This is a genomic window from Dongia sp. (genome assembly GCF_041918875.1).
Lineage (GTDB): Bacteria > Pseudomonadota > Alphaproteobacteria > Dongiales > Dongiaceae > Dongia.
The window spans coordinates 1-115,343 of sequence record NZ_JAYRUV010000002.1; the positions used below are offsets into that span (position 1 = coordinate 1).

Genomic DNA, 115,343 nt, shown 5'->3' on the forward strand with positions numbered 1-115,343 from the left:
AACTCTCCTAGGCTCAGTTCCATCACCTTCTCCCATAGCCGAAGCACCGCTATAGAGAGTCAGCTTCCGAGCCAATCCGCAAGTCCCACGAGATGTGTGAACATCGTAGCCCGCGAGGGGAGAGGGGATGAGGTGCCGAGGGCAATGGTCTTCAAGACTGAAGATTTTGCATGTGACGCAGTAGCCCCTCTCCCCCGTCGACGAAGTCGGCATTCGCCTCCAGGGCGGGCTACGAGTTGGGGTGAGGGGGAATGCGACCTAAATCCCCACGCCCAGCTTCCGCAACTGCGCCAACGCCGTGCCGTCGTTCTTGAAGTGCACGGTCTTGATGCCGAGTCTGTCGGCGGCTTCGATGTTGTGGGGGTTGTCGTCGATGAAGACGCATCGCTCGGGCGGCAGGGCGATTTTTGCCAGGAGGTGGTGATAGATTTCCGGCTCCGGCTTCACCATCTTGAGATGGCCGGAGACGGCGACGTAGCGCATGTGCTTGACGAAGGGCAGATGGTGTTGGCGCGTGTCGTAGGTCTCGCCCGACCAGTTGGTGAGGCCATAGGCCGGAATGCCGGCGGCCACCACGCGCTCCAATATGTCATGGCCCTCGGCCACCGGCCCGGTCACCATCTCGTCCCACTGATGATAGAAGGCGCGGATGAGGTCTTCATGCCGCGGGTGCCGGGCCACCAGCAGGTCGATGGCCTCCGCCCAGGGGCGGCCGCGATCCTGTTCCAGGTTCCAGGCCGGGCTGCAGACGTGGCTAAGGAAGGTCTTGCGCTCAGCCGCATCGGGAATCAGGCGGCGATAGAGATTCTCCGGGTCCCAACCGACGAGAACATTGCCGAAATCGAAGATGACGGCGCCTATGGTCATGAAAATCCTCTGCTTTTGGGGAATCACGCGGTTCGTGTAGAGTGGTGCCGAATGTGGGGAATGAATATGGCATTTTTGGGCGCGCCGGATAGGACATGAAGAAGCTTGTCGTTCTGCTGGTCGTCCTGCTTCTGCTCGGTGGCGGTGCCGCCGCGGCATGGTGGTATTTCCTGCGCCCGCCCGAAGACGGCGCGCCCGTGGTCGAGGAGGTGCCGCCGCCGGTCCTCACCCAGATCGACCTGCCGCTCACCTCCATCTCGATCGTCAGGAACAACAAATCGACCCAGCGCATCGATTTCCTGATTACGATCGTGTTCGACGATCCGGAAAAGCAGAAACTGGTCGAGGAGCGCATGCCGCGCCTGTTCGATGCCGTGAACACCGAACTGCACGGTATCCTGCCGCGCAAGATGGTGGAGCAGGGCGGTTTCGAGCGGACCTATCTCGAGGAGCGCCTGACCAGGGCCGTCGCCGCGCGGTTCGGCGCGGGCACCGTCTACAAAATCTATATCAAGGACATGCAAGTCTACAAATGAGCGTTTTACCACAAGCCACTCCCGCGCCCGCCGACGCGCATCGTGCTGTCTTCGTCCTGGCCCTGGCACAGGCGACGGCGATGATCTGCAACTCGATCATGATCGTGACATCGGGCCTGACCGGCCAGATGCTGGCAGAGAACAAGGGCTGGGCCACGCTCCCGTTGGCCTTCCAGTTCATCGCCACCATGCTGACGACATTCCCGGCTTCGTTCCTGATGAAGCGCGTCGGCCGCAAGCAGGGCTTCATGGTGGGGGCCTTCATCGGCATCGCCGGCGGCCTCATCATGGCGGCGGGCACCTATGTTGCCAGCTTCTGGCTGTTCGCCATCGGCAACACGATCTTCGGAATCTCGGCGGCCTTCACCTTGTTCTATCGTTTCGCCGCGGCGGAAGCGGCGGACGATGCCTTCCGGCCCAAGGCGATTTCGCTGGTGATGGCCGGCGGTGTCATTTCAGCCATCCTGGGGCCGGAGCTTGCCAAGCGCGGCCAGGAGATATTCCTGCCGCATCTCTTCACCGGCGGCTTCGTCTTCATCGTCGGCCTCTCGATTCTGGTCGTCCTGCTCTTGCTGCCGCTGCGCCTGCCGATCATCGCCAACGAAGCAGCGGTGCATGCCAGGGAACCGGCGCGGCCCTTGCGCGAGATCGTGCTGCAGCCGCGCGCTTTCTCGGCCATCGTGGCCGCCATGCTGGGTTATGGCGTCATGTCCTTCGTGATGACGGCGACGCCGCTCGCCATGACCTTCTGCGGCTACAATCTGGATACCGGCATCGCCTTCGTCATCCAGGGCCATGTGCTGGCGATGTTCGCGCCGAGCTTCGTGACCGGCCACATCATCCGCAAGCTCGGCGAATATCGCGTCATGGCAATCGGCGTGCTGTGCTATGCCGGCTCGCTGGCGATGGGGCTTGCCGGCATCGACATCCATCATTTCTGGGTGTCGCTCGTGCTCCTTGGGCTGGGCTGGAACTTTCTCTACGTTGCAGGGACGAGCCAGCTCACCAAATCCTACCGGCCGTCGGAGCGTGCGAAGATCCAGGCCTTCAACGATTGCATGGTCTTCTCCGGCGTCGCGCTCTGTTCCTTCATCGCCGGCACGGTCGAGCAGGCCTATGGCTGGGATTGGGTCCTCTACGGTGCGATGGTGCCGGTGGTCCTGATTGCCTTGGCGCTGGCGGTCGGTTGGCGGCGGGAGCGGGTGGTGGTTGGGTGAACCCCGTTGTCATCCCCCGCGCAGGCGGGGGATCCACGAGTTACTTTCTTCGCGTAGCCGACAAACTCGTGGATGGTCCGCCCTCGCGGACCATGACAATAATCAGAAGGCAGGCGAGAGGCCCGGCATGACCGACTCCCACGCGGAAGAATATGACGGCCGCATGCTAACACTCCTGCAGATGATCTGGGGCGAGGGGTATCTGTCGCCGGGCGGGCCGCAGGCGGTGCGCGAGATCGCGGGCGGGATCGATCTTGGCGGGAAGCATGCGCTGGATATAGGCTGCGGGCTTGGCGGGCTGGATCAAGTGCTATTGACCCTGGGCGCGGCGCATGTGACGGGCGTCGATGTTTCGGCCGGTATCGTCGAGCGCGCGCGGGAGCGTATCCGCCGCTCGGGGCTTGCCAACAGGGTCGACATTCAACTGGTGGCGCCCGGACCCCTGCCTTTTGCCGATGCCAGTTTCGATATCGTCTTCGGCAAGGATGCCTGGCTGCACATACCGGACAAGGCGGCGCATTTCGCGGAAGTATACCGGGTGCTGAAGCCGGGTGGCCGCATTGCCGCCGGCGACTGGATGAAGGCGCCCGGCCCCTATAGCCGCGACATGGAATATTTCTTCGAGATGGAGGGGCTGACCTACCATCTGGTGACGCTCGCCGCCTATGGCCGCCACCTGCATGACGCCGGATTCGTGGATATCCGCCTCGCCGACATCACCCGGCGCTACCGCGCCGAGGCACATGAGGAACTGGCGCGGATGCAGGGAGAACTGGCCGGCATGATGCTGGCGGAGCTGGGCGAGGCGGGGAACGCCCATTTCGTCGAGGACTGGCGGTCGCTGACGGTCGTGCTCGACAAAGGGGAGTTGCGGCCGGCGCAGATCTGGGCCACCAGGCCCGCGGCCTGATCGCGCTGCGGCGCAGCAACGCAGGCGACTCGAAATTATTCAGGCAATCCGGGCCCTTGGCGGGTATCGAGAACGCCTGTTTTGATCCCATGCCCGGTCCCTTGGTTGCAACGGCATGCCTATTCCTTTATGTTCCGGCCACTTCAAATGATCGCCGCAGGTGACTTCGATCGCCGACCCAAGGCCTTCGAGCGACCCCAAGTGGCGACCCGTCAACTCATGTTCGAATAGGGGATGCAAGAATGGATTCGTGGCTTTGGGGAGTAATGGCTTGCGGCGTGCTGGCGCTGCTTTACGGCGTCTGGGCGACCAGATCGGTCCTGGCGGAAAGCGCCGGCACCGCGCGCATGCAGGAAATCGCTGCCGCCGTCCAGGAAGGTGCCAACGCCTATCTTAACAAGCAGTACACCGCCATCGGCATCGTCGGAATCGTGGTGGCCATCATTCTTGGCTTCTTCCTCTCCGGCCTCTCGGCGCTGGGCTTCGTCGTCGGCGCGGTCCTCTCGGGCGCCGCAGGTTATGTCGGCATGAACGTGTCGGTCCGCTCCAACGTCCGTACCGCGGAAGCGGCGCGCAAGGGCTTGGCTCCGGCGCTCGCGGTCGCGGCGAAGGCCGGCGGTATCACCGGCATGCTGGTAGTGGGCCTGGGCCTCCTCGGCGTTGCCGGCTATTACATCTTCCTGCGCTCCACCGGCGTTGAAATGCGCGCCATGCTGGAAGCGCTGGTGGGCCTCTCCTTCGGCGCCTCGCTGATTTCCATCTTCGCGCGTCTTGGCGGCGGCATCTTCACCAAGGGCGCCGATGTGGGCGCCGACCTGGTCGGCAAGATCGAAGCGGGCATTCCGGAAGACGATCCCCGCAACCCGGCCGTGATCGCCGACAATGTCGGCGACAATGTGGGCGACTGCGCCGGCATGGCCGCCGACCTGTTCGAGACCTTCGCGGTCACCGTCGTTGCCACCATGCTGCTGGGCTCGATCTTCTTCACCGGCCCGGCCCAGGAAAAGCTGATGCTGCTGCCGCTGCTGATCTGCGGCGCCAGCGTCATCGGTTCGGTCATCGGCATGTTCTTCATCAAGCTTGGCTCCAGCAACAACATCATGGGCGCCCTCTATAAGGGCCTCATCGCCGCCAGCGTGATTTCGATCGTCATCATCGCCGGCCTGATCAACCAGGTCGTCGGCTTCGACGTCATCGAAGGCACCATGACCGGCGCGAACATCCTGTGGTGCGCCGTGATCGGCCTTGCCGTCACCGGCCTCCTCGTCTGGATCACCGAATACTATACCTCGACGGCCTATCGTCCGGTGAAGTCGGTTGCCCAGGCCTCGACCACCGGCCATGCCACCAACATCATCCAGGGCCTCGCGGTCTCGATGGAAGCCTGCGCGCTTCCGGTGCTGGTGATCTCGGCCGCCATCGTCGCCGCCTTCGCCCTGGGCGGCCTCTATGGCATCGCCATCGCCGCCACCACCATGCTGTCGCTGGCCGGCATCGTTGTCGCCCTCGATGCCTACGGTCCGGTCACCGACAATGCCGGCGGCATCGCCGAAATGGCGGAACTGCCCCCGGAAGTGCGCAAGGTGACGGACGCGCTCGACGCGGTCGGCAACACCACCAAGGCCGTGACCAAGGGCTATGCCATCGGTTCGGCGGCCCTGGCGGCGCTGGTGCTGTTCGCGGCCTATACCGAGGATCTGAAGCACTACTTCCCGCAGCTCATCGACACCATCAAGTTCGAGCTCAACAACCCCTATGTTGTCATCGGCCTGTTCATCGGCGGCGCGCTGCCGTTCCTGTTCGGCGCCATGGGCATGATGGCTGTGGGCCGCGCGGCCGGTGCGGTGGTGGTGGAAGTGCGCCGTCAGTTCAAGGAAATCCCGGGCATCATGGAAGGCACCGCCAAGCCGGAATATGGCAGGGCCGTCGCCATGCTGACCACGGCGGCGATCAAGGAAATGATCATTCCCTCGCTGCTTCCCGTGGCGGCGCCGATCGTCCTCTATTTCGTGATCTCGACCGTGGCGGGCCAGGCCGAAGGCTTCATCGCGCTGGGTGCGATGCTGCTCGGCACCATCGTCACGGGTCTCTTTGTCGCCATCCAGATGACCTCTGGCGGCGGCGCCTGGGACAACGCGAAGAAGTATATCGAGGACGGCCATCACGGCGGCAAGGGCTCCGACGCCCACAAGGCCGCGGTGACGGGCGACACGGTTGGCGATCCCTACAAGGACACCGCCGGCCCAGCCGTCAACCCGATGATCAAGATCACCAACATTGTGGCCCTCCTGCTGCTGGCGGCACTCGCCCACTAAGCAGCCAAGGCACGATCATCAAGAAACCCCGGCCGATCGATCGGCCGGGGTTTTCTATTGGGCAGAACGGGCGGCGTCACGCCGTGCTTACGCCGTGCTTACGCCGGTGAAGAAGCCTTCGAGTTCCGCAAAGCCCATGGCGCTTTCGGAAAAGCGGAAGGTGCCTTGCTGGCGCATTTCCCGGGCGGCGCTGACGAAGGCGCCGTAAGCGAGGCGCGCCAATGCCGAGCCGACGCTGATGCGTTTGACGCCGGCTTGCGCGAGGTCCGCGACACTGAAGGCCGTGCCGGGCAAGCCCATCACGACATTGACCGGCTTCGTCAAGGCGCTGCAAACGGTTTGAATAGTCGCCAGATCGCGCAGGCCCGGCGCATAGAGCACATCGGCGCCGGCCTTCTCATAAGCCTGCAGGCGCCGCACCGTGTCATCCAGATCCGGCCGGCCCCAGAGGAAATTCTCGCAGCGTGCCGTCAGGACGAAATCCCGCCGCAAGGCCCCGCTGGCGCGCGCCGCCGCATCGATCCGCTCGACCGCCAGCGTGAAATCGTAGATGGGGTCGTCGGGGCGGCCGGTGTGATCTTCCAGCGAGCATCCGGCAAGGCCGATGCCGGCGGCGGCGCGGATGGTCTCGGCGGCACTTTCCGGGCTGTCGTCAAATCCCTTTTCAAGGTCGGCCGAGACGGGCAGCGCCGTTGCCTCGGCAATATCCCGGCAATGGCGCAAGGCATCCTCCCTTGGCACGCGCCCCTCCGCGACGCCGAGCGCAAAGGCCATGCCGGCGCTGGTTGTGGCGAGGGCCGGAAAGCCCATGGCGGCCAGTATCCGCGCCGTTCCGATATCCCAGGGATTGGGAATGATGAATGTTCCCGGCTGCTCATGCAGCCGGCGAAATGCAGTGCCCCGGTCGTCCATCTGCGTCGCCCTTTCCTGATTCAGGGTGACGATAGCAGGACTGGAACGAATATAGAACAGTATCTTTTGTGCAGAGCCGCGAAAAGGATGTGTCCGCCGATCAGACGCCACCCGGCGCGCCGGTGGTGCCGGTCGGCCCGGTCTTGGGTCCGTCTTCGCCCGGGCTGAAGCGGCCGAGATTGCCCAGCATCTGCTGGATGATGGTCAGCTCGTTGCCATGGGTCGGCGTCACGCGGTCGACCATGGCGACCAGGCGCCCGTCGGCCTGGTCGTAGACCTTCATGTCCTGGACGATGCCCTGGGGATCGAAGGAAATGGCAAGCACGCCCTGGTCGATGACATCCGGCTCGAAGAAGGCGGTCTGGCTGGTGCGCTTGGAGACATAGTACCAGACATCGTCGCCGAACGTGCCGGTGGTCGAGGGCGAGCCCAGCAGCTGCTCGACACGGTTCTTGTCGTCCTGGCCGGGCTGGATCTGCACCACCTGCTCCTCGTCGGGCACGTTGCCGTGCTGGACGATCTTGGACTGGCAGCCGGCGCCGAGGATGCCCAGGCTGAGGATTGCGGCCAGGAGAGCGAGGCGGGTGGGTGCGGGTGGGTGAGCCATGGCCATTGATCCGGGAACTGCCAAACTTGTTGCGCGCGCATCGGGCCGAAAGTACGGTCCCGCCCATCGGGAACAAGGCGGCAGGCGCGCCGTGGCAAATTCGCACCGTGCCCCCCAATCGTCAAGCTAAGCGGCGGCGGACGGGCGGGCGGCTCCGGAATGGCTGGAAAGGTGGCAAACGTGGCGCAAACGGCATTGGGCAGTCTCCTTGCCCGGGTCCTGCGGGGACCGAGAGCGACCCGGGACGTTGCCGGCAAGCTGTTCCAGCAGCTGGTGACCCAGGCGCGTGCCCGGGTTTTCTATGAAAAACTGGGGGTGCCGGACTCGGTCGACGGGCGCTTCGACATGGTGGCGCTCCATATTTTCCTCATTTTCCAGCGCCTGCGGGGGAAGGGTGACCGGGCGGCGATCCTGTCCCAGGCGCTCTACGACACGCTGATCCATGATTTCGAGGCCTCCCTGCGCCAGCTGGGTGCCGGGGATGTCGGGGTCGGCAAGCGGATCCGGGTCATGACCGAGGCGCTGCAGGGCCGCATCAAGGCCTATGAGACGGCGCTGGCCGGGAACGATCCGATCGAGCTTCAGGGCGCTCTGCGGCGGAACCTTTACGGCACGACGGAACCTGATATTGAAGCCGTGCGGATCGTCGCCAATTACCTGCGGCGGGCCAAGGAACTGGCCGACCGCCAGCCGATGGATCGGATCCTGCGCGGCGTTTTCGAGTTTCCACCGCCACCGGCCGGTGCTCAGCAAGATTATGGGCTGGATTGAGGAAGATGGAACAATATTCTGATATTACGGTATTTTCTAGGGAGATTGAAGCTGCCTCGGTCAGTGCCCGGGCGACGGAACGGCGGATCGAGGCAAAGCCTGACGAGCGCGCGGCCCTGGCCGAGGTGCTCGACCTCAGGGCCATCGACCGGCTGACGGCGACACTCTGGCTGCGCCGGCTGGCCTCCGGCCTCATCGAGGTGAAGGGCGAGCTGGAGGGCGAGGTCGTGCAAACCTGCGTGGTGACGCTGGAACCAGTCCCGGCCACGGTGCGGGAGAGCTTCCGCCTGACCTTTGGCGACGCCGAGCCGGAGCCGGCCCTCGACGAGATCGACATCCATTTCGACGATTCGGACCCGCCCGAGCCGATCGAGGACGGCAAGATCGACCTTGGCGCCCTGGTGGCCGAGCAGCTATCGCTGGCGCTCGATCCCTATCCGCGCAAGGAGGGGGCCGAGATTCCGCAGGAATATGCACCCAAGCCGGGCGAGGTGACGGATATCGGCACGGCCGGCAGACGCAAGCCATTCGAAGGGCTGGATAAATTGAAGAAATAGGCCAGGATGCCGGGCCGCGAGGGCAATTCGCGGGCCAAAATCGGCCATATGCCGGCCGTTCACCATCCCCTACTTGCGCTTCCTGGGGATTTTCGATATCTACCCGGCCATAGGCGGCCTCCGAACAGCTCGGGCGTGCCGCCGCTATTTTTTTGTGAAGAGAGTGGATCATGGCAGTCCCCAAGAAGAAAACCAGCAAGTCGCGCCGTGACATGCGCCGCAGCCATCATGCGCTGACGGTGAGTGCGTCGGCTGAATGCCCCAATTGCGGCGAGCTGAAGCGCCCGCACCATGTCTGCGGCTCCTGCGGCCACTATGACGGCCGCGAGGTCGTGGCGCAGGGCACCGAGGCGGACGCAGCGTAACTCCGAACCCGCTGCTATGATGGCCGGGAAGGAGTGACGGGTGGGCAGCACCAGCCTGGCTATATCTTTAGATGCGATGGGCGGCGACAACGCGCCTGACATGGTTGTCAGGGGCGCCGATATCGCGCGCCAGCGTTTTCCCAACGTCCATTTCCTGATGTTCGGCGACGAGGCCAGGCTCAAGCCCATGCTCGATGCTTTGCCGGAACTCGCCAAAGTCAGCACCATTCGCCATACCGATTCCGTCGTCTCGATGGACGACAAGCCGAGCCAGGCGCTGCGCGGCGGGCGTCAATCCTCCATGCGCCTCGCCATCGATGCGGTCCATGCCGGCGAAGCGGGGGCCTGCGTTTCCGCCGGCAATACCGGCGCGCTGATGGCCATGGCGAAGTTCGTGCTGAAGACGATGCCTGGCATCGACCGGCCGGCGATCGCCTCCTTCTTTCCGACCATGCGTTCGGAAAGCGTGATGCTGGATCTCGGCGCCAACGTGCAATGCGACGCCAACAATCTGGTCCAGTTCGCTGTCATGGGCAATGTGTTCGCGCGCCTGGTGCTGGGCGTGCAGCAACCCAGCATGGGCATCCTCAATGTCGGCGCCGAGGAACTCAAAGGGCATGACGCGGTGAAGGTCGCGGCGGCCATCCTGCGCGACGTGCCGCTGCCCGGCAAATTCGTCGGCTTCGTCGAAGGCGACGATATCGCCAAGGGCACGGTCGATGTGGTGGTGACCGACGGCTTCACCGGCAACATCGCCTTGAAGACGATCGAAGGCACGGTGAAGCTCTACGGCCATTGGCTGAAGCAGACCTTCTCCGCCTCGCTGATGTCCAAGCTCGCTTATCTCTTCGCGCGGCCGGCCTTGAATGGTCTCCGGGCCCAGGTCGATCCCCGCCGCTATAACGGGGCGATTCTCATGGGCCTCAACGGTATTTGTGTCAAAAGCCATGGCGGCACCGATTCCTATGGTTTTGCCAATGCCATCGGGGTTGCGGTAAACATGGTGCAGAATGATGCCATGGAGCGCATGAAGCAGGATTTCGCCCAGCTCATGGCCGTTCCCGGCGTCGAGGCCGTCGCCGCGGCGCTCTGACGGCGAGTCCGATCACTTTATTCAAAGATTCCAATGGCCCGCAGATCCCTGATCCTCTCCGCCGGCAGCTATCTCCCCAAGGAGATCCTGACCAATGCCGACCTCGCCAAGCGCGTCGACACCACGGATGAGTGGATCTCGCAGCGCACCGGCATCCGCCAACGCCATATCGCGGCCCCCGGGGAACTGACCTCCGACCTCGCCGTGCACGCGGCTGAACAGGCCCTCCATCATGCGGGCCTGCGCGGGGCCGATATCGACATGCTGGTCCTCGCCACGACGACACCGGATCATACCTTCCCGGCCACCGCCACCCGGGTCCAACAGCGCATCGGCATGCGCGGCGGCTTTGCCATGGACATGCAGGCGGTTTGCTCGGGCTTCGTCTTCGGCCTCGCCACGGCCGACAATTTCATCCGCTGCGGCCAGGCGCACCGCGCGCTCGTCATCGGTGCCGAGACCTTCTCGCGCATTCTCGACTGGAACGACCGCAACACCTGCGTGCTGTTCGGCGACGGAGCGGGCGCGGTCGTGCTCGAGTCCGGAGAGGGCGACGGCACGTCGAAGGATCGCGGCGTGCTCTGCACCCATCTCTTCTCGGACGGTGCCCATTACGACAAGCTCTATGTCGATGGCGGACCGTCGACGACGCAGACTTCCGGCTTCGTCCATATGGAAGGCAAGGAGGTCTTCCGTCATGCCGTCGTCAACCTCGCGGCGGCGGTCGATGCGGCCATCGCCTCGGCCGGGATCACGCCCGAGGATGTCGACTGGCTGGTGCCGCATCAGGCGAATCGGCGCATCATCGACAGCATGGGCCACAAGCTCAAACTGCCGCCCGAGAAGGTGGTCGTGACCATCGACCGCCATGCCAATACGTCGGCGGCCTCGATCCCGCTGGCCCTGGCCGAAGCGGTCAACGATGGACGAATCCAGCGCGGCCAATTGGTTCTGATGGAAGCTATGGGTGGTGGCTTCACCTGGGGTTCGGCCTTGATTCGCTACTGAATCTTCCGTGACATTGCTGAACCAATCCCTACACGTATGAGCGAAGATCAATGTCGCTCTCTAATTGACTGATTTCAGAGTAAACGATACGCTCATTCATCAAGAGCCGCTGGAGAAGGGCAGGGGGAGATGAAGGGCAACACCATCACGCGTGCGCATCTGGCCGAAGCCGTCTATCAAGAGGTGGGCCTGTCGCGCAATGAATCCGCCGAGCTGGTCGACACCGTGCTCGATGAAGTCTCGCATGCGCTGGTGCGCGGCGAGAGCGTCAAGATCTCCTCCTTCGGCAGCTTTCTCGTGCGCCTCAAGGGCGAACGGGTGGGGCGCAATCCGAAGACCGGGGAAGAGGTGCCGATCAAGCCGCGCCGCGTTCTCGTCTTCCGCGCCTCGCATGTCTTGAAGGACCGCGTCAACAAGGGCGCTGAAAAACAATCATGAGCTCCACGGCAGAACGGCTTCCCGCCGCCGAGCGTGCCGCGGGTAACGCGAAGCAGGATTCGGCTGCCCAGCGCCGCGCCAATGCGCGCCGGGTCGAAAAGGCCGCCGGCGCCTTCCGCACCATCTCGGAAGTGGCGGACGATCTCGAGGTGCCGCAGCATGTGCTGCGCTTCTGGGAAACCAAATTCCCCCAGATCAAGCCGATGAAGCGCGGCGGCGGCCGCCGCTATTACCGGCCCGAGGATGTCGACCTGCTGCGCGCCATCCGCGGCCTGCTCTATGACCAGGGCTATACGATCAAGGGCGTCCAGAAGCTGATCCGCGAAGGCGCCCTGCGCCTGGGCGCCGACCTCTCCGAGGTCGAGGCCTTAGGGCTCTCCCCCGATGCCGCCGGCAACGGCCACGCGGCGGCGGAAGCGGCGGGCCCAGCCGATTCCCAGACCGACCCCACGCTTGCCGCCAAGCTCGGCCAGGCCACGGCCATGCTGGATCTACCCCTCTTCAAGGCAGCCGCCCTCGACGAACGCCAGGTCCGCGAAGTAAAGGCCATCACCGCCGAACTCGAGGAACTACGCGACCGCCTGCGGAAGGTCCTGGGCTGATCCGCAGCCGTCCGACCCAGACCGCCAATAGCACCGTCATGCCCGGGCTTGACCCGGGCATCTGTCGGAACCTGAAAGGCTGCCCCCCAACCTCACCCCGACCCACTTCGTTGGGTGTGCGATTCCAGGAACGCAGGAAGAGCCCCATTAACTATTCGCCCCCATCTCGGTTCTTTACGTTGCGCGCGCGGGGGAGGGCCGCTATATAAGCCTCGCCGCAGGCACCCCCAAAGGCCCGTTCCAAAACGCGCCTTCCGCCCAGGCCCGGGATCCCCATCAGCGGGACCCTTGAGAAAGAAGCGTCGGAGCGTGGCGCAGCCTGGTAGCGCACTAGACTGGGGGTCTAGGGGTCGCAGGTTCAAATCCTGTCGCTCCGACCATTTTTCAGTGAATTCAGTGGTGTGTCGGGTCGGCTCTGCCGGCTCTTTTCGTGCTGGGGTAACGGAGAAAATACTTGGAGCCGCATTTTGTCCGCCTTAAGTTTGTCCGCAGCCGTTTGGGCACAGCTTGCGAATCTGGTATTCTGTAATCATTGTTAGATTGCCAATTCGGCAGTTGGAGCAAGCGGTGAGCGAAGAGGGCAAAATTCTCGCGGCGTTCAGCGAGGATCATGTTGAAAGGCTGACCGGCCTATCCAGAGCGCAGCTGCGACACTGGGACCGGACAGGCTTCTTCACGCCGGCATTCGCGTCACAGGACCGTAGTCAGCCCTTTAGTCGGATCTACTCCTTCCTAGATGTGGCGGCGCTTCGAGTTCTGCACGCCTTGAGGCATGATCATGGAGTCACCCTGCAACATCTCCGGAAGGTAGCGAAGAAGCTAGACAATCTAGATAGCTCTGGCTGGGTGCAAACGAAGTTGTATGTTTCGAACCGGAAAGTCTACTTCGAGGACCCGCGCAGCGGGAAGCCGATGGAGGCATTGACTGGTCAGTATCCGCTTCAAGTCATTATCCCTCTAAAGCGGGTAATCGCCGAAACGAAAAAAGCTGTTGGCCTGCTTAGTCGCCGGTCAAAGGAGACGCACGGTCATTTCGAGCGACATAAATTTGTTGCACAAAATGCTGAAGTAATTGCCGGTACCCGCATCCCAGTGGCCTCGGTTGCACGGATGATCGAAGATGGTGCTACCGTGCGACATATTCGGCAGGAGTATCCCTCTCTGACAGATGCGGATATTGCCGCCGTAAAGGCGACACTGAAGGCCAAGAAAGCCGCGTGACGACCGCAGCTAGCAAGCCGCGAGTCTTGACAGATGAAAGCGTGCCCGCTTCGGTTGGAAAGATGCTGCAGCATCACGGTTATGACGTGAAAAAGGTCGGAGAAATTGTACCGGCTGGCTCAGCCGATCCGGTTGTCTGTCAAGCGGCTGTTCAGGCAGGCCGCATTCTCATCGCAGTCGACAAAGATATGCGGCAGCATGCAAAAGACCGCGGGCCTAGGCCCGGACGGTTTCCCAATCTCCATCTGATTTTTCTTTCCTGCCGCGAAACGGAGTCCGCCGACCGCGTAGAAGCCGCGCTGTCATTCATCGAGCATGAGCATGAACTCGCGATAGCGGCGGGTACTCGGATGTGGGTTGATATTGGAACGTCATCCATGCGAACGCACAGGTGACGGATGGGCGAGCGATGTTGGGGGAGCAGCGCGGCAACAACCGGGAAGCTGTGTTCTTCGATGCCGAGGACTACCGGCTCTATCTGGCGCTGGGCGCCGATGGCCCGGCACGGCGGCGCGCCTACCGCGCCTTGTTTCGCGCGAGCCTTCCGGGCGAAACGGTCGAGGCTCTGCGCCGCGCCACCCAAGGCGGCTGGGTACTGGGCAGCGATAAATTCGCGGCCAGGATCGCGCGCATGGCCGGCCGCCGGACAGCGCCCCTCCCAACCGGCCGCCCACGCCGCGCGGCAGAAGAAAACAGGCAAGGGAAACTGATATGACAAACCAGAATCGCACTCTGACCCCGATTCTTCTTCGTGAGAGTCATCGCTTCCGCCCCCCTCCCGGCCTCCCCCCTGAAGGTGGGAGGAGATGAGAGCGAGGCTGATCGGTAGACCTCGATTCAAAGCCCTCCCACCTTCAGGGGGGAGGGTTGGGAGGGGGGCCGGTTCGGTGGTATAGACCGGAGAGATAGGTAACAGTTTGGACCGGAGACATGGGTAACAGGTCAACATGGTCGGCAAGGGGGACTTGCCGATGCCTTGGAAAGAGACCTGCGTTCACTTCGCGCTCACCCTCGGCGAAGGGCAAAAGGCCCTTGATGAAGGAGAGGTAGCCTGCCGCCTTCAAGCCGATCCTGGAACAATGATATGGTTCCTATTTTGTTCTTGACAAGTGTCTGGGAATCCGGTACTAATTAGCTTGTGCACACATCACCTCCGGCGCTCAGCCGGAATTGCTCGGTTGTCCTCGGCGCAAGCTCCATTTCGGGGGCGCAGGCCGCTTTCATAGCTCCCTTGATCCAGCGTTTGCCTGGGGTGGAGCGGCCTTGGCCGGCGGCTGAAGCCCGGCCTCCCGGATCGGATGGATGAGCGATCCCCCGCGAGTCCCGGGTCACAGGACGCTCCCCTTGGGCCGCAGCGGTTGGCGGCCCCCGCTGGACCCGATGCGGTGACCGGGTTCCCCTTCCGGATTGCGAGGCACGTAATCCGCGTCGCGGCCGAAACGACACGGCCGACATACTGTCCGAGCAATTCCTGATGGGCGTCGATTTGTATCTGTAGAGAGGGGAGAACAACTCACTGCGGCGCCGGCACATAGATCTTCGCATCGCCATAGAGGCGCTGGCGGTTCCAGGTATCGCGCGAGCCGAGATACTGCTCGGTGGCGGCGGCGTCGATGCCGTTGCGGCCATAGCAGACATGGCGGCTGCGCTCGCAGATGAGCCCCTGCGCTGGCGAGAAGTGGTTGGCGCCGAGATAGCCGGTGGTCTCGCCGTCGGGCAGGCCCCAGGGTGTCGCATAGCCGTAAGGAGAGGGGTTGCCATAGGCGTGGAGTGCCAGATCGACACCTTGTCCCGAACTCACATAGCGCGTCTGCACCGGCTTCGGCGGCGGATCGGATGTGCAGCCGGCGAGCATCGTCCCCACCATCGCGAGGACGGCAAATGAGACAAGGCGGAGTTCCTGACCAGTTCGGGTAAGCGACCATTTGAGCATGGCATACCCCCGGGGCGATCGTTTCGCGGCGCGATGTGCCAGTATCACTCCTGGTGCCCAAGAGTTCCAGGTCGGTCGCGGCATCCGGGTGGATGAAATGGTTAAATTCACCCGCCATGCCGGGTCCGCTGGACTCAAGACCTAGTCGGTCAGGCCTCTGCAAAAGTATATTTGCAGCGTATCCGCTGGGGATTTCGATCAAATATGCGGGAAAAACCCACTTCGCACATTTGCGTGTATCCAGCGCCAAGATTCGCCGGTTCATTTCCGGCCCGAGAAGTGCCATAAATAATCTCGGAAATAAGCAGTTTAGGCGAATGCGGCCTTTAGGGGCTGGGCAGCTTGGCCTTCGCTGAAGCGAGAATTGAGATGATTGACGCTCCTGAGCACTTGCAACCGATTGTACCTAATGCTGATGGCGAAGCCGGCAACGGCGACGCCATCAGCCTTTCTCTTGCTGATCTGCTGCCCGACAGTGGCGGCGCCATTGTCATTGAAGGCGATGGTGGCGATCTCAGCATCCGAATCATGACCGATGAGCCGGTGGTCGATACCGGCGTGGTCGAAACATTGGTGACGGCGACGGGGGAAGATGTCTCCGGCCACACCTTCTTTTCCTTCGGCAACGGCACGACCGTCTACGCTCCGCGCGAACTGGACCTGCTGATCGTCAATATGGACGTTTGACTGGCCGCTTACTACGCCGGCCGGCGACGGATATATCACTGAGCTTTGGAGATGCCGGCACAAGCCGGCATTTTCTTTTGCGGCGGTAGCGGTGGCTGCGTCAGCTAGAAGCTGCCGCCGCCGTCATTGTCGCTCTCATGTTCATGCTCGTTGCCGTTTTCATGCTCCGGCTTGTCGCCGCGGTCGCGCCGCAAGCAGAAATCGTCATGCGGATCGTAGCAACGCTTCTTGCGCGGAATGACTTTCTTCTCCTGCGGCGCCGGTGCGATTGGCGCGAGCTGTAACTGCGGCGCTTTGAGGAGATCGAAGCCGAACTCGGGCCCAGGCACGTCCGTGGCGGCAAGAAGAGCTGCGACCTGTGCTTCGTTCCAACGCGCGATTGCGCCCAATCCCTGCTCGGTCACGGTGACGCCCAGCGTGCGGGTAAGCGTCGTGGCGCTGACGCCGGAAATCTCGTTCTTGCGCACGCCCACCCGGCCGGCGATGACCAGCACGTCGCTTTTCACCTGGTCGGCGAGGATCCCCCATTCAGTCCCGCGCACGGCGGTGATCGCCCGGGGCGTCCGAATCTCGAAACGCGACGCGGGTGTCGCCGGCGCCGCGTGGGCGCGCAGGGCGCCTTGCGCGAGGTCCAGCTTGACCTGCCGATCGCCGCCGGGGCCGCTGCTGATCACATCGTCGATCGAGAAAGTCGATTGCGATCCGAGGTTGATGACTGATCCGTCGATCAGTTGCAGGCGCACGCGGCCATTGGCATCGGTGGTGAGTTGGTCGCCTGGTTCGAGCGCTGCGCCGAGCAGGAGCGGCGCAGTCGCATCGTCGCGGGTGAGGATGGCCTGGCCGCGGAGCTTCACGACCTGGGCGACTGGATCGGCCCAGGCGAGAGCGGTCGAGGCGAGAAGGGCGAGCACCCCCCAAGAGAGTTCGCGCAAGCACATCATCTTCATTTTCCGTCGAGAGCTTTCTCAAGGGTAGTGGACACGATCCGGTCCGTCCAGACGCGCTGGACGAGAAGCATTCCTCAAGTCCAGCACGTGTATCGGCCGTCAGCCTGTTGGTCGGGACAAGCCGGGCTCCGGTTCGCTCCACCGCTCACACAGGAATGGAATATCCTGCGATGTCCTTACGGAATGGGCGGTCTTCAGATATCGAGATTCTGGGCGAAGCGCGCGTTTTCCTGGATGAACTGGAAGCGCATCTCGGGCTTGCGGCCCATCAGCCGTTCGACCAGATCGGCGGTCTCGCGTGCCTCCTCCCGTTCTTCCTCATTGTATTTGTGCGGGATGCGCACCTTGAGGAGCGAGCGATGGCGCGGGTCCATCGTCGTTTCCTTGAGCTGGGCCGCCGGCATTTCGCCAAGGCCCTTGAAGCGGCTGATCTCGACCTTGCCGCGGCCCGAGAACGCGCCCTTCAAGAGCGCATCCTTATGCGCATCGTCGCGGGCGTAGGCGACCTTGCCGCCTTGCGCCAGCCGATAGAGCGGCGGCTGCGCCAGGAAGAGATGGCCGTTCTCGATGAGCTGCGGCATCTCGCGATAGAAGAAGGTCATCAAGAGCGAGGCGATATGCGCGCCGTCGACATCGGCATCGGTCATGATGACGACCTTCTCGTAACGCAGCCGTTCCTCGCTGTACTTGTCGCGGCTGCCGCAACCCAGAGCCTGGATGAGATCCACCAGCTCCTGGTTGGCGGCGAGCTTGTCATTGGTGGCCGAAGCGACGTTGAGGATCTTGCCGCGCAAGGGCAGCACGGCCTGGGTCTCGCGGTTGCGCGCCTGCTTGGCGGAGCCGCCGGCGCTGTCGCCCTCGACCAGGAAAATCTCGGTCCCGGCCATCGCGTCCTTGGTGCAATCGGCGAGCTTGCCGGGCAGGCGCAGCTTCCTGGTTGCGGTCTTGCGCGACAGTTCCTTGTCCTGCTTCTTGCGGAGGCGTTCCTCGGCCTTCTCGACGACGCGCTCGAGAAGGTCCTTGGCGCGGCCGGGATCGTTCGACAGCCAGTGATCGAAATGATCCTTGATCATGTTGTCGACCAGGCGCGTCGCTTCCGGCGAGGCCAGCTTTTCCTTGGTCTGGCCCTGGAACTGCGGATCGCGGATGAAGACAGAGAGCAGCATCGCCGCATTGCCGCAGATGTCGTCCGACGTGACGAGGCCGATCTTGCGGTTGCCGACCAGATCGCCATAGGCCTTGAGCGAGCGGGTGAGGCCCGTGCGCAGGCCGCTCTCATGCGTGCCGCCTTCGGGGGTTGGCACGGTGTTGCAATAGGAACTCATGAAGCCGTCTTCATCGACCGGCCAGGCGATCGCCCATTCGAGGCGCCCCTGCTCGTCGGGGAATTCGGCCTGGCCCGCGAAGGGCGCCGAGGTGATGGTCTTGCGGGTTCCCAGCGTCATGCCGAGATAGTCCATCAGGCCGCCGGGGAAGTGCAGCACGGCCTGGGCCGGCGTCTCTTCGCCTTCATGGATGAGTGCGGGATCGCAGCTCCAGCGGATTTCGACGCCGCGATAGAGGTAGGCCTTCGAGCGGCACATGCGATAAAGGCGGCTCGGTTTGAAGTGAAGCTGCTTGCCGAAGATATCGGGATCCGGATGGAAGCGGACCGATGTGCCGCGACGGTTGACGTTGCCCTGATTGGTCAGCTTGGTGACCGGCTTGCCGCGCTTGTAGCTCTGCACCCAGAGTTGCTTTTCCTTCGCCACTTCGACGATGAGATCGTCGGAGAGGGCGTTCACCACCGAACTGCCGACACCGTGCAGACCGCCGGAAGTCTGGTAGACCTTGCCGGAGAATTTACCGCCCGAGTGGAGCGTGGTGAGAATGACTTCGAGCGCCGACTTGTCCTTGAACTTCGGGTGCGGGTCGATCGGAATGCCGCGGCCGTTGTCGCGCACGGTCACATAGCCGTCCTTATCGAGTTCGACTTCGATGCGGCTGGCGTGACCCGCCACGGCTTCGTCCATCGAATTGTCGAGCACTTCGGCGACCAGGTGATGGAGCGCCCGCTCGTCCGTGCCGCCGATATACATGCCGGGGCGGCGGCGGACGGGCTCCAGACCCTCCAGAACCTCGATATCCTTGGCGGAATAGTCGCCGCCCTTCTTGGGCGTGCCTTCGAAAAGATCGCTCATGGGACTCCAAACCGTACTCGACTCGTTCGCGCCGCCAGGCGCGCTCGCGCGCAGTGATACAGAGCCAAGGGCCGCCACCGCAAGGATTTGGTCAAGCCATTAATTTATAACGATATTTATCAGTCGGTTGGCTGATTGCTGCCGGGATGCCGGCAGGAAAGGGCGCGGTGCAGCACATCGGGAGCCACTTCGACGCCCATCAGATTGGCACGCCACAGGTCGGCCCCGTCCAGGTTGGCACCGGAGAGATTCGATCCCTTGAGATTGGCATCGGAGAGATCGGCGCCACTCAGATCGGCATCCTTGAGATGCGCGCCGGCAAGATTGCAGCCGGCCAGGTTGGCCCCCTGCAGCTTGCTTTCGGAGAGGTCGGCGCCGGAAAAGTCGCAGCCCGAGAGATTGGCCATGGATAGATCAAGACGCGGCAGCTTGAGGCCGGACAGATTGCGGCCGGTGAAGTCGGCCCGCTCGCCGCCATCGCCGCGCAGCCAGTCGTGATGGGCGCGCAGGATGTCCAGCAGCATGCGCAGGTTGCGCGACTTGGCCGCGCGCTCCGCCGCTTCGATCTCGGCCTTCTCCACCAGATTGACATGCGGCGGCAGGGCGGGAGCCAGCAGCTTCAGGCGAAGCTGACGCTCGGCATCGGCTTCGTCCTCGGCGAGGATTTCGCCGCGCAGGGTCGGCAGGCCTTTGCGTTGCTGGATGCGATAGACGAAAACCTTGGGCTGGGAATCGCCCTCTTGGGGCTGGTTCTCGTCCGACAAAGCCATGATGCGGGGATTCTCCCTGCCTGATCTGAACTGGGCGACTCACGCCCTTGCCGAAAACTATACCAAGCGATTGCTGCCCAGACCCTAAAGAAGAATGGTTAACGGGATATGTATGGAGACGTTCTGGCGCTGGCGTGGGATGCCGGCGCCCGCTATAGATTTTCGTGCTTTTCCAATATTCCACCTAAGTCCCCGAGCGAGATCATGAGCACGAATTCCTTTCTTCCCTACGGTCGCCAGAGCATCGATGCGGACGATCTGGCCGCGGTCGCCAGGGCGCTGCAGGCGGATTATCTGACGACCGGGCCGGGCGTCGGCCGTTTCGAGCAGGCTTTCGCCGAGATCGTTGGTGCGCGCTACGCCGTGGCCAGCAACAGCGGCACGGCGGCCCTGCATCTTGCCTGCATCGCGCTGGGGCTCGGGAAGGGCGACGCGGTCATCGTGCCGACGCTCACCTTCCTCGCCACGGCAAATGCCGCGCGCTTCTGCGGCGCTGATGTCATCTTTGCCGATGTTGATGCCGATAGCGGGCGCCTGACGCCAGCGACCTTGGAGGCAGCACTTGCGCGCGCGGGTTCGGCAAAGGTCAAGGCGGTGCTGCCGGTGCATCTCAACGGGCATTGCACGGACATGGCGACGATCCGCGCCATCACGGAAGCACGTGGAATCAAAATCGTCGAAGATGCCTGCCATGCCCTGGGGACCGTGCATCAATCCGGCAATAACAGCACGGCCAGAGTGGGAGCCTGCGCGCTGTCGGAACTGGCCTGCTTCTCGCTGCATCCAGTCAAGACGATGACGACGGGCGAGGGTGGCGTCACCACAACCAACGACCCCAAGCATTACAAGATCATGCAGCTCTATCGCAGCCACGGCATGGTGCGCGACCCGGCCGATTTCCGGCATCGCGATCTCGGCTTCGCGCCGGACGGACAGGCCAACCCCTGGTATTATGAGATGCAGGCGCTGGGCTGGAACTACCGCATCACCGATTTCGCCTGCGCATTGGGCGAGAGCCAGCTTGCCAAGCTGTCCCGCTTCATCGACCGGCGCCGGGAACTGACGGCGCTCTACGATGAACAACTGGCGCCGCTGACGCCACGCCTCAAGATCGTGCCGAAACAGCCAGGCGACAATGCAGCGCTGCATCTCTATGCGGTGCTCATCGATTTCGTCGGCATCGGCAAATCGCGCGCTCGGGTTGTGGCCGAGCTCAAGGCCATGGGCGTTGGCACGCAGGTGCATTACCTGCCGGTGCACCAGCAACCTTATTATCGCGATCTTTATGGCAAGCAGGATCTGCCGGGCGCCGATTCCTATTATGCGCGGCAGCTCTCCATCCCGCTCTATCCGGACATGCACGACAAGGATGTCGGCCGTGTGGTCGATGCCTTGCGGGCCGTGCTCGGCTGACCTAACGTGCGGGCAGCACCATGCAATTGAAGGGGAAGATCATGCTGAAGGAATTCCGGGACTTTGCCGTTCGCGGCAATGTGGTGGACCTTGCCGTCGGCATCATCATCGGCGCGGCCTTCACCGGCATCGTCAACTCGCTGGTCAAGGATATCATCATGCCGCCCATCGGCTTCGTCATGGGCGGCATCGATTTCAGCGACTTCTTCATAGCACTCAGCACCGAGCATTACGATACGCTGAAGGCGGCGCAGGATGCCGGAATCGTCACCATCAATTACGGCCTGTTTCTCAACGCCTGCATCAATTTCCTGATCGTGGCCTTTGCCATTTTCCTGCTGGTCAAGCAGATCAACCGCTTCAAGAAGGCGGAAGAGGCCGCTCCCCCGCCGGCACCCAGCGAGAGTGAAAAGCTGCTGGGCGAGATCCGCGACCTGCTGAAGAGCGGCCGCTGATTACTTGACGCAACCCAGGCTGTTGAAATCGGCTTCGGGCGCCTGGTCCGGATCGTCACTCTGCAAGCGGGCATGGCCGGCATTCTCGGCAATGAGGCGCTGAATGAGTGCGCGGTCCACGGCATTGTCGAGATGCGTGCTGGGGTCGGCGGCGATTGCATCGAGCACGCGCAAGTAAGTGACTTCGCCGCCATGCATGCCGTCGACGAATTCGCAAGGGTCGCTGGCGATGCTCGCCGGGTCGTGAAGGTCGAAGGTCAGCACGGGCAATGTCGTCAGGCGTCTTTGCAGTTCCTTGACGAGATTGGGTTCCGGCTGCGCCGACAGCCAATCGTGGATCGGCTTGGCCACGGGTGGCAGCAGCACGATCACTTCGGTGCCGGCTTCCTGCAGGCGCTGTACCAGCGCTTCGAGGCGCTGCCAGCTTTCCTCCGAGAATGGATTCCAGGGGGCGCGGTCGTTGTGCCTTGACTTGCGGGCGATATCTTTCAGAGTCTCGTCGAAGCCGATATCGTTGCCGCCGCCCTGCTCGGTAAGGACGCTGCCGTAATCATAATGCCCGAACGCGTCCCAGCCGGCATGTTTGAAACGGGCGGATATGCCGATGCCGGGGTTGAGCGCCGCCGGATCGAACAGCAAATTCGACAGATCGTCGAAGGACAGCGTGCCGTCCCACAGCCAGACGGGGAGCTGCGTCAACTCATGAAGCGTCAGCTGCGTTTCGGGCGAGGCATCGCTGGGGGCGTCGGGCCGGCGCATCTTGCTGAACCACCACCAATCGAGGACGATGATCATCTGCCTTGGCTGATAAACCTTGAGCATGGCATCGACGAAGATTTCTCCGGACTCGAGATCACGCATGGCGCCGCCGGCATTGAATGCCGAACCTCGCCAGGGTGCCGCCACGAACTGCATGGCGCGCGACGAACCGAGGAGGACGATGTCGGCTCGGCGGAGCGCCGCGCGTTCGATCTTGTAGGGGCGGGGCCGATAGAAGAGCGAGGAGCTGTAGTTGATTTCCTGCTCCTGCTGCAATGTTGCAGCGGCAATCGGATCGATCGTCTCGCCAGCGCGCCATAGAACGAGATAGGAAAGGCCCAGGCCTGCGAAAGCGACCGCGAGCGGCAGCGCGAAGAGCAGAGCGTAGCGAAGATAGCGAGCCATGGTCATCGCGCCTAGAATTGAAAATAGAGGAATTCGGATTGCCAACCCAGGATGGCGACGGCGCCGGCCGTCGCCACCAGGCCGGCGACCAGCGCCCAAGCGGTGACGGGGCGCCATTCCAGGCGGCGCTCGAACCGTCCCAGATGGCGCCGCGTCAGTGTCACCAGCTTCAGCGTGGGTGCATAGCGGCGGAAGATTTCGGTGCTGTTCGGCGCCAGCGTCGCGACAAGACCGGCGAGCAGAATGACCGGCCAGCCGTCGAGCGGCAGACCCGAGAGATTGGGTGCCTTGAGACCGAACCCATTGGCGCCAATCAGCGATGCGAGAACGCTATGCGCCGTGCCTATGTCGGGTGCGCGGAAATAGACCCAAGCCGCCATGACGCAGAGCGCTGTAATGAACCAGCCGACGGGTCGCGGCAGCGTGAAGCCCCGGTTCTTGGCAAAGCCCGACCACAGGCGCTGGATGGCAAGGAAAATACCATGCAGCGCTCCCCAGATGATGAAAGTCCAGCCGGCGCCGTGCCACAGGCCGCCGAGCAGCATGGTGAGGAAGAGATTGAGCATCTGTCGGGACGGACCACGGCGGTTGCCGCCCATCGGTATGTAGAGATAGTCGCGCAGGAACCGCGACAGGGTCATGTGCCAGCGGCGCCAGAAATCGGCGATGTTGACGGCCTTGTAGGGCGAATGGAAATTGGCGGGGAAACGGATGTTGAACATGCGGGCAAGACCGATCGCCATATCGGAATAGCCCGAGAAATCGAAATAGAGCTGCAGGCTATATGCCAATGCGCCCATCCAGGCTTCGACCAGGGTGAGGTCGGCGCCGCTTTGCGCAGCGGCGAAGGCCGGGTTGGCGACCTGGGCCAGCGTATCGGCGATGACAGTCTTCTTGAAAAGGCCGAGGCCGAAGAGCGAGACGCCCACCAGCAGGTTGATGGAGCGCGGGCGCAGGAATCCATCGGCGCGGATCTGCGGTATCGCTTCGTTGTGATGCACGATCGGTCCGGCAACTAATTGCGGGAAGAACGTCACGAACAGGCAGAAATCGGCGAAGCGGTAATGCCTGGCCGAGCGACTATAGGCATCGACCAGATAGGCGATCTGCTGGAATGTGTGAAAGGAGATGCCGAGCGGCAGGATGATGAGGCCGAGGGTGAGCTCGGTGCCGCTCAGATCATTGACGATGCCGAGGAAGAAATTGGCGTATTTGAAGTAGCCAAGCACAACCAGAATCGCGGCGATCGCCCCGGTGAGAATAAGCCGCCGCCGCCGATCGCCAAGGTCGGTCCGCTCAAGTTGTCGGCCGACGAGGAAGCTGAACACGATTTCGGCGAGGATGAGCAGGATATAGATCCAGTTCCACCAGGCGTAGAAGAATATCGACGCGAGCGTCAGAAAGCCGATGGCGACGTCGCGGGTGGCAATGCGGCCGAGCAGGAAGAACAAGGCCAGCGTCACCGGGAGGAACGCAAACATGAACGGATAAGAATTGAAGAGCATGCGTCATCGATCCTTGTCGCAACTGTCATGCCGGAAGAGAGCGTCGTGGGCTGCATCCGCCGGCAACAATTCGGCCACGCGCACATGTCCCGAATTGGAGCCGATCAGGCTTGTCACCATATCGCGATCGATGGCTTGGCTGAGATATGTCCCACCGAAATTGCCGATGGCGTCGAGCGTCCGCAGATAGGCCACTTCGCCGCCAGCGATATCGCTGGTGAACTCGCAATCGGTCGCGCCGAGCGCTGTTGCGTCCTGGAAGTCGAACACGCGCTGACCCAATGAGCGAATGGCATCGTTCGAGAGGGGGACCAGGCGATTTTCCGGATCCTGAGCCAGCGCACCGCGCATTGGCGATGCCATCGGCGGCAGCATGAGGATGACCTCGATCGATCCGCCGTTGAGTTCGGCGACAAGCGCGCCGAGTTGCGCGACGGATTCGCTTGACGGACCGACGTGGACATCTTCGATGCCGGCGGGCATGTCGCCGCCGCCGCCCGGGTGCATGGCGTTATCATAGCGGCCATAGGCATCCCAGCCTTCGCCGTTGAGGACCGCGAAGGCACCGATGCCGCGCGCCTCGCTGTTCGACGGCAGCAGCACCGCAAGCATCGCCCGCGGCGAGACCCGGCCCGTTACGAGCCATTGAAAGGGGTCGAACAATTGTTTCATGTAGCCAGGCGATGACGTGGCCGGTGCCGGTGCGGGGGGCAGATCCGGGTTGAACCACCAATAGTCCAGCCCGATAAGGATCGATTTTGGCGAATGCGCGGCGACGGCGCTTCGGGTGAAAGTGATCAGCTGCGCAAGCGAATTGGCGGCGCCGGCCGCATTGTAGACAGAGCCCGAAAAAGCTTCACCGGGAAGAGCCGCCAAGCGCCGCGAACCGACTACCAGAATGTCCGGCTGGTGCAGCGTGTAGCGCGCGAGCTTGTATACGAAGACACCGTCATCGGTCGCCGGTCCGTAGAGGCCACCATGGCGCTCCTGCAACTGCGCGGCGGTTTCGGGCGGCGTCGTTTCGCGCGCCAGCATCAGGATGATGGCACTGACGAGGGTGCCGAGCGCGACGGTCGCGACGACCGCGACCGAAAGGATGGCCATATTGCGCAAGCGCCGGCTGGGCCTGTGTCGCCAGACCCCGCGTCGAGGCGATCCGATGGCACGATTGGAAGGCATATTGCGGCGGGTCACCAGTGGCTGGGTTAAGTGGGGAGAATCAGTCGGTTGCACATTGCCAAGGACGGGGCCGGGTTATATCAATTGGCGGGCCCGCTGTCATGCGCCGCGGCGTCCGGAACTTCCTTGCCCATCAAAAGGTTAACCATGGCCCGATTCACCTTTTCCTGCATCGACGCACATACTTGCGGCAACCCTGTCAGGGTCGTCTCCGGCGGTGGGCCGCAGCTCGCGGGCGACAGCATGAGCGCGCGTCGTCAGCATTTTCTCAAGGAGTTCGACTGGATCCGCACCGGCTTGATGTTTGAGCCGCGCGGCCACGACATGATGTCGGGCAGCATCCTCTATCCGCCGACACGGCCGGACTGCGATGTTGCCATCCTGTTCATCGAGACCTCCGGCTGCCTGCCTATGTGCGGCCATGGCACGATCGGGACCGTGACGGTGGCGATTGAGAACGGATTGGTCCGCCCGAAGAAGCCGGGCGAGCTGCGCCTTGACACACCGGCGGGCCTGGTCGTCGCCACCTATGACCAGGTCGGCGAATATGTGGAATCAGTGCGCCTCACCAACGTGCCGGGTTTTCTGCATTCGGAAGGACTCGACATCGATTGTCCCGAGATCGGGCCGATCAAGGTCGATGTCGCCTATGGCGGTAATTTCTATTGCATCGTCGAACCGCAGGCCGGCTATCGCGACATGGCGGATTTCTCGGCCGGCGAGCTCATCGCCATGAGCCGCGAACTGCGCCGGCGCATGAACGAACGCTATACTTTCCAGCATCCCGACAACCCGACCATCCAGGGCCTGTCGCACATTCTGTGGACCGGCAAGCCGACGGTGGACGGGGCCGATGCGCGCAATGCCGTCTTCTATGGCGACAAGGCGATCGACCGCTCGCCCTGCGGCACCGGCACGTCGGCGCGCATGGCGCAGCTGGCGGCCAAGGGCAAGCTCAGGGTCGGCGACAATTTCGTCCATGAAAGCATCATCGGCTCGCTGTTCAAGGGCCGGGTCGAGCAGGCGGCGAGCGTCGGCAACAAGCCGGCCATCGTGCCATCGATCGAAGGCTGGGCGCGGGTCACGGGCTACAACACCATCTTCATCGACGATCGCGATCCGTATAAGCACGGTTTCCAGGTCATCTAATCAAGAAGCATCAACCCGGCTTGCGGGAACAGGGAGCATCTCATGGTCAAGACGTTCAAGGAATTTCCGACGCTCAACGTGCTCGATCACCCGCTCATTCAGCACAAGCTGTCGATGATGCGCGACAAGGGCACGCCGACGACCCTGTTCCGGCAGCTGCTGAAGGAGATCGCCCTGCTGATGGGCTACGAGCTCACGCGCGACCTGCCGATGACGACGCAGGAGATCGAAACGCCGCTGACCAGGATGGACGCGCCCGTGATCAAGGGCAAGAAGATCGCCGTGGTCCCGATCCTGCGCGCCGGCCTCGGCATGGCTGACGGCCTGATGGAACTCGTCCCGGCTGCGCGCATGGGGCATATCGGGCTCTACCGCGATCACGAAACGAAGCGGCCGGTCGAATATTTCGTGAAGCTGCCGGAGCCCGAAGGACGCATCTTCATCCTGGTCGATCCGATGCTGGCGACGGGCCACTCGGCCGCGGCGGCGATCGACACCCTCAACAAGCGCGGCATTCCCGACAGCAACATCCGCATGATGTCGCTGGTGGCCGCACCCGAAGGTGTCCGCGTGGTCCAGACGGCCCATCCGACCGTGCCGATCTTCGTGGCGGCCCTCGACTCCCACCTCAATGAAAACGCCTACATCGTGCCCGGTCTCGGCGATGCCGGCGACCGTCTCTTCGGCACGAAATAGAAATAGGGGGCGCCGCCATGGCCAAGGCCGACCTCATCCTCGCCATCGACCAGGGCACCACCAGCACGCGGGCGATCGCCTTTTCGTTGCGCGGCGAACCGCAGGCGACGGTGCAGAAGGAGCTGCCGCAGATCTATCCGGCCGACGGCTGGGTCGAGCATGATCCGGAAGAGATCTGGCGGGCGACCGTCGATGTCAGCAAGGGCGTCCTCGCCAAGGCCGGCGCCGAACGCATCGCCGCCATCGGCATCACCAACCAGCGCGAAACGACGGTGGTGTGGAACCGCAAGACCGGCAAGCCGGTGCACAATGCCATTGTCTGGCAGGACCGCCGCGGCGCGCCACTGTGCAAGAAGCTCATCGCCGACGGCATGGAACCGATGATCCAGGCGAAGACGGGCCTGCTCATCGACAGCTATTTCTCCGCCACCAAGGTCGCCTGGATCCTGGAGAATGTCGCCGGTGCCCGCGACGCGGCGGAGAAGGGTGAACTGGCGTTCGGCACGATCGATACTTTCCTGCTCTGGCGCCTCACCGGGGGCAAGGCGCATGCAACCGACGTTACCAACGCCTCGCGCACCATGCTGTGCGACATCCATAAACTGGCCTGGCATGACGAGCTGCTATCCTTGTTCAGGATTCCGCGCTCGATGCTGCCGGAGATCCGTGAGAATGCGGCGGCCTTCGGCATGACAGATCCGCGTGAATTGGGTGTCAGCCTGCCCGTGGCCGGCATGGCGGGCGACCAGCAGGCAGCACTCATCGGCCAGGCGTGCTTCAAGCCGGGCATGATCAAGAGCACTTACGGCACCGGCTGCTTCGCGCTGATGAACACGGGCGGCAAGGCTGTACTTTCCAGGAACCGGCTGCTGACCACCGTGGGCTACAAGCTCAAGGGCGAGACGGCCTATGCCAGCGAAGGCAGCATCTTCATCGCCGGCGCCGCCGTGCAATGGCTGCGCGACGGCCTGAAGCTCATCCATCAAGCGGGTGAAACCGAGGCGCTGGCGCGCTCCGTGCGCGGAACCGGCGGTGTCTATCTGGTGCCGGCTTTCACGGGCCTGGGTGCACCCTATTGGGATCCGATGGCGCGCGGTGCGCTGCTGGGCCTCACGCGCGATACCGGCATCGCCGAAATCGTGCGCGCAGCCCTCGAGGCCGTCTGCTACCAGACGCGCGACCTGATGAGTGCCATGACCAGCGATACCGGCACCGAGGTGCAGTCGTTGCGCGTCGATGGCGGCATGGTGCGCAACGATTGGGTCATGCAGTTCCTGGCCGATCTTCTCAACGTGCCGATCGGGCGCCCCGTCGTCGTGGAAACGACGGCCCTGGGTGCGGCGATCGCGGCGGGACTCGGTGTCGGCCTCATCCCGGACCTCAAGGCCGCCGCCGCGAACTGGCAGCAGGAACGCGAATTCCGCCCGGAAATGGCGGAGGTGGACCGCGAGAAACTCTATGCCGGCTGGAAAACGGCCATCGGGCGGATCCGCTCCTGATGCAGCTGTTCGAGGCCACAATGACGGGAGAACGGATGTTGGGCCATGTCGGGCGTAACGTCCTCAGTGTCGCTCTCCTGATCATGACCGCTGCCTGCGCCTCGTCCGAACCCGCGTCGAAGGGGCCGGCGGAGACCAGCGAGGGCCTATGGCGACTGAGCGGGACAAGGGATGCGCTTGTCGAATTGCATCACGCGCTCTCCGATGCGTGCCAGGCAAAGCTCGAAACACCGGATGACCTGCTAACATTGCCGGCCGGTCAGGCGGTCTGCGTGCGCTCGCGCCTGGTCGAAGCCTTCGATGCAGGAAAGGGCGCCAGCTCCTGCAGCCAGGGGCGCGACCTCCGGCAGTTCGTCAGCTGCATCCTGGAAGGGCAGTTTGTCGGCGCGGTGATCAAGAACAGCGGTTCCGCGGCCTTGCCGGTCGACGTGCAATGGGGCAGCCGTGACGCGCGCGGACAGCAGGCCAGCAAACTCATCAGCGACCGGATTCACGCATCATGTTTGACGCCAAGCAAGTCGGCCATGAAGGAATGCGTCGAAAGCTCGATGTTCCGCTATTTCGAAGTCAAGCCTGAGGCAATCGATTTCTGCCCGAGCAAGGAGCAGCGTGACATGTGCATCTATTGGGCTGGCTTTGCCCATTCGATCCGCCTGAAGCTTGATCGCGTGCATTCCTGATGAATGTCGCACGGTCAAGCAACCTTGGCGCGACAAAAATGCCATTTGCCGTCCAAAAAGAGCATCGTTAGTATTCTCCCCGGTACTGAAAATCGGGGGGCGGAATATGCGTGCGGTTACATCGGTGGGCGCGTCTGGACTACTCTTGCTGGCCTTGGCTGTCGCGGCCTGCCAGCCAAGTTCTCCCAAATCTACGTCTTCTGCCGCGACAATCGCGGCGCCGGCCGACAATTCCGCAAACGCTTCATCTTCCGCGCTCCGCAACGGCAAGTGGCAATCTACGGGCGTCTTTGATGAACGGTTGGAAGCCGCGACACAGAAGATGACGTTGAATGCGGTCACTGCCTGCATGAGCGGCGGCAGCGCCGGGTTGATGGATTGTGTCACTGATAACTTGGTGATGGCGATAGATCCCAGCGGCAATGCCAAGAACCATTGTTCCGACCAGCCGGACGCCGACGCTCGGTTTCAATGTGCCTTCGACGGCACCGTTGTCATGAATCTTCGAAAGAAGAGCGGCATTGAGATGTCAGACAGTGCCTGGACAAATTTTCAAAAATCCATGCAGGATGAGTTACTGACGATGGCCATTCACGAGTCTTTTGATTGCGCGAAATTGCACGACCCCAAGAGCAGGGCTTTCCGTGAATGCATGTTGGAGAGGATACTCACCAAGATGGACGCGCAACCCGAGATGGGAGAACCGTGCTTGACGCTCGAAACGGACGAGAAGTTCGGCCAATGCGTCGGCGAGGCCGGCTTGGTCAATCTGCTGGAAGTCGCCGCGGCGCGGGCAATCTGATGCAGCCGAGGGCAGCTGCGCCGCCTCGAATCCAGCCGTCGGCGTGGAGAACATTCTACCTTCTTTTGACGATGATTCTCGCCTTGATCGGGTGCACGCCTACGACGAAGACGGCCACAACCAGTCCCGTTGCCGCTTCATCAACTGATGCGAGGATGGACGCGTCTCTCGCGGTGCAGGAAATGCGGGCGCGATTGATGACGGCTTGTACTGAAACGGACCCCAGCAGGATGGGAGCTACCGCTCTCTATTTCGTCGGCTACGTGAGCGATATCAAGGCATGCTTTCGAGAAAAGCTGACTGCGGCCTTCGCCAATTCTGAAGGGATCGAGCATTGTGCTGCAGAGCAGGACCTTGGCGACTACGCCGTATGCATTGCGAAGGGCGATTGGCTCAACATGCTGCGTCGTGGTGCCGGCATCCCAGGTTCACTCTCGGCGGATGAATGGCAAGACCTCGACAGGGCAGTAATGCTTACCGCAGAGGAATTGTCGGTACGGTCATTTGCGACCTGTACTGGAAAAACCGGCGCTCAGCGTGGGGACTGCCTCTCGGAGATATTCGTAAAGTCTTTCAATATTCCTCCCGACGATGTCGCCCTGTGCCGGGGTGATATTCTCGTGCAAATGAGGTGCATCGGGTACAAAGCTGTGACCCGCTACCTGCGCGACAAGGCGATGTTGATCTGGTGAACTAGCGGGGTTTAATCCAATCTCTGAGATCCCCCAGCGCGCGCCGACTGAGGCGCGGTTTGCGGGCGGATTTCCATTCGCGCAGTTGCGCCTTGGTGAGACCCTCCGGCGCGTCGATTTCGGGGAAGAGGCCGAAATTGACGTTCATGGGCTGGAAGGTCTTGGCATCGGCCTGGCCGGTGATGTGGCCGATGAGGGCGCCCAGTGCCGTCGTGAGCGGTGGCGGTGGCAGGTCGCTGCCCAGCCGCTCGGCGGCGGCGAAGCGGCCGGCCAGCAGGCCGATGGCCGCACTTTCGACATAGCCTTCGACGCCGGTGACTTGGCCGGCAAAGCGCAGGCGCTTCTGTGCCTTGAGGCGCAGCGACCCATCCAGCAGCTTGGGGCTGTTGATGAAGGTGTTGCGGTGGAGGCCACCGAGGCGCGCGAATTCGGCGTTCTCGAGGCCCGGGATCATGCGGAAGACACGGACCTGTTCGGCGTATTTCAACTTCGTCTGAAAGCCGACCATGTTGTAGAGCGTGCCCAGCGCATTGTCCTGCCGCAGCTGCACGACGGCATAGGGGCGCCGCTGTTCCCTGGGATCAAAGAGGCCAATGGGCTTCATCGGGCCGAAGCGCAAGGTGTTGGGCCCTCGTGCTGCCATGATCTCAATGGGCAGGCAGCCTTCGAAATAGGGCGTGCCTTCCCACTCCTTGAACTCGGTCTTCTCGCCGGCGAGGATCGCCTCGATGAAGGCCAGATATTGCGGCTTGTCGAGCGGGCAGTTGATGTAATCGGCGCCGTCGCCCTCGGGGCCGACCTTGTCATAGCGCGACTGAAACCAGGCCTTCTCCAGATCGATGCTGTCCTTGTGCACGATCGGCGCAATCGCATCGAAGAAACTCAAGCTGGCTTCGCCGGTCAATTGCAGGATGGCCTCGGCGAGGGCGGGCGAGGTGAGGGGACCGGTGGCGATGATGACGCTGTCCCAATCCTCGGGTGGCAATCCGCCGATCTCGCCCCGTTCGAAGGTGACGAGGGGGTGCGACGTCAGAGCGGCGGTGACACGTTCGGCAAATCCGTCGCGGTCGACGGCGAGCGCGCCGCCCGCCGGCAATTTGCTGGCATCGGCCGATTTGAGGATCAAAGAGCCGGCGCGGCGCATTTCCTCGTGCAGCAGGCCCACCGCATTGTTCTCCGCATCGTCCGAGCGGAAGGAGTTGGAGCAGACCAGTTCGGCGCAGCGGTCGGTCTGGTGCGCGTCGGTGCCGCGTTGGGGCCGCATCTCGTGGAGAATGACCGGCACGCCGGCCGAGACCAGCTGCCAGGTGGCCTCGGACCCGGCGAGGCCGGCGCCGATGACGTGGATGGGTTTGGTTTTGTTCGCGTTCATGCGGCGGGTCATAGCGCCCATTGCGTCCATGGGCAAGGCCAGGCGCCAGGATTGACAATCGGCGCGCCCGACGGAACGATAAAGCGCGTGCCATCAAGGAGATACAGATGCTGAACTTCCTCAATCCCCCTTCGGCGCCGCCACCCTTCAGCCGCTATTCGCAGATGGTCTCGGCACCCGAGAACTATCGCTGGCTCTATATCAGCGGGCAGGTCGGCTGCGACCGGGATCATAAGACGGCCAAGGGTTTCGAGGCGCAGGCGGAACTGGCGTGGAGCAATCTGGCTGCCTGCCTGGAAGCCGACGGCATGAATGTCCAGGATCTGGTCAAGGTCAATATCATTCTCACCCGTGCCGGCGATGTGCCGGCTTCGCGCATCGCGCGGGATAAGATCCTCGCCGGCGCCCAGCCGGCCTCGACACTCATCGTGGTGACATCGCTGGCCAATCCGGAATGGTTGATCGAGGTCGAGGGTATTGCAGCCAGGGCAGCGTAGCCCCGGCCAGCCAACTGCCGCACCATCGCCATGCATCCCCTTGGGGAGGGAGAGCATGGCGGAGACCGGACCTGACAAACGCCGCCACCCGCGCCGAAAAATACTGAGGGGCGCCAAGGCGGTCTTCAATAACGGCGCCAGTCTTTACGATTGCCAGGTGCGCGACTGGTCGGAATCCGGCGCGCGGCTGGTCTTTCCAGGCCTGACCCCGCTGCCGCACCTTTTCACCCTGCGCCTCAGCGACGGCAGCGAGTATCCATGCGAAGTGGTCCGCGCCGACGGTGTCGTGGTCGGCGTACGGTTTGCGGGCAGTTAGAACGCCTCATGGTTTGACGGAAACGTTGTCTCTCTTTCCGTCATCCCCGGGTCAAGCCCGGGGATGACGGAGGAAGGCGCGCGATTCTGAGTGACGTTGAAACGCTCTAGTCCGACATCACACCGGCTGATCGATGCCCTCGTCCTGCAGCATCTGCGCGTAAGCGGGGCGGGCCATCGCCGAGCGCACCAGCTTGTTGAGATGCGGATAGATGTGGCCGGGCTTGGGCATCTTGCGCGTCCAGCGGATCAGCATCGCGAGGAAATAGTCGCAGGCATAGAAATTGGCACCGCACAGATACGGGCCTTTCCTGGCCAGTTCACCATCGAGGAACGACCAGATCCTCGCCAGACGCTCTTCGGCCTTCGCTTTCATCCTGGCCTGCGCGTCTGCGCCATCGACATAGTTCTCAGAATGCCACCAGTGCATCGACGCTTCCTGGGGCGTGTTGGTGAGATAGGCCATCCATTGCAGGTAGAGACCCCGATCGGCATGGGTGATGGTGGGGGCGAGCTTCGCCTCCGGATGCCGCTCGGTCAGAAACTCGCAGATGGCGGCACTCTCATACATGACCTTGCCGTCATCATAGATCAGCGTCGGCACCCGGCCATGCGGGTTGAGCTTCATATATTCCGGGCTCTTCTGCTCGTTCTTTTCGTCATCGATCAGGATGAACTCGGCCTCGACGCCCATCTCGACCATCATCGCATGCGCCGCCATCGCGGCACTGCCCGGGCTGTAGAAGAGCTTGTACATCGCTACCCCCTCGCGGCCTTCTTCTTCACGCGCTTGCTCAAATAGGGCGCCAGATACTGGCCGGTATAGCTGCCGGGCGTATCGGCCACATCTTCCGGCGTGCCTTCGGCGACGATGCGGCCGCCTTTGTCGCCGCCCTCCGGCCCCAGGTCGATGATCCAGTCGGCCACCTTGATGACTTCGAGATTGTGCTCGATGACGACAATGGTGTTACCCTGGTCGACGAGGTGCTGCAGCACTTCGAGGAGCTTGCGCACATCCTCGAAATGGAGGCCTGTGGTGGGCTCGTCGAGGATATAGAGCGTGCGGCCGGTGGCGCGGCGGGAAAGCTCCTTGGCGAGCTTCACGCGCTGCGCCTCGCCGCCGGAGAGGGTCGTCGCCGCCTGGCCGATATGGACATAGCCGAGGCCCACCTGGTTGAGCATGGCGAGCTTGTCGCGGATGGCGGGGACCGCCTTGAAGAACTCGACGCCTTCCTCGACCGTCATGTCGAGCACGTCGGCGACCGACTTGCCCTTGAAATGCACCTCGAGCGTTTCACGGTTGTAGCGCTTGCCCTTGCACTGGTCGCATTGCACATAGACGTCGGGCAGGAAGTGCATCTCGATCTTGATGACGCCGTCGCCCTCGCAGGCCTCGCAGCGGCCGCCCTTGACGTTGAAGGAGAAGCGCCCGGCCTTGTAGCCACGCGCCTGGGCGTCGGGGAGCCCCGCGAACCATTCGCGGATCGGCGTGAAGGCGCCGGTATAGGTGGCGGGGTTCGAGCGTGGCGTGCGGCCGATCGGCGACTGGTCGATGTCGATGACCTTGTCGAGGAATTCGATGCCCTCGATGCGGTCATGTTCTCCTGGATGCGTGCGCGCGTCATGCAGGCGCTTGGCCAGCGCATTGTAGAGCGTCTCGATGATGAGGGTCGACTTGCCGCCGCCCGAGACGCCGGTGACGCAGGTCATGGTGCCCAGTGGAATATCGACGCTGATATTCTTGAGGTTGTTGTGCTTGGCGCCGACGATGCGGATCCTGGCCTGTTTGCCGGCGCCCTTGCGGCGCTCGCTCGGGATCTCGATCTTGCGGCTGCCGTTGAGATATTGCGCGGTGAGGCTGTTGCTCTTCATCACCTCGGCGGGCGTGCCTTCGGCGACGACCTTGCCGCCATGGATGCCGGCGGCCGGTCCCATGTCGATGAGGTAATCGGCATTGCGGATGGCATCCTCGTCATGCTCGACGACCAGCACCGTGTTGCCGAGATCGCGCAAGCGCTTCAGGGTCGCCAGCAGCCGGTCATTGTCGCGCTGATGGAGGCCGATGGACGGTTCGTCCAGCACATAGAGCACGCCGGTTAACCCTGAGCCAATCTGCGAGGCCAGCCGGATGCGCTGGCTCTCGCCGCCGGACAGCGTTGCCGAGGCCCGGGAGAGCGTCAGGTATTCGAGGCCCACTGAGTTCAAGAAGCCCAACCGCTCGTTGATCTCCTTCAGGATGCGATAGGCGATATCGTTCTGCTTCTTGGTGAGCTTCTTCGCCAGGCTGCCGAACCAATCGGCCGCCTGCAGGATGGAGAAGTCGGAAATGTCGGCGATGTTCTTCTTGTCGATCTTCACGGCCAGCGCTTCCGGCTTCAGGCGCCGGCCTTCGCAGGCTTCGCAGGGGCTGGTCGATTGGAAGCGCCCCAACTCGTCGCGCACCCAATTGCTGTCGGTCTCGCGGAAGCGGCGTTCCATATTGGTGATGACGCCCTCGAACGGCCGCGTCGTCTTGTAGGAGCGCGTGCCGTCGTCGAAGGACATGGTGACGGTTTCCTCGCCCGAACCGAACAGGATGATGTCGCGGATCTTCTTCGGCAGATCCTTCCAGGCGGTCGCCAGCGAGAATTTGTAATGCTTGGCGAGGCTTTCCAGTGCCTGATTGTAATATTGCGAGGTTGAATTGGCCCAGGGCGCGATGGCGCCCTCGCGGAGCGACTTGGCTGTGTCCGGCACGACCATCTCGGGGTCGAAATAGAGCTTCTCGCCCAATCCGTCGCAGACCGGGCAGGCGCCGAACGGGTTGTTGAAGGAGAAGAGGCGCGGCTCGATCTCATCGATGGTGAAGCCGGAGACCGGGCAGGCGAAGCGCGAGGAGAAGAGGATGCGCTCATCAGGCTTGTCGGCATAATCGGCGAACAGCAATCCGTCAGCCAATCCGAGCGCCGTCTCGACGCTGCCGGCGAGGCGTGTTTCCAGTCCAGGTTTCACGGCGATGCGGTCGACCACCACTTCGATATCGTGCTTCAGCTTCTTATTGAGGTTCGGCACATCGCCGATCTCATGGATCTTGCCGTCGACCCGCACGCGCTGGAAGCCGCGCTTCTGCAGATCCTGGAATTCCTTCTTGTATTCGCCCTTGCGGCCCCGCGCGATCGGTGCCAGCAGGAGGAGGCGCGTGCCCTCGGGCAGGCCCATGATGCGGTCGACCATCTGGGTGATGGTCTGGCTCTCGATGGGCAGGCCGGTGGCCGGCGAATATGGGATGCCGACGCGCGCGAACAGCAGGCGCATGTAATCGTAGATCTCGGTGACCGTGCCGACGGTCGAGCGCGGGTTCTTCGAGGTCGTCTTCTGCTCGATGGAAATGGCCGGCGACAGGCCTTCGATCGAATCCACGTCCGGCTTCTGCATCAGTTCCAGGAACTGCCGGGCATAAGCGGAGAGGCTCTCGACATAGCGCCGCTGGCCTTCGGCGTAGATTGTGTCGAAGGCCAGGGACGATTTCCCCGAGCCGGAGAGCCCGGTGATGACGACCAGGGAATCCCTGGGCAGGTCGACATCGACGTTCTTCAGATTGTGCTCGCGCGCGCCGCGGACGGAAATCTTGTGCCCAGTCAATTGGTTAGCCATGCGATCGGTCTTTTCGGGAGCTGGAATCGGGAGCGGCCGGCGGCCACCTTTGGGCGGCATCATAGCGGCCTTCTCGGCGCCGCAATACCCCTTTTGTTCTTCTTTCCAGGATGCTAGGAAAATGCCCGGCGAAGCGCTATACGGGCGCGACATTTCAATCGGATTCCAGCAGGGGGCAGCGTCATGGCGGGCAGCGTCAACAAGGTCATTCTCATCGGCAATCTGGGGCGCGACCCCGAGATTCGCTCGACCCAGGACGGGACGAAGGTCGCCAACCTGTCCATCGCCACCTCGGAGTCCTGGCGCGACAAGAGCTCGGGCGAGCGTCGCGAAAAGACCGAATGGCACCGCGTCGTGATCTTCAACGAGCGCCTGGTCGATGTGGCCGAGCGTTTCCTGAAGAAGGGCTCCAAGGTCTATCTCGAAGGCCAGTTGCAGACCCGCAAATGGACCGACCAGTCGGGCGCCGAAAAATACACGACCGAAGTCGTCCTGCAGCGCTTCCGCGGTGAACTCACCATGCTCGACGGCAAGGGTGAGGGCGGCGGCGGTATGTCCGACAATGGCGATGCCGGCTATGGCGGCGGCGGTTATGGCGGCGGCTCGTCCGGCGGCGGTGGCTTCGGCGGCGGTTCGTCGGGTGGTGGTGGCCGCGGCGGCGATCTCGACGACGATATCCCGTTCTAAGAAGGTGGCGTTCGTGCCGCGCCGCATTTTCCCTGGCGCGGCCGAACCATCTGGCTCATGCATCCGGCAGGGTGAAGACGGCGCAGGGGGCCGCGATGCCGCGCAGGAGGTGGTCGCCCAGCGGCACCAGCGGCGTCGCGGTCTGGGCTGCGACCGCGCCTGAGACCAGAACAGAGCGGCCGAGCGGCCGGCACAATCCCTCCAGGCGGCTGACAAGATTGACCGCGGGGCCGATAGCGGTGAAATCCAGCCGGTCGATGGCGCCGATATTGCCCCACAGCATCTCGCCGACATGCAGTGCCGCGCCGAAGGGCAGCGGTGGCAACCCCTGCGCCTGCCGTACTGCATCGAGATGGGCCATGCCGGCACGGGCGGCGGCGACAGCACGTAAAGCAGCATCGCACGCCTCGGTCGGCGTCCCGGTGACCGGAAATATCGCCAGCACGCCATCGCCGATGAACTTCAGCACCTCGCCGCCGAAGGCGTGTACTGCCCCGGCGACGCGGTCGAACCAGGCATCGAGGGCGGCAATCATCGCCGTTGGCTCCGTCGCCTCGGATAAAGCGGTGAAGTCGCGCAGATCGGCATAGAGCAACGCCGCGCGGATGGTTTCCCCGGTGCCACGGCGCAGCGCGCCGGCCCGCACCCGGGCGGCACTGCGCCGGCCGAGATAGGCTTCGAGCAAAGTCTCCTGGGCGGCTCGTGCGGCCAGGGCGGCAAGTGGCGCCGCGACGAAGCGCGCGATCTGGTGCAGCCGGCTCACTTCGGCGGGGCCGAATGGCCGCGTGCCGGCCCAGCCCAGCACGGGGCTGTCCGGTGCCAGGCCAATCGCGTCCTCCTGCACCGGGCCAATTCCGGCCAGCCAGTCGCGCCCGGCCTGGTGCGGACTGCCGGCGAACCCCAGCGCTTCGATCACGGCTCCGGTTTCAGCGCGCCAAAGCCAGGTGCGGCGGGCGACGATCGGATGCGGCACGGCGAGCATCAGGGCGCCACCCGCCAGCGGCAGGCCACCGGCGAGCAGCCGGCCGCCGAGTTCGGCAAGGAACCGGTCGGGACCGGGTGAGGCGCCGGCCTCGTCGACCAGCCAAGCGAGAGGTGCAGGCATATCCATGCCGTGATCATGCGGCTGCCGGCCCGGCCTGTCACCCCCGGCCTGTCACTCCCTGGCCCCGGCTGGGCTAGGAAGAATCAGCCCTCGCGATTGCGGTCCGGGCCTGGATCGCGTCCGGCCGCGACCTCGGCCAGCCGGCCAAGATAGTGGGTCCAGCCCTTCGCGTGACCCTCGCATTGCTCGGCATTGGGCAGGCCGGTATGGGTGAAGCGCAGCAGCGTTCCGTCCGGCTGCTCGATCAGGTCGATCTCGACCAGGCTCGATCCCGGCGGGACCGTCTCGCTGCCGTCCCAGCCGAAGCTGTAGGCCAGGCGGTGTACCGGCACCACCTCGCGAAAATAGCCGCGGGCGACCTTCCGCCCCGTAACATTGACAAGATAGAGCCCGCCGGTCCGCGGCTCGACCTGCGCCTCCGTTCCCATCCAGCGGAGGATTTTCTCCGGATCGGTGAGGAGAGCGAACACCGCGGCAGGCGGCGCCGGAATATGTGTCTCGCGACGGACGACGAGGGCTTCTGGCATCGATCTTCTCCATGGTTGCGGCAATGGGAGCGATCACGAACGAGGGCGCCTCGCGGCTCTTCGCACTGTACTCGATACGACGCGCTGGCGATATCCGAAGGACAAGTTAGGGCCGCATGTCGAACGGCGGAAGTGACAAATGTGGCGGGATTGGGCAGCCCCGCAGATCGCGATCGTCGCTCAGGAAGACGCTCGTGGGGATCGGCTTAGGTCCTCCGCGCCGACAGGATGAAGCGGCGATAGACGAAGGTGCGCAGCTTGTTGCGCAAATCGGCGTTTCGGCGCTGCGCCGTGGCGATCGGTCCCTGCGAGGTCACGGCGATTTCGGCAAAGCCGGCTGCTTCCAGCAACGGGATCAGGCGGGTGGGTGTAAGGCCGTCTCCGAACGGCAGGCTGGCCATGATCTCGCCATGGCGGTCGCTCATGGCGCCGTCATAATGGGGATCGGCGCCCCGCAGCCGGTCGAGCAGGGCGATCATTCCGGCGGCGATCCTTCCGCCGGGTTTCGGGCGCGCCCAATTGCCGTCGAAAGCCAGCAATCGTCCACCGGGCTTCAGAAGCCTGCGCCACTCGCCAAGCGCCGCCATCGGCTCGGTAAGGGTCCAGACCAGATGACGGCAAACGACCGCGTCGAAACTCCTCGATGGCAAGAAGGTATTTTCCGCATCGGCCAGCAGGAAGTGCACGCGCCCGCCTGCATCGGCATGCTTCTTTCGTGCGACAGCCAGCATCGCTTCGGAGAAATCCAGAGCCGTGACCTGGTGGCCGAGGGAGAGCAAGAGGTTGGTCACCTCACCCGTGCCGCAGGCCAGTTCCAGGACGTTCAAGGGCCGCGTGCCCAGATGCCGCTCGATCGCACCGCGCCAGGCGTCGAATTCAGGCCCCGCCGGAATACGATGGCCGAAAGCCAGATCGAATGTCTCGGCCCGGTCCGACCAATAGCGCCTGATATCCTCCTTCAAGGAGTAGTTGCGGTTTGAATTCATTGGGCGGCTTCCAGTTTCGCCGGTTGGCCGCCGTGATCGGGCAGGAAATGGATATGCTGGCGGCCGTGATGGGGCGAACGCTCGACATAGGCGCGGACACCGAAGACGTTCCGGATCAGGCTTGGCGTCATGATGTCGTCCGGCGTGCCCGCGGCCACCACGCGTCCCTTCTGCAGAACCGCGATCTTGTCGCAGAACATGGCCGCGAGGTTGAGATCGTGGAGCGCAACGATGCAGGTGGCAGGCAGCCGGCTCGCCAGGGTCAGTATTTCCAGCTGATGCTGGACATCGAGATGGTTCGTCGGCTCGTCGAGCAGCAGTTCGCTGGGGGATTGCGCCAGGGCGCGGGCGATATGGACACGCTGCCGCTCGCCGCCCGACAGGGTCTGCCAGATCTGATGGCGCCTTTCCGCCATGCCTACCTGCCGCAGGGCGTCGTCGACGGCGTCGTCGTCGATCTGGCTCCAGGGCGAAAGCGCCCCGCGGTGCGGCGTGCGGCCAAGACGCACCACGTCGAGCACGGTGACATGGGCCTCGGTCGTCGCATGTTGCTCCACCAGGGCGACGCGGCGCGCGATGTCCCGTTGCGTCATGGTGGAAATGTCGACGTCATCCAGTGTGATGACGCCGCTCGCCACCTTGCGCAGCCGGCAGATGAGGCGGAGGAGGGAGGACTTTCCCGATCCGTTGGGCCCCAGCAGGCCCAATGTCTCGCCGGGTGCCAGGCGGATGCTGACGCCGTCGACGATCATCCTGCCGGATGCCGACCAGCTTATATCGGACAGTGCGATGCTCATGCGGTGTGCCTCGCGCGATAAAGAATGAGGGCGAAGGCGGGTGCGCCGAACAAGGCGGTGACCACGCCGATGGGAAGAATCTGCTGCGGCACGATGGTACGGGAGAGGATATCGGCGCCGACCATGAAGATGGCTCCCGCCATCAGCGATCCGGGCAGCAATCGCGCATGGGTGGGGCCGACGAGAAAACGCACCGCATGCGGTACGACCAGGCCGACAAAACCGATCGACCCGACCATGCCGACCATCGTCGCCGTCATCAGAGCCGTAACGCCGAACAGCACCAGCCGCACGCGGCGCACTGGAATGCCGAGCGCCGCAGCCGCGTCGATGCCGAAGACGAAGGCATCCAGCGCGCGCGCGTGCAGAAGGCATACGATAAATCCGCCGACCGCTATCGGCGCAGCCAGGTAGACATCCGGCCAGCGCACGCCGCTGAGGCTGCCCAGCAGCCAGAACATGACGCCGCGCGCCTGCTCCGCATTGGCCGACATGGTGACGATATAGGAGGTGAAGGCATTGAAGAGCTGCGACCCGGCGACCCCGGCCAGAACGATCCGGTCCGACCCGCCCCCCGCGCCCGTGGCAAGCAGGGTAACAAGAAAGAAAGCGACGACCGCGCCGGCAAAGGCGCCGGCAGAAAGGGAAACAAGACCGGCGCCGATGCCCAGGATCATCACGGCGACGGCGCCCGTCGAGGCGCCGGCCGAAATGCCCAGAACGTAAGGCTCGGCCAGCGGATTGCGCAGCAGCGCCTGCAGGATCGCGCCGCTCAACGCCAGGGCGGCGCCGCAGCAGGCCGCGACCAGCGCCCGGCTCAGCCGGTAATCCCAGATGATGCCTTCCTGGATGGGGCTGAGTTCGAACGCCGTCGCGAAGAGCCGGTTGCCGATCGCCTTGTAGACCGCATCCAGCGGAACAGGCACTTCGCCGATGGACACAGCCATGCCGATGGCGAGCATTAGAATGCCGAGCGCCAGCAGGGCGAGCGAGGCGCGCTGGCCCCACCCGCCCCGCGACGCGGCGTTGACCGGTTCGGCAGTCAATGCGTCAGACCGAACTTCTTGATGCCCGCCGACACCGCCTCGATCCCATCGATGGTGCGCAGGGATGGGTTCATCGATTGCGAATCGATGATCACGATATGGTTCTTGCGCACGGCGTCGAGCTTGCTGGCCACCGGGTCGGTCGCCAGGAAGTCCAGCTTGGCCTGGATGTCGTCGGCCGGGAAACGGCGCCGGTCCATGCGCGCCAGCACGATGACCTGCGGATCGGCGCCGGCAATGGTTTCCCAGCTTACCAGCGGCCATTCCTCCTGCGTGGCGATGACGTTGCCGGCGCCGAGAGCCTGCATGATATAGGCGGGCGTGCCGTTCTTGCCGGCGATGTAGGCGTCGCCCTTGATCTCCGGGCTGGAGAACCAGAACATCATCGAGAGGCCATTGGCCTTGCTGTCGGCGACGGCGGCGATGGCCACCGCCTCGCGCTTCCTGAGTTCGGCGATGAGGGCATCGCCGCGCTCGACGACATCGAAGATTCGAGCCATGTCGCCGATCTCCTGGTAGATCAGCGACATGTTGAAGATTTCCTTGCGCACGCCATCGCCGCCGCCGGAATTGTCCTTTGCCACGCAATCCGCCGGCGATACATAGCTGGGGATATCGAGGTCGTGGAACTGCTGGCGCGTGGCGACCGACCCCTTGGGGCCGACATGCCATTCATACTCCGCCGTCACCAGATCCGGCTCCTGCGCCAGTACGCTCTCGAAGCTGGGATCGTTATCGGCCAGCCGCTTGATCTTGGCGTTGGCCGCCTCATAGCCCGGCAGGACCGGGCCGAACCAGACCGCCGTGCCCACGACCTTGTCGGAGAGGCCAAGCGAGTAGAGGATTTCCGTGCTGCTCTGGCCGATCGACACGACGCGCTCCGGCGCCTTGTCGAAAGTCAGCGTCTCGCCGCAATTCTGGATCGTCAGCGGGTACTGGGTTCCGGCGGCAAGGGCATGCCCGGTCGCGAGGGTCAGGCTGGCGAGGCCTGTCAGGATGGCGAGGATAGCCGGTCGGCTCGTGCCTGGGTGGTTCATCTTATCTCTCCATGTCGATATATGTAATGTTATAACATTACATATATAATATTTCGATATCAATTGGCTGGTGCTCCGCACGAGCCGGAAGGGGAGCCGGGTAATGGAATTCACCGCCGGGAACCCAGCGCTCGCTTCGCTACCAAGGATATGAGAAAGACGCCGGTCTCCCGGCGCGCCTGGATTGGCGCCATGTCAACGTCTCCATCTCGGGCACCCCGCCCGGTTTGAAACAGAACGTGTCGATGGCAGGTCTCCTGACTCGCGGGTTGTCGCCCTGCGCCGACCTTCCCGATCGAACGATCAGTGGTCGCTCTGGCACTGGGCTATCCGCTTACAGTTGCGGGGGCAGCCACGGTTTTGGCCCCTTTTGGGTCGTCCGCACCGTGTTCCCTATTAATCCCCTGGATTCCATCCGTCGGGGAACCATCGGCGACTGTCTTACGGCCTGGCGCCATAGGCCGTCAAGATGCCGGCTGCGGCGTGCCTAAGGGTTGCTGTCGCCGGTCAGCGGCGTGCATTCCGTGCGCAGGATGTCCGGATACATGTCCATGCCGCGCATCATCAGCTTCATGCGCAAGCCATAGGATGTGATCTTGCATTCGCTGATCGTCAGCGGGACGGCGGCGGCGACGTAGTCGGGAAAGAACAGCCCATAACCGTGGGCGATGGACCAGATCTCGTTGAACAAAGTGGCGCGGATGCGGAAGTAGAAGCTGTTATCGTCGGTGCAGGGCAGGGCGTGGCACCCTTGTACCGAATGCACATTTTCTTCCGGCACGATCTCCTGCGAGTTGGTGAGATAGACGATTTCGTCATGCTTCACGGTCGCGAAATAAAGCCCGGTATCGAGGGCCAGGACCAGCAGCGGAACCAGCAGGAACCAGACGAAGACAAGTGTCGTGGTCAGGAACAGGCCGGCCCGTGTCTTCGAGAATTGCCGCTGCCTGAAGCGGTCCTCGACATAAACGATCCGGGACCAGAGCCGCCTGTACCAGCCGAACAGAAAGCCCGCGGGAATGGCCGAGAAACGACCGGCCGGCGCCAGAATATGTTCATACATCCACAACCCGGCGAGGACGATCTGGCTGAAGAAGCGGCTCAGCGCGCCGATGTCGTTGGCGGCCTTATACTGCCAGGTTCCGGCTTCCTTCCTGTCGGCTTCGTAAGCACGATCCTCGATGCGTTGTTTGAGGCCATCGATCTGTTTTTGCAGGTCGTTCATCGACTGGCCACTTTTTCCAGCACTTGCCGCGCGGTCTGCTTGACGTCGAAATTCCGGGTTTCCGGCTTGTAGAATAATTGCAGCTCTCCGCTGGCTTTCCCGTCCAGGATCATGTTGACGATGATCGGTTCGACATTCGTCTGAATGAAGCCGGGCAGGCCGCGGGCGCCGATGGCCGGGTCGTAATGCGCTTCGCAGAAGGCCTTGAGGTCGGGCTCGGCGATTGTCACGCGGACGCCGTCCTGGCCGTAAGTGCGGTCCATGCCGTCGAATTCGCGCCGCACGATCTTCTCGATCGAATCAAGGTCGAGCCGGTTGAAGCAGACGATGTTCTGCCGCCCGGCGAAACGATTGAGGAATTCCGAGCGATAGGTCTTGCCGACTTCCTCCTGCGCCGCGGCGCTGGCTTCGGCGAAGGTGAGGGAACGGTCCAGGAAATGGGGTTGGCCGATATTCGTCGTCATGACGATGATCGATTCCGAAAACGACACGGTGCGTCCGACATTATCGGTCAGCCGCCCGTCGGATAGAATCTGCAGGAAGACATTGAAGACATCCGGATGCGCTTTTTCGATTTCGTCGAACAGCAGGATGCGGATCGGGTTCTTGCGCATCGCATTGGTCAGGATGCCGCCCGCCTCGAACCCCTCATAGCCCGGCGGCGCGCCGATGAGGCGCGAGACGGCGTGCTTTTCCATGTATTCCGACATGTCGAAACGCGTCAGCGCCTTCTCGTCGTCCAGCAACGCTTCGGCGAGCGCCTTGGCGATTTCCGTCTTGCCGACGCCGGAAGGCCCCATGAACATGAAAGCCGCCTGCGGCTTTTCGCTGTTGCGGCGGCCGACGCGGGCGGTCTTCACCGCATTGGCCAACTGCGCCACGACATGGTCCTGGCCGAAGATGCGTTTCTTCAACGCCGCTTCGAGGTTGCGCAGCTTCTCGCGCTCGTTCTCATTGAGCTTGCTTGCCGAAATGCCGGAGATTTCGGCGAATTCCTGCAGCACGATGTCCCGCGTCAGTTCCAGATGCAAGTTGATCTCGGCGGTCAGTGCATCGAAGGCGGCCTTGTTCTTGGCGAGCTCCTGCTGGTAGCGGCCGATCTGGTCCTTTATGGCGCGGACCTGTTCGGATTCCAGCCCGGCGCCGGAACTGAGGCGCGCGAAGGCGGCGATCTTGCCGGAAGCCGGATTGGCCGTGTCGGCGGCGCTGTTCTGCGCGCGGTTCCTTTCTTCCTCCAGCAGACGCGCGGCAAGCTGTTCTTCCAGTTCCATGATGGCGGTCTCGCCATCGCGCTGCCGCTTGTAGAGGGTGCGGATCGTTTCCTGCTTTTCATGCCAGGTGGCATTGGCCGCGGCGATCTCTGCATCGATCGCCGCGATCGCGTCCTGGTCGCGGGCCTGGGCGCGCCGCGCCTGCAAGGCGGGCAGACCGGGCGGTATGCTGTGCGCCGTCAGGCGATAGGAGGAAAGGGCACGATCGATCAGCGTCGCACTCCGTTCCGGCTGGGCCCGGTTGATGCCACCGTCCCTGGAGCGGTATTTGGTGGTCAGCTCGATCGACGCCTTGACCGCCTCCGGCGCAATGCGGATCTTATGAAACGCGCTGAGATTGACCGCGCTGTCCTTGACGATCTCCATCAGATCGTCGCCGACCGGTTCTTCCAGGTCTATGAAAGTGAACAATTCGCGGATATCGGAATGGCTCTTCAGGATGAAGTCGAGGTCTTCGTCCCGCGCTTCGATAATGGCCTGCGTCTTCCTGGACTTGATCGCCAGGGTGAGCGCGTTGATCAGGTGGGTTGAACCGTTGTTGCGTGCCGCCTCGATGAGGTCGCGCATATCCTCGATGATGAGGATGGATTCGGGCGTGCGGTAAAGCGTCTTGATCATCCGGTCGATGGAATCGTTGACCTTGCCCGCGTCGCCTTGGGAAAAAAGCGCATCGGTGTCGAGCCAGAACAGCCGCTTGGAGACGATATCGAAAGGACTGTCGGGATTCTTCTTGCTGGCCTGCAAGCCAAGGCACAAAGCCGAGCAGCCGACGCCGCCGGGGCCGACGAGCAGGACCGAATTGGCCTTGCTGCGGACCAGGATCGACGACAGGCGTTTCAGTTCCTTGTCGCGCCCGACCAGCTTGAAACCGGGCGTGCGGGAAAGATATTCGTCGCCTCTGATGAGGTAGTTCATATTCGGCTGCTCCGCGGCAAGATGATCGGCGGGACGGCGGTCGGGCCGTCCCGCCTGGTTGGTTCCGCTGCGTCAGTTCGTCCCGAACTTGAAGGGCGATGTGCTGCTCGGGGCCGCCGGGGAAGATGCCTTTTCGGCCGCCGGCTTGGCGCTCGCGATGTCGGCATTGACCGCGATGGCACCCTTGAAATCGTCCTGCACGACTTCGGTCAGCTTCTTCAGTTCTGCCAGCTTGCCCTGCATCTCGGTCAGGCCTTCCTTGGTGATGTTGGTCGCGGCGCGCACGACCTCGCCATAGGAGCCCAGATCGTCGATCGCCTTGGATAGATCCGCATTCTGCTCCTCGATGCCCATCGCGATGCGGATGCTTTCCTTCTGCGCCACCTTGTTGGTGTTGTCGGCCATCATCTGCAGCGTATCCTTGGCCATGGCCGAAGCCTCGCCGAGTGCTGCCGACGAGACCGCCTGCAGCACGACCGAGAGGCGATCGGCGACACCGGAGATGCCCTGGCTGTGCATCGTCCGGGCGCGGATCGACTGCTGGTCCACGGCATCCTTCATCGTCTTGATGCGGATGGCGCCCGAGGTGAGGTCGGCATATGTCGCCATCGTGTCGCTGGCCGAGGCGTCGAGCAGGCTCATATGCTGTTCGACCGCCATGCGCTTCTGATCGCGCGTCATCTGCGCGATCGTGTCCTCGTCCGGGGCGGCGGCCTGCAGGGATTCGCGCAGCTTGACGTTGTCGGTGCTTGCCGCCTTGATGCCTTCGTTCATGACGGCATAGACCGTGCCCATGACATTGTTGGCATCGGCCAGATTTTCGACCTGATCGCCCATCTTGCCCAGATGCTGGCGCACGGCACCGACACGCGCCTTGGCGGTGTTGACGAAGTTGAGCGCCGAACTCACCAGATCCTGCTGCCTTTGCTTATGCTCTTCCGTGGTGATGTCCAGCAGCTCGCGCAGTTTCTTCTTCTGCTCGGCAAATTCGCCAAGCTGGCTTTCGCTCGGCACCTGCCTGTCGAGTTCGGCGATCTCGCCGCTGAGCGCCGAGAGGCGCGAATGGATATCCGACAGCTCGACATCGTTCTTGGCGATCTGCTGGCGCGCCTCCTCGGTGACACCGCCGAAACCGAAGAAGGACTTCTTTTCGCCCTGAATGGCATTGTCGGTCGTCAGCCGTTCGATCCGGCTCTTCAGCCCGGTCAGTTCCTGCTGCTTGAGCTCCCGGTCGGCGCGCAGCTTCTCCTCGGCCTTGCGGTCGCGGATGATCTCCTGGAAAGCCTCCACCGTCAGGCCGTTGGTGCGCAAGGTATAGACCGCGTCGATGATGTCGGTCAGCGGCCGCATCTTCTGGTCGAACTCGATGAGGGCCGTGTTGAGGTCGTCATAGACCATCTTCAATTCCGAGAAGGTCTCGGTGTCCGTCAGGCGGATGATCTCCTGCGCCATCGCTTCGCGCTGCGCCTGGAGGTATTCCTTGAAGAGTTCGAACTCGCGGATCTTCTCGCGATTCTCCTCCTTCGTGCCCTCGAAAGTCAGCATCTTCGCGACGGCCGATTTCTTTTCCTCCGGCCGCGATTCCTCGGCGAACATCACTTTGAAGAAGGCGTTGGACTGGATGTTGGCAAAGCGGGCCTCTTCGGCCGCCGGCGCCGATTGCTTGGCCGAAACGGCCTGGGCACGCTGCCGGACGCTCTCGGTCAGGACTTCGGCTTCCGCCTTCTTGCCGGACATTTTGGCACTACCGCTCATGCTCATCCTCTGCTCCGTTGCCTTAATCTGTTGTTTTATTTGTGGTTTCGATCTTATCGCCCCGCCGGCGACGCCTCCATGCGCGCGCTTACCCCAAGGGTTGGCAAAGTCTAGCCAAACCCACTTTAGTGTTCCAACCGATTATGGAAATATCAAGGCAATATGACACCTGAGGTAGCCGCACTGGATGGCACCTCCGTCAGTCGGCGCCTTGTCCCCGCAGCCAGCGCGCCGCACCATGGCCGGCCACGAACCCGCTGGCAAAGCAGGCGGTAAGGAGGTAGCCGCCCGTCGGGGCCTCCCAATCCAGCATCTCGCCCGCACAGAAAATGCCCGGCAACCTCCGGAGCATGAGGCCGGGGTCGAGCGCTTCCAGTTTCACCCCGCCGGCCGAACTGATGGCCTCGGCGAGGGGGCGCGCGGCGACGAGACGCAAGGGCAGGGACTTCAGTCTTTCCGCCAGAACCTTGGGATCGGCCAGTTCCTGGGGCGCCAGGCGCTCGCGCAGCAAGCCGGCTTTGGCCCCGGAAATGCCGAGGCTCGATTTGAGGTGCGAGGACAGGGAGCGCGCACCGCGCCTCGCTAGGGCCTCCGCCACATGGGCGAGATCGGTATTGGGCAGCAGGTCGAGCGTCAGGCGTGCCGATCCGTCCTTGGCGATGGAATCGCGCAAAGCGCCGGACAGGGCGTAGATCGGGCCACCTTCGATGCCCGTTTCGGTGACGATGGCCTCGCCGGGCCGCCGTATCCCACTGAATTCCGCGGCGATGTTTTTCAGCGCTGCGCCGGCATGGCGCTGGCGGAAGTGATCGCTCCAGCCGATGTCGAAGCCGCAATTGGCGGGCCGCAGCGGCGCCAGATCGACCCCGCGCCCGGCAAGGATGCGCTGCCATGAGCCGTCGGCGCCCAGTTGCGGCCACGACCCTCCGCCCAGCGCCAGCACGGTCGCATCCGCCCCGGTTGCGATATTCCCTGCGGGTGTTGCGAACAGAAGCTTGCCTTTCTCCGACCAGCCCAGCCAGCGATGACGCACATGGATATGCAAGCCCGCCTGCCGCAGCCGATGCAGCCATGCTCGCAGCAATGGGGCCGCTTTCATCTCCGCCGGAAAGACACGGCCCGATGTGCCGACAAAAGTCTCGATGCCAAGGCGATGAATCCAGTCGCGCAACGCGGCGGGTCCGAATTCGTCCAGCCATCCGGCAACATCGCCCCGTCGCGACCCGTACCGTGCCGTGAACCGCTCGAGGCTCTCCGAATGCGTGATGTTGAGCCCGCCTCTGCCCGCCATCAGGAATTTGCGGCCGACCGACGGCATCGCGTCATAAAGGTCGACATGCATGCCCGCCTGCAGCAGCGTTTCCGCAGCCATCAGGCCAGCGGGCCCGCCACCGATGACAACGGCGCGCTCAGTCATTTTTCTGGGTCATTTTCCTGGCGGAAAGGCGAAAGGGTCTGCAGGCCGGCGATCTCGTTCAGCATGACGCGACGCTCGCGTGCCAGATAGTCGGCAACCGCATCGCGGAAACCGGCATCGGCGATCCAATGCGCCGAGTGCGTTTCCACCGGCAGATAGCCGCGCTGGATCTTGTGCTCGCCCTGGGCCCCGGCCTCGACGCGCGCCAGCTTGTGCGCGATGGCATAGTCGATGGCACGGTAGTAGCAGCATTCGAAATGCAGGTTGGGTATCTCCTCGACGGCACCCCAATTGCGGCCATAAAGAGCATCGTTGCCGCGCAGATTGAGTGCGCCGGCGATGGGTGTGCCGCCGCGAAATGCCATCACCAGCACGATACGATCGCGCAAGGTCTGCTGCAGTGCCTCGAAGAAAGCGCGGTTGAGATAGGGCCGGCCCCATTTCCGGCTGCCTGTGTCCATATAGAATTCGAAGAACGCGTCCCAATGGCTGGACGTGAGATCGTCGCCGGAGAGGGCGCGAATGTCGAGCCCGGTTGCCGCCACGCTGGCCCGTTCCTTGCGGATCGCCTTGCGCTTGCGCGAGGCGAGCTCGCCCAGGAAGTCGTCGAAACTGGCATAGCCTCGGTTGGTCCAATGATATTGCGTGCCCAGGCGATGCAGATAGCCATGCTCGACCAGATCCAGCGCCTCGTTCTTCTGGCAGAAGGTGATGTGCAGCGAGGAGAGACGGGATTTCTCAGCCGTGCCGGTCAACGCCTCGATAAGCGCGCTGCGCATCGCGGGCGCCTCGGCGCAAGGCTTCACCAGCAAGCGCGGTCCGGGCACGGGAGAGAAGGGGACTGCGACCTGCAGCTTGGGGTAATACCGTCCGCCGACACGTTCGTATGCTTCGGCCCAGCCATGGTCGAAGACATACTCGCCCTGGCTGTGACCTTTGACATAGAGCGGCACCGCCGCGTGAATCTCGCCCGCCGCATCCTCCAGCACGATATGCTGCGGCAGCCAGCCGGTGCCATGCCCGACCGAACCGGAAATTTCCAGGGTGTTGAGGAAGGCGTGCGAGACAAAGGGATTGTCGCTCCCGGCGCAGGCATCCCAGGCATCCGCCGGAACCTCCTCAATCCGGTCTACCACGCGGGCGGTGAGGGTGAGGTCGCTCATCGAAGCAGCCCCTCACCCCGACCTTCTCCCCGCAAGCGGGGCGAGGGAGATTCGTTCAGGGCCCCTCGCCCCTCCGGGGAGAGGGGTTGGGGTGAGGGGACTTTCAGTCCCGATCCCTCAAGCAATCTCGATGATCGCATCGACCTCGACCGCCACGTTGAGCGGCAGGGTGTTGACGCCGACGGCCGAGCGGGCATGCTTGCCGGCTTCGCCGAAAATCTCGACCATCAGGTCGGAAACACCATTGGCAACCTTGGGCTGCTCGGTGAAACTGTCGAGGCAGTTGACGAAGACGCCGAGCTTGGCGACGCGCTTCACTCGGTCGAGATCGCCCAGCGCGTTCTTCAACTGTGCGATGATGTTGAGGCCGCAGATGCGCGCCGCCTGGGCTGCCTGCTCGGTCGAGAATTCCTGGCCGACTTTGCCGATGAACTTGAACTCGCCGTTCCACACCGTCACCTGACCCGAGACATAGGCTGTATTGCCGGCGATCACAACCGGCACGTAATTGGCGACGGGCACCGCTGCCTGGGGCAGCTCGATCTTCAGTTCAGCCAAGCGGGCATCGATTTTGCCGGCCATGAGACGTTCTCCTTCGCAATGATCCAAACGGTTCGGGGGCGATCCTAGCGGGTCGCCTGGCGGCAATCCAGAGAGGAACGGCCAATCGCAAGGCGATGGTTGGCGAAGCGGCCGTTTCCCGGCTATAAGGGCACTCCCAACGATCGGATTTTCCGGCTTTCACCGTGAGCGACGATATTCTTCTTGGCAAGATTCCTCTTGGCCGGCCAATGGCACCGGCGGATGGAAGTTCCGCCGACGGGCAGCTTTCGGCGCCACCGCCGGCCTTCACCGTCGCGCAGGCAAAGGTGCTGGCGCACGACTATTTCGGCCTCGACGGGGATGTGAGCGCGCTTACCAGCGAGCGCGACGCCAATTTCCGCGTCCGCGCCAAGGCCGGCACCTTCGTACTGAAGATCGCCAACCCGGCCGAGGCGCCGGAGGTTACCAATCTGCAGACCATGGCGCTCCTCCATGTCGCCAAGGTCGATCCGGGCTTGAAGGTGCAGCGCGTACTGCCCGCTCTGAGCGGCCGCCATGAGGAAATCCTGCGCGACGCTGAGGGCCGGCCCATGATACTGCGCCTCTTCACCTATCTCGAGGGCCAGCCCTTGCACCTGGCGCCGCGCTCCGCGGCGCAGCGGCGCGGTATCGGCGCCGATCTCGCGCGCCTGGGCCTCGCCTTGCGCGAATTCCGGCACGAGGCGGCCGGACACGAACTGGTCTGGGACATCAAGCATGCGGCGCGCCTGTGGCAATATCTCCCGCATATCGAGGGAGCGGATCGGCGCGCACTGGTCGAGCGCATCCTGAAGGCGTTCAAGGATTTCGTTGCGCCCGTACTGCCGGATTTGCGTGCGCAATTCGTCCATAACGACCTTAACCCGCACAATGTACTGGTCGAAGAAGGCGATCCGGACAGGGTCGCCGGCATTCTCGATTTCGGCGACATGGTGATGACGCCGCTCGTCAACGATCTCGCCATCGCCTCGGCCTATCAATTGTCGCTGGAAGGCAATCCGCTGACCGAGGCCGGCGATCTCATAGGCGCCTATCATACGGTCAATCCCTTGCTGCCGGTCGAGATAGAATTGCTCTATGACCTCATCGGCGCGCGCATGGCGACGACGGCGGCAATCACCAGCTGGCGCGCCGCACGCTATCCGGAAAACCGCGACTATATCCTGCGGAACGCGCCGCGCGCCTGGGCGGGCCTAGAGGCCTTTGCCGCTTTGCCGCGGAAACAAGCCCAGGAATATCTGCGCCGCATCTGCGGCGCCTGAAGGAGAGATTGTCATGGCGATGGTGAACCAATATGTGCCCGGCCGCGAAGGCGACATCAGCGCTGCCGATGCCGCTCTCATCAAGCGCCGGGCGGAGCTGTTGGGGCCGGCCTATCGCCTGTTCTACGAAAAGCCGCTGCATATCGTGCGCGGGGAGGGGGTCTGGCTCTACGATCCCGAAGGCAATGCCTATCTCGATGTCTATAACAATGTGGCCTCGGTCGGCCATTGCCACCCGCATGTGGTGGCGGCGCTGAGCAAGCAGGCCGCTATCCTCAACACGCATACGCGCTATCTGCACGAAACCATCGTCGAATATGCAGCGCGGCTGCTGGCGAAATTCCCGCCGGCGCTGAAGCATGTCATGTTCACCTGCACCGGCTCCGAGGCGAACGACCTTGCCCTCCGGATCGCGCGGTCCCACACCAAGGGCACGGGGGTTATCGTCACCAAGCTTGCCTATCACGGCCTGACGGTCGCGATCGCCGAACTGTCGCCGTCGCTTGGCGACTATATCGAACGCGGACCCAACGTGAAGCTGGTCGCGGCGCCCGATACCTACCGCATCGACGGCGATGTCGGTGCCGCCTTCACCGCCGGCGTCCGCCAAGCCATCGCCGAGATGCAGGCGGAAGGGATCAAACCCTGCGCCTTGCTGGTCGACGGTATCTTCTCCAGCGACGGTGTCTTTCCGGGCCAGCCCGGCTTCCTCCGGCAGGCGGTCGAGGCCATGCGTGCCGCCGGCGGTATCTACATCGCCGACGAAGTGCAGCCAGGATTCGGCCGGGTCGGCCCCGAATTCTGGGGCTTTGCGCGCCACGGCCTGGTGCCGGACATTGTCACCGTCGGCAAACCCATGGGCAACGGCCACCCGATGGCCGGTGCCATCATGCAGCCGCGGCTGGTCGAGGAATTCGGCCGCCGCTCGCGCTATTTCAACACGTTCGGCGGCAATCCGGTTTCCTGCGCCGTGGGCCTGGCCGTGCTCGATGTCATCGAAAATGAAGGCCTCGCCGCCAATGCCGGCAAGGTCGGCACTTATATGCGCGAAGGGCTGGAGAGGCTGGCCGCGCGCCACGACATCATCGGCGACGTGCGCGGGGCAGGGCTTTTCCTTGGCGTCGAGTTCGTGAAGGACCGCAGAACCAAGGAGCCGGCCCCGGAAGAAACCGCGCGCGTCGTCAACGACCTGCGCCGCCGCAAAGTCCTCATCAGCGCCACCGGCCCCGGCGCCAATATCCTCAAGATCCGCCCGCCGCTTGTCTTCACCCGGGAACATGCGGATATATTCCTCGATGCGGTGGGTCAGTCGCTGGCGGGGTTGTAAAGCCCTTGGCTTGCCCCTCCCGGTTTCCATTGGGAACATATGTCCGCATAATCGGTTAGTCGGGTTGGGGCGAAGGTCGCCGCGACAATTTCCCTCTTTGGAGGCCACCGATGACTAGCACCAGGAAGCTGTGGATCACCTTGGCGGCTCTGCTGATCGCCTCATTCGGTGTCCTTTTATGGGCCGGATACGAAATCTATCAGGAGGCGCCGCCGATGCCGGAGCAGGTGGTCTCCGCCGACGGCGATATCATCTACACCCGTGCCGACATCGAAGAAGGCCGCCGAGTTTGGCAATCGGTCGGCGGCATGCAGCTTGGCTCGATCTGGGGGCATGGCGGCTATGTCGCTCCAGACTGGTCGGCCGATTGGCTGCACCGCGAACTCGTGGCACGGCTCGACGCTTGGGCCAAGAATGACTTCGGTGCGACCGACTATGCGTCGCTATCCGGAGAGCAAAAGGCGCTGATCGAGGGGCGCCTACGCGAGCGCACCCGACTGAATAGCTTTGACCCGAACACCAAGACGATCACGCTCGATCCCGAACGCGCCGCCGCCATCGCTTCCGTGTCGGCGCATTACGACAGCCTCTTCGGCGACGACCCGGCGTTGGCGGAATTGCGCGAGAACTATGCGATGAGGAATGGCACGGTGCCGGACCCGGAGCATCGTCGAGTTCTTGCGGCGTTCTTCTGGTGGACGGCCTGGGCCGCGGCGACGGAACGGCCGGGTGCCGGTGTCACCTACACCAACAACTGGCCCAATGAACCGCTGATCGGGAATCGGCCTCCGGCCAGCACTTTCCTGTGGTCCGCGTTCAGCGTCACATTCCTCCTGGCCGGAATCGGCTTGCTGGGATGGCACCATGCGGTCACGCACGGCCGGGGTGAAGAACCGCATCGTATCCCCGAAATCGATCCGATGCGACATATTCAGGCCACCCCTTCCATGTTGGCGACGGCGAAATACTTCTGGGTGCTGCTCGCCTTATTCATCGTGCAGATCCTGTTCGGCGCGATGACCGCGCACTACCAGGTGGAAGGCCAGAACGTATACGGCTATGAGCTGGCGCAGATTCTGCCATATTCCATCACTCGAACCTGGCATACCCAGCTCGCGGTCCTATGGATCGCCGTGGCGTGGCTCGGTACCGGCCTTTACATCGCTCCGGCCATCTCGGGCTACGAACCGCCCTATCAGCGTCTCGGTGTGAACTTTCTCTGGATTTGCCTCATCGTCATCGTTGTGGGGTCTTTCGCCGGACAATGGCTTGCTGTGATGCAGCTGCTCGGCCTGGACTATAATTTCTGGTTTGGCCATCAGGGCTGGGAATACGCCGATATGGGGCGCTTCTGGCAAGTGTTCCTGTTCGTCGGCCTGATGCTGTGGCTTTTCCTCGTTGGACGCGCCCTATGGCCCACATTGCGCGGCAGTTCGGAATCCCGGTCGATCGTCGGCCTGCTGTTCCTCTCGACCGTGGCCATTGGCGTTTTCTTCGCCGCCGCCCTGCTTTGGGGCGAAAGAACCTCCCTGTCCATGGTCGAGTACTGGCGCTGGTGGCTGGTTCATCTCTGGGTCGAGGGCTTCTTTGAAGTGTTTGCCACGGCGGTGATCGCGTTCCTTTTCACACGCCTCGGTCTTCTTCAAGTTCGGACCGCCACGACGGCAGTGCTGTTCGCAACCATCATATTCATGGCGGGCGGCGTCCTCGGCACGCTTCATCATCTTTACTTCGCGGGCACGCCGATTGCGGTTCTGGCGCTTGGCGCAAGCTTCTCCGCCTTGGAGGTGGTTCCGCTCGCCTATATCGGGTTTGAGGCTTATCACACATGGAAACTGGGTACGGCCGCGCGTTGGGTACGTCGTTATCGTTGGCCTGTCATGTTCTTCATTTCGGTCGCGTTCTGGAATCTCGTAGGGGCTGGCCTCTTTGGTTTTCTCGTCAATCCGCCGCTATCGCTCTATTACATGCAGGGCCTCAACCTGACGCCGTTGCACGGCCACACCGCGCTGTTCGGCGTCTACGGTATGCTCGGCATCGGTCTCGTCCTGTTCTGTCTGCGCGGGATGAAGCCGCACCTGGCCTGGCATGAAAACATCCTGAAGGTGAGCTTCTGGTGTCTCAACATCGGCCTCGCGATGATGGCGCTCTTCACGCTCCTGCCGCTCGGGACCTTGCAGCTCTTCGCGGCGCTGGAGCATGGCTATTGGTATGCGCGCTCCGAGGAGTTCATGCAGCAGCCGATTGTGGAGTTGCTGGTTTGGATGCGCGTCCCGGGAGACACCATTTTCTCGATCGGCGCGCTTGCGCTCGCTGTCTTCGTCATTGGCCTGTGGATATTCCCGCGCCGTGAGGATGAAGTGCGGGCGCTGGAGGCGGAGTATCGCGAGGAGACGCGAGCCGCTTCGCGTGGTGCGCAGAGATAGACATTCCGCCGACGCCGCCTGTGATAGAGTTCTATGAGCAGATCAAGCTGGTGCACATCGCGGCAGTGTCGGCGAGCGGCAGCCTGTTCGCGTTGCGTGGCCTGCTGCTTAACCTGGGCTATGGCTGGGTGATGGCGCCGCCCATCCGCTGGGTGAGCTACACCATCGATACGGTACTGCTGACGGCCGCGCTCATGCTGACCACGATAACTCAGCAATATCCGTTCGTCGATACATGGCTCACCGTAAAGGTCGTGCTGCTCGCCGTCTACATCGTCCTCGGCTTCATCTCATTCTGGCGGGCGCGCACCAAGGCAACTCGATTGGCATGCTGGCTTGCGGCCCTGGCCGTCTTTGGATTCATTGTTTCGGTGGCACGGGCACATGATCCGCTGGGTTTTCTGGCCATGTAGACCCAGTCCGATTATTGGCCGAAGCCGGTCATCGGGCAGTTGCCGCAGCCAGCGGATCAGATTCCATCGATCATAGAGAAAATGGTATGGCAGAAATCGGCGGGGGACTCCACCAGCTGGTCTGCGCCGGCGGTTTCAAGTTCGTCTCGGGTGCCGTAACCCCAGAGTACGCCAAGACCGCGCATGCCGACCGCATGTGCACCGGAAATATCATGCCGGCGGTCCCCGACCATCAGACCGTGAGACGGCGAGATACCATGTCTGGAAAGAATATGGGCGAGCAATTCAGGCTTGTGATCCAGCTCGCCGCTCGGCACCGAGCCATAGATGCCATCGAAGTATGGGGTGAACTTCAGATGGTCCAGAATGCGGCTTGCGAAAGCCACCCTTTTCGATGTCGCGAGATAGAGTTGCAGTCCCGTCCGCTTCATCTCTTCAAGGGCTTTGCCAATTCCCGGATAAGGCGCGCTGCCGAGATACCCGCTTTCACCGTAATGCTGGCGGTAGGCAGCAACGGCTTCGCCAACTCTGTCGTCTCCATATGGCTGCAGCAGGAGTTGCATGATGTCTTCGATCGGCGGGCCGATGGTTCCTCTGATATCGAGGGCGTCATCCGGTTCATGTCCAAGCACGCGCAGCGCCGCGACGCAGCTTGCTAAAATGCCGGGGCACGAATCGATCAAGGTGCCGTCGAGGTCCAGGAGGACGGAGTAAGACATGACCTCAGTATACTTTGTTGCGTGACTCATAGATTGCAGTTGAGGATTCGCTAGCTCCTTGAGGCATAAGACCCCGCCAACCGCTTCTGACGCATAATCTGCAGCAAAATGACTCAATAACCTGCAGTAGACCTGCCGAACTGATCAAGCTCACCAACTTGAGCTGCGCTGCTGCTGTAGCCTTTTCCGTCGCCAATGCAGGATGGCAATCGCAGCTACACAGACGCTGGACAGAGCAAATGATATGAGACTGAGTTCCAATGCCGCCGCAGAGCCGTCACCTTTCCAAGCCAGTCCTCTTCCCCACGAAACGCTCAATACTGCTGATAAGAGGATGTAACCGAGCAGGTTCCAAGGCCACCATCTTCTTGGCAGTCCAATGATAGTGCCGACTATTAGCCAAAATACAGCGGCAATGATAATGAAAGAAGCCATCGAGATTGTCTCCGCTACACCGTGCCTGTCGTAAGGTCGACTGGCATACAAACAAAAGCCTCAAACGAAATCACCCCAACTGCCTAATCGGCAATTGGGGCAATTTTCAGGCTACTGCACGCTGTTGCGTCACTTACTGCAAGCTATGCACCCATTTTCGATAAACTATGAGTCACGTTTCAAATAAACTTTGAGCCACAGCGGACTTACGAACATCCGCTTGTCGAGCCGCAGGTGGTGCACTTCATGCAGGTGCCGTTGCGCACCAGGGTGAAGTTGCCGCACTCGCCGCAGGCATCGCCTTCGTAGCCCTTCATCTTGGCTTCGCGGATCTTGCTGAGGCGGGAATCGACGGCCTGGACGACCGAGGCGCTGACGCTGGTCTGGGTCGCCGTGACCGAAACGCTGGTCACGCCATTGCCACCGTCATTGCCGCCATGGCTGTGCGAGGCGTGGGCAGGCGCGTGGTCGTGGTCATGCGCATGATCGTGCGCCAGCGCCGTGTTGCCGATGGAACCGCCCATCATGGAGGCGTTCTTCAGCACGATGAGGTTGGAGCGCACATAACCGGTCGAGGTGATGCGGCGCACGGCCTCGACGCCGCGATCCGCCGTTTCCTTCTCCGGCAGGGCCTGTTCGTCGGCGCCGCTGCCCATGGCGTCATGCAGCAGATCGGAAGGCTGCACATGGGCAAGGTCGTTGCGGCCCAGATACGAAACCGCGAGTTCCCGGAACGTATAGTCGAGGATCGAGGTCGCCATCTTGATGGCATCGTTGCCTTCGACCATGCCGTTAGGCTCGAAGCGGGTGAAGGTGAAGGCCTCGACGAACTCCTCGAGCGGCACGCCATATTGCAGGCCGATCGAGATGGCGATGGCGAAATTGTTCATGAGTGAGCGGAAGGCGGCCCCTTCCTTGTGCATGTCGATGAAGATCTCGCCGAGCTGGCCGTCCTCATATTCGCCGGTCCGCAGGTAAACCTTGTGGCCGCCGACGATCGCCTTCTGGGTATAGCCCTTGCGGCGCTCGGGCAGGCGCTTGCGGCCCTGCTCGACGATCCGTTCCACGATCCGTTCCACGATGCGCTCGGCAACGATCGGCGCGCGGGCCGCGGCCGGTGCCTCGATCACGTCATCGACGGTGTCCTCGTCACCCAGCACCGAGGCCGAGAGCGGCTGCGACAGCTTGGAACCGTCACGATAGAGCGCGTTCGCCTTGATGCCCAGCTGCCAGGAGAGCAGATAGGCCGACTTGCAATCCTCGACCGAACTCTGGTTCGGCATGTTGATGGTCTTCGAAATCGCACCCGAGATAAACGATTGGGCGGCCGCCATCATGCGGATATGGCTTTCGACCGACAGATAGCGCTTGCCGATGCGGCCGCACGGATTGGCGCAATCGAACACCGAGAGATGCTCGTCCTTGAGGAACGGCGCCCCTTCCAGGGTCATCGCGCCGCAGACATAGGTGTTGGCGGCTTCATACTCCGCCTTGCTGAAGCCCAGCGCCGTCAGCATGTCGAAGGTGGGGCTCGCCAGCTCCTCAGGAGAGAAGCCGAGTGCACCTTGGCAGAAGCCTTCGCCGAGATTCCACTTGTTGAAGACGAAGCGGATGTCGAAGGCCGCTTCGAGCGATGTCTCGAGCTTCTCCAGCGTGTCGTCGTCAAAGCCGCGGGCCTTCAGGCTCTGATGGTTGATATAGGGCGCGTCCTTCAAGGTCGCGTGACCCACAGCATAGCGCACCATCTCGTCGATCTGCGCGGTGCTGTAGCCGAGCGTGGTGAGGGCGTCCGGCACCATGCGGTTGATGATCTTGAAATAGCCGCCGCCGGCGAGCTTCTTGAACTTCACCAAGGCGAAGTCGGGCTCGATGCCGGTCGTGTCGCAATCCATCACCAGGCCGATCGTGCCCGTGGGCGCGATGACGGTCGACTGGGCGTTGCGATAGCCGTGCTTTTCGCCCAAGGCCAATGCATCGTCCCAGGCGCGGCGGGCCGCTTCGACCAGGCGGATATCCTTGCAGCTCTTGGCATCGAGCGTCACGGGCAGGACCGAGAGGCCTTCATAGCCACTGGTCTGGCTGTAGGCGGCGCGGCGATGGTTGCGGATCACGCGCAGCATCTGGTCGGCATTCTTGGCGTAACCCGGGAAGGCGCCAAGCTCGCCGGCCATCTCGGCCGAGGTCGCGTAAGCCACGCCGGTCATGATGGCGGTCAAGGCCGCCGTGATGGCGCGGCCTTCTTCGCTGTCATAGGAAAGGCCCATCGACATCAGCAGGCCGCCGATATTGGCGTAGCCCAGGCCCAGCGTGCGGAACTCGTAGGAGAGCTGGGCGATTTCCTTCGAGGGGAACTGCGCCATCAGCACCGAGATTTCCAGTACGACGGTCCACAGGCGCACGGCATGCTCGTAGGACTCGATATCGACCGAACCGTCGGCGGCCTTGAACGTCATCAAGTTGAGCGAGGCGAGATTGCAGGCCGTGTCGTCGAGGAACATGTATTCCGAGCACGGATTGGACGCATTGATGCGGCCGGATTCCGGGCAGGTGTGCCATTCGTTGATGGTGGTATCGAACTGCACCCCCGGATCGGCGCTGGCCCAGGCGGCCTGGCCGATCTTTTCCCACAGATCGCGGGCCTTCAAGGTCTTGTGGACCTTGCCGTCGGTGCGGCGGATGAGATCCCAGTCGCCATCCTGCTGCACGCGCTCGATGAAATCGTTGGCGATGCGGACCGAATTATTGGAGTTCTGGCCGGAGACGGTCAGGTAGGCATCCGAATCCCAATCGGTGTCATAGGTCTTGAAATCGATCTTCGCATAGCCCTGGCCGGCGAAGTGGATGACGCGCTGGATATAGTTGTCCGGCACCTTTGCCTTGCGGGCGGCGCGGACCGCGGCCTTCAAGGCCGGGTTCGACTTGGGGTCGAGCTTATTCGGCCCTTCGCCGTCATGGGCGGCCTTGATAACCTTGTTGAGATGCTCGTTGCAGGCCTGGCTGCCGGCCACCAGGGCCGCGACCTTCTGCTCCTCCAGCACCTTCCACTCGATATAGGCCTCGATATCCGGGTGGTCGAGATCGACCGTCACCATCTTGGCGGCGCGGCGCGTGGTGCCGCCGGACTTGATGGCACCGGCGGCGCGGTCACCGATCTTGAGGAAACTCATGAGTCCCGAGGAGCGGCCGCCGCCCGACAGGCGCTCGCCATCGCCGCGCAGCGCCGAGAAGTTCGAGCCCGTGCCAGAACCGTACTTGAAGAGGCGCGCCTCGCGCACCCACAGGTCCATGATGCCGCCTTCGGAGACGAGATCGTCCGCGACCGACTGGATGAAGCAGGCATGGGGCTGCGGATGCTCGTAGGCGGAAGCGGAAAGGGTGAGTTCGCCGGTCTTGAAGTCGACATAATGATGGCCCTGGGCCGGACCGTCGATGCCATAGGCCCAGTGGAGGCCGGTGTTGAACCATTGCGGGCTGTTCGGCGCACCCATCTGGCGCGCCAGCATGAAGCGCATCTCATCGTAGAAGGCGAGGGCGTCTTCCTCGGTGTCGAAATAGCCGCCCTTCCAGCCCCAATAGGTCCAGGTGCCGACCATGCGGTCGAAGACCTGCTTGGCGCTGGTCTCGCCGCCGAAACGCTTCTCGGCCGAAAGCTTCACCAGGGCTTCCCGGTCTGCCTCGCGGCGCCACAGGAAATCCGGCACGTCGCCTTCCACCACCGGGCGCATCGCGGCGGGGACGCCGGCCTTGCGGAAATATTTCTGCGCCAGCACGTCGCTCGCCACCTGCGACCAGTCGGCCGGAACCTCGATGTCCTTCAACTGGAAGACGATCGAGCCATCCGGATTCTTGATCTCGCTCGTGGTGCGGCGGAACAGGATTTCCGAATATGGCGACTGGCCGGCTTTGGTGAATCGACGAGCAATGCGCATCTTGTGGCCCCCGAAAATGATCTTTATCTGCACTTCACGAACCGAATCCTCGCCCCTCTGCAGAATCTGGTTCAGCAAAAGCGGGTAAAGGATTGGTTCGGCGCGCCTATATCTAGGTGCCTAGAGTGGCGCCGTGACCAGATATTGAGCCTTGGGACGGTCGAGCGGCAACAGGAAAATGTCTATATTTGGTGATTAATAATCTTGACGCCCATAGATGTTGAGGAAGCTCCCGGTTTATGGGCGTTTCTGAGCCATACTGCAGTGCAAAGTGGCGGAATTAATCGATTCTCATTTTTTGTGACGCCCGGCGACGCTCGAAAAGATGATTGATATCAATAGGATGATGGTGCCGATCCATTGCTGCGCCGAACTTGCCTCGCCTAGGACGACGGTCGCCGCCACCAGGCTGATGGCCGGTTCCAGGTTCAAAGTCATCGCGGTTTCGGTGGGTGACAGGGTCTTCATCGAGGCAAACCAGCAGATCATCGCCATCACATAGCAGGCGGTGGCCCCCAGATAGCCGATCCAGCCCATGCCGCTTGCCGGCAGGGCAGCGCCGCCGACCAGGCTGACATAAAGGGTGGCAAGCCCGATCATCCACAGATTGGCCCAGAAATTCATGACCCGTGAGTCGACGCCGTCGAGATAGGCCCCGCCCCAGGTGATGAAGCCCGCGACACCCAGCGACGCGACGAGTGCCAAGGCCGCCCCCCGCCAATCGAGCGAAATCTGGCTGGAATCGAAGGCGATGCCGGCAAGGTCCACGGTGAGGCCGATATCCCGCCCCAAGGCGATGACAAGGCCGGCAAAAGCCGCCACCAGCAGCAGCGCGCGCATGGGGCCGATACGCTCGCGTCCCGAAAGTGCCGCGAACACGGCCACCAGCAGCGGGTAGGTATAAAGCAGGATGACGGCAAGGCTGACCTTGATGAAGGCGACCGAGCTCAGATAGCCGACCGACATCATCATCAGGCAGATGGCGATCCAGAAGGTGGCGCGGAAGTTCCGCTTTGGGAGGCGGAACGTGCCGCCGGAGAGCTTCAGGATGATCCCCAGCGCCATGACCAGGGCCGTGAAACGCGACCAGACCAGCAGCATCGGCGTCGCCCCATCCTGATAGGCGAGGCTGGCGAAGGTGGTGATCAGGCTGACGAAGATGGTGCCGACGAGCAGCAGCCCCAGCGCAGCCCAATGTCCGCGCGGGGTCGACAACGACGAATTGCTCAGGATAGCCCCCAGACAGATGGTATGTTTCCTGTCAGGATCGTCGAAACTCATATGTGCGTCAAATTGCAGCCTCCATGAGCGACCTGCTTACACTCGGCCGCGCCGGCCCTCCCGACGTGAAGGCCCTGGTCGGACTCATCCATGCCTGCTTTGCTGAACTGGCGCGCCTCGACCCTCCTTCAGGCGCTGCCGGCGAGACGATGGAAACCATAGGCGGCCTCCTCGCCAGGGGCGCCGTCATCAAGGCCGAGCAGGGTGGCGCGCTGGTGGGCTGCGTGGCGGCCGAGCGCCGCGCGGGCGGCCTGTATATCGGACGCCTGTCCGTCCGGCCAGACCGGCGGCGCCGAGGCATTGCCCAGGCACTGCTGGCTGCCGTGGAAGCCTATGCCCGGGAAATCGGCGCAGGCCATGTTGTTCTCAACGTCCGCCTGGTCCTCGACGGGAATATCCGCCTGTTCGAGAGGGCCGGGTATCGGATCGTCGGGCAGGGGAGCCATCCCGGATTCGGGTCGCCGACCTATCACATCATGGAAAAACGCTTGGATTCCGCGACCTAGCGCCCCTTCCTTGCTTGGGGGAAGGCCGGCTTGTATAGTCCGCCCCGAGTTCTTAACCTGTTGCTCCGATTGGGCAACGCAAGACGGCGAATCACGCGATGAGCATCGGCACACGGCTTTTCACCTGGCTCAATGGCGAGCTGGTCGGGACGGACGAGTTCGGCAACAGATACTATGTCCACCGGCGCATGAAGGGCCAAAAGCGCGAGAAGCGCTGGGTTCTCTATAACGGCGAGGCCGAGGCCAGCCGCGTGCCGCCGGAATGGCATGCCTGGCTGCATGCGACCATCGCCACCGCGCCGACCATGCGGGCCAAGGCCAAGGATTGGCAGAAGCCGCACGAACCGAACCGCACCGGCACCGACCTCGCCTACCGCCCGCCCGGCCATACCCTGATGGGCGGCCAGCGCGCCAAGGCCACCGGGGACTATGAACCCTGGCGGCCGGCGTAAGGACGGGCGAGGGGAAACCGGTCGATGCAGCGCAACGTTCTTGAAACCATCATGGGTGCCGTGGTGCTGGTCGCCGCGGCCGTCTTTCTCTACGTCATCTATAGCGGCAGCGGCATCAAGGAAGACCGGGGCGGCTATCAGCTGACCGTGCGTTTCGACCGCGGCGGCTCGGTTCTGCCGGGCACCGATGTACGTATCAGCGGCGTCAAGGTGGGCGCGGTCACCTCGCAGGATTTCGACCCCAAGATGTTCCAGGCCGTGGTCACGCTCAACATCCGCAAGGATGTGGAGCTGCCCAAGGACTCTTCGGCCATCATCACCAGCGACGGCCTGCTCGGCAATTATTACATCAAGCTGGAACCGGGCGCCGAGGACGAGATTCTGAAGGATGGCGATCAGGTCGCCTACGCACAGGGCGCCCTCGATCTGGTCGAACTGATCAACAAGTTCGTCGTCGGCGGATCGTCCGAACCCAAGCAGGACGGATCCGCCACGCCGTAAGGCGGGATGGCTCCATGAGCAAGAATAAGGAAAGCAGGGATTTCGAGGTTCCGGTCTGGAAGCAGCCCGACGGGCAGCCGGTTTCCTGCCTCGAAAAGGTCAAAGTCCTCAATCAGAATCTCGTCGAGATTCGGCAGCTGGCGCAGGATGCGCTCGAAGACGCGGTGCTGATGGGCTGCGACGAAGCGCAGATCCGGGCCGTCTTCTACGATCTCGTGGCGAAACTCGAGAACCCCTACGGAAAAAAGTCATGAAGCTGTCGAAGGCCGTGCTGACGGCAACCGCATTCGCGGGCGCGCTCGGTGTTCACGCGGCCCACGCCATTCCCGGCGACAATGTCGTCCTGCGCGCCATGGACAAGATCACCGCGCGCGTCTCCACCATCACGGTGCCGGTTGGCGGCACGGTGGCTTTCGGCTCGCTGCAGATCACGGCCAAGGCGTGCGACAAGCATCCGCCGGAGGAAACGCCGGAAGCATCCGCCTTCCTCGATGTGGTCGAGGAGAAGCCGGGCGAGGCGCCGCAGCCGCGCTTTCAGGGCTGGATGTTCGCTTCCAGCCCCGCGCTCTCGGCGCTCGAACATCCGGTCTACGATCTGTGGGTGCTGGACTGCACCGGCGACGATGCGGGTCAGCCGGCGCCGAGTTCATCCAGCACGACCGAATCCGGCACCTCGCAATAGAAGCTCGCGGGCCTGGCCAGCGCCACATTGAGGCGCTGGCGATATTCGTCGCGCGGAATCTCGATCGCGCCGAAGCGGCTGAGATGCCGGGTCACGAACTGCGTGTCGAGCAGCACATAGCCGCCATGGCGCAGCCGCGCCATCAGATGCACCAGCGCCACCTTGCTGGCATCGGTCGCCCGGCTGAACATGCTCTCGCCGAAGAAGGCGCCCCCTAAGCTGATGCCATAGAGGCCACCCACGAGTTCGTCGCCGCGCCAGACCTCGACGCTGTGCGCGTGGCCCATCAGGAACAGCTGCCGGCAGAGATCGAAGATCGTGTCATTGATCCAGGTCTGGCCGCGTCCAGGTGCCGGCGCGGCGCAGCCCTCGATCACCTCCTCGAATGCCCGATCGCAGGTGACGCGGAACCCGTACTTGCCGCCGGCAAGGCCGGCACGCACGGTCTTCTTCAGGCTGCGCGGAATGTGGAAGGAATCGAGCGGCAGGATGCCGCGCTGCTCGGGGTCGATCCAATAGAGTTCCGGGTCGTTGCGGGCCTCCGCCATCGGAAAGATGCCGATCGCATAGGCGCGCAGCAGCATCTCCGGCGTGATCTTGGACGGCTTGACCCTGTTGGACATCGGCGACACCCCGAGGAGCTAAACCGTGATGAGACCAAGTTCCCCCTCACCCCAACCCCTCTCCCCGCAAGCGGGACGAGGGGCTTATTGCAGGGCTCGTTCGAAACTCCCTCGCCCCACGAAGTGGGGAGAGGGTCGGGGTGAGGGGTGGTCGTTACATGTCGACTGAAAGACTGCCGCAGGTTCGGCGCAGCGTCAAATGCCGACGAACTTCTCCAGCCAGCGAATGTCGTAATCGCCGTTGATGAAGTCCGGCGCCGTGACCAGGCGCTGATGCAGGGGGATATTGGTTTTCACCCCCAGAATCACCATTTCCTCGAGCGCACGGCGGGCCCGCATCAGGGCCTCGTTGCGGGTCTTGCCATGCACCACCAGCTTGGCGATGAGGCTGTCATAGTTCGAGGGCACCTTGTAGCCGGCATAGAGCGCCGAATCGACTCGGACGCCAAGGCCACCCGCGGCATGGAAATCGGTGATGAGTCCCGGGGACGGCATGAAGGTTACCGGGTCTTCCGCATTGATGCGGCATTCGAAGGCGTGGCCGGTGAAGGCGATGTCGGCCTGGCTGAAACCGAGCGGCGTCCCGGAGGCGACGCGGATCTGCTCGCGCACCAGGTCGATGCCGGTGATCATTTCCGAAATCGGATGTTCGATCTGCAGGCGGGTGTTCATCTCGATGAAATAGAACTTGCCGTCCTGGAACAGGAACTCGATCGTGCCGACCGAGCGGTAGCCCATGGCCTTCACCGCCTTCACCGCGATCTCGCCGATCTCCTTGCGCTGGTCGGCGTTGAGGGCGGGCGAGGGGGCCTCTTCCAGCACCTTCTGGTGCCGGCGCTGCAGCGAGCAATCGCGCTCGCCCAGATGCACCGCATTGCCGTGATTGTCGGCCAGCACCTGGATCTCGATATGGCGCGGATGGCCGAGATACTTTTCCATGTACATGGCGTCGTTGCCGAAGGCGGCTTTCGCCTCGGCCTTGGCCATGGCCAGCGCTTCCTTGAGCTCGCTCGGATCGTTGGCGACCTTCATGCCCTTGCCGCCGCCGCCGGCCGCGGCCTTCAGCAGCACCGGATAGCCGATCTCGGCAGCGACCTTCGCCGCTTCCGCTTCGTCGGCGATGGCGCCGTCGGAACCGGGCACGCAGGGAATGCCAAAACGTTTGGCTGTCAGCTTGGCCTCGACCTTGTCGCCCATCTGCGACAGATGTTCGGGCGACGGACCGATGAAGGTGAAGCCATGTTCCTCGACCATCGAGGCGAATTTGGCGTTCTCGGAGAGAAAGCCGATGCCCGGATGGATGGCGTCGGCGCCCGTGATGGTCGCGGCCGAAATGATCGCCGCCATGTTGAGATAGGAATCGCGCGACGGGGCAGGGCCGATGCAGACACTCTCATCGGCCAGGCGCACATGCATCGCGTCGGCATCGGCGGTGGAATGCACCGCCACGGTGCGGATGCCCATTTCGCGGCAGGCGCGATGGATGCGCAGCGCGATTTCGCCGCGATTGGCGATGAGGACTTTTTCAAACATCGTCGCGGCTGACCTTCACTTACTCGATGACCAGGAGCGGTTCGCCGAATTCGACCGGCTGCCCATCATGGACCAGCACTTCCTTGACCACGCCGCCGGCGGGTGCCGCGATCGGATTCATCACCTTCATCGCCTCGATGATGAGGACGGTCTGCCCCTTGGAGACGCGGTCGCCCACCTTCACGAACGGCGTGCCGCCGGGCTCCGAAGCGAGATAGGCCGTGCCCACCATGGGCGAGGTGAGGGCGTTCTTCGCCGCTTCGACCTTGGCCGGGGCGGGCGCCGCGGCTGGCGCGGTCACATTGGCGACCGGCGAGGCATGAACCACGGTCGCGGGTGCCGCCTGCGACGTGACACGGATGCGCTGGCCGTCTTTTTCCAGTTCAAGCTCCGTGAGGCCCGTTTCCTTGAGCAGCGATCCCAGCTTCCGGATCAGGGCTTCATCGATATCGAACTTGCTCATGCGCGTGCCTTCTTCGTCTTGATGAGATTGGCCATCGCCTCCAGCGCCAGCAGATAGCCTTGGCTGCCCAGCCCGCAGATGATTCCAGTCGCGGCCTGCGAGGTATAGGTGTGATGGCGGAACGGCTCTCGCCGGTGGATGTTGGACAGATGCACCTCGACGACCGGCAGTTCGCTCACCAGCAGCGCGTCGAGGAGGGCTATCGAACTGTGCCCGTAGCCGGCCGGATTGATGACGATCCCGGCATGGCGGCCGCGTGCGTCCTGCGTCCAGGTGATCAGTTCGCCTTCGTGATTGCTCTGCCGGAAGTCGAGCCCCAGCCCCAGCCCTTTCGCCTTTGCCGCGCAGGCCTTGGCGATATCGTCGAGGGACTCGCGGCCATAGATCTCAGGCTGGCGCTGTCCCAGCATGTTCAAATTCGGCCCATTGAGGACCAAAACGGTCGGATGCTTGGCCAAGATCGATATTTCCCAATGAATTCGGGCAGTAAATCGGCGATTTCGCGCCCTTATAGCTGTGCCAGCATGCCAGGGCAACCGGTGCCCGGCCGGCGAGACGAGAACCAAGTCGGAACGCGTTTAACATGGTGCACATTTTTTTAATATGGTGCACAATTATGCAAATTAAATCCGGCCAAAGAGTTGGAAAGCTGGGGTTTTCAGGGGGAAGACGTGTCTCATACGGATGCCGTTCCGGGAGTCAGCCCAGAAGTCGCCGGGCCAAAAGTCACCAGGCCAGAAGTCGCCAGGCCGGAAGCCGGCGGGGTAGATTCCCGCCTGATCGAGGTCGGCCTCGAAGGTCTCGAAAGCCTGCAGCATGGCATCGCCCGGGTGCTCGAAGCCCAGACCCTGTCGCTGGGCGAGATCGCCGAACGCAGCCAGCGCATGAGTGCCGCCCTCGATCATTCGACCGAGGAAGTGCTGGCCAGCGGCCGCATCGCCGGCGATCTGCGCCAGTCATTGGCGGCGGAGATGGCGGCGGTGGTGACGAACATCAAGGCCGAGCTGGAACAGGTCGTATTGGCGATCGAAAGCAAGGCCGGCGACGCGCTCACCGTGCTGCGCGAGATCGAAAGCATCGCCAAATCGGTCAACCTCCTGGCGCTCAATGCGACGATCGAGGCGGTTCATGCCGGCGAACAGGGCAAGGGCTTCGCCGTGGTCGCCAGCGAAGTGCGCCAGCTCGCCCAGCGCACCATGCACAGCGCCAAGGAAGCCGGGCGCAGCATCGATCTTTCCGAGGTGCAGAAGCGCGTCGCCGGCACGGCGGGCAATTCCGACCGGATGCTGACCGAGATTTCGGCGCATCTCGCGCGCGAACTCGATCGCCTCAACGCCAATTTCGAAGCGATCAACCAGCGCATCGACGATCTCAAGGACAATAACCGCGTCATCTCGGTAGCCGTCCCGCAGGCGTCCGCCCGCAACGACGGAATCGTCGGCAAGTCGCGCTGGTCCATGCAGCTGGCCGAGGAACTGGCTGCCGCCCTGGATCAGGGGACGGAAGCGGTCCGCCGCGTGCTGCAGCAGCATCACCTGCCCAGCAGCGCCGATTTCGACCGGCTGGCGGAGATTCGCCGCCGCGGCAAGCTGCGCATTGCCGTCGAGCCGGCCTTTGTCGGCCTCTCCTTCCGCCTGCGGCCCAACGGCCCGCTCACCGGCCTCGACATCGATTACGCGACGGCCTTTGCCAATTGGCTGGGCGTGAAGCCGGAATTCGTCGAATATCCGTGGGACCAATGCACCGAGCTGCTGCATCTGGGGCCCACGCCCGGTGAGGCGCCGGCCGATCTGGTGTGGAGCGCGCTGCCGCCCAATGCCGCCTATCGCGGCACGGCCTTTTCGGAAAGCTACACCTATCTTCACTATATCCTGGCGCGCCGCCGGGGCGACGACCGAATCCGCGGTGTCGCCGATCTCTCCGGCAAGGTGCTGGGCTGCATCAACGATCCCGGCGCCTTCGCGACGCTGGAGGCCGCCGGCATCCGCTGGGCCGCCAATGCGGGGAAACCCGGCGGCAAGGTGCGCCTTGCCAATCTCATCGCCTATTCGGACCAGAGCCAGATCCACGATTGCCTGGTCGAGCGTGTCGTCGACGCCTTCGCCGTCGACCAGCCGATCTATTTCTGGGCCGCCAATGGCGCCGAAAGCCGCTGGAAAGACCGTATCGATTTGCTGCCGGGCAATCTTGCCCCGGCACCCTGGTACTATGCGGTGGGGGTCGCCGCGACGAGGGCCAGCTGCACCCTGCTGGCCAAGGTCAACGAATTCATCCGCTGGTTCCGCGATCAGCCCGAACGCGCCAGCCTCGAGCGCAAATGGCAGGGCGAGGCTATCGTCGGAACCAGCACCTATCGCGACGAACCCGGCAATCTGCTGGGCGAGGAAGATCTCGCCAAACTGGCCGCATTGCACGGCACCGGCTGATCACGATCCCTTGCGGACGTCTTCGATCAGGCCCTTCAATTCCTCGATCGACAAGGCGCCCGGCATCACCTTGTCGCCGACGATGAAGGTCGGTGTCGAGCGGATGGAGAGGCTGAGCGCCAGTTCATGCGTGGCGGCGAGTTGCTTCTCGATCGTCTCGGACTTCATGTCCTCGGCCAGCTTCTGCGGGTCGAGACCGACCGAGGCCGCAATCGCGGCGATTGAACCCAGATCGAGCGCGCCGCGATGCGCCATCAGCGCCTGGTGGAAGGGCAGATATTTCTCCTGCTTCGCGGCGGCAAGGGCGGCGCGCGAGGCCAGCACCGATGCATCGCCCAGGATGGGAAACTCCTTGAAGACGATCTTCAGGTTCGGATCTTCCTTGAGCAGGGCTTCGAGAGCCGGCGACACCTGCTTGCAATATGGGCATTTGTAGTCGAAGAACTCGATCAGCGTCACATCGCCATTGAGATTGCCGGCCACCGGATCGCTGGCATCGCCGAACAGGGCGTCCTTGTGCTGTGTCACCGCCTGCGACTGGAAGTCGGCCTTCTGCGCTTCCTCTTTTGCCTGCAATGCCTGGATCGCGTCGCGGATGATTTCCGGGTTCCCCAGCAGATAGTCGCGCGACAGCTTCCCGATCTCGGCCACCTGCGCCTCGTCGAACAGGCCCGAGCCGACCGCGGCGTCCTTGCCGGCCGGTTTGGGATCGATGGCGCCAAGACTGATGGCAAGGGCGGCGACGCTCACCGCGAGTGCGGCGAGGCCGGGAAGATGACGCAGGAAATTGGGCATACGCTGGACCTTGTCTGTCGATGGCTGTTGGGGACGGTTACGCGGAAGTGACCCGCGCTGTTACATGAATGGCCGTTACTTGTTCTCTTTGATCATCTGCGCTTCGGCGATGATATCGTTGGCCTTGAGCCAGCCGGGCGAACCCGCTTCCAGCCCTTCCAGGGCGCGCTTGGCCCAGGCCCAGGCCTCTTCGGAATCGCCGATGGCCATGGCGTGTTCGGCCTGTGCCAAGGCCGCCATCGGCAGGTTGTCGTCACGGCCATAGGCGATCGCCAGGAACTCCCAGGCGCGGGCGTTCCTGGGCTCGATGGTTGTCACCCCTTCGAGGTGCCTGATCGCCGACTTGGTGAGCTCTGGCTGTTCCAGCTCGATCTCGACATGCGCCAGTTCAAGGCCCAGCAGCGGTTCGTCCGGCAGTTGATTGTAGGCCGCGGTATAGAGCGGCAATGCCTCGGCCAGCTTGCCGTTCTCGAACAGGATCTGCGCCTTCTGCTCCTGGAAGAACGGGTCGTTGGGCACGTCGGCGAGCAGGCTGTCCATTTCCCGCAGCGCTTCCTGCATGCGGCTGACGCGGAAGAGGGCGATCGCCCGCGCATAGCGCGCGCCGATCGACTGGTCGCTTGCCGGATATTCCTGCTCGACGCGCGACAGCGGCCAGATATAGCCTTTGAGCTTGCCCACCATGCGTTCATGCCGGGCCAGATCCTCGGGCGGATCCTTGGCATCGCTCAGGGGCGAATTGTCGACATGCGCGCGCACCGTGTCGATGCGGTCCGTGGTGAGCGGGTGGGTACGCAAGTACGGATCCTGGTTCTGCCCCAGCAGGAATTCCTGGCCTTCGAGCTTCTCGAAGAATTCCAGCATGCCGCGTGAGGATTGCTTGGTCGCATCCAGATAGCTCATGCCGGCATGGTCGGCGGCCGATTCCTGGGTGCGCGAATATTTCAGCAGGTTGCGCTTGGCGATTTCGCTCCCCAGCGTGGCGCCGGCGACCATTGCACCGCCATCCCCGCTGGCCACCGCCGCGGCACCGCCCAGGACCAGGCCGATGATCTGCTCGATCGTGGCGTTCTTCAGCTCTTCCTGGATGCGCGACAGATGCGCGCCGGCGATATGCCCGGTTTCGTGCGCGATCACGCCTTTCACCTGGTTGGGTGTGTCGGCCCGCATCAAGAGGCCGGTATTGATGAACAGGCGCATGCCGCCGGCGACGAAGGCGTTGATCGAATCCTCATTGACCAGCAGGACGCGAATCCCGCCGGGGTCGAGGCCGGCGGCCTTGAACAGCGGGTCGGCATAGGCGCGGATCGTCGATTCGACCTCGGCGTCGCGGATGAGGCTCAAGGGACGCGACTGGGCCAGGACCGCCGGCGCCATGGCGGCCAGAATCAAAAATGCGGCCGAAAAACCGGCCAAAAGCCGCCGCGCAATGGCTCGGTTGATCAATCCGGGCTTCCTTCTCTATTCTCCACCCCGGAAATGGGTAGGGGCCTTTACCCAAACAATATGACCAGGGCGGAGTTTCATCATGTCGGATGCCTATCATAACGGCCGGGCCAAGGGTGGCCAAGGCAAGACCGGAGGGCATCGAGTCCCCGACACAGCCCGGCAAATCGCCGTGCAAGGCCCGATTGTCCGGCGCCAGGCCGGCAGGTTCGGCCTGGCGGCCTCGCTCTGCCTGCTGCCCATCCTGCTGGGAAGCTGCGGAAACACCCGCTCCGTCGCCTCGGATGCCACCCAGATCGAAGGCTTCCGGGCCGGCGTGGTGGCGGACGAGCCGCGCGCAGCGCTGATTGGCCGCACCATGATTTCCAACGGCGGCAATGCGGCGGACGCCGTCGTCGCCGCCTATTTCGCCATGTCGGTCACGCTCCCCAGTGCGGCGGGCCTGGGCGGCGGGGGCATCTGCATCGCCCACAATGCCGACGAAACGACCACGGACATCATCGACTTCCTGCCGCGCGCGGCGGCGGCCGGCACGGTCGCCGTGCCCGGCAATGTCCGCGGCATGGCGGCGCTCAACGCCCGCTACGGCAAGCTGCAGTTCGCGGCCCTTGTCGGACCCGCCGAAAGTCTCGCCACCACGGGGACACCGATCAGCAAGGCGCTGGCGCGCGACCTGCAGCAATATGGCGAGCTCCTGACCGAGGATCCGACCCTGCAGGCGACCTTCACGCGTCTCGACGGCACGCAGCTGGGCGAGGGCGACAATATGCGCCCGGTGGATCTCGCGGCCAGCCTTGGGCAGATCCGCGCCCAGGGCGTCAACGCCTTCTACAGCGGCCTCCTCGGGCAGAAGCTGGTCGAAGGCGCCCAGGCGATCGGCGCGCCGCTCACCATAGACGACCTCCGGAACTACAAGGTGGCGATCTATCCGCCGCTGGAAACCGAGTTCACCGACCTCAGCCTCTATGTGGCCCCACCGCCCGCGTCCGGCGGCGTGATCACGGCCCAGGCGGCGGCGATGCTGTCGGGTGCGGACAATTCGCCGGCGGGGCAGGCCGCCGTCTCGCGCCAGATCATGTCGGCGCGCTCGGCCTGGATGCAGCCGGACGGCAGCGCGCAAGGTGCGCCCGCCGAACTTCTCTCGCCCGACAAGGTCAAGGCTCTGGCGGCGCAGAGCAGCATCGCGCTGCCGCAGGAGAATACGAGCGCCGCCAGCATCGTCGCGATCGATTCCGACGGCATCGCCGTGGCCTGCACCTTCACCATGAACGCGCCCTTCGGTGCCGCCCGCGCGGCCCTTGGCACCGGCATCGTGCTGGCGCCGGCTCCCAACGACCAGGGCGTCGGCTATTCCACGCTCTCGCCGGTGATGCTGGCCAGCAAGTATAATGGCGAGGTCTATTTCCTCGGCGGTGCCGGCGGCGGCGCGCCGGGTGCCCTGGCCGAAGGGCTGGTGCTCGACGGTGTCATGCGCCGGGCCATGCCGCTCGATCAGGCGATGCAGCTGTCGCGCGCCTATGATGACGGGACCCAGCAGATCGATGAGAGCGCCGGCGTGCATATCGGCCGCTTGAATGCGATCTTCTGCGCCCGCGGCGCACCGTCCGATCCCGATTCATGCCAGCTCCGGAACGATTACCGCGGCAACGGCCTCGCGGCGATCCTGGGCGAGGAATAGGCGGACCCATGGCCCTGAAGGCATCGCGGCGCGCGGCGATCGATCCCTTCATCGTCATGGAGGTGATGCGCGCCGCCAACGAGCGTGCGGCAAATGGCGGCGACATCATCCATATGGAAGTGGGCCAGCCCTCGACCGCGGCACCGCGCAAGGTGCTGGAGGCCGCGAGAAGCGCGCTGGACAGCGATCTCATCGGCTATACCGATGCGCTGGGCCTGCCCGCCTTGCGCAGCCGCATCTCCCGGCATTACGCCGATTTCTACGGCCTCGACGTGCCGGCGTCGCGTATCGCCGTCACGACCGGCTCCTCCGGCGGTTTTCTCCTGAGCTTCCTAGCCGCCTTCGATCCGGGCGACCGGGTGGCGCTGGCCATGCCGGGCTATCCCTGCTACCGGCACATCCTCACGGCGCTGGGCCTCGCGCCGGTGCTCATTGAAACGCACGCCGCCACCAAGTTCCAGCCGACCATCGCCGATCTCGAAGGCGTGGAAGGCCGGCTCGACGGGCTCATTCTCGCTTCGCCCTCCAATCCCGTGGGTGCCGTTCTGCCGCGGGCCGAGCTTGCCGCCATCGCCGCCTGGTGCGCGGCGCGCGGCGTGCGCCTCATCTCCGACGAGATCTATCACGGCATCACCTTCGGCGCGGTCGCGGCGAGTGCGGCGCTGGCGGAAGGCGCCGTCGTCATCAACAGCTTCTCCAAATATTTCAGCATGACCGGCTGGCGTCTGGGGTGGATGGTGCTGCCGGACGACCTCATCAAGCCGGTCGAGCGACTGACGCAGAATTTCTTCATCTCCGCCCCGGCACTCTCGCAGCTGGCCGGCATCGCCGCCTTCGACGCGCGGGAGGAATTGGAGGCCAATGTCGCGCGCTATGCCAGGAACCGCGAGATCCTCTTGAACGACCTGCCCAAGGCCGGCTTCGACGACCTCATCACCACCGACGGCGCCTTCTACATCTATGCCAATGTGGCGCACCTCACCAGTGACAGCCTCGATTTCTGCCGCCGCATGCTGTCCGAAACCGGCGTCGCCGCCACCCCCGGCATCGACTTCGACCCGGCGCGCGGCCATCATTTCGTCCGCTTCTGCTTCAGCGGCGCGACGCCGGACATGGTGGAAGCGGCGCGGCGCCTCAAGGAATGGCGGAAGTAGCGCGCCACACGGTTCGTCATCCCCGGGTCAAGCCCGGGCATGACGAACCAAATAGAAAGTCGCCGCTACCCGACCTTCACCACGACATGCTTCTTCTTGCCGGCGGAGAGCTTGATGACGCCATCGGCATTGATGTCGGCGGCACCGACCTTCAGCGCATCGTTGCCGATCGGCTGGTCGTTGAGCCTGGCGCCGTTCCCCTTGATGAGCCGGCGCGCCTCGCTCTTCGAGGCCGCAAGTCCCGCCTGCACGAGGAGGTCGATCACCGCGACACCGGCCTCGATCGCCGCGCGCGGCACGTCGACGGTCGGCAGATCGCCGCCGAGGCCGCCTTCGACGAAGACCTTGCGTGCGGTCTCCCTGGCGTCGGCCGCGGCCGCCTCGCCCCGGCACAGGCGCGTCGCCTCGTCGGCCAGCACGATCTTGGCTTCGTTGATCTCGGCGCCTTCCAGCGATTCCAGCCGCTCGATCTCCTGGAGCGGCAATTCGGTGAAGAGGCGCAGGAAGCGGCCGACATCGGCATCCTCGGTGTTGCGCCAGAACTGCCAGTAATCGTAGGCGCTCAAGCGCTCTTCATTGAGCCACACGGCACCCGCCGCCGACTTCCCCATCTTGGCGCCCGAGGCCAGCGTGATGAGCGGCGAGGTGAGGCCGTAGAGCGCCTTGTCGTCGCAGCGGCGGCCCAGTTCCACGCCGTTGACGATATTGCCCCATTGGTCGGACCCGCCCAGCTGCAGCACGCACTTGTTGCGCCGCGCCAGCTCCAGGAAATCGTAGGCCTGCAGGATCATGTAGTTGAATTCGAGGAAGGTGAGGGGCTGCTCGCGCTCCAGGCGGATCTTGACCGAGTCAAAGCCCAGCATGCGGTTGACCGAGAAATGCCGGCCATAGTCGCGCAGGAAGTCGAGATAGTTGAGCTTGTCCAGCCAGTCGGCATTGTTGACCATGATCGCGTCGGTGGGCCCCTCGCCGAAGGTCAGGAACCTCGCGAAGATCTGCCTGATGCCGGCGATGTTCCGGGCGATGTCGGCATCGGAGAGCACCTTGCGCATGTCGTCGCGCCCAGTGGGGTCGCCGACCTTGGTGGTCCCGCCGCCCATCAGCACCACGGGCTTTCCGCCCGAACGCTGCAGCAGGCGCAGCATCATGATCTGCACCAGCGACCCCACATGCAGCGAATCCGCCGTGGCGTCGAAGCCGATATAGGCGACCAGCGGCGCCTTCCCGGGCATGGCCAAGGAATCAAGTTCCTCCATGGCGGTGCATTGATGTAGATAGCCCCGCGCGACGAAATCGCGCAGGAAGGGGGATTGCGGCTGAAACATGGGACTTGCTCGTCGGCTTGGCTTGTTTTGAGGCCGGTCATGTAACACATTCGGGCAAAGCGGGCCAAGTCTGCCAAGAATCGCCGACAACCCCTCACCACAACCCCTCTCCCCGGAGGGGCGAGGGGCTTGACAGGCAAGTTTGGTGGAGACTCCCTCGCCCTGCGATAGCGGGGAGAGGGCCGGGGTGAGGGGTCTTTAGATCGGAATGGCGGGGCTTTTGATGCCGGGAAAATGGGCGATCGGGCTGATGAGCGGGACCAGCGCCGACGGGGTGGATGCGGCGCTCATCGAGGCGGATGCCGAACATATCTACGCCTTCGGCCCGGCGCTCTCCGAACCCTATGACGCGGCCTTCCGCGACAAACTGAAATCCACCTATGGCGGCAAGGCGCCTCCCGATCTCGTTGCGGAGGTGGCACTTGAACTCACGCGCCGCCACGCCTCGGCGGTGCTTCACCTCCTCGACCGCGCGGGGCTGGCGGCGCGGGAGATTGCGGTGGTGGGTTTCCACGGCCAGACCATTCTGCATGCACCACACGAACGCCGCACCTGGCAGATCGGCGACGGTGCGCTGCTGGCCGAACTCACCGGCATCGACGTGGTGAACGATTTCCGCTCGAACGATGTGGCGGCGGGCGGGCAGGGCGCGCCGCTCGTGCCGATCTTCCACAAGGCGCTGGTCGCGGCATTGCCGCCGGAAACGCCACGCCCCGTCGCCGTGCTCAACATCGGCGGTGTCGCCAACGTCACCTGGGTCGGAAGCGATGGATCCTTGCTCGCTTTCGACACCGGCCCCGGCAACGCCCTCATCGACGATTGGGCGCAGCGCCATGACGGGCGGCCGGTCGATCTCGGCGGCGCCATGGCCCGCAGGGGCCGCATCGACGAAGACGTGCTGGCAAAGCTCCTCAGCCATCCCTTCTTCGACCGCACCGCGCCCAAATCGCTCGACCGCAACGCCTTCCATTCGACTCTCGTCGACCATCTGTCGGTCGAGGACGGCGCCGCGACCCTGACCGCCTTCACCGCCGCTGCCATCGCGCGCGCGGTCTATCTGTTTCCGGCACCGGCGCAGGCCTGGCTCGTCTGCGGCGGCGGCCGTCACAATCCGGTCCTGATGGAAGCGCTCGAGGAACGCCTCGATGCTCCCGTGCGCGGCGTCGATCAGCTGGGTTGGGACGGCGATGCGCTGGAAGCCCAGGCCTTCGCCTATCTCGCCTTGCGCTCCCTGGCCGGATTGCCCATCAGCTTCCCCACCACGACCGGCGTGCCGCAACCGATGACCGGCGGCAAGCTCTGGCGGGCCCGGGATGCGCTGAAAGCCCGAGATGCGCTGAAAGCCTGAGATGCGCTGAAAGGACGCCTTCACAGCGCCGCCGGCGGACTCCAGACTTCCGTTCTTCGGCAACATCTCCCGCGCGATGCGAAAGGATCGGATATGACCAAGGAGTACAAGGCGATCGTCGGCGACATCAACGCCTACACCAAGGAGCTGCACAAGCTCATCCCGGACACGATGACGGGCTTCGCCGCGATGGCCAAGGGTGCGACGCAGGCCAAGGTGCTCGATGAAAAGACCAAGGAACTGATCGCCCTTTCGCTCGGCGTCGCCGCCCATTGCGACGGCTGCCTGGGCTTCCACACGAGGACACTCGCCAAGCTCGGCGCGACGCGCGAGGAAATCGGCGAAGCCCTCGCCATGGCCATTTATATGGGCGGCGGCCCCTCCCTGATGTACGCTGCCGACGCCTTGCGTGCCTTCGACCAGTTCAAGGAAGGGTAGGACAAGACGACACGGCACTACCTTCTCCTCTTACCTTAAGTCGCGGCCCCCCTCCCACCTTCAGGGGGGAGGGGGGCGGCAAGTGAAGATTCTTGCTAAGCTCGCGCAAAGGCACGCATGCAACGGAGAAACGGATGACCGGGCAACATGAAGGCGGCTGCGTCTGCGGCGCCGTGCGCTATGTGACGGCGGGTGCGCCGGAACGCGTCAGCATGTGCCACTGCAGCTGGTGCCAGCGCCGCACCGGCTCGGCCTTCGGCACCGAGGCCGTGTTCAAGCATGAGAACGTGACCTTCACCGGTTCGCCCATGCGTGTCTATCGCCACCTCTCGGATATATCCGGCCGCTGGCTCGACCAGCATTTCTGCCCCACCTGCGGCAGCAATCTCGGCCTCACCATGGAAGCCGTCCCCGACATCCGCTCCATCCCCGCCGGCACCTTCGACGACGCCTCCTGGCTCGACCCCGCGAAGATCCCCTTCCGCCACATCTTCATGCGCTCCGACCATGGCTGGGCCGACGTGCCTCAAGGCATGGAACAATACGAAGAGCATTTCCGGAAGTAGGGCGAAGAGTCGCCGCAATCCACGCCCAAGGTTATCGCATGCGCCATCTTTTTATGCCGTCATCCCCGGACTTGATCCGGGGATCAGCCCGCAACCGATGGAGAGAACCCTCTCGAACCAGATGCCCGGCCATTCTTGATTCAAGAGTGGGCCCGGACATGACGTGCTTTGGAATACTGTCGTCTCCTCCCGCCTTCAGGGGGCTGTCGGCATCGAACTGACCGCCAAGGCGCATAGTTGACGGTAATCTCTGGGCCGATATTCTCCTAGAGTTCCCACTTTGTCATGTCCTGCTCAAGTGGCTAAACCAAGAATGGCTGCTCTCTGTCCGCAGATATATGGATTGTGAAGTTTGAAACGCCATTGATTCTTTTGACCCGTTCTTTCGGAGCTTAAGGACAGTATGCGAGTGTATCATTTCATCAATGAGTGCTATGGCCTTGACGATATTCGCCGCTGCAGGCTCAAGGTCTCGACGATAAGTGAATTGAATGATCCATTCGAATTGCTCGGGGTTAACTTGTCCAATTCTGACGTGCGCCATGCATTTCTCGAAGTCAGGAGGACACTCTCTTCCAATAGAGGCATGCTTTGCTTTAGTCGTAATTGGCGTAACCCCGTCCAATGGAGCCACTATGCCGACAGGCATCGCGGATTGTGCCTTGGTTTTGACATTCCAGACGAATATCTGATCCACGTCAGTTACCAATCAACGCGTCTACCGTTCGACCCAACTCGTTTTGGGGACACAGGAACAGTAGGTCAAGCCGCTATTCAGGAAGTGCTCAGTACCAAGTATTGTCACTGGCGCTATGAACAGGAAGTTCGTGTATTCGTGAGCCTGGATGAACGGGAAGGAGATTCCAACTGGTACTTCAAATCGTTCTCCGAAGATCTAGCTCTTAGAGAAGTCATTGTTGGCTGCAACTCTGAGCTTAGTAAATCTGCCTTGCTAAGTGCGCTGGGTGACACGGCCTCTAAAGTCGATATTTGCAAAGCACGCCCCGCCTTTCGAACATTCAGAATCGTAAAGCAGAACAATAAAGTACTTTGGCCGTAGCATTCGACGTCAATCTCGCGAAAAGATTGGCTGACGAGATGATCCTGAAGCGTCCTGCGGAGTATTCTTGATAGCAATCCAAGTGTATTTCCCCGCGAAGGCGCGGGACCCACGAGTTTCTTTCTTTAGCCGCCAACAAACTCGTGGATGGCCCGCCTGCGCGGGCCATGACAACAGGGGCAAATCGCGCTTCACTTCCTGCCCCGACCGCGCCAAAGTTGGCCTGCCGCAGACCCCGCCACAATTGACCACCCCCAGGACCCCCATGCCCCCCACCTCCCACGCCCGCGGCATCGCACTCTATCTTGCCGGGGTGGCGCTCTTTGCCGCCAACGATGCGCTTGGCAAATGGCTGGTCACTGATTATTCCGTGGCCGAGTTGATGCTGATCCGCTCGGCCGGCGCCGGGTTGCTGCTGCTGTTTCTGGCGCGTGGGATGGGGGTCTCGCTCAGGCTGCCGGCGGGGCAGGCGCCGCTGCATATCCTGCGGATACTGCTCTTGGCCGGCGACAGTTTCTCCTTCTATTTCGCCACCAAGGCATTGCCCTTGGCCGACGTCATGACCTTCTACATGTCGGCACCGCTCATCATCACGGCGGCCTCGGCCTTGCTCCTCAAGGAGCGGGTGGGGTTGAAGCGCTGGTCGGCCATCCTCATCGGCTTTGGCGGCGTGGTCATCGCGCTGCAGCCGACCAGTGCGGCGTTTCAGCCCGCGGCGCTCGTGGCGCTCTTCGGGGCGGCGTGCTTTGCGCTGGCGCTCGTTATCACGCGGCGCCTGCGCGATTACCATTGGCTGTCACTGGTGGCCTGGCAGTTCATCGGTTGCGGCATCGTCGGCGCCGCCGCCTCGCCCTTCGACTGGGTGACCCCAAGCTGGCTCGATTTCTCGCTGATGGCGCTGGTGGGTCTGGTGGCCAGTGGCTGCTTCATGCTGATCACGAAGGCCCTGTCGCTGGCGCCGGCCTCCCTGCTCGCACCGCTGCAATATACCGCCATCGTCTGGGCCTCGATCCTGGGCTGGATGTTCTGGCGCGACGAGCCGACGCCGCACATCATCCTCGGCAATGCGATCATCATCGGCAGCGGTCTCTTCGTCCTCTCCCGCGAGCGCAGGCTCAAAGTGGATGTGAACGCGCGCATCGAGCCCATTCCCTGACCGCCGCATGCTTTATGTTCCACAAATGTTCTTGACAAGTGATATGGGAATATGGTACTAATTTGACGGTGTGCACAGATCACTGAAAACACCCGGTTCCGGCCCGCTTCAGACAGCGATTCTGGCCCCGCCGGTCATCTGGAATTGCTCGGTTGTCCCCGGCGCAAGCCGCTGTTCGTGCGGCGCAGGCCGGAAACCCTTGGCATCGAGGGGGTGCCCACCTGATTTGGCGGGCGCCAATGATGCATCCTGGCCGGCGATCCGCCGGCTCCCCGGAGCGGCTGGGTGAGCGCTCTCCCGTCAGGCGCACGCTGGGAAAAGTGCGCCTCCCCGGATCCAGGGTGACGCGATCCCCCCTTGGGCCCTGCGGTGAGCGGGCCTCCCCGGATCGCCAGGGACAGCGATCCCCCATCGGACCCAAGGGCGGCGGGTCCCCCTAAGATCGCGCGGGTCACCGATCTCCTCCGCCCGGCAGGACAGCCGCGCAAACCCAAGCTGCCCGAGCAATTCCAGATAACCGGCCAAGACCAAGTATCCAAAGAGAAAAGAGGTGGGGATTAAGGTCCGCAGCCGGGCCGGAACAGGCGATGAGATGCGATGGGTTCTTCTCAAATACGCGGTACGCACACATTAATGTATGAACCCGGCGGAAAGCTTATTTTTCATCTACCGATTAACATATTGTTCACGGAGGCCAAATAGAACGGCGTTCCTATCGCCTTCGCATTTAGGACTGATTCCATGAAAGACATTGCCTCCAACGCCACCACCCGACCGGGCCTGGCGTCGCGCCTGCCGCTTTCCCTCAAGATCCTGCTGCCGATCGTGCTCGCGGTGACGCTGGGCTATGTCGCCTCGACCTGGATTTCATCGGACCGCAGCGGCAAGGTCGTCAACGAGATCGCCCTGCAGCAGGGCCAGCAGATGGCCCAGGCGCGCGCCGCCGAAATGCAGGCGATGTTCAATGCCAATTTCCAGATCGCCTATACCTTGCGCGATACCTATGTCGGCATGCGGAGCGAGGGCGCGCTGAACCGCGCCGCCTTCACCGCGGCCCTGCGCGCGGCCTTGAAGGCCAATCCCGATCTCGTCGGCGTCTGGGCGGGCTTCGAACCCAACGCGTTCGACGGCGCCGACCAGGCGGCGGTGGGCAGCGAAGGCGCCGACAAGACGGGCCGCTACGTGCCCTATGCCTATCCCGACGGCGGCGCCATCAAGCTCGACCCGATGGCCTCGCTCGACAAGCAGGATGCCAGCGGCGACTTTTACCAGATCCCGTTCAAGACCGGCCTCGATACCGTGCTGGAACCCTATATCTACGCGCTGGCCGGCAAGGATACGCTGCTGGTCAGCCTGGCGACGCCGGTCAAGGTCGACGGCAAGGTGATCGGCGTCATCGGCGTCGACATGTCGCTGGAGCAGATGAATGTCGATCTGATGAAGGTGCGTCCCTACGGCACCGGCTCCACCGCCGTCATTTCCAGCGGCGGCCTGATGGCGGCCTCGGTCGAGCCGAAGAATCTCGGCAAGCCCTTCGTGGGCTTGAGCCCCGCCTTCGAGGACGCGCTGCCGCGCGCGCAGGCGGGCGAAAGCTTCATGATCACCGACTGGTCGAACGCGCTCGACACCAGCGTCACGCGCGTCTTCGTGCCCCTGAGGATCGGCGAGGTCGAGAAGCCCTGGTCGGTCATGCTCAACCTGCCGGATGACAAGATCATGGCGCCGGTCCGGCAAGTGGTCTGGGTCAATTCGATGATCGCCGTCGTCGTCGTCGTCATCCTGGCCATCGTCATCATGCTGCTCGTGCGCATCGTGGCGGCGCGTCCGGTGAAGGCGCTGACCGGCGCGGTCGAGGCGCTGGCTGGCGGCGACACATCGATTACCGTGCCGATGACCGGCCGTGGCGACGAGATGGGTGTCATGGCCAAGGCGGTCGAGTTCTTCCGTCAGAAGCTGATCGAGGTCGAGGATCTGCGCGTCCGCCAGGCCGAGGTCGAACGCAAGGCCGCCGAGGATCGCCGCCGCGCCATGCTGCAGCTGGCCGACGGTTTCGAAGCCAGCGTCAAGGGCATCGTGCAGACGGTCTCGAGCGCCGCCACGCAGCTTGAGTCGAACGCGCAATCCATGTCGGCCGTGGCCGAGGAAAGCTCGCGCCAGGCCAATGCCGTCGTCAATGCCGCGACCGAAGCTTCGACCAATGTAACGACCGTCGCCGCGGCCTCCGAGGAACTCTCGGCTTCGATCAACGAGATCAGCCGCCAGGTGGCGGAGAGCAGCACGATCACGCGCGTCGCGGTCGATGAAGTTGCCAAGACCGGCGCGACGGTCGAAAGCCTCGCGGTCGCGGCCGAGAAGATCGGCGGCATCGTGCAGCTCATCAACGACATCGCCAGCCAGACCAATCTGCTGGCCTTGAATGCCACCATCGAAGCCGCCCGCGCCGGCGACGCCGGCAAGGGGTTCGCCGTGGTGGCGTCGGAGGTGAAGAACCTGGCGACGCAGACCTCGAAGGCGACCGAGGAAATCTCCAGCCAGATTTCCGGCATGCAGGATGTAACGCGTGCCGCCGTGAACGCGATGTCGGAGATCCGCGGCACGATCAACCGCATCAACGAAATCTCGTCGGGGATTTCGGCGGCGGTCGAGCAGCAATCGGCGGCGACGCAGGAAATCTCCAGCAACGCTCAGCAGGCGGCCAAGGGCACGGACGAGGTGAACCGCAATATCGGCGGCGTCAGCCGCGCGTCGGAAGATGCCGGCTCCGCTTCGTCGCAGGTGCTGAGTGCGGCGGGCGACCTTTCGCGCCAGTCGCAGGCCCTGGCCAATGAAGTCGACGGCTTCATTGCCAAGGTCCGCGCCGGCTGAGGATCGAGAAAGGAAGAAGCGCGGGGCCAGCTTCCCGGCCCCGCGCTTTCTGTTTTCACCGGTCGACCGGCCGCTTGATCGCCATGGCGGAAACCATGCTGACCAGGGCGGCGAAGACGACATAGGCGGCGAGGTAGGTCGGGCTGCCTTCGTTCTTGGTGATGAGGTAGGTGGCGATGATCGGCGTGATGCCGGACGCGAAGATGCCGGAGAACTGATAGACGAAGGAGATGCCCGTGTAGCGGACGCGTGCGTCGAACAGGTCGGAGAAGAGCGCCGCCTCCGGCCCGTAGCACATCGCATAGACGATGCCGAGCGGCACGATCAATGCAAGGCCCGCGATGAACGGATCGCCCGTGCCCATCATCCAGAAGGCCGGGAAGGTGACGAGCGCCAGGGCCATGGAGCCGATCGCATAGGTCTTCGGCCGGCCCCAACTGTCGGACAGGCGCCCGAAGATGGGTATCGTTCCGATCATCACCAGCGCCGAGGCGGTCACCAGCCACAGCGCCGTCGTGCGCTCGACATTCACATATTTCGACAGGTAGACGATCGAGAAGACCGCGAACACGTTGAAGAAGACCCCGTCGATATAGCGCGCGCCCATGCCGAGCAGGATGTTTTTCGGATATTCGCGGATGAGATCGACGAAGGGCAGCTTGGCCTCGGTCTGCGTCTCCTTGATCCTGGTGAATTCCGGCGTTTCCATGATCTTCAGGCGAATGTAGAGGCCGACCGCGACCAGCAGCACGCTGGCCAGGAAAGCGACACGCCAGCCCCAGGACATGAATTCCACCTCGGGCAGGAGCGAGGCGATGGCCGTGACGCCGGAAGCGAGGCACAGGCCGATGGCAAGGCCGATCTGCGGCAGGCTCGCATAGAAGCCGCGCTTGTGGCCGGGCGCGTATTCATAGGCCATCAGCACCGCGCCACCCCATTCGCCGCCGATGCCGATGCCCTGCGCGATGCGCAGCAGCAGCAGCAGGATGGGGGCGGCGATGCCGATCTGCCCGTAGGTCGGCAGCGCACCGATGAGCACGGTGGCCACACCCATGATCATCAGTGTCATGACCAGCATGTTCTTGCGGCCGATCTTGTCGCCGAAATGGCCGAAGATGACGCCGCCCAGCGGCCGCGCCACGAAGCCGATGGCGAAAGTGGTGTAGGCAAGGAGGGTCGAGACGACCGGATCTTCGGCGGGGAAGTAGAGCTTGTTAAAGACGATGCCGGCGACGATGCCGTAGAGAAAGAAGTCGTACCATTCGATGGTTGCGCCGATCACGCTGGCAAAGACGACCCGCCGCAATTGGCCGGGCGTTGGCTCGTTGGAATGCATCGTTCCCTCCCATGGGTTTGTTGGTTTGTTATGTGCGCTGAACCGGATCCGTATCCTCTTGAATGAGATCTGCTGCCTTTTCGGCGATCATGATCGTGGGCACGTTGGTATTGCCCGAGACGATGCGCGGCATGACCGAGCAATCGGCGACCCAGAGGCCGTCTATCCCCCTCACGCGCAAGCGTGGATCGACGACGCTGGAATTGTCGCTATCGGGTCCCATCCGGCAGGTGCCGGCAGGATGGAAGATGGTGGCGCCGTGCTGGCGCGCGAAACCGAGGAGGTCGGCATCGGTCGACTTGTCCGCACCCGGCAGGAACTCGTCGGCGATGAGATCGGAGAGCGGCGCCGTCTGCGCCAGTTTGCGGGCGAACTTGATGCTGGCCACCGCGCAGCGTTGATCGGTTTCCGCCGTCAGATAGTTGGCGACGATCCGGGGCGGGCGCAGCGGATCGGCGCCGGCCAGGGTGATGGCGCCGCTGCTTTCCGGGCGCAGCTGGCAGACCGACAGGGTGATGCCGGAGAAGTCGTGTACCTTGCCACCGGCCATGTCGGCCGAAAGTGTCGCGATGTGGAACTGGATGTCGGGCGTCTTCGATTCCGGCAGCACGCGCGTGAAGAGGCCGCCCTGGTTGATGCCGATCGCCAGCGGCCCGCTGCGCTTGAATATCCAGTCGAGCCCCATGCGCATGCGCCCGGTAAGCGAGCGCAGGGCATCGTTGGTGCTGATTTTCCGGTTGAGGCGATGGATGAGGCGGATCTGCAGATGATCCTGCAGATTCCCGCCCACACCCTTGAGATCCAGCTTGACGTCGATGCCATTGGCCTTGAGATGTTCCGCCGGGCCGAGCCCCGAGAGCATCAGGAGCTGCGGCGACTGCACGGCACCGGCCGAAAGAACGACGCCGCGCCTTGCGCCGAGCTGGCGCCGTTCGTGACCGAAGTGAATCTCGACGCCCGTCGCGCGCCGGCCCTCGAAGAGAATGCGCGTCGCCTGCGCGTTGCAGATGATGCGCAGGTTGGGCCGTTCGCGCGCGGGTCGCAGATAGGCGACGGCGCTGCTCTGGCGCCAGCCGTTGCGCGTGGTGAGCTGGTAGTAGCCGACACCTTCCTGCGCGCGGCCGTTGAAATCCTGCGTGCGCGGCACGCCGCATTTCCCTGCGGCTTCGATGACGGCTTCGACGATCGGATGCCGGCCTTGAATGCTGCTGATATGCAAGGGGCCGTGGCTGCCGTGCAGTGGATCGCCGGGGAAGGCGAGGTTGGTTTCGAGCTTGCGGAAATAAGGGAGGACATCGGGCCAGCCCCAGCCGGCATTGCCGAGCGCCGCCCAGTGCGCGTAATCCTCGGCCTGGCCACGGATGACGATGAGGCCGTTGATGGAGGAGGAGCCGCCAAGCACGCGCCCGCGCGGCCAATAGATGCGCCGGCCCGCCATCGATGCTTCGGGCTCGGTATAGAACTGCCAGTTGACGCGGCTGTCCCACATCGTCTTGCCGTAGCCGATGGGCAGATGAATCCAGAAATGGCGGTCCGGCGGCCCGGCCTCGAGCAAGGCGACGGAATACCGCCCGTTCTCCGACAGGCGATTGGCCAGCACGCAGCCGGCCGAACCGGCGCCGACGACGATGAAATCGAATTCAGTTGCGACACTCATGGCGGTGTCTTTCTCCCCTTGGCGCTAAGGCTGACCAAAGTCCCAATCAGAGTCAATCAAAAATGAGACGATTTGTCTCATTTATTGAGACGATATAGGTTGGAAAAACGAGCGGAATATCGGGCAGTATCGGGCCAGATGGGGAGAATGGATTGGCCAGCAAAGCGCAAATGGAACGGGAAGGCGTATCGGCGGTCGGCCGAGGCCTCGACCTGATCGATACGATTGCGGCCGCCGGCCGGGCGCTCACGGTCGCCGAATTATGCGCGATGCTCGACCTGCCCAAGCCGACCGTGCATCGGCTCTGCCAGCGCCTCTCGGCCACCGGCTATCTGGCGCGCGAGCCTGGCGGGCATCATTACACGGTGGGGCCGCGCCTCATGCGCCTGGGCCTCAATGTACTGCGCGGCGGCGCCGGAACCGAGCGGCGCGCGATCTTGCAGAGTGTCGTCGACCAGGTGGGCGAGACATGCAACTTCACCGCGCTGGCCGGCGACGAAGTGATCTATCTCGACCGCGTCGAGGCGCGCTGGCCGCTGCGCCTGCATCTCGAACCGGGCTCGCGCGTGCCGATGCATTGCACGGCGAGCGGCAAGCTGCTGCTTGCCCTTCTGCCCGAGGCGCGCAGAGCGCGGCTGCTGAAGAGCATCGACCTGTCGCCTTTCACGCCCAACACGATCACCGATCCGGATGCCTTCGCCGCTGAACTGACGGAGATCAAGACCCGAGGCTACAGCCTGGACCGAGAGGAATTCCTGCTGGGCCTCGTCGCCATCGCCGTGCCCGTCACCGACGCGCGCGGATCGGTGCTGGCCGCCATCGCCTGCCACGCGCCCAGCGCCCGCTTCAGCCTGGCCCGTGCGGTCGAATGCCTGTCCATCTTCCAGCACGCCGCCGAACAGATGGCGGAGACGCTGCCGGCGGGCGCGTGAGGAATTTCTTATCGGAAGGGTGCGAAAGGCGCCAAGTAGGTCTGGACCATGGTCGCCTGCTCACCAGCATCGCCCCAACGCTGGAGATCAAAAATCAGTATTCGCGAAATCTGGCGCAATGGATGGAAGAAGCCGAGCGCGGGGACGGTGACAACAATGAACATCCGCCACTGCCGGCCTTCTCCGTCGGTTCCAATGGCTATAGTCCTAAACTAGGCCGTGCCGCCGCCAGCTAGAATCTTGGGCTATTGACATAGGCGTATATGCGCCTATATTTGGGCGTATATACGCCTATATGAGGATCTGGCACATGACACCACAGGCAGCGGCGAAGTTCGAGCAGTGCAATTGCCTCGCGGTTCGGCAGGCAGCACGGCACCTGACCCAGTTTTACGACCAGTTCCTCGCCCAGTCCGGACTGCGGACGACGCAGTTTTCGATCCTCGCAAAGCTGATGGGACTTGGGCCGCTCTCGATCAACGCCTTGGCCAAGGAACTCGTGATGGACCGAACGACACTCGGGCGGAACATGCTGCCCCTTGAGCGGGAAGGGCTGATCGAAATCGTGGCGGGAACAAGCGACCGGCGGACGCGGGAATTGCGCCTGACCAGGGCGGGCCATGAGCGAATGCAGGCGGCTGCACCCGGATGGAACGCGGCGCAAGCCAAGTTCGAGGCTTCCTTCGGTCGGAAGCGGTCCTCGGAACTCCGCGCGCTGCTGGACCAGGTCGTGGCTTCGGAACTGTAGGCCGGAAGTGGCCTCGGATACGGGCATGTCGGCTTTGCAGCCACTCAGTCCGACCCCAAGAAAATGGCAGACCCCGAGAAAATGGGCGGTATGCCCGGAACCAGGAGAAAAATGAACGCGCTTGCGAGAAAGACGGCGATCGTGACCGGTGCATCCACAGGTATCGGCCGCGCCAGCGCCGAAGCTCTGGCGCATGCGGGGTTCCGGGTCTTTGGAACGAGCCGCCGGGCTGCGGACAGCGATCCGCGTGACGTGTCCATGCTGACATGCGACGTGACCGACGATGCGGCCGTAGCCTCCGTCGTCTCGACGGTGCTGGCGCGAACCGGCCGGATCGACCTCCTGGTCAACAACGCGGGCTTGAGCCTTCTGGGCGCCGCCGAGGAATCCTCCATCAGCCAAATTCAGAATCTCTTTGACGTGAATCTGTTTGGCGTCATTCGCATGACCAATGCCGTCTTGCCCCTGATGCGGCAGCGCGGCGAAGGCCGGATTGTCAATATCAGCTCGGTACTGGGTCTCATCCCCGCGCCTTACTCCGCCCACTACGCCGCAACCAAGCATGCGCTTGAGGGATATTCGGAATCTCTGGACCATGAAACGCGCGCCTTCAATGTGCGCGTCGTCCTGGTCGAACCGGCTTACACGCGCAGTGCGTTCGAACAGAACACCCTCACGGCGGATTCCATGCTGAAGGAATATGACGAAGCCCGAGCCAGCGCCCGCGCACTGCTCAAGGACACGATCGCTGTTGGCGATACGCCGGAGAGCGTGGCGGAAGCCGTTCTGCTGGCCGCAACCGCTGGCCGCCCGCGGAGACGCTATCCCTCCGGAAAGATGGCGCGGCAGGTCAGCATGCTTAGACGGTTCGTGCCCTCGGCGGCTTTCGACAAGAGCCTGCGCAAGCAGATGCGCCTGCCGGCCTGAAGTCCGCCGCGATCGCGCCAAGTGAAACGAGAACCGCAGAAATGAACGCATTCATGCATACGACTGCCATTGTCCCGCGGAAGCGGCCGCGTCGGAGTGCCTCGCGCGCTCTTCTCGCGTTTGCCGCCACTTCACTCCTCTTCACCGCCGGCTGCGACCAGGCGACATCGACACCGACAGAGCCCGATCCGCTGGTCCGGGTCGTCGCGGTGGCGCCGGCGGCACTTGAGGAAACCGCTTTCACCGGCACTATCGCGGCCCGGGTCCAAAGTAGTCTCGGGTTCAGGGTCGGCGGCAAGATCATCGAGCGTCTGGTGGATACTGGCGAAGTGATCCGCGCCGGAACGCCGATCTATCGCATCGATCCGACCGACTACGACCACGCCATCGCCGCTCAGCTTGGCAATGTCGCCGCCGCGAAGGCGCGACTCATTCAGGCCGCGGCCGATGAAAAGCGCTATCGCAACCTCTTGCCAACGCGCGCCGTCTCCGTCTCGGATTACGATGCGGCCAAGGCGGCGGCCGACAGCGCTCGCGCCTTGCTGGATGCCGCGCAGGCGCAGCTTCTGGTCGTGCAGGACGATAGAAGATATACCACGCTGGTCGCCGATGCCGATGGGACCGTGGTGGAGACGCTGGCGGAGCCCGGCCAGGTAGTGAGTGCGGGGCAGATCGTGGCGGGTATCGCCCATACGGGTCCGCGCGAGGCATCGATCAGTCTGCCCGAAACCATCCGGCCGCGCCTTGGGTCGGCGGCCCAGGCGTCGCTCTATGGCGGCGATGGCCGCTGGCCGGCACGATTGCGGCAGCTTTCCGATGCGGCCGATCCCCAGACCAGGACCTTTGAGGCGCGCTTCATCCTCGAAGGCGATGCCGCGGGTGCGCCACTGGGAGCCACCGTGACAATCTGGCTGTCGAATGAAGCGTCTGCTCAAAAGACATCCGTGCCGCTGGGCGCCCTGATCGACGAAGGGAACGAGACCGGCGTCTGGATTCTTGACGACAAGAGCTCCACGGTGACCTTTCGGCCGGTGCGGATTGATCAATTGGGGGCCGAAACAGCCGTCCTGAACAGCGGAATAGCGACTGGAGAGCGCGTCGTTGCGCTTGGCGCCCATCTACTACATGAGGGGCAACGCGTGCGCACGAGCGATTTCCAGGCGGGCCGGCCTTGAACAAGTTCAATCTCTCGGCGCTCGCGGTGCGTGAGCGTGCGATCACGCTGTTCCTGCTGATCGCGATCAGCGCCGCCGGGGCATTTGCATTCCTTCAGCTCGGGCGGGCCGAGGATCCTGCCTTCACCGTCAAGGTTCTTACCGTGGCCGCGGCATGGCCAGGTGCAACGGCCGAGGAGATGCAGAACCTCGTTGCCGAGCCGCTGGAGAAGCGCCTCCAGGAATTGCGCTGGTATGACCGGGTCGAAACCTTCACGCGGCCGGGCTTGGCGTTCCTGACCTTGTCGCTGCAGGATAAAACCCCGCCCGCCGCAGTGGAGGAGGAGTTCTACCAGGCCCGAAAGAAACTCGGTGACGAGGCTCACGACCTGCCCGCCGGCGTCATCGGGCCCATCGTCAACGACGAATACTCCGACGTTCAGTTCGCACTCTATGCGATCAAGGCACCGGGCATGCCGCCAAGGCAGCTGACGCGGGAGGCCGAAACGCTTCGCCAACGTCTTCTGCATGTCCCCGGCGTGAAGAAGGTGGACATCTTCGGAGAGAGGCCGGAACGCATCTTCGTCGAATTCTCATATGCCCGGCTGGCCAATCTAGGCATCAGCGCGCGTGAAATCTTCGAGAGTCTCGAGAAGCAGAATGTCGTGACGCCGGCGGGTTCGATCGAAGCGGACGGACCACAGGTCGTGATACGCGTCGATGGGGCGTATGACGGCCTGGCGAAGATCGCCGATACCCCCATCGTCGCCGCCGGACAGATCCTCAAGCTGTCCGATATCGCTCATGTCCGGCGCGGATATGAAGATCCCGCGACCTTCCTGATCAGGCATGACGGTGAGCCGGCAATGGTTCTCGGTGTCGTCATGAAGGAGGGCTGGAATGCCCTCGACCTCGGCAAGGCGCTCGATGTCGAGGAGCGCAAGATTGCAGCCGATCTACCGACGGGCCTTTCATTCAGCAAGATCAGCGACCAGGCGGTGAATGTCACCGAGGCTGTCGACGAGTTCATGATCAAGTTTTTCGTCGCGCTCGGCGTGATCATGGTCGTGAGCCTGATCAGCCTGGGATGGCGCGTCGGGATCGTCGTGGCCGCCGCCGTGCCGCTCACACTCGCCGCCGTGTTCGTGATCATGCTGGTCACCGATCGCGTGTTTGACCGCATCACGCTTGGTGCGCTCATTATCTCGCTGGGTTTGCTCGTCGATGACGCCATCATTGCCATCGAAGTGATGGTGGTGAAAATGGAAGAGGGCTGGGACAGGATTAGGGCGGCCGCCTATGCCTGGAGTCATACCGCCGCACCCATGCTTTCCGGAACGCTGGTCACGATCATCGGCTTCACGCCAGTCGGTTTCGCGCGCTCGACCGCTGGAGAATATGCCGGCAATATTTTCTGGATCGTGGGCTTCGCGCTGATTGCGTCCTGGGTCGTGGCCGTGATCTTCACGCCCTATATCGGCGTCAAGCTGCTGCCGAATATCCCACCCGTCGCCGGCGGTCAGGAAGCCATCTATTCGACACCCCGCTACGAGAGGTTCCGGCGACTGGTGACGTGGGCGGTGAATCACCGGTTCTGGGTGGCCGGCGCCGTCATCGCCGCCTTTATGCTGGCTGGCGCCGGCATGGGACTTGTGGAACAGCAGTTTTTTCCCGCTTCCGACCGGCCGGAGGTCCTCGTCGAGGTGCAGATGCCCGAGGGGACCGCCATCGAAGTGACCGCCGATGCGGCGAGGAAGGTGGAGGTGTGGCTGAAGCAGCAGCCGGAAGCGAAGATCGTCACGACCTATATCGGTCAAGGGGCGCCGCGCTTCTTCTTTTCCTACAATCCGGAACTTCCCAACCCTTCATTCGCCAAGCTGATCGTGTTGACGCCAGATGCAGCGGCGCGCGAGCGGCTTAAGCTTCGCCTTCGGACGTGGGTTGCGCAAGGCGAGGTGCCCGAAGGGCGCGTGCGGGTCGCGCAGCTGGTGTTCGGCCCGTATTCCCATTTTCCGGTTACTTTCCGCGTCATGGGGCCGGACCCCGCAAAGCTGCGCGCCATTGCGAAGGATGTGCAGGCGGTCATGCGCGCCAATCCAAACACGCGGCAAGTCAATCAGGATTGGGGCGAGCGCGTGCCGACAGCCCGCTTCGTGCTGGACCAGGACCGGTTGCGCTCGATCGGACTGAGCTCCGCGGATGTCGCCCAACAACTGCAGTTCCTCCTGACCGGCGTGCCAGTCACGCAGCTGCGTGAGGATATTCGCACGGTCGAAATCGTGGCGCGGAGTTCCGGTCCGGAAAGGCTCGACCCCGCCCAGCTCGGCAACCTGACCTTGACCAGCCAGGATGGCCGCTCCGTCCCATTGAACCAGATCGGCCGCATCGAGGTCCGGCCGGAGAACCCCATCATGAGACGGCGGGACCGCACGCCGACGATCACGGTACAGTCCGATATCGACGAAAGCTTGCAGCCGCCGGAGGTCTCCCGGGAGATCGAAGCGGCGCTGCGGCCGATCATCGAGCGTCTTCCGTCCGGCTACCATATCGAGATGGGCGGCAACATCGAGGATGCCGGCAAGGCGAACAGCGCCCTTGCGCCTGTCTTTCCCATCATGATCGCCTTGACGCTGTTGGTGCTCGTCGTTCAGGTCCGATCGCTGTCCGCGATGGTCATGGTCTTCCTGACGGCACCTCTCGGGCTGGTTGGAACCGTCCCGATCCTGTTGCTGTTCCATCAGCCCTTCGGCTTCAATGCCATTCTCGGCATGATCGGCCTGTCCGGTATCCTGATGCGGAACACGCTCATCCTGATCGGCCAGATTCAAACCAATCGGGAGGATGGCCTTGATCCTTACCGCGCCGTTATCGAAGCCACCGTGCAGCGCGCACGTCCGGTCGTTCTGACCGCGCTGGCCGCGATCTTTGCCTTCATACCCCTCACGCAGTCTGTATTTTGGGGCTCGATGGCCTACACCCTGATTGGCGGAACCGCGGTGGGCACGGCGCTGATCCTGCTCTTCCTTCCGGCGCTGTATGCGATTTGGTTCCGCATTCGCCCGATAGACTCTGCAAATATGACACTGGTCGAGACCGAGGTTCGAGCCGCCACCCGATAGAACGGGGTTGCTCAGATCGATCGCTCGCATCATCGCCGGCGAGGATGCCGGCCGCCAGGGATAAGGTCCTGCGGGTCGCAGGCGATGGACAGAAAGTCCGCGCGATAGTTCTTGGTTCCCATTTCATCATGATTAGACAAGCGCCAAGAGAAAGTCGCGCGTGAATATTCCATTATTCAATGTAGTACGGAATAATACTTAGATAACTAATCTATTTTTCATGCTTAGGTGCGATGCTTCACGCGAATCAAAAATGAAGTCTCGCCGTCCGTCGGCATAAGCGCGCAGCACATGCATCTCAACTGGGAGGAGCTTCACGTGCTTTCTTTGTTTCGTCATCTTCGCATCAGTCACCGCATCATCATCGTACTGGCGGTTCCATCGATCGCCCTGGCGGTTGCTGCCGCAATCATCATCGCCGGCAAGCATCAGACGGCCTCGCAAATGGAACGCCTGTCGATCATGGCCAATCTGGCGACGACAATAGGCGGCCTGGTGCACGATCTGCAGCGCGAACGCGGGGCGTCCGCGGTGTTCCTGGGGAGCAAGGGCCAGGAACTCGCGAGGGAGCTGCCCGAGCAGCGCGCGCAGACCGACGCCCAGCTGGTAAAATTCCAGGAGGCGTTGAAGGTCTTCGACGCCGGGGCCGCGGGAGAGCTTGAAGCAATCATCGGCGACGCCGGCAAGCAGCTGGCGGAACTGGACACCAAGCGGCAGCAGATCAGTTCGCTGGCTATTCCGGCGCCTGAGTCCAGCAAGTACTTCACGGCCACGATCGGCCGCCTTCTCGATGTCAGCCTGGAGATCGTCAAGCTCGTGAACAGCGAGGAGGTCGCACGGTCGCTCTCCGCCTATGTGAATTTCGGCCAGGCGAAGGAGCGGGCCGGACAGGAGCGGGCGACCGGAGCACCGGGATTTGCGGCAGGCAGCTTCGAGCCGGCGCAGTATCGCCGCCTGCTTGCCGTCGTGGCCGACCAGGAGACTTATTTCCGCCTCTTCCGCTCCTATGCCACCAAGGCGGATATGGAGTTCTTCGCCGCGACCGTCACCGGCGAGCCGGTAACCGAGGTGGATCGCATGCGCAAGGTCGCCATGGAAACCATGCCCGGACAGCCGATTGACGGCAGCGACGGTGCCTATTGGTATCGCATGACGACGGCGCGCATCGATCTGCTGAAGAAAGTTGAAGACCATTTGGCCGTCAATCTTCTGGATCTCGCAGCTGCCATCCGGGCGGCGATGGAACGCGATCTGTGGATCGCGATCGCCGCAGCGGGCATCATCATCGGGCTGACCGGATTTGTCGGTTTCGCCATTGTCCGCGACACGACACGTTCGATCGGCGGCATGACCGGCGCGCTCAGCGCATTGGCCGGCGGCGACATGACGGTCGAGGTTCCCGGAACCGAGCGTTCCGACGAGATCGGCGAGATGGCTGCTGCCGCGAAAGTGTTCAAGGACAGCATGCTGGAGGCCAGCCGGCTCGCTGCTGCGCAGGCGGCGGAGCAGGCGCGACAGATCGAGCGCGGCGTGCGGATGGAGGAGGCGGTCGCCAAGTTCGACAAGGTGATATCGGAGATCGTGGGTTCGGTCAGTTCGGCGGCGACCGAACTGCAGTCGACGGCGGAATCTCTTTCCGCCACCGCCGAGGAAACCTCGCAGCAGTCGCGCGCCGTTGCCGCCGCTTCCGAGCAGATGACGCAGAACGTGCAAACGGTGGCGTCGGCGACCGAGGAGCTGTCGTCGTCAATCCGCGAGATCGGCAACCAGGTGACGGAATCGACCCGCATCGTCGGCAATGCCGTCACTCAGGCGGAGGACACTAACGCCAAGGTGAAAGCCCTGGCCGAGGCGGCACAAACGATCGGCGATGTGGTGACGCTGATCAACGAAATCGCCGCGCAAACCAACTTGCTGGCGCTCAACGCAACGATCGAGGCGGCACGCGCCGGCGAGGCGGGCAAAGGTTTCGCCGTCGTCGCCAGCGAGGTGAAGAACCTCGCTACCCAGACAGCCCGGGCCACCGACGAGATTTCCGGTCAGATTCGTTCCATCCAGGACGCGTCGACGAGCTCGGCCAAGGCGATCGACGGCATCACCCATACGATCAGCCAGGTGAACGAGATATCGACCGCCATTGCCAGCGCGGTCGAGGAGCAGGGCACGGCGACGCAGGAGATTTCGCGCAATGTCCAGGAAGCTTCCGCCGGCACAGCGGAGGTATCGTCAAGCATCGCCGCCGTGACACAAGCTTCCGAACAGACCAGCACCGGCTCATCGGAGGTGCTGAACGCCGCTTCCGAGCTGGCCAGAAATGGCGAACGGTTGCGGCAGGAGGTCGAGGCCTTCCTTGTTACCGTGCGGGCTACCTGATCCCCGGCACCCGCCTGCGGCCCCCGCGGCGAAGTGTCGCTGCGGGGGCGCACCGTCGCGATCTGCCGCGTGACATACCTCGCGCGCCTTGGGCGATCGACCTCAGTCAATCTCGCCAATCATAGCGGATGACAGTGACTGGCAGCGATCGACCTGCGGGGACGAGCCGGCGGCGACACTGATTCTGCCCGGCATGGAGGAGGCGCATGTAAAGTCGATATCGGACTGGGTCACGGAAGTCAGGCGACCGATCCGTGGCGCGAGCCACAGGTGCAGATCGTCCATGTAGCTGAACACCACGGGGACAAAGATCAGGCTGAGAAGGGTCGAGGCAATCAAGCCACCGATAACGGCGACAGCCATCGGCGCACGGAAGCCCGCGTCGGCACCGATGCCGAGTGCCGCCGGCGCCATGCCGGCAACCATGGCGACCGTCGTCATGATAATTGGGCGGGCCCGCGTGACACCCGCATCCAGCAGGGCTTCCCGGCGCGACAGGCCGTGGCGGCGGCGCTCAATCGCGAAGTCGACAAGCAGAATCGAGTTCTTGCCTACAATACCCATGAGCATCAACAGACCGATGGTCGAGGAGAGATCGAGCGCCGCGCCGTAGAGCAGAAGCGCCAGCACCGCTCCGCCGACCGAGAGCGGCAGCGCGATCAGGATCGTCACCGGTTGAAGAAAATCCTTGAACAGCAGAATCAGCACCGCCAGCACGAGGAGGATACCCGTCGCCATAGCCAGCGCGAAGTTGGCGAACATCTCGGCCATGTATTCCCCGTCGCCATAGGGCACCTGCCGGACACTTGAAGGAAGTGTCTTCATCGCCGGCAGCGCGGCAACGGCGTCGAGCGCGGTGCCAAGCGATACGCCGTTCAGATCCGCCTCGACCGCGATGCGCCGTCTGCGGTCAAGGCGTTCGATCTCAGCATCGCCGCTGCCGAAGACGATGTCCGCCACGGACGTCAGGGGAACCAGCCCGCCATTGTTGCGAAGGACACGAAGCTGGCGGAGCGCGTCGAGATCGCCGCGCGCGTCCGGATCGATCAATACCCTGATAGGAATCTGCCGGTCTCCCAGATTGAATTTCGCTGAATTGGCGTTGGTGTCCCCAAGGGTGGCAATCTGTGCCGTCGCACCGATGGCGCCGGTCGAGACGCCGAGGCGCGCCGCCTCGTCGAAACGCGGTCGAATGAGGAGTTCCGGCCGTGGCAGGGGTGCGGTCGACTGAACATTGGCGAGTTGCGGCAGCCCACGCATCTGCGCCTCGAGGTCATGGACGGCTTGGGCAAGCTGCGTCGGCTCGTCGCCAGACAGGATGATGGAAACGTCCTTGCCCCCAGCATCGCCGAGGAAGGCAAGACGTATATCAGGAATGCTCGAGAGAACCGGCCAGACAATCCGTTCGAACGCTTTGCGGGTCAGGTTGCGCTCACTCCGCGGCTTCAACCGTGCGATCACCATGGCCTCGTCGGGGGATGATGTCATAACCAGGACGTGCTCGACTTCCGCGCGTTCCAGCAGCTTGGACGCGAGATGGGCGGTAACACGCTCCGTGTCGTCGAGCCTCGATCCTGGCGGAAACTCCACCTTGAGCTGAGAAATGTCGCTGTCGCTCACCGGCAGGAAACCTGTCGGCAGCAGCGGCACAAGCATGAGAGAAGCAATCAGGATCATGCCCGCGATCCCCATCGCCGTCCGCCGATGGTCGAGAGACCAGCTCAGCAGGTGCAGATAGTACCCGCTCGCGCGCGGGCGTTTTCCATCGTCTTCCCTGGTTGCGATTAGAGGCTTCGGCCGCAGCAGGTAGGCGGCCATGAGCGGCGTTACCAGCCGCGCGACCAATAGCGAGGCAAGGACGGCGACGGCGACGGTCAGCCCGAATTGCCGGAAATACTGTCCGACCACCCCACCAATAAAGCTCACCGGCGTGAATACCGCGACGATGGTGAGCGTGGTCGACACAACCGCGAGGCCGATCGCGTCGGCGGCATCGATCGCGGCAAGATAGGGTCTTTTGCCTTGATCGATGTGGCGATCGATGTTCTCGATCTCGACAATGGCATCATCGACCAGGATGCCGATGACCAGGGTCAGCGCCAGCAGGCTGACGCTATTGAGCGTGAAACCGAACAATGACATCGCGGCGAAGGTCGGCAGGATGGAGAGCGGCATGGCCACCGCGGCGATCAGCGTCGCTCGCCAGTCGCGCAGGAAGGCAAAGACGACGATGACGGTCAGCAACGCGCCCTCCAGGAGGGTTTGCATCGCCGCATCATAGCTCTCGCGTGTGTATTCAACCGTCGACACGGACTCTTCGATGGTCACATCGGGCATGCGCGCGGCGATCTCGGCGAGCTTCGCCGCCACCGCCTCGGCCACGACCGTGTCGCTCGATCCCTTGGAGCGAGAGACCGAAAAGCCAACCACCGCTTCGCCGTCATACCGCGCGAAACCCCTGGCTTCGGCGGCACCGTCTCTGACCTCGGCAAGGTCGGAGAGCTTCGCCCAGCGGCCACCGGAAAGAGCGATGGTGCGCGCGGCGAGTTCTTCCACCGTGCGCGCGCCACCGAGCGTGCGGACGGACTGTTCGCGCGCGCCAATCTGGCCGCGGCCGCCGGGTACTTCGGCATTGATACTGCGTAGTTGCGCGTTCACTTCATCGGCCGATGTGCCGAGAGCTATCAGACGGTCAGGCTTGAGTTCGACGCGGATCTCCCTGTCTGCCCCGCCGAAGCGCTGCACGCGCTGTACGCCAGGCACGGTTAGCAGCTCGCGCCCGATTGCATCTTCCACGAACCAGGACAGTGCCAGCTGCGTCATGTGAGGCGCACGAACCACATAGTAGAGAATTGCGCCTCCTTCGACATCGATGCGCGTGATGATCGGCTCCTCGATCGACTGCGGCATATCGGCCCGGATCTGGGCGAGCGCATCCCGCACATCGTTTGTCGCCCGGTCCGGGTCGGTTCCAAGCTGGAATTCGACCGTGGTGTCGGACAGCCCGCTGGAAACGGTCGACTGAATGTGCCGCACGCCGACGAGGCCGGCGATGGCGCCTTCGACTTTCCGGGTGACCAGCGTCTCCAACTCGATAGGCGTCGCGCCGGTCTGGGCAACGGTGACGCCTACGACCGGGAAGGAGACGGGCGGGTTGGCGTTCACCGGCAGGCGTAGAAAAGAGACCCAGCCGGCAAGCGTCAGCGCCAGGAAGAGCACAATGGTCGGGATCGGTCGGCGGATCGCCCAGGAAGAGATACCGCGCCTCACCGCCACGCCTCGCTCACGCTCAATGGCTGTGACGCCGGAATGACCGGTTCGCCGTCCCGGAGGAACGCGCCCGACCTGGACACCACGCGGTCGCCGTCGGCCAGCCCGGACCTGATCTCAACATGGCCATCGTGTTGCACGCCCGTTTCCACGGGCCGGCGGATTGCTCGGTCATTGGCGCCGACGACAAATACGTAGGGGCCGTCGGTGCCGTGAATCACTGCCTCGCTGCTCAGCGTCAGGGCCTCGCGACGTTCGAGCAGAATGGCGCCGCGCGCAAAAACGCCGGAGCGCAGGTTGGGTTCCGAAGGCAGGGCAATCCGGACGAGACCGAGCCGCGTTTCCCGATCGACCTTCGGCGCCACCCGCCGTACCTGACCCTCAATCGCCTGGTCCATGCCAGTTGCGAGGACGCGGACAGCCTGACCAGGATCGACGCGGGGGAGATCGGCTTCGGGCACCTCGGCCTCGAACTCGATTTCTCCCTCGCGGATGAGTTTCACGAGTGGCTCCGCACCCGCCAGTGAGCCGGGCTTTGCGGGGCGTTCGGACACGATCCCCGCGGCCGGCGCATGGATCACCGCGCGTTCGAGGCGCGTCTGCGCCTCCGCAAGCTGCGCCTGGGCCTGCGTAAGCTCAGCCTGGGCGGCGTCAAGTGCGTGGCCCGCAGCGAGGAAAGCCGTGTGCCGCTGTCCGTGCTCTTCCTTGGTCAGGGCGCTGGATCTGGAAAGCTGTTCCGCTCGCCGGAACTTCGCCTCGGCATCCGACAGGAGCGCCTCCTGTTGCGCGGCGGCGGCACGGGCTCGCACTACCCGGCTTTCGGCGTCGCGCCGCTGTATCTCGAGGATGTCGGTTTCGAGTTTGAGCAGCACCTGGCCGGCGGTGACCCAGTCACCTTCCTCCACCAGGACTTCGGAGACGCGCTGCCCCTCCACCGCCGTGCCGATTGCCACCTCGTCGCGCGCGACGAGTGACCCCGTCACCGGCAGAGATGCCTCCAGCAGCCTCACGGAAGCGATTTCAATCGTCACTGAGCGCGGCGTATCGCCCGCCGATTGCTCCAGGAGCGTCGCGGATTTTTCGCTGGCGGCGCCGAATAATGCAGCGCCCGCGACCACCGTAATTGCGGCGGCACCGATTGCAAGCAGTCCGCGGCGACGATGTTTGAGAGGACGTTCAGTGCCAGCCTCCTCGCGTTCGCTCGGTATTGTCCTGTCGCTATCGGGCGATGGAACCACGCTGGCCTCCCTCGTGCCGATGGCTTCGCCGCAGCGGCAGAAGCTGAAAATAGGTGACCATCCGCAGCAGCCATTCCAGCGGTCCGTAAGCGAAGCGACCCATCCACAGGTGGCTAAGGATGAGTTGAGCGGCGAAGATGGCGAAGGTCAGCCAGAACAGTGCGTGGGGCGGGATGCTGCCGATCAGCCGGAAACCCCAGGCATGAAAGATCACCGCGCAGACGAGCGACTGCGCTATGTAGTTGGAGAGCGCCGTTCGGCCGGCAGGTGCGAGCAGCCCGGCCAGCACGCGCCCGCCTGGTGTCTGGCACAACAGTAGAAAGGCCGCGACATAGGCTCCGGCCAACAGTGGCGACGTCAGCAGGTCGACCGAAAGGGCGAGAACTTCCCAAGCCGAGCCCATCAGATTGACTGAACCATAGGCATAGAGGGCCGAACCCGGCAGGCCAATGACGATGCCGGCGAACAATACTCGACGGAGCTCCGGCCGCAGGTGTGCGACCTGGGCAAACAGTCTGCGTTGGCCGGCGACGAGGCCACAGATAAACATGGCGAGCGCCGTGGGCGCCTGCATCAAGCCGGTTATTACCCACATCTGCGCCAGGTCGCGGAGATGTTGCGCCACCACCGTTGTCGGCGTTCCCCGATAGGCCCTTAGCGCCGCCCCCGCCGCGGCATGCGCGGCAGCCTCGTCCGGCTGAGCGGGGTCGAGCGCCGTAAGGATACCCACGCCGAGCCAGAACAAGGCGGTGGCGATCACGAGTCCGACGGCCAACCGCAGGAGAACGGTCTCGCGGCACCTTCGCAGTGCCCATAGGACAATTCCGAGCAAGGCGTAGGTCGTCAGGATATCGCCATGGAAAAGCAGAACAGCGTGAGCGAAGCCAATCACCCATAGGGCCGTCTGTCGGCGCAACAGGCGTGGCAGGATTGGTTTATCGGCCCGCTCCGCCGACTGCACCTGCAAGGTGAAGCTGTACCCAAACAGGAATGAGAACAGCAGATAGAACTTGGTCTCGAACAGCAGGCTGATCAGATATGGAAAGAAGTTGCCGGACGCCGCGCTTTCATGTGGATCGGCGACACCCGATCCATAGTATGGGGTGGCGAAGGCATTGATATTGACGATCAGAATGCCAAACAATGCGAACCCGCGGAGCGCATCAACGAAGAGCTGGCGCTCGCCAGATGCGGATATTTGGCTGGAGCCGGTATCGCGACCGCTGGGCGCCTGGAGTTCAGCCGGAAGTTTCATGATGCGCTCATTCCGGTTGGTGGGGACGCAGAAACCGGGTCACCAGCGTGCGCAGGATTGGGCCGTGATCGACGGCCTTGAAAGACGGATCGAGGGCGGCGCGCCCGACCGCCCCGTCGGCAAGCGCGATGATCCACGTCGCCGCCTGTTCGAGGTCGAGTTGTGAGTCGATCTGGCGGCGTTCGGCCGCCTTGTGGAGGAGTGCGACGAGATTGGCCTTCAGTTCGGACTCGCTGCGCGCGAAAACACGCGCAATGCGCGGATTGCGCATCGCTTCGGCGGCGATCTCCATGCCGATCCGTGCATAGATGGGATCCATGGCGAGCGCCAGGCTGGTTTCAACCAGTTCCAGAAGGCCCGCGAACAGATCTTCCGCGTCTGCTATTCGCGCGAAGAGTTCGGCGGTTTCGCGCCTGTCCTCTTCAACGATCGCCTCGATAATCGCATCCTTGCTGTCAAAATAGTGAAAGAGATTGCCTGAGCTCATACCGGCTTCGGCGCAGATCTGCGCCGTTGAGGTCTGGTGGAAGCCATGCCGCGCGAAACAGATGATCGCCGCCTCAAGGATCTGCTGCAGCTTGGCTTCGTATTTGTCTGGGTCGAGCTTGCGCGCCATCCGCTAATCGTCCTGACTAAATAATTAACCGAGCACTCAGTCTATTAATTATACAATGCTGTTACTCCCGTCAAGACGGCAACTCGGGGCGCTTTGCGCAGGGGAATGGGCTGTTGGCTAACAGCCAGATCGGCTATGTCCCAGATCGGCTATGTCTATGACGTGGCCGGAGAATTTCATCACCTCGATAGATGAGACAAACGACGTATCCGCCCGCCCTTACTCAGGCCGCGGCCGACACAAGGCTTGTGGGGCCTACTTAATGTTGCCGATGCCTGTGCGCCTAAGCGTCTGATTCGTAAAGCAACCTAGCCGACTGCCTGCGGTTTTCAAAGCCGCAGATAGTCGCTTTTGCATCTTTTTCAGTATCGCTCAGTCTGAAATAAAACTTATTCGCCCGAGCAATAGGGGCCGGACATCCGGTGTCGGACTTTGAATGCAAAAAACGCCGCGGGAGCCGCAGCGTTTCTGAAGGCGATCTGATTAGCCGATTATCTTCGATGTCGGATTAGAAACTCGGTCCATGAAGGATTGGAATCCAAGTCCGTCTTGCGGAAGATTCTTTGCTCAGCATTTGGACCGTTGTCCCCGCCGATAGGCTGGAAGCCATGTCGCGAGAGGAAAAGGCCGATCGTCGTCGATCGGACGTCCAGTTCCTTGGAGAGCCTGGCGACGAAGGTGTAGTCGCGGAGAAACTGTTCGATTTCCCCGAGGACATAGCGGTTTTGTCTGCCGACAATCGGCCGGATCAGTCCGAGGCCTTGCGCACGAATCAGCACATGCTTGGTCGTGCCGAGAAGCTGGAGAGCTTCTTTCGAAGTTATAATGAGTCCCTTGAGGGGACCGCTAAGAAGGCGTTGTTCGATGAGCGCAGATGACGGGGTTCGCACACGTGCTGGCGTCTCATTCGTCAACAACGGAATGCCGAGGTTTTGAAGAACAACCGCGATAGCGGTGAAGCCAAGGCCGTGTTCGCGGACGAAGCCTAAGGCGTGCTCTAGCGACGCTACACAATCGGTGCCGGGAGGGTTGGTGCCGAGCGCTCGGAATTCCCCGCCGTGCAAGAACTGTAGCTTGTGCTCACGTTCGAAACGCCTTTTCGCTGAATCACCAAATAGCGAGCGGGATGCGAGATCTCTAAGTTTACTCTGACATATGCCGAGCCTCCGCGAAGCAGTTGTCACGCTCATAACGTCGGCTCCATCGATGTCGAGGAGTTGCCGCTCCGCCAATGCTTGAACACGATCTCGGATGAGATAGTGTCGATACGGTCCGTCGGCTTCAGCCGGGTCCGTAAGATCATACTGCTTGATCAAAGCAGATACATGTGCGGACGACTTGCCAAGCAGTTTGATGGCCTCTCGGCGATGCATCAGATGCGGCCCTGGATCGGGCGCTACAAAGCCGAATGTGCCATGATTGCCATTCAAGAAGAGTTGCTGGTGAATCTCGAAAAGGACCGCGTCGGCACCTGTCATCTTCCGCTGAAGGAGGTTATGAGAGAGAAACTTCTTGAGGCGCGCGTTCACGAGCGATCGGTCAGAAGCGGCACGGTTCCTCTCAACCACTTTTCGCAAGCCGTTGGGCCAGTCCAAGAGAAGTGACAGACCCAAGGTGGCGAGCGGCCTGCCGTCCGCGGTGATGCAGACGTTTCTTGTCGGAATCGACGGTTCATGCACCACCGCCGCTTTCCCGAGAACGACCAGCAGGGCGGATAGATCAGCAGCTTTCAGCGCAGCAAATGCGGCCGGCAAGCGCGTTGAGAGTGCCGGCCATCGACGCTCACCACCACACTTCTCGAAGAGTAGCCGCAAACCAGCCATGTATTTGCCGCTGAGTGGTTTGTCCCAAATTTGGCGACCGACGAGAGGTTTGCCGCAAAAGCATGTTCGGAGGTTGGCCCGGCGCCAGTCGAGCTTCTGGCCGCAGCTCCCGCAATCTGCCTGCAGGGGTGTCGCGTGAATCGGACAATGAGTCACAGCTTTCAAGTGCCATGAAAGGTGATGAGTGCCGGTTTCGTCCAGGCACAGGGGGCAGATTCGTTGCCGCAGCGACACCACGTTGCGCCGCACGCTGAGGGTCGAGCTGCTGGCGTTCAACGTCGAGACCTGCATGCTCTTCAACACACTCTCATCTACCCTGACCCGCTCGGAAAGAACCGATAGTGACGCATCAGACATAGGCGCGCTCAGAACGGTGCCATGCCCAATGTCGTCCAAGATCGGACCGATGCCATTGAACCGATTGATCGCCGCCACGCGGCACAGAAATCCAAGTAGGCTCTCGCCGGCGACGGGCTGCAGAAGCAAGGGATAGGACACGGTCTCTCCTGAAAAGTCTCAAGAAAGACATTGGTCCGCCAGCGAGCGATGGGTCCAAAAAAGCCCGTGAGATCAGCAAAAAACGCTGCAATAGAGTCGAAATCTGCACCAGCGCCGATGCTGCGAAAGTGAAGCTCGAAATGGCGTGCGATTTACCGGTCTGGGTCATCGGACCTCCCGATCGATGCGGCCGCACGAAGCAACTCTTCTCTTCTGAAAATCTCGACGATGAGGTCGCCGGAGATCGTCGACCTGATAGGCGTCAGATTGATCTGCCTGGCGGCTTTGCGAAGTTGCCAGATATCCTTCCGCTTCGGCCCTGCGACCATCGCAACGGTCGCATATCTCGCCACGAAGGACGTGAAGCTCGATAGGAGAACGCGGGTAAGGTGACCGCGCGGCCGGCGGAGCAATCCAGCGCTGACCGCCGCCTGGAGCACGGCCTCTGGCACCCCAAATGACTTGGCCAGCGCACTCATGGAGCCGGATACTTGCTTCGCCCGAGGCTGAATGAAGTCCGCAAGCGAGTTCGGGTCAAACTGAAGGTCAAAGAGCCGATCGGTCTCCCAGGCGGGCACGATCACCTCGCCGCGGATGACGGCGGCGATGACATCACCATGCTGGGTGGCGCAATTGCCGTGACTTCGAGAAAAGAACCGCCAGGAGACGGCGCGTCGCACTTGGTTCTCGGCAACGCGTTCCCGGATCGCGACCTTGAACGCCTCAAGATCGGCGGCCGTTGAATGCCATGCGGCCTTCTTGTTCCGAACGCCGTCGGCGGCCGGTGCGGTCAAATGGCCTAGCCGGATGAGGCGCCGCAGGCAGTTTTGGTTGCAACCCAGGATTTTCGCGGCTTCCACGAGATAGATCGGACGGATTCCGATTTGCGGATCATTGACAATGTCGTCGCGACGCAGCCAGATCGGACATCGACATCCGATTTGCCGGTGCCCCAGCCATCGTCGCGCTTTTGCGATCGCGGCCAGCTTCAATGCGGGGATGTTGGCGATCTTGGCGCCGTCGCGGAGCGAAACAAAGCGCTCGGCGAAGTCATCCGGCGTGTAGCCATAAGTGACAGGTGGAAGAATGATCCCTTGCCTGGCGGCATGATTCCAGATCTCCGCAGTGATCAGCTTGGCGTAAGGGAAGTCGCCTTCATGGCGGAATCTCAGGCTGACAAGCCGATGTGCCGATGGATTGAGGAAGGGCAGGGGGCGATACGCCGTGGTCTCCAATGTCCGCAGGAGCCGATGGAAGGCATTTGGCCATTTCCGAAGCAGCTCCATGCCGTATGCGGCTCGGACCGCGTCTTCGGCCAGCCAGGCCCGACGGGGGTGATAAGCGGGCTGCTGATCATGGGCCATCGAACCCACGAGCCGAGCCATAAGCACCAGGTTAGCCAGGTCGAGTTGCTGAATGTCCGGTGGGAACCCGCTGGATACTTTGCACTTGTCCAGCCAGCTGTGGATCGCCGTCGCTAGGCGATTTTCACGGGCGCTGGCGGCATGAGCCTTCCGGACATTTGCCGTGATGGGAAGGCCACACTCGGCGCAGTGTCGAAACCAGCGCCGGTGGCGCCTTAGGCCTGAGCCGCAGACTTGGCAAATATCAGTCAGGTGGCAATTGTGGGCCAGACAGGATGGCAGGGGTGAAAAATCCCAGACAGCAAGGTGAGGGCGGCCCTCCCAGACGCAGATTGGGCAGAACCGCGTGTGGCTCCGGGCTATCATCCAGGCGGGAACCGTGGTCGTGCCCAGCTTTCGAGCCCTGTCGTCGCCGCACCAGTAGTGCAGGCCGATCTCATCGGGTGCGCAGTCAGCTGCCGAGGCGAGCGTCGAGGATACGCGCCTCGGCAGTGGGCCTTCCGCGCCATTCAGGCCGATCAACTGCCAGATCGCTTGGTAAGAGGGTGCATCCATAGCTTCGGCCAGGCGATTGACCCAACCGTAGAGGCTTTCGCCTGGCTCGAGCGTCTGGATATTGCCGAAGAAGGTCGACATGGCGCCCAGTTATCGGCGGCGCGGCCGGCTCGGCCTCTTGCCCATGTCGATCCCTTCCGTAATGGGTGCCGGCTCCCACGTAGCCGGTAACGACCGCATCTGGAACGGATCATCCGGCATCGGTTTCAGCGTCTTGTTCAGCTCGTAGAACGCGACCGAGAGATCGTCGGTCGTGATCGCCCGTCGCCCCGCCTCGTGGGCCTCGATTTTGGCCAGCGCGAGCAGGTTGGTCGTGGCTCGCAGGAGTCCCCGGGATGCAAGATGAATGCACCCCGCGAGACCCATCGCGCTGATGTCGACATCGGCGTAAGTCTCCGGCGCTCCGCATTGAATTGTGTGGAGGAAACCGCGGTAGTCATCCTGGTCCGCCGGATTGAACCAATCGAAGGGTTTAACCATAATGGATCGAATCAGACGCCCGGCAAGTTGCGGGTTTCTGGAGACCAGCCCCACAAGGTCGTAGACGCCTGCCAGGAGAATGCGGCAGGGAAACTCTTCGACCATACCTTTCAGCACGTCAGCGACCGGATACTCGCCGCTACGTTCGAAGTGCTGGGCTTCGTCGATAATGAGAAGCTTGGTCTTATGGGTCTCGAGATAGAACTGTATCCGATCGACGAGGGCGTCGATGGTTTCGCGGGGATTCGAAGCTCCTCCGAGCTGCTTCAGAAGCTTGGAGCAGAACCCATGCATCGTGCCCCGATCCGGAACGCGAGAATAGACGATCGGGACAAGCCTCCGCGTCGCCGTCACGCGGACCTTGAAGTCGTCGGGATCGAACGACCAAGCCAGCAGCTGGGTCTTGCCGACGCCCGTTGGGCCGCAGACATACATGAAGCGTTTCGGTGGGATATTGATGCCATCGCCGAAGTCGCGAATCTGCCGCTGTAGAGGTTCCGCGCGTCTATAGTCGATGAACCTCTCACAGTGCAGTCCAGGATAGATTTCCGAAGTGTCGTCATGCGGGGTCATGCCTGACCCCGCGTCTTGTAGGGCTTCGGCGAGTAGGGCTCCGCTGCCGTCTGTTTGCCGACCATGCCGGCGATCTGAGCTTTCGTCATCGGGACCGGAGCGTTCTCGGCGAGAATCTGCTCGAGATCCGGATCGAGTTCCGGCTCCTGGTGGAGCGCCAGGCTTTTCGCCTGGATCGTGTTCGACCCGCTGAGCTTGCGCGCCGCTTGTGCTCGGCTCTTCGCTGAACTCCGCTTCATGTTGAGGATCGCCACGGCCATGTCGTAATGGGCGATACGAGCCTTGCGGTAGACTTCCTGGTTCATGTGCTCGACACCGTCTGCCTTCATGGCGGCGAGGATGCACGCATGCTGGTGGAAAGAGACGCCGTGGGCGTGCGGATTGGTGCAGGGCACGACGACCAGGTCGTGGGTGACCGGATGGACAACCACGATCTTCGCGACGTTATCCGGATTGCGTTTGACCACGACCTTCTGATTCGGATGCGCACGGTGGATCAGATTGAGCTCATCCGATTGATAGGTGAGCTTGGCGATCTCGATACCGGTGTTGGAGACCGAGTATTCCTTGCTGATACCCAGCAGGAGGTCGATGTCCTTGACGTTGGCCGGCAAACGAACCGGATATTTCTGCACCTCCTCCGCCCAGCGCATTGCCGGAACCGCGTTGATGCCCCGATGTGTCGCATTGCAATACATGGCGAGCAACCAGCTGTGGACGTGTCGGCGGAAGTCCTTCAGCGTGATGCACGCATGCTTTGCCGGATCGTAGTCGCGGCGGGCGGAGATGGAGCCGAACGTCTTGCCTGGCATCCAGGTATAGCCCGAGGTAGCGAAGGTGCCGTTGAGGCGCTCAAGCGTGCCCTTGAATTCGGGGCGGCCGACCGGGGCGTAACGAATCTCGACGTTGAAGCAGGCAGCAGCGGCCTTCAGTGACTCGCTGTGGTTTTCCTGCGCATTGTCGACGAGGATTGCCGCCGGAATGCCATAGGCATCCCACGTCAGTCCCAGTTCCGGAAACTCTTCTTGAACGTAGGTCTTCGGCATGATCATGTTGCGCAGGCATTGCATGATGCTCTCGGTGCCGGGCGGATGAAACCCAATGTAGAGCCCGACAATCATGCGGGTCCGTTTGCAGATCGCCCAGCAGATCCAGGGTCGCCCCAGGAATGCCTTGCGCTCCTCATCGACGACCATGACGTCGGCACGCGTGTGATCGATCTCGACGAGCTCGAGCCGGCGGCTGGGCTGGAAACCCTTGCCGCGCTTCTGGAACTTCTGACGAGCCGCGGCTTCACCTTCGCGCTGAAGCGTCGTCTCGTAGGGATCGAGTTCCTTGATCCGGCGGCGAATGGTCGAGGCGCTCGGCGCCTTCCATTTCGAAGCGCCGGCCATGGTCGCGATGGCCTCCGCGTAGCGGTCCCGGACCTCCTTGACGATTTCCTCCATCGTCGGCCGTTCGGCGACCTGATACCTGGAGATGATCGACGAGAGGAATCTCTCCTCAAGGCTGGAGAGCTGCTTACGCTTGCGGCCGCGGGCACCATAGCCGGGCAGCAGGGCACGGATATCCATGTTCCGCGATTTGTAGGGTTTCGCCCAGCGCTTGACCGTTTCCCAGTTTGGCGGCGTTTCGTTTCGCTCCGCGGCGACGCGGGCGATGATGATCGGCCAGGCCTTGTCCTGGGGTGCCGGCTCGCCTGCCTCGATGATGGCATCGCAGTATGCCTTGCGGCGGAATGCGATCTGCCGATGCGCGAAAGGCCGCGAGAGGAAGTCGGACTTCAGCGCGATTTCGCGCCAGTTCGGCAGCGTTTTGCCGATATTGAGGCTGCACTGCAGTCGGCCCTCGACAAAGGCCTTCTCGACCTCGTTGAGCGTCTGGTTGAGGACAGTGCCGTTCTGCAGGCTCTTGAAGCAGTAGTCGCCATTGTTGGTGACGTGCGTGAAGTCGTAGATGTGGCTCTGATGGTCGATTTGGTCGCCGCGGTTGAGTGATAGCATGTTCAGCTCCTTGTGTGGTCGATGAAGGGTGAAGAGACCTTTTGGATGAGGCTCTCTTCGTTGAAGGGAAGGTCGAGATTGGTCCAGAGGTGACGCTGCACGAGCAGCGTGGCGACGGTGTCGCGGACGAGCAGGCGGTCCTCCGACAAGGTCTGCAGGTCCTTGAGGGAAATCACCTTCTGACGCGCGAACGCCTGATCGATGAGATGCGCGATATCGAGATCAACGCCGCTCGAGCGATAGATTTGGAGGAAGACTAGATTGTCGTAACGCGGCTGGCGGAGAAGCTCTTTCTCCCCCATCCAGACGAAACCGAGCCCAAGTGCGCGGGCGCTTTCCTTGATGCTGCGCCACTTCTCCTCGCTGCCTTCGGCGCGATAGGCCCATTCGGGCTTGGTTTCGACCAGAAGACGGTGGCCGGTCTCGAATGTGGCGTAGAAGTCCGCGGTATAGCTCCGCAGGCCTTCAGGCGTTTCGTAGGAGATGGAGCGGGGCTGAGCGCGCAGTTCCTTGCACCTCGGGTCCAGCCCCATGATCTGGATGAAGACGCGTTCAAGCGAGGAGTGATACGGCAGCATTTCCTGATCGATCATGCTGAGCATCAGCCCGACGACGCGCCGGCTGCGGTTGATTTTGACCGGGTAGGTATGTGCGTCCTTACGCGGCGGATTGGGGATGCGCGTCGGCGCCTGATACCAGGCCGTTTGCACTGTTTGTTCGTTAACCATGTTTGTTACCTGCGAGACTCGTTTTGGCTGTAAAATAAACGTTGGCCCCTGAGCCCATGGTCGTTTCCTAATTTGCACGCATATTTTTTAGGCCTGAAAAAGTCACACCAAAACAGCTACTTGGGAGGCTTGGCTTGACGCAAGATGAGTCTTTTTAAGTTGAAAAAGAATGCGCTCATTCAGCGAATAAACGCTGTGCGCTTAAACGTAGAAGGCCTTCGGATACAGGACATCAGTCCGGTTTGAGGTGTTCCGGGTAGGCCACGGCGAGCCGCATGGCGGCGGGCGGTGACCAAAGTTGGTCCAGATAATCGGCAATACGCTGGTAGTCGGTCGCCCGTATTTCCGAGAGGGTGCATTCCCGGCCGAGGCGATAGAGCCGATTGCGGGTTTGAGCCTGTCTTCGTGGCCGGCTGATCCACTGCATGGCGGTGCTTATGAACCGGTGGCCATCCGGGATGAGCTCGTGACCGGTAGCTACGCCGCTGAGGTGATAGTAGGGGAGCAGGATCCCCCGCCATTGGACCTCAACCACGAACCAATCGGTGGCAAGCGGATCCGTCATGCTTTAGGGCTCCTGAAACACCCAGACGACATTGTCGTCGAGGGAAAGCCGAGTAGCGGGATCCAAGGGCCACCTGGCGAGGCTCGACGCTATGCGGGCGGAATCAGGTGCGAGCGACGTCGGATCCCGTGAAACGAGACGGAAGATGATGACATCATCCGTAGAGGGGGCGATCGCGAGTTCGTCGAAGCCGATGGCGCGGAGCTGATCAATGTGCAGCAACAAGCGGCCGGCAATCTGCATCGCCGTCGGCGGCAGGAAGACACGATCGGTAACCTGTTCGAATGCGAAGTCGAGATGTCGAAAGTGGGTGTTCCTGTGGTTGAAGCAGAGTGGGATGAACGTATCCCTGACCTCTCGCAGCTGGCCGGCCTCGCCACACATGAAGCAAATGTGGATTGTATCGCGCTGGGTCGCCTGAACGAGATCGAAGTATTTTCGGATACGGGGTTGGCTGTCGAACAGCCGCATGTCGGCGGAGCCGACGGGTGCGTCGGTGAGGAAGGACGAGTAGAACGCTAACTCGCCGAGCTTCTCCTTGATCTGAATGAGGTGGAGCGCTCGCTTTTCCATCTCCGTGAGCAGCCGCTCAATATCGGCACATAACCGCTCGATGACGGGCAACCAACCTGGCAGCAAGTCGCTGTTGAGCGTGTGTTCCTTCATGAACACGTGCTTCTGGCGCAACAGCTCGACCCGCGCCTGGTATGCGGCAGGTGTCATCGGCGATCTCCACGAAGAAATCGTTATGGGTGCTGTGTTAGGCGAGGTCGCCTTGCGTCAGCGGCGACTCGATGGCAAATGAAATAGACACAGTGACAAACAAAATGGACAACAAAAAATCAGTAAAATGGAGAATATCGGCGACTAACGCCACATGGCCTTTACCCGGTCTTTGAGGTCGACCATGGGTTTTTCGGAGATCGCCTGGGTTACCTCATTGAGCGAGCGGCGGGCTGGCCAGTATTCCTGTTGGAAGTGGTCAAGAATCGACGTCGGAATAAAGCGTGTCCGGGTTGCCGTCACGTGGCGATCGCCCAGGCGATGTTGATTGTGGGTGTAAAACCGTCGCGGCTGGACCAAGTGGAGGCTGGTCTTGGCTCGGGTCATGGCGACGTAAAGTAGCCGGCGCTCCTCTTCGATGTCGTCCTGCTCACCAGTCCCGAGGTCAGACGGGATACAGCCATCCACGATATTTAGGACGAAGACCGATCGCCATTCCTGGCCCTTTGCGGAGTGGATGGTGGAAAGGATGAGGTAGTCGTCATCCTTGGAGGGCACGCCGGCTTCGTCACTCATGGCATCGGGCGGATCGAGCGTCAGATCAGTTAGAAACTGCTCGCGGGAAGCGTATCCATTGGCGATCTGGACCAGTTGCTGAAGATCCGCCTCGCGCACATGTGCGTCTTCATACTGTTCTTGCAGAAGCGGTGCATACCAGCGGGCAACTGCCTCCAGTTCGCTCGGCCAGCCTGACACCTGCCTCCGCAGCCCACTATAGGTCGAGCAGAATTCGCGCCATTGCTGCCCAGCGGCCGCCGGTGCCTTGAACCGAGCGAGGACATGGGTGGGATCGTCGACCTGGGCGAGCTTGTCGACGAGTTTGCGTGCCGTCGCCGGGCCAACGCCTGGAAACAGCAACAGGACGCGGAACGCTGCAACACTATCTTTGTGGTTCGTGGCCCAGCGCAGGATTGCCAGAATATCCTTCACATGGCTTGCCTCGAGAAACTTCAGGCCGCCGAATTTCACGAAAGGAATGTTCTTGCGGGTCAACTCCAGTTCGAGCCGGTCGCTATGGTCGCCCGCCCGGAAGAGAACTGCTTGGTCCTTGAGGGCCTGCCCGCTTTCCCGGTTGGCCAGAACACGCTCGACGATGAACTCAGCTTGGGCGGTCTCGTCTTCCACCACAACGATGGATGGCTTCTCGCCCTCCGGCTTGTCGGACCAGAGGTTCTTTGTGAATCGCTCTAGGGCAAGGCCGATAACGGCGTTGCTGGCGTCGAGAATGGGCCGCGTCGAGCGGTAGTTCTGTTCGAGGAGTGCCACACGAGCTTCGTTGGCGAACTGGCCGGGAAAGTCCAGGATGTTGCGGACCGTTGCGGCACGGAAGGAATAGATCGACTGCGAGTCGTCACCGACGACCGTAAGGTTTTTACCCGAAGGCCGGAGCCCATGGAGGATCGCCGCCTGCAGGCTGTTCGTGTCTTGATACTCGTCGACAAAGATGTCGTCGAACTTTTCCGAGACAGCCTGGGCGACCGCTGGGACCAACATCGCCTGAGCCCAATAGAGCAGCAAATCGTCGTAGTCGAGGATTGCCTGGGCGTGCTTGGCGTCCACGTAGGCGGCAAAAAGCGCTCGCAGTTCCTCCTGCCAATGGCGGAACTTCGGAAAGTCATTGCGCAAGATCTCGTCGATGGATCCTTGAGTGTTCACAACACGGGAGTAAACCGAGAGACAGGTCGCCTTCATCGGAAATCTGGATGCCTTGTCGGCGAATCCGAGATCGTTCCGCACCAGATTCATCAGGTCCGCGGCATCACCGCGGTCGGCAATAGAGAAGCGGGGCTCGATACCGAGATGAACGGCAAACTCGCGCAGCAGCCGGGCGCCGATCGCATGGAATGTGCCGGCCCATGGGAGCCGTAGCGAACAGTTCGTCGCCTTCGCCACGATTGCTTCGGCACGACGACTCATTTCCTGGGCTGCGCGCCGGGAGAAGGTGAGGAGGAGCATCCGGTTTGGGTCGGCACCCTTCACGACGCGATGGGCGACGCGGTGGGCGAGGGTATTGGTCTTGCCGGAACCGGCGCCTGCAAGGACGAGGAGTGGACGGTCGTCACCATCATCCCCGTGCTCAACGGCTTCTCGCTGCTGATCATTCAGCTTTCCGAGATAGGTGCTGGCGTCGTCTGAGCCCATAGCTGCTGCCTAAGGATGAGTTACGGCGGCAGTTTATGTTCTAACTATGTTCCGTGCCAATACTAAAGGCGCGTAACAAATAACCGTCTGATTTCAATCAGTTGCTTGTTGTGGCATACTCTGCTTAAGGCCAGCCTCGGGCTCTCTCTCGCCTGTCGCCAATCGCCTGGATGACGCGCATATGGCCACCCTGGATTTGGATCGCGCTCAGCCGACCGCTTTCAAATGCCCTGGTGTCGAGATTGAGCCGATTGGGCAACAGTTCTGGTTCGTCGTTCGGTGTGTGGCCATGCACCACGATCAACCCGTCTTCGAAAGGCCCGGCGTGGGTAAGGAACGGGCCTCGGATCCACAGTGGGTCGAAGTCCTCCAAGATCTTGCCATAGGAAGTTCTGCGCCAATCTGGATCCAGAGTGGCAAGGCCGAGTAGGGGATGTATCCCGGCATGCACGAAAAGATACTGGCCTGACCGATGATGGCTTTTGAGCTCGGCGAGGCGCTCGATCAACGATGGCCCGAGCGCAGCGATCAGGGCTTGTCGAAATGGCTCGGGTTCGGCCAGGGCGTCTCGAGCCCGCCAGCCGAGCTCAGTGGCCAATGCATCGCCGCCGATCTCGAACCAGATCCGGAGAGGCACCTTCGGTGCCTCGGCCTCCTTAACAAACCAGAGCAACATCTGCTCGTGGTTTCCGGGCAGCCGAACGAGCTCGACGTCTCCCGGTTCGCTATCATCAAAGATCTCTCTTAGCACAGCCAGACTCCTCGGACCTCGACTGACATAGTCACCCAAAAGGACGAGGAGGCTGTCCGCGAGGCTATCGGAAGCGATCCGTTGGCGGATGCAAGCGAACAACGCGCGGAAAAGGTCGTGACGTCCGTGTATGTCGCCTATTGC

At 62.7% G+C, this 115,343-nt stretch carries 101 protein-coding genes, 1 tRNA gene and 1 riboswitch (1 of these 103 running past the window's edge); of the genes, 52 read left to right on the forward strand and 50 right to left on the reverse strand.

Going from position 1 to position 115,343, the window contains the following annotated elements; genetic code table 11:
* Positions 1–258: 258 nt before the first annotated feature.
* On the reverse strand, positions 259–867 hold the full coding sequence (locus ACE3TY_RS01860; protein ID WP_374650372.1) for an HAD family hydrolase: 609 nt from the start codon (positions 865–867) through the stop codon (positions 259–261).
* Between the two features lie 95 nt (positions 868–962).
* Between ACE3TY_RS01860 and ACE3TY_RS01865 the strand changes: the two genes are divergently transcribed.
* From ACE3TY_RS01865 to ACE3TY_RS01880, 4 genes are all read left to right on the forward strand, one after another.
* On the forward strand, positions 963–1,403 hold the full coding sequence (locus tag ACE3TY_RS01865; protein WP_374650374.1) for a hypothetical protein: 441 nt from the start codon (positions 963–965) through the stop codon (positions 1,401–1,403).
* Positions 1,400–2,620 (forward strand): MFS transporter, encoded by a 1,221-nt coding sequence (locus ACE3TY_RS01870; protein WP_374650376.1) that lies wholly within the window; start codon positions 1,400–1,402, stop codon positions 2,618–2,620. The genes ACE3TY_RS01865 and ACE3TY_RS01870 overlap by 4 nt, the downstream gene beginning before the upstream one ends.
* A gap of 127 nt (positions 2,621–2,747) precedes the next feature.
* Positions 2,748–3,530 carry a methyltransferase domain-containing protein gene (locus ACE3TY_RS01875; protein WP_374650378.1) on the forward strand — a complete coding sequence of 261 codons (783 nt, stop codon included), beginning with the start codon at positions 2,748–2,750 and terminating at the stop codon, positions 3,528–3,530.
* A gap of 242 nt (positions 3,531–3,772) precedes the next feature.
* Positions 3,773–5,845 (forward strand): sodium-translocating pyrophosphatase, encoded by a 2,073-nt coding sequence (locus ACE3TY_RS01880; protein ID WP_374650380.1) that lies wholly within the window; start codon positions 3,773–3,775, stop codon positions 5,843–5,845.
* Positions 5,846–5,932: 87 nt separating this feature from the next.
* On the opposite strand, the gene ACE3TY_RS01885 is transcribed toward ACE3TY_RS01880, so the two are convergent.
* Complete coding sequence (locus ACE3TY_RS01885; RefSeq protein ID WP_374650381.1) at positions 5,933–6,757, reverse strand: oxaloacetate decarboxylase; 825 nt, start codon at positions 6,755–6,757, stop codon at positions 5,933–5,935.
* Positions 6,758–6,857: 100 nt separating this feature from the next.
* Positions 6,858–7,364, reverse strand: coding sequence for an outer membrane protein assembly factor BamE (locus tag ACE3TY_RS01890; RefSeq protein ID WP_374650383.1), 507 nt, complete (start codon positions 7,362–7,364; stop codon positions 6,858–6,860).
* A gap of 159 nt (positions 7,365–7,523) precedes the next feature.
* Between ACE3TY_RS01890 and ACE3TY_RS01895 the strand changes: the two genes are divergently transcribed.
* From ACE3TY_RS01895 to ACE3TY_RS01945, 11 genes are all read left to right on the forward strand, one after another.
* A complete protein-coding gene (locus tag ACE3TY_RS01895; RefSeq protein WP_374650384.1) occupies positions 7,524–8,135 on the forward strand; it encodes a ubiquinol-cytochrome C chaperone family protein in 612 nt (203 codons plus the stop codon).
* A gap of 5 nt (positions 8,136–8,140) precedes the next feature.
* Entirely contained in the window at positions 8,141–8,692 is a 552-nt protein-coding gene (locus ACE3TY_RS01900; RefSeq protein WP_374650385.1) for a DUF177 domain-containing protein, read from the forward strand.
* A gap of 170 nt (positions 8,693–8,862) precedes the next feature.
* Entirely contained in the window at positions 8,863–9,057 is a 195-nt protein-coding gene (gene rpmF, locus ACE3TY_RS01905) for a 50S ribosomal protein L32 (protein WP_374312983.1), read from the forward strand.
* Between the two features lie 40 nt (positions 9,058–9,097).
* Positions 9,098–10,150 (forward strand): phosphate acyltransferase PlsX, encoded by a 1,053-nt coding sequence (gene plsX / locus ACE3TY_RS01910; protein ID WP_374650387.1) that lies wholly within the window; start codon positions 9,098–9,100, stop codon positions 10,148–10,150.
* Between the two features lie 33 nt (positions 10,151–10,183).
* Positions 10,184–11,158 carry a beta-ketoacyl-ACP synthase III gene (locus ACE3TY_RS01915; protein ID WP_374650388.1) on the forward strand — a complete coding sequence of 325 codons (975 nt, stop codon included), beginning with the start codon at positions 10,184–10,186 and terminating at the stop codon, positions 11,156–11,158.
* Positions 11,159–11,287: 129 nt separating this feature from the next.
* Positions 11,288–11,596: an integration host factor subunit alpha gene (locus ACE3TY_RS01920; RefSeq protein ID WP_374650389.1), complete on the forward strand. Its 309-nt coding sequence runs from the start codon at positions 11,288–11,290 to the stop codon at positions 11,594–11,596.
* Positions 11,593–12,198 carry a MerR family transcriptional regulator gene (locus ACE3TY_RS01925; protein ID WP_374650391.1) on the forward strand — a complete coding sequence of 202 codons (606 nt, stop codon included), beginning with the start codon at positions 11,593–11,595 and terminating at the stop codon, positions 12,196–12,198. The genes ACE3TY_RS01920 and ACE3TY_RS01925 overlap by 4 nt, the downstream gene beginning before the upstream one ends.
* A 303-nt stretch (positions 12,199–12,501) precedes the next feature.
* Positions 12,502–12,578: transfer RNA gene (locus tag ACE3TY_RS01930), tRNA-Pro, on the forward strand.
* Between the two features lie 187 nt (positions 12,579–12,765).
* The gene (locus tag ACE3TY_RS01935; protein WP_374650393.1) at positions 12,766–13,419 is read left to right on the forward strand and encodes a DUF433 domain-containing protein; all 654 of its coding nucleotides are present in this window, start codon (positions 12,766–12,768) and stop codon (positions 13,417–13,419) included.
* Positions 13,416–13,814, forward strand: a complete 399-nt coding sequence (locus tag ACE3TY_RS01940) for a DUF5615 family PIN-like protein (protein WP_374650395.1) — start codon at positions 13,416–13,418, stop codon at positions 13,812–13,814. Before ACE3TY_RS01935 ends, ACE3TY_RS01940 begins: the two co-directional genes overlap by 4 nt.
* 14 nt (positions 13,815–13,828) lie before the next feature.
* On the forward strand, positions 13,829–14,134 hold the full coding sequence (locus tag ACE3TY_RS01945) for a hypothetical protein (protein WP_374650397.1): 306 nt from the start codon (positions 13,829–13,831) through the stop codon (positions 14,132–14,134).
* Positions 14,135–14,932: 798 nt separating this feature from the next.
* Here the strand turns inward: ACE3TY_RS01945 and ACE3TY_RS01950 are convergent.
* A complete protein-coding gene (locus tag ACE3TY_RS01950; protein ID WP_374650399.1) occupies positions 14,933–15,352 on the reverse strand; it encodes a hypothetical protein in 420 nt (139 codons plus the stop codon).
* Positions 15,353–15,694: 342 nt separating this feature from the next.
* Between ACE3TY_RS01950 and ACE3TY_RS01955 the strand changes: the two genes are divergently transcribed.
* Positions 15,695–16,039: a hypothetical protein gene (locus ACE3TY_RS01955; protein ID WP_374650401.1), complete on the forward strand. Its 345-nt coding sequence runs from the start codon at positions 15,695–15,697 to the stop codon at positions 16,037–16,039.
* 104 nt (positions 16,040–16,143) lie between these two features.
* Here the strand turns inward: ACE3TY_RS01955 and ACE3TY_RS01960 are convergent, their stop codons facing one another.
* The 3 genes from ACE3TY_RS01960 to ACE3TY_RS01970 form a co-directional block, all read right to left on the reverse strand.
* Entirely contained in the window at positions 16,144–16,980 is an 837-nt protein-coding gene (locus tag ACE3TY_RS01960) for a FecR domain-containing protein (RefSeq protein ID WP_374650403.1), read from the reverse strand.
* A gap of 200 nt (positions 16,981–17,180) precedes the next feature.
* Positions 17,181–19,166 carry a DNA topoisomerase IV subunit B gene (gene parE / locus ACE3TY_RS01965; protein ID WP_374650405.1) on the reverse strand — a complete coding sequence of 662 codons (1,986 nt, stop codon included), beginning with the start codon at positions 19,164–19,166 and terminating at the stop codon, positions 17,181–17,183.
* Positions 19,167–19,285: 119 nt separating this feature from the next.
* Positions 19,286–19,936 carry a pentapeptide repeat-containing protein gene (locus tag ACE3TY_RS01970; protein ID WP_374650407.1) on the reverse strand — a complete coding sequence of 217 codons (651 nt, stop codon included), beginning with the start codon at positions 19,934–19,936 and terminating at the stop codon, positions 19,286–19,288.
* Positions 19,937–20,140: 204 nt separating this feature from the next.
* Between ACE3TY_RS01970 and pseC the strand changes: the two genes are divergently transcribed.
* A complete protein-coding gene (pseC, locus tag ACE3TY_RS01975) occupies positions 20,141–21,349 on the forward strand; it encodes a UDP-4-amino-4,6-dideoxy-N-acetyl-beta-L-altrosamine transaminase (RefSeq protein ID WP_374650409.1) in 1,209 nt (402 codons plus the stop codon).
* Between the two features lie 41 nt (positions 21,350–21,390).
* Positions 21,391–21,804, forward strand: a complete 414-nt coding sequence (gene mscL, locus ACE3TY_RS01980) for a large conductance mechanosensitive channel protein MscL (protein WP_374650411.1) — start codon at positions 21,391–21,393, stop codon at positions 21,802–21,804.
* Here the strand turns inward: mscL and ACE3TY_RS01985 are convergent, their stop codons facing one another.
* Genes ACE3TY_RS01985 through ACE3TY_RS01995 form a run of 3 tightly spaced genes read right to left on the reverse strand, consistent with a single transcriptional unit; the run spans position 21,805 to position 25,577 of the window.
* Complete coding sequence (locus ACE3TY_RS01985) at positions 21,805–22,968, reverse strand: hypothetical protein (RefSeq protein ID WP_374650413.1); 1,164 nt, start codon at positions 22,966–22,968, stop codon at positions 21,805–21,807.
* Between the two features lie 11 nt (positions 22,969–22,979).
* Complete coding sequence (locus ACE3TY_RS01990; protein WP_374650415.1) at positions 22,980–24,473, reverse strand: MBOAT family protein; 1,494 nt, start codon at positions 24,471–24,473, stop codon at positions 22,980–22,982.
* 3 nt (positions 24,474–24,476) lie between these two features.
* The gene (locus ACE3TY_RS01995) at positions 24,477–25,577 is read right to left on the reverse strand and encodes a hypothetical protein (protein WP_374650417.1); all 1,101 of its coding nucleotides are present in this window, start codon (positions 25,575–25,577) and stop codon (positions 24,477–24,479) included.
* Positions 25,578–25,799: 222 nt separating this feature from the next.
* Between ACE3TY_RS01995 and ACE3TY_RS02000 the strand changes: the two genes are divergently transcribed.
* From ACE3TY_RS02000 to ACE3TY_RS02025, 6 genes are all read left to right on the forward strand, one after another.
* Positions 25,800–26,801, forward strand: coding sequence for a 4-hydroxyproline epimerase (locus ACE3TY_RS02000; RefSeq protein WP_374650419.1), 1,002 nt, complete (start codon positions 25,800–25,802; stop codon positions 26,799–26,801).
* A 42-nt stretch (positions 26,802–26,843) separates the two neighbouring features.
* Positions 26,844–27,497 (forward strand): uracil phosphoribosyltransferase, encoded by a 654-nt coding sequence (gene upp, locus ACE3TY_RS02005; protein WP_374650420.1) that lies wholly within the window; start codon positions 26,844–26,846, stop codon positions 27,495–27,497.
* Between the two features lie 17 nt (positions 27,498–27,514).
* Positions 27,515–28,996: a glycerol kinase GlpK gene (gene glpK, locus ACE3TY_RS02010; RefSeq protein WP_374650422.1), complete on the forward strand. Its 1,482-nt coding sequence runs from the start codon at positions 27,515–27,517 to the stop codon at positions 28,994–28,996.
* On the forward strand, positions 28,996–29,676 hold the full coding sequence (locus tag ACE3TY_RS02015; protein ID WP_374650424.1) for a hypothetical protein: 681 nt from the start codon (positions 28,996–28,998) through the stop codon (positions 29,674–29,676). Before glpK ends, ACE3TY_RS02015 begins: the two co-directional genes overlap by 1 nt.
* Before the next feature lie 106 nt (positions 29,677–29,782).
* Complete coding sequence (locus ACE3TY_RS02020) at positions 29,783–30,478, forward strand: hypothetical protein (protein WP_374650426.1); 696 nt, start codon at positions 29,783–29,785, stop codon at positions 30,476–30,478.
* A gap of 155 nt (positions 30,479–30,633) precedes the next feature.
* Positions 30,634–31,170 carry a hypothetical protein gene (locus tag ACE3TY_RS02025; protein WP_374650428.1) on the forward strand — a complete coding sequence of 179 codons (537 nt, stop codon included), beginning with the start codon at positions 30,634–30,636 and terminating at the stop codon, positions 31,168–31,170.
* A 1-nt stretch (position 31,171) separates the two neighbouring features.
* Here the strand turns inward: ACE3TY_RS02025 and trmFO are convergent, their stop codons facing one another.
* Positions 31,172–32,542: a methylenetetrahydrofolate--tRNA-(uracil(54)-C(5))-methyltransferase (FADH(2)-oxidizing) TrmFO gene (gene trmFO, locus ACE3TY_RS02030; protein ID WP_374650429.1), complete on the reverse strand. Its 1,371-nt coding sequence runs from the start codon at positions 32,540–32,542 to the stop codon at positions 31,172–31,174.
* A gap of 107 nt (positions 32,543–32,649) precedes the next feature.
* Between trmFO and ACE3TY_RS02035 the strand changes: the two genes are divergently transcribed.
* Both ACE3TY_RS02035 and ACE3TY_RS02040 read left to right on the forward strand, forming a co-directional pair.
* Positions 32,650–33,039 (forward strand): RidA family protein, encoded by a 390-nt coding sequence (locus tag ACE3TY_RS02035; RefSeq protein WP_374650431.1) that lies wholly within the window; start codon positions 32,650–32,652, stop codon positions 33,037–33,039.
* A 55-nt stretch (positions 33,040–33,094) separates the two neighbouring features.
* Positions 33,095–33,355 carry a PilZ domain-containing protein gene (locus ACE3TY_RS02040; protein ID WP_374650433.1) on the forward strand — a complete coding sequence of 87 codons (261 nt, stop codon included), beginning with the start codon at positions 33,095–33,097 and terminating at the stop codon, positions 33,353–33,355.
* Positions 33,356–33,472: 117 nt separating this feature from the next.
* Here ACE3TY_RS02040 and ACE3TY_RS02045 read toward each other — a convergent pair whose 3' ends face one another.
* Positions 33,473–34,111, reverse strand: coding sequence for a glutathione S-transferase family protein (locus ACE3TY_RS02045; protein ID WP_374650435.1), 639 nt, complete (start codon positions 34,109–34,111; stop codon positions 33,473–33,475).
* Positions 34,112–34,113: 2 nt separating this feature from the next.
* The gene (gene uvrA, locus ACE3TY_RS02050; RefSeq protein WP_374650437.1) at positions 34,114–36,987 is read right to left on the reverse strand and encodes an excinuclease ABC subunit UvrA; all 2,874 of its coding nucleotides are present in this window, start codon (positions 36,985–36,987) and stop codon (positions 34,114–34,116) included.
* Between the two features lie 183 nt (positions 36,988–37,170).
* Here uvrA and ACE3TY_RS02055 point away from each other — a divergent pair, with 183 nt between their 5' ends.
* Complete coding sequence (locus ACE3TY_RS02055; protein WP_374650439.1) at positions 37,171–37,674, forward strand: single-stranded DNA-binding protein; 504 nt, start codon at positions 37,171–37,173, stop codon at positions 37,672–37,674.
* A gap of 55 nt (positions 37,675–37,729) precedes the next feature.
* Here the strand turns inward: ACE3TY_RS02055 and ACE3TY_RS02060 are convergent, their stop codons facing one another.
* The 12 genes from ACE3TY_RS02060 to ACE3TY_RS02115 form a co-directional block, all read right to left on the reverse strand.
* Complete coding sequence (locus tag ACE3TY_RS02060; protein WP_374650441.1) at positions 37,730–38,785, reverse strand: adenylate/guanylate cyclase domain-containing protein; 1,056 nt, start codon at positions 38,783–38,785, stop codon at positions 37,730–37,732.
* Positions 38,786–38,862: 77 nt separating this feature from the next.
* Complete coding sequence (locus ACE3TY_RS02065; protein WP_374650443.1) at positions 38,863–39,306, reverse strand: SRPBCC domain-containing protein; 444 nt, start codon at positions 39,304–39,306, stop codon at positions 38,863–38,865.
* Between the two features lie 206 nt (positions 39,307–39,512).
* Positions 39,513–40,292, reverse strand: coding sequence for a class I SAM-dependent methyltransferase (locus ACE3TY_RS02070; RefSeq protein ID WP_374650445.1), 780 nt, complete (start codon positions 40,290–40,292; stop codon positions 39,513–39,515).
* Entirely contained in the window at positions 40,289–41,089 is an 801-nt protein-coding gene (locus ACE3TY_RS02075) for an ABC transporter ATP-binding protein (RefSeq protein ID WP_374650446.1), read from the reverse strand. The genes ACE3TY_RS02070 and ACE3TY_RS02075 overlap by 4 nt, the downstream gene beginning before the upstream one ends.
* A complete protein-coding gene (locus ACE3TY_RS02080) occupies positions 41,086–42,135 on the reverse strand; it encodes a FecCD family ABC transporter permease (protein ID WP_374650448.1) in 1,050 nt (349 codons plus the stop codon). The genes ACE3TY_RS02075 and ACE3TY_RS02080 overlap by 4 nt, the downstream gene beginning before the upstream one ends.
* Positions 42,132–43,172, reverse strand: a complete 1,041-nt coding sequence (locus ACE3TY_RS02085; RefSeq protein ID WP_374650450.1) for an ABC transporter substrate-binding protein — start codon at positions 43,170–43,172, stop codon at positions 42,132–42,134. Before ACE3TY_RS02085 ends, ACE3TY_RS02080 begins: the two co-directional genes overlap by 4 nt.
* A gap of 229 nt (positions 43,173–43,401) precedes the next feature.
* Positions 43,402–43,618, reverse strand: a riboswitch (cobalamin riboswitch).
* A gap of 41 nt (positions 43,619–43,659) precedes the next feature.
* The gene (locus ACE3TY_RS02090) at positions 43,660–44,397 is read right to left on the reverse strand and encodes a hypothetical protein (protein ID WP_374650451.1); all 738 of its coding nucleotides are present in this window, start codon (positions 44,395–44,397) and stop codon (positions 43,660–43,662) included.
* Positions 44,394–46,583 (reverse strand): AAA family ATPase, encoded by a 2,190-nt coding sequence (locus ACE3TY_RS02095; protein WP_374650453.1) that lies wholly within the window; start codon positions 46,581–46,583, stop codon positions 44,394–44,396. The genes ACE3TY_RS02090 and ACE3TY_RS02095 overlap by 4 nt, the downstream gene beginning before the upstream one ends.
* A 72-nt stretch (positions 46,584–46,655) precedes the next feature.
* Complete coding sequence (locus ACE3TY_RS02100; protein WP_374650455.1) at positions 46,656–48,338, reverse strand: hypothetical protein; 1,683 nt, start codon at positions 48,336–48,338, stop codon at positions 46,656–46,658.
* Between the two features lie 199 nt (positions 48,339–48,537).
* Positions 48,538–49,755 (reverse strand): TIGR03862 family flavoprotein, encoded by a 1,218-nt coding sequence (locus ACE3TY_RS02105; protein WP_374650456.1) that lies wholly within the window; start codon positions 49,753–49,755, stop codon positions 48,538–48,540.
* Positions 49,752–50,918: a GNAT family N-acetyltransferase gene (locus tag ACE3TY_RS02110; RefSeq protein ID WP_374650457.1), complete on the reverse strand. Its 1,167-nt coding sequence runs from the start codon at positions 50,916–50,918 to the stop codon at positions 49,752–49,754. Before ACE3TY_RS02110 ends, ACE3TY_RS02105 begins: the two co-directional genes overlap by 4 nt.
* A 117-nt stretch (positions 50,919–51,035) precedes the next feature.
* Positions 51,036–51,500, reverse strand: a complete 465-nt coding sequence (locus tag ACE3TY_RS02115) for a RidA family protein (RefSeq protein ID WP_374650459.1) — start codon at positions 51,498–51,500, stop codon at positions 51,036–51,038.
* A gap of 164 nt (positions 51,501–51,664) precedes the next feature.
* Here ACE3TY_RS02115 and ACE3TY_RS02120 point away from each other — a divergent pair, with 164 nt between their 5' ends.
* From ACE3TY_RS02120 to ACE3TY_RS02135, 4 genes are all read left to right on the forward strand, one after another.
* Positions 51,665–52,762 (forward strand): phosphotransferase, encoded by a 1,098-nt coding sequence (locus ACE3TY_RS02120; protein WP_374650461.1) that lies wholly within the window; start codon positions 51,665–51,667, stop codon positions 52,760–52,762.
* Between the two features lie 13 nt (positions 52,763–52,775).
* On the forward strand, positions 52,776–54,089 hold the full coding sequence (locus ACE3TY_RS02125) for an aspartate aminotransferase family protein (protein WP_374650463.1): 1,314 nt from the start codon (positions 52,776–52,778) through the stop codon (positions 54,087–54,089).
* Positions 54,090–54,199: 110 nt separating this feature from the next.
* Positions 54,200–56,515, forward strand: a complete 2,316-nt coding sequence (locus ACE3TY_RS02130; protein ID WP_374650465.1) for a nitric-oxide reductase large subunit — start codon at positions 54,200–54,202, stop codon at positions 56,513–56,515.
* A gap of 20 nt (positions 56,516–56,535) precedes the next feature.
* On the forward strand, positions 56,536–56,928 hold the full coding sequence (locus tag ACE3TY_RS02135) for a SirB2 family protein (RefSeq protein ID WP_374650466.1): 393 nt from the start codon (positions 56,536–56,538) through the stop codon (positions 56,926–56,928).
* Between the two features lie 56 nt (positions 56,929–56,984).
* Here the strand turns inward: ACE3TY_RS02135 and ACE3TY_RS02140 are convergent, their stop codons facing one another.
* The 3 genes from ACE3TY_RS02140 to ACE3TY_RS02150 form a co-directional block, all read right to left on the reverse strand.
* Entirely contained in the window at positions 56,985–57,647 is a 663-nt protein-coding gene (locus ACE3TY_RS02140; protein WP_374650467.1) for an HAD hydrolase-like protein, read from the reverse strand.
* Between the two features lie 641 nt (positions 57,648–58,288).
* Positions 58,289–62,011 (reverse strand): vitamin B12-dependent ribonucleotide reductase, encoded by a 3,723-nt coding sequence (locus tag ACE3TY_RS02145; protein ID WP_374650468.1) that lies wholly within the window; start codon positions 62,009–62,011, stop codon positions 58,289–58,291.
* 291 nt (positions 62,012–62,302) lie between these two features.
* Positions 62,303–63,226, reverse strand: a complete 924-nt coding sequence (locus ACE3TY_RS02150; RefSeq protein ID WP_374650470.1) for a DMT family transporter — start codon at positions 63,224–63,226, stop codon at positions 62,303–62,305.
* Positions 63,227–63,315: 89 nt separating this feature from the next.
* Here ACE3TY_RS02150 and ACE3TY_RS02155 point away from each other — a divergent pair, with 89 nt between their 5' ends.
* From ACE3TY_RS02155 to ACE3TY_RS02175, 5 genes are all read left to right on the forward strand, one after another.
* Positions 63,316–63,798 (forward strand): GNAT family N-acetyltransferase, encoded by a 483-nt coding sequence (locus tag ACE3TY_RS02155; RefSeq protein ID WP_374650471.1) that lies wholly within the window; start codon positions 63,316–63,318, stop codon positions 63,796–63,798.
* A gap of 68 nt (positions 63,799–63,866) precedes the next feature.
* Entirely contained in the window at positions 63,867–64,250 is a 384-nt protein-coding gene (locus ACE3TY_RS02160) for an NADH:ubiquinone oxidoreductase subunit NDUFA12 (protein ID WP_374650963.1), read from the forward strand.
* A 24-nt stretch (positions 64,251–64,274) separates the two neighbouring features.
* Positions 64,275–64,751 (forward strand): outer membrane lipid asymmetry maintenance protein MlaD, encoded by a 477-nt coding sequence (gene mlaD / locus ACE3TY_RS02165; RefSeq protein ID WP_374650472.1) that lies wholly within the window; start codon positions 64,275–64,277, stop codon positions 64,749–64,751.
* Between the two features lie 14 nt (positions 64,752–64,765).
* Complete coding sequence (locus ACE3TY_RS02170; protein ID WP_374650473.1) at positions 64,766–65,005, forward strand: hypothetical protein; 240 nt, start codon at positions 64,766–64,768, stop codon at positions 65,003–65,005.
* Positions 65,002–65,433, forward strand: coding sequence for a DUF2155 domain-containing protein (locus ACE3TY_RS02175; protein WP_374650475.1), 432 nt, complete (start codon positions 65,002–65,004; stop codon positions 65,431–65,433). The genes ACE3TY_RS02170 and ACE3TY_RS02175 overlap by 4 nt, the downstream gene beginning before the upstream one ends.
* On the opposite strand, the gene aat is transcribed toward ACE3TY_RS02175, so the two are convergent.
* The 4 genes from aat to aroQ all read right to left on the reverse strand — a co-directional run bounded on the left by aat (position 65,382) and on the right by aroQ (position 68,510).
* Positions 65,382–66,056 (reverse strand): leucyl/phenylalanyl-tRNA--protein transferase, encoded by a 675-nt coding sequence (gene aat / locus ACE3TY_RS02180; RefSeq protein WP_374650477.1) that lies wholly within the window; start codon positions 66,054–66,056, stop codon positions 65,382–65,384. The genes ACE3TY_RS02175 and aat overlap by 52 nt on opposite strands.
* Before the next feature lie 195 nt (positions 66,057–66,251).
* The gene (gene accC / locus ACE3TY_RS02185) at positions 66,252–67,589 is read right to left on the reverse strand and encodes an acetyl-CoA carboxylase biotin carboxylase subunit (protein ID WP_374650478.1); all 1,338 of its coding nucleotides are present in this window, start codon (positions 67,587–67,589) and stop codon (positions 66,252–66,254) included.
* A gap of 19 nt (positions 67,590–67,608) precedes the next feature.
* Positions 67,609–68,052, reverse strand: a complete 444-nt coding sequence (gene accB / locus ACE3TY_RS02190; protein ID WP_374650480.1) for an acetyl-CoA carboxylase biotin carboxyl carrier protein — start codon at positions 68,050–68,052, stop codon at positions 67,609–67,611.
* Positions 68,049–68,510 (reverse strand): type II 3-dehydroquinate dehydratase, encoded by a 462-nt coding sequence (aroQ, locus tag ACE3TY_RS02195; RefSeq protein WP_374650481.1) that lies wholly within the window; start codon positions 68,508–68,510, stop codon positions 68,049–68,051. Before aroQ ends, accB begins: the two co-directional genes overlap by 4 nt.
* 213 nt (positions 68,511–68,723) lie before the next feature.
* On the opposite strand from aroQ, the gene ACE3TY_RS02200 reads away from it, so the two are divergent.
* Positions 68,724–70,478: a methyl-accepting chemotaxis protein gene (locus ACE3TY_RS02200; protein ID WP_374650483.1), complete on the forward strand. Its 1,755-nt coding sequence runs from the start codon at positions 68,724–68,726 to the stop codon at positions 70,476–70,478.
* Here ACE3TY_RS02200 and ACE3TY_RS02205 read toward each other — a convergent pair whose 3' ends face one another.
* On the reverse strand, positions 70,479–71,273 hold the full coding sequence (locus ACE3TY_RS02205) for a DsbA family protein (RefSeq protein WP_374650484.1): 795 nt from the start codon (positions 71,271–71,273) through the stop codon (positions 70,479–70,481).
* Between the two features lie 75 nt (positions 71,274–71,348).
* Complete coding sequence (locus ACE3TY_RS02210; protein WP_374650485.1) at positions 71,349–72,719, reverse strand: M48 family metalloprotease; 1,371 nt, start codon at positions 72,717–72,719, stop codon at positions 71,349–71,351.
* Between the two features lie 82 nt (positions 72,720–72,801).
* On the opposite strand from ACE3TY_RS02210, the gene ACE3TY_RS02215 reads away from it, so the two are divergent.
* On the forward strand, positions 72,802–74,397 hold the full coding sequence (locus ACE3TY_RS02215; RefSeq protein WP_374650487.1) for a gamma-glutamyltransferase: 1,596 nt from the start codon (positions 72,802–72,804) through the stop codon (positions 74,395–74,397).
* 8 nt (positions 74,398–74,405) lie between these two features.
* A complete protein-coding gene (locus ACE3TY_RS02220; RefSeq protein ID WP_374650489.1) occupies positions 74,406–75,551 on the forward strand; it encodes a pyridoxal phosphate-dependent aminotransferase in 1,146 nt (381 codons plus the stop codon).
* Between the two features lie 65 nt (positions 75,552–75,616).
* Here the strand turns inward: ACE3TY_RS02220 and tyrS are convergent, their stop codons facing one another.
* Positions 75,617–76,876 (reverse strand): tyrosine--tRNA ligase, encoded by a 1,260-nt coding sequence (gene tyrS / locus ACE3TY_RS02225; protein ID WP_374650491.1) that lies wholly within the window; start codon positions 76,874–76,876, stop codon positions 75,617–75,619.
* A gap of 208 nt (positions 76,877–77,084) precedes the next feature.
* Between tyrS and ACE3TY_RS02230 the strand changes: the two genes are divergently transcribed.
* The 6 genes from ACE3TY_RS02230 (at position 77,085) to ACE3TY_RS02255 (ending at position 84,309) form a co-directional block, all read left to right on the forward strand.
* Positions 77,085–78,224, forward strand: coding sequence for an anhydro-N-acetylmuramic acid kinase (locus ACE3TY_RS02230; protein ID WP_374650493.1), 1,140 nt, complete (start codon positions 77,085–77,087; stop codon positions 78,222–78,224).
* Positions 78,225–78,317: 93 nt separating this feature from the next.
* A complete protein-coding gene (locus ACE3TY_RS02235) occupies positions 78,318–78,662 on the forward strand; it encodes a carboxymuconolactone decarboxylase family protein (protein WP_374650495.1) in 345 nt (114 codons plus the stop codon).
* Between the two features lie 134 nt (positions 78,663–78,796).
* Positions 78,797–79,228 (forward strand): GFA family protein, encoded by a 432-nt coding sequence (locus tag ACE3TY_RS02240; RefSeq protein WP_374650497.1) that lies wholly within the window; start codon positions 78,797–78,799, stop codon positions 79,226–79,228.
* A 409-nt stretch (positions 79,229–79,637) separates the two neighbouring features.
* Positions 79,638–80,288, forward strand: a complete 651-nt coding sequence (locus tag ACE3TY_RS02245) for a DUF2971 domain-containing protein (protein WP_374650499.1) — start codon at positions 79,638–79,640, stop codon at positions 80,286–80,288.
* A gap of 265 nt (positions 80,289–80,553) precedes the next feature.
* Positions 80,554–81,444, forward strand: coding sequence for a DMT family transporter (locus ACE3TY_RS02250; RefSeq protein ID WP_374650500.1), 891 nt, complete (start codon positions 80,554–80,556; stop codon positions 81,442–81,444).
* Between the two features lie 741 nt (positions 81,445–82,185).
* Positions 82,186–84,309, forward strand: a complete 2,124-nt coding sequence (locus tag ACE3TY_RS02255; RefSeq protein ID WP_374650502.1) for a methyl-accepting chemotaxis protein — start codon at positions 82,186–82,188, stop codon at positions 84,307–84,309.
* A 55-nt stretch (positions 84,310–84,364) separates the two neighbouring features.
* Here ACE3TY_RS02255 and ACE3TY_RS02260 read toward each other — a convergent pair whose 3' ends face one another.
* Positions 84,365–85,645 (reverse strand): MFS transporter, encoded by a 1,281-nt coding sequence (locus tag ACE3TY_RS02260; RefSeq protein ID WP_374650504.1) that lies wholly within the window; start codon positions 85,643–85,645, stop codon positions 84,365–84,367.
* A 28-nt stretch (positions 85,646–85,673) separates the two neighbouring features.
* Positions 85,674–87,302, reverse strand: a complete 1,629-nt coding sequence (locus ACE3TY_RS02265) for a GMC family oxidoreductase (RefSeq protein WP_374650506.1) — start codon at positions 87,300–87,302, stop codon at positions 85,674–85,676.
* Between the two features lie 152 nt (positions 87,303–87,454).
* Between ACE3TY_RS02265 and ACE3TY_RS02270 the strand changes: the two genes are divergently transcribed.
* The 6 genes from ACE3TY_RS02270 (at position 87,455) to ACE3TY_RS02295 (ending at position 96,555) form a co-directional block, all read left to right on the forward strand.
* Complete coding sequence (locus ACE3TY_RS02270; RefSeq protein WP_374650508.1) at positions 87,455–88,234, forward strand: IclR family transcriptional regulator; 780 nt, start codon at positions 87,455–87,457, stop codon at positions 88,232–88,234.
* Positions 88,235–88,544: 310 nt separating this feature from the next.
* Positions 88,545–88,982, forward strand: coding sequence for a MarR family winged helix-turn-helix transcriptional regulator (locus ACE3TY_RS02275; protein WP_374650510.1), 438 nt, complete (start codon positions 88,545–88,547; stop codon positions 88,980–88,982).
* Positions 88,983–89,093: 111 nt separating this feature from the next.
* On the forward strand, positions 89,094–89,909 hold the full coding sequence (locus ACE3TY_RS02280) for an oxidoreductase (protein ID WP_374650512.1): 816 nt from the start codon (positions 89,094–89,096) through the stop codon (positions 89,907–89,909).
* A gap of 53 nt (positions 89,910–89,962) precedes the next feature.
* The gene (locus ACE3TY_RS02285) at positions 89,963–91,084 is read left to right on the forward strand and encodes an efflux RND transporter periplasmic adaptor subunit (protein WP_374650514.1); all 1,122 of its coding nucleotides are present in this window, start codon (positions 89,963–89,965) and stop codon (positions 91,082–91,084) included.
* Complete coding sequence (locus tag ACE3TY_RS02290) at positions 91,081–94,182, forward strand: efflux RND transporter permease subunit (protein ID WP_374650516.1); 3,102 nt, start codon at positions 91,081–91,083, stop codon at positions 94,180–94,182. The genes ACE3TY_RS02285 and ACE3TY_RS02290 overlap by 4 nt, the downstream gene beginning before the upstream one ends.
* A gap of 318 nt (positions 94,183–94,500) precedes the next feature.
* Positions 94,501–96,555 (forward strand): methyl-accepting chemotaxis protein, encoded by a 2,055-nt coding sequence (locus ACE3TY_RS02295; protein WP_374650517.1) that lies wholly within the window; start codon positions 94,501–94,503, stop codon positions 96,553–96,555.
* Positions 96,556–96,657: 102 nt separating this feature from the next.
* Here the strand turns inward: ACE3TY_RS02295 and ACE3TY_RS02300 are convergent, their stop codons facing one another.
* From ACE3TY_RS02300 to ACE3TY_RS02360, 13 genes are all read right to left on the reverse strand, one after another.
* On the reverse strand, positions 96,658–99,831 hold the full coding sequence (locus tag ACE3TY_RS02300) for an efflux RND transporter permease subunit (RefSeq protein WP_374650519.1): 3,174 nt from the start codon (positions 99,829–99,831) through the stop codon (positions 96,658–96,660).
* Complete coding sequence (locus ACE3TY_RS02305) at positions 99,822–101,063, reverse strand: efflux RND transporter periplasmic adaptor subunit (RefSeq protein ID WP_374650521.1); 1,242 nt, start codon at positions 101,061–101,063, stop codon at positions 99,822–99,824. The genes ACE3TY_RS02300 and ACE3TY_RS02305 overlap by 10 nt, the downstream gene beginning before the upstream one ends.
* Complete coding sequence (locus tag ACE3TY_RS02310) at positions 101,044–102,318, reverse strand: DUF418 domain-containing protein (protein ID WP_374650522.1); 1,275 nt, start codon at positions 102,316–102,318, stop codon at positions 101,044–101,046. The genes ACE3TY_RS02305 and ACE3TY_RS02310 overlap by 20 nt, the downstream gene beginning before the upstream one ends.
* A 7-nt stretch (positions 102,319–102,325) precedes the next feature.
* Entirely contained in the window at positions 102,326–102,934 is a 609-nt protein-coding gene (locus tag ACE3TY_RS02315; protein WP_374650524.1) for a TetR/AcrR family transcriptional regulator, read from the reverse strand.
* A gap of 491 nt (positions 102,935–103,425) precedes the next feature.
* The gene (locus ACE3TY_RS02320) at positions 103,426–105,255 is read right to left on the reverse strand and encodes a TniQ family protein (RefSeq protein ID WP_374650526.1); all 1,830 of its coding nucleotides are present in this window, start codon (positions 105,253–105,255) and stop codon (positions 103,426–103,428) included.
* A 152-nt stretch (positions 105,256–105,407) separates the two neighbouring features.
* Entirely contained in the window at positions 105,408–107,255 is a 1,848-nt protein-coding gene (locus ACE3TY_RS02325) for a TniQ family protein (RefSeq protein WP_374650527.1), read from the reverse strand.
* Between the two features lie 9 nt (positions 107,256–107,264).
* Positions 107,265–108,227, reverse strand: a complete 963-nt coding sequence (locus ACE3TY_RS02330; RefSeq protein WP_374650529.1) for a TniB family NTP-binding protein — start codon at positions 108,225–108,227, stop codon at positions 107,265–107,267.
* Complete coding sequence (locus ACE3TY_RS02335) at positions 108,224–110,230, reverse strand: Mu transposase C-terminal domain-containing protein (protein WP_374650531.1); 2,007 nt, start codon at positions 110,228–110,230, stop codon at positions 108,224–108,226. Before ACE3TY_RS02335 ends, ACE3TY_RS02330 begins: the two co-directional genes overlap by 4 nt.
* A 2-nt stretch (positions 110,231–110,232) precedes the next feature.
* Positions 110,233–110,958 carry a Tn7 transposase TnsA N-terminal domain-containing protein gene (locus ACE3TY_RS02340; protein ID WP_374650533.1) on the reverse strand — a complete coding sequence of 242 codons (726 nt, stop codon included), beginning with the start codon at positions 110,956–110,958 and terminating at the stop codon, positions 110,233–110,235.
* Positions 110,959–111,190: 232 nt separating this feature from the next.
* Complete coding sequence (locus ACE3TY_RS02345; RefSeq protein WP_374650535.1) at positions 111,191–111,523, reverse strand: hypothetical protein; 333 nt, start codon at positions 111,521–111,523, stop codon at positions 111,191–111,193.
* Between the two features lie 3 nt (positions 111,524–111,526).
* Positions 111,527–112,246 carry a hypothetical protein gene (locus tag ACE3TY_RS02350; protein WP_374650537.1) on the reverse strand — a complete coding sequence of 240 codons (720 nt, stop codon included), beginning with the start codon at positions 112,244–112,246 and terminating at the stop codon, positions 111,527–111,529.
* Positions 112,247–112,390: 144 nt separating this feature from the next.
* Entirely contained in the window at positions 112,391–114,448 is a 2,058-nt protein-coding gene (locus ACE3TY_RS02355; protein ID WP_374650539.1) for an ATP-dependent helicase, read from the reverse strand.
* 124 nt (positions 114,449–114,572) lie between these two features.
* Positions 114,573–115,301, reverse strand: a complete 729-nt coding sequence (locus ACE3TY_RS02360) for a metallophosphoesterase (protein ID WP_374650965.1) — start codon at positions 115,299–115,301, stop codon at positions 114,573–114,575.
* Between ACE3TY_RS02360 and ACE3TY_RS02365 the strand changes: the two genes are divergently transcribed.
* On the forward strand, positions 115,281–115,343 hold the 5' portion of the coding sequence (locus ACE3TY_RS02365) for a hypothetical protein (protein WP_374650986.1). 234 nt of this gene lie beyond the right edge of the window; the window shows 63 of its 297 coding nt (coding positions 1–63); the start codon lies at positions 115,281–115,283; its stop codon lies beyond the right edge, outside the window. The genes ACE3TY_RS02360 and ACE3TY_RS02365 overlap by 21 nt on opposite strands.

Coding starts and splice junctions, on each gene's coding strand:
- ACE3TY_RS01860 (WP_374650372.1), bottom strand. CDS start 867: ATGACCATAGGCGCCGTCATCTTCGATTTCGGCAATGTTCTCGTCGGT.
- ACE3TY_RS01865 (WP_374650374.1), top strand. CDS start 963: ATGAAGAAGCTTGTCGTTCTGCTGGTCGTCCTGCTTCTGCTCGGTGGC.
- ACE3TY_RS01870 (WP_374650376.1), top strand. CDS start 1,400: ATGAGCGTTTTACCACAAGCCACTCCCGCGCCCGCCGACGCGCATCGT.
- ACE3TY_RS01875 (WP_374650378.1), top strand. CDS start 2,748: ATGACCGACTCCCACGCGGAAGAATATGACGGCCGCATGCTAACACTC.
- ACE3TY_RS01880 (WP_374650380.1), top strand. CDS start 3,773: ATGGATTCGTGGCTTTGGGGAGTAATGGCTTGCGGCGTGCTGGCGCTG.
- ACE3TY_RS01885 (WP_374650381.1), bottom strand. CDS start 6,757: ATGGACGACCGGGGCACTGCATTTCGCCGGCTGCATGAGCAGCCGGGA.
- ACE3TY_RS01890 (WP_374650383.1), bottom strand. CDS start 7,364: ATGGCTCACCCACCCGCACCCACCCGCCTCGCTCTCCTGGCCGCAATC.
- ACE3TY_RS01895 (WP_374650384.1), top strand. CDS start 7,524: ATGGCTGGAAAGGTGGCAAACGTGGCGCAAACGGCATTGGGCAGTCTC.
- ACE3TY_RS01900 (WP_374650385.1), top strand. CDS start 8,141: ATGGAACAATATTCTGATATTACGGTATTTTCTAGGGAGATTGAAGCT.
- rpmF (WP_374312983.1), top strand. CDS start 8,863: ATGGCAGTCCCCAAGAAGAAAACCAGCAAGTCGCGCCGTGACATGCGC.
- ACE3TY_RS01915 (WP_374650388.1), top strand. CDS start 10,184: ATGGCCCGCAGATCCCTGATCCTCTCCGCCGGCAGCTATCTCCCCAAG.
- ACE3TY_RS01920 (WP_374650389.1), top strand. CDS start 11,288: ATGAAGGGCAACACCATCACGCGTGCGCATCTGGCCGAAGCCGTCTAT.
- ACE3TY_RS01925 (WP_374650391.1), top strand. CDS start 11,593: ATGAGCTCCACGGCAGAACGGCTTCCCGCCGCCGAGCGTGCCGCGGGT.
- ACE3TY_RS01945 (WP_374650397.1), top strand. CDS start 13,829: ATGTTGGGGGAGCAGCGCGGCAACAACCGGGAAGCTGTGTTCTTCGAT.
- ACE3TY_RS01950 (WP_374650399.1), bottom strand. CDS start 15,352: ATGCTCAAATGGTCGCTTACCCGAACTGGTCAGGAACTCCGCCTTGTC.
- ACE3TY_RS01960 (WP_374650403.1), bottom strand. CDS start 16,980: ATGATGTGCTTGCGCGAACTCTCTTGGGGGGTGCTCGCCCTTCTCGCC.
- parE (WP_374650405.1), bottom strand. CDS start 19,166: ATGAGCGATCTTTTCGAAGGCACGCCCAAGAAGGGCGGCGACTATTCC.
- ACE3TY_RS01970 (WP_374650407.1), bottom strand. CDS start 19,936: ATGGCTTTGTCGGACGAGAACCAGCCCCAAGAGGGCGATTCCCAGCCC.
- pseC (WP_374650409.1), top strand. CDS start 20,141: ATGAGCACGAATTCCTTTCTTCCCTACGGTCGCCAGAGCATCGATGCG.
- mscL (WP_374650411.1), top strand. CDS start 21,391: ATGCTGAAGGAATTCCGGGACTTTGCCGTTCGCGGCAATGTGGTGGAC.
- ACE3TY_RS01985 (WP_374650413.1), bottom strand. CDS start 22,968: ATGGCTCGCTATCTTCGCTACGCTCTGCTCTTCGCGCTGCCGCTCGCG.
- ACE3TY_RS01990 (WP_374650415.1), bottom strand. CDS start 24,473: ATGCTCTTCAATTCTTATCCGTTCATGTTTGCGTTCCTCCCGGTGACG.
- ACE3TY_RS01995 (WP_374650417.1), bottom strand. CDS start 25,577: ATGGCCATCCTTTCGGTCGCGGTCGTCGCGACCGTCGCGCTCGGCACC.
- ACE3TY_RS02000 (WP_374650419.1), top strand. CDS start 25,800: ATGGCCCGATTCACCTTTTCCTGCATCGACGCACATACTTGCGGCAAC.
- upp (WP_374650420.1), top strand. CDS start 26,844: ATGGTCAAGACGTTCAAGGAATTTCCGACGCTCAACGTGCTCGATCAC.
- glpK (WP_374650422.1), top strand. CDS start 27,515: ATGGCCAAGGCCGACCTCATCCTCGCCATCGACCAGGGCACCACCAGC.
- ACE3TY_RS02015 (WP_374650424.1), top strand. CDS start 28,996: ATGCAGCTGTTCGAGGCCACAATGACGGGAGAACGGATGTTGGGCCAT.
- ACE3TY_RS02020 (WP_374650426.1), top strand. CDS start 29,783: ATGCGTGCGGTTACATCGGTGGGCGCGTCTGGACTACTCTTGCTGGCC.
- ACE3TY_RS02025 (WP_374650428.1), top strand. CDS start 30,634: ATGGACGCGTCTCTCGCGGTGCAGGAAATGCGGGCGCGATTGATGACG.
- trmFO (WP_374650429.1), bottom strand. CDS start 32,542: ATGAACGCGAACAAAACCAAACCCATCCACGTCATCGGCGCCGGCCTC.
- ACE3TY_RS02035 (WP_374650431.1), top strand. CDS start 32,650: ATGCTGAACTTCCTCAATCCCCCTTCGGCGCCGCCACCCTTCAGCCGC.
- ACE3TY_RS02040 (WP_374650433.1), top strand. CDS start 33,095: ATGGCGGAGACCGGACCTGACAAACGCCGCCACCCGCGCCGAAAAATA.
- ACE3TY_RS02045 (WP_374650435.1), bottom strand. CDS start 34,111: ATGTACAAGCTCTTCTACAGCCCGGGCAGTGCCGCGATGGCGGCGCAT.
- uvrA (WP_374650437.1), bottom strand. CDS start 36,987: ATGGCTAACCAATTGACTGGGCACAAGATTTCCGTCCGCGGCGCGCGC.
- ACE3TY_RS02055 (WP_374650439.1), top strand. CDS start 37,171: ATGGCGGGCAGCGTCAACAAGGTCATTCTCATCGGCAATCTGGGGCGC.
- ACE3TY_RS02060 (WP_374650441.1), bottom strand. CDS start 38,785: ATGGATATGCCTGCACCTCTCGCTTGGCTGGTCGACGAGGCCGGCGCC.
- ACE3TY_RS02065 (WP_374650443.1), bottom strand. CDS start 39,306: ATGCCAGAAGCCCTCGTCGTCCGTCGCGAGACACATATTCCGGCGCCG.
- ACE3TY_RS02070 (WP_374650445.1), bottom strand. CDS start 40,292: ATGAATTCAAACCGCAACTACTCCTTGAAGGAGGATATCAGGCGCTAT.
- ACE3TY_RS02075 (WP_374650446.1), bottom strand. CDS start 41,089: ATGAGCATCGCACTGTCCGATATAAGCTGGTCGGCATCCGGCAGGATG.
- ACE3TY_RS02085 (WP_374650450.1), bottom strand. CDS start 43,172: ATGAACCACCCAGGCACGAGCCGACCGGCTATCCTCGCCATCCTGACA.
- ACE3TY_RS02090 (WP_374650451.1), bottom strand. CDS start 44,397: ATGAACGACCTGCAAAAACAGATCGATGGCCTCAAACAACGCATCGAG.
- ACE3TY_RS02095 (WP_374650453.1), bottom strand. CDS start 46,583: ATGAACTACCTCATCAGAGGCGACGAATATCTTTCCCGCACGCCCGGT.
- ACE3TY_RS02100 (WP_374650455.1), bottom strand. CDS start 48,338: ATGAGCGGTAGTGCCAAAATGTCCGGCAAGAAGGCGGAAGCCGAAGTC.
- ACE3TY_RS02105 (WP_374650456.1), bottom strand. CDS start 49,755: ATGACTGAGCGCGCCGTTGTCATCGGTGGCGGGCCCGCTGGCCTGATG.
- ACE3TY_RS02110 (WP_374650457.1), bottom strand. CDS start 50,918: ATGAGCGACCTCACCCTCACCGCCCGCGTGGTAGACCGGATTGAGGAG.
- ACE3TY_RS02115 (WP_374650459.1), bottom strand. CDS start 51,500: ATGGCCGGCAAAATCGATGCCCGCTTGGCTGAACTGAAGATCGAGCTG.
- ACE3TY_RS02125 (WP_374650463.1), top strand. CDS start 52,776: ATGGCGATGGTGAACCAATATGTGCCCGGCCGCGAAGGCGACATCAGC.
- ACE3TY_RS02130 (WP_374650465.1), top strand. CDS start 54,200: ATGACTAGCACCAGGAAGCTGTGGATCACCTTGGCGGCTCTGCTGATC.
- ACE3TY_RS02140 (WP_374650467.1), bottom strand. CDS start 57,647: ATGTCTTACTCCGTCCTCCTGGACCTCGACGGCACCTTGATCGATTCG.
- ACE3TY_RS02145 (WP_374650468.1), bottom strand. CDS start 62,011: ATGCGCATTGCTCGTCGATTCACCAAAGCCGGCCAGTCGCCATATTCG.
- ACE3TY_RS02155 (WP_374650471.1), top strand. CDS start 63,316: ATGAGCGACCTGCTTACACTCGGCCGCGCCGGCCCTCCCGACGTGAAG.
- mlaD (WP_374650472.1), top strand. CDS start 64,275: ATGCAGCGCAACGTTCTTGAAACCATCATGGGTGCCGTGGTGCTGGTC.
- ACE3TY_RS02170 (WP_374650473.1), top strand. CDS start 64,766: ATGAGCAAGAATAAGGAAAGCAGGGATTTCGAGGTTCCGGTCTGGAAG.
- ACE3TY_RS02175 (WP_374650475.1), top strand. CDS start 65,002: ATGAAGCTGTCGAAGGCCGTGCTGACGGCAACCGCATTCGCGGGCGCG.
- aat (WP_374650477.1), bottom strand. CDS start 66,056: ATGTCCAACAGGGTCAAGCCGTCCAAGATCACGCCGGAGATGCTGCTG.
- accC (WP_374650478.1), bottom strand. CDS start 67,589: ATGTTTGAAAAAGTCCTCATCGCCAATCGCGGCGAAATCGCGCTGCGC.
- accB (WP_374650480.1), bottom strand. CDS start 68,052: ATGAGCAAGTTCGATATCGATGAAGCCCTGATCCGGAAGCTGGGATCG.
- ACE3TY_RS02205 (WP_374650484.1), bottom strand. CDS start 71,273: ATGCCCAATTTCCTGCGTCATCTTCCCGGCCTCGCCGCACTCGCGGTG.
- ACE3TY_RS02215 (WP_374650487.1), top strand. CDS start 72,802: ATGTCGGATGCCTATCATAACGGCCGGGCCAAGGGTGGCCAAGGCAAG.
- ACE3TY_RS02220 (WP_374650489.1), top strand. CDS start 74,406: ATGGCCCTGAAGGCATCGCGGCGCGCGGCGATCGATCCCTTCATCGTC.
- tyrS (WP_374650491.1), bottom strand. CDS start 76,876: ATGTTTCAGCCGCAATCCCCCTTCCTGCGCGATTTCGTCGCGCGGGGC.
- ACE3TY_RS02230 (WP_374650493.1), top strand. CDS start 77,085: ATGGCGGGGCTTTTGATGCCGGGAAAATGGGCGATCGGGCTGATGAGC.
- ACE3TY_RS02235 (WP_374650495.1), top strand. CDS start 78,318: ATGACCAAGGAGTACAAGGCGATCGTCGGCGACATCAACGCCTACACC.
- ACE3TY_RS02240 (WP_374650497.1), top strand. CDS start 78,797: ATGACCGGGCAACATGAAGGCGGCTGCGTCTGCGGCGCCGTGCGCTAT.
- ACE3TY_RS02250 (WP_374650500.1), top strand. CDS start 80,554: ATGCCCCCCACCTCCCACGCCCGCGGCATCGCACTCTATCTTGCCGGG.
- ACE3TY_RS02255 (WP_374650502.1), top strand. CDS start 82,186: ATGAAAGACATTGCCTCCAACGCCACCACCCGACCGGGCCTGGCGTCG.
- ACE3TY_RS02260 (WP_374650504.1), bottom strand. CDS start 85,645: ATGCATTCCAACGAGCCAACGCCCGGCCAATTGCGGCGGGTCGTCTTT.
- ACE3TY_RS02265 (WP_374650506.1), bottom strand. CDS start 87,302: ATGAGTGTCGCAACTGAATTCGATTTCATCGTCGTCGGCGCCGGTTCG.
- ACE3TY_RS02275 (WP_374650510.1), top strand. CDS start 88,545: ATGACACCACAGGCAGCGGCGAAGTTCGAGCAGTGCAATTGCCTCGCG.
- ACE3TY_RS02280 (WP_374650512.1), top strand. CDS start 89,094: ATGAACGCGCTTGCGAGAAAGACGGCGATCGTGACCGGTGCATCCACA.
- ACE3TY_RS02285 (WP_374650514.1), top strand. CDS start 89,963: ATGCATACGACTGCCATTGTCCCGCGGAAGCGGCCGCGTCGGAGTGCC.
- ACE3TY_RS02310 (WP_374650522.1), bottom strand. CDS start 102,318: ATGAAACTTCCGGCTGAACTCCAGGCGCCCAGCGGTCGCGATACCGGC.
- ACE3TY_RS02315 (WP_374650524.1), bottom strand. CDS start 102,934: ATGGCGCGCAAGCTCGACCCAGACAAATACGAAGCCAAGCTGCAGCAG.
- ACE3TY_RS02325 (WP_374650527.1), bottom strand. CDS start 107,255: ATGTCGACCTTCTTCGGCAATATCCAGACGCTCGAGCCAGGCGAAAGC.
- ACE3TY_RS02330 (WP_374650529.1), bottom strand. CDS start 108,227: ATGACCCCGCATGACGACACTTCGGAAATCTATCCTGGACTGCACTGT.
- ACE3TY_RS02335 (WP_374650531.1), bottom strand. CDS start 110,230: ATGCTATCACTCAACCGCGGCGACCAAATCGACCATCAGAGCCACATC.
- ACE3TY_RS02340 (WP_374650533.1), bottom strand. CDS start 110,958: ATGGTTAACGAACAAACAGTGCAAACGGCCTGGTATCAGGCGCCGACG.
- ACE3TY_RS02345 (WP_374650535.1), bottom strand. CDS start 111,523: ATGACGGATCCGCTTGCCACCGATTGGTTCGTGGTTGAGGTCCAATGG.
- ACE3TY_RS02350 (WP_374650537.1), bottom strand. CDS start 112,246: ATGACACCTGCCGCATACCAGGCGCGGGTCGAGCTGTTGCGCCAGAAG.
- ACE3TY_RS02355 (WP_374650539.1), bottom strand. CDS start 114,448: ATGGGCTCAGACGACGCCAGCACCTATCTCGGAAAGCTGAATGATCAG.